Source organism: Pseudomonas sp. CG7, assembly GCF_023701885.1.
GTDB classification, from domain to species: domain Bacteria; phylum Pseudomonadota; class Gammaproteobacteria; order Pseudomonadales; family Pseudomonadaceae; genus Aquipseudomonas; species Aquipseudomonas zanjanensis.
The window spans coordinates 1-106,931 of the sequence record NZ_JABAEE010000010.1 but is presented as its reverse complement, the minus strand read 5'-3'; the positions used below and the strand labels follow the sequence as shown (position 1 = coordinate 106,931).

The following is a 106,931-nucleotide window of genomic DNA, read 5'->3' as shown; positions in this document are numbered from 1 at the left end:
CGCGGCCGATGTGTATAAGCGACAGGGGGTGTCTGGGCTGTGGCCATCGCGAGCAAGCTCGCTCCCACAGGGGCAGTGTCCACCGCAGATCCAATGTGGGAGCGAGCTTGCTCGCGATGAGGCCCGCACAGCCACCGCAAATCCCTAGTTCTGCTCACGCTCATACCGATCCAGGGTATCGCTGGCAATCTCCCGCCCCAGGGCGATCAATTCCGGCGCCTTGTAGAACTCGAAGAACCGGCACACCCGCTTCGGCACGTTGATCAGCACATCCGGCGGGTAACCGGCGATCTTGTACTGGGCCAGGGAGGTCTGCATCACTTCGAAACTCTGGTTGATCAAGTCCAGCAACGAGGCCGGGCCGACGTTATCGATGATGAATGAACCGGTGGCGGATTTCGGCGCGCCTTCGTTCTCCGGCGCGGCAGCCGGTTGTTGGCCTTCGGGCTCGGCCGAGTCGATCCACGGGTTGATGTCGGCGGCCTCGGCCTTCAAGGCTTCCTGCTCCAGCAGCAACAGTTGTTCGGCCTGCTTGCGGCGAAACGGCAGGCGCGAACCCAGCGAGCTGACCAGGGTGTCGAAGCGACGCCTGAACGCGGCGGGGCGCGGAATCACCGGTAAGCGATATTGTTTCTGATTGGTGGCGTTGAGGTTGACGGCGATGATCAGGTCGCAGTGGCTCGACACCACCGGCACGATCGGCAACGGATTGAGCAGGCCGCCATCGACCAGCATACGATTGCCTTGCATCACCGGCGTGAACAGGCTGGGAATCGCCGCCGAGGCGCGCATTGCCTGGTGCAGGCAACCTTCCTGGAACCAGATTTCCTGCTGGTTGGTCAGGTCGGTGGCCACGGCGGTGTAGGGAATGCGCAGGTCCTCGATATTGATGTCGCCGACGATCTTGTGGATCTGCCCGAACACTTTCTCACCGCGAATCGCCCCCAGGCGAAAGCTGACGTCCACCAGCCGCAGGACATCCAGGTAGTCGAGGCTTTCGATCCAGTCGCGGTAATCCTTGAGCTTGCCCGCGGCATAGATCCCGCCGACGACAGCGCCCATGGAACAACCGGCGATGCAGGCGATGTCATAGCCGCGTCGTTCGATTTCTTCGATCACCCCGATATGGGCATAGCCCCGGGCTCCACCCGAACCCAATACCAATGCGACACGTTTTGTCATGACCCGGCCTCTTGTCGAACAGGCTTCAACAATGCACTCATCGACGGCTCGGCTCAATCATTGTGGCGCACGCGTCGTTATTTGATACGCCAGCGCGGCATTTGCGTATTCTTTCCCACACTGGAATTTACCCGGTCGGGCCTTGGCACTTTTTGCCGGTGCGACCGTCTTACCAGCACGACTGTTTTCCTGACTTGAGGTGTAATCGATGAAAGCCCGGATCTGCCTGCCCCTGGTGGCTTCCCTGATGGTTCTGGCCCTGGCTGGTTGCGCAGGCAAAACCGCTTACCGTGACAGCTGTGGCCGCCAACTCGACAGCGCCTGGCGTGAACTGGACCTGGCCAAGGCCGAAGGTCTTGCCGGCACCGTCAGCTACTCCAAGGCCTTGTCCCTGCTGACTGGCGCCAAGACCCAGCAGCAATTCGAAGCGTTCGAAGGCTGCGCCAAAAAAGCCGAGAAGGCGCGTTTCTACATCCGCGAATCCCGCGCGGGACGATAAAAACAGCTACAAGTTATAAGTAAGGAACGTGCGACGCGCTCCTTACTTGCGGCTTGAGCTCCCGACTTGAAGCTGCGTACGGAGTGCGCCCAATGATCGATCGGCTGGTGGCCCGCATACTGGGCCTGGAAGTCCGCCTGCTGGCCTGTCAGGCCCGCTTGAATGCCCACACCGACAGCGAAGCCCTGCATGACCTGCGCACGACGGTACGCCGTTTGCGCAGCTTGTTGCGTCCGCTGCGTGGATTGCCTGGCGTCGAACAACTGGAAACGGCGGCTTCGGCGGTCGGTACGTTGACCACCCCCCTGCGCGACCGCGAAGTGTTGGCGGCTTACCTTGAGCAACACGGCCAGATCGCGGCGGCGCGGCGACGCCAGGTGCAAATGGCCGATGCCTATCCCGCCGTGGCCGCCAGTGTCGAGCTGGCCCAGTTGTTGATGATCCTCGATGCGTTCCCGCGCTTCATTCGCGCCGCCCAGCGTGAGGGGTTGCTGAAGGGCTTGCGCAAACGCATCGAAAAGCGCCTGGACAAGCAATGGAAGAAACTCGACGAAGCCCTGCGCGATCCGGCCCATGACCGCCACCGTTTGCGCTTGTTGATCAAGCGTGTGCGCTACGCCATCGAAGCTTACCCTGAGCTCGACCGCCTGCCCGAAGCGGCCATGCCCCGACTCAAATCCGCCCAGGGCGCGCTGGGCGACTGGCATGATTGCTGGCAATGGCTGGCCAGGGCCAAGGAAGAAACCGATCTGCACGCTTGCGTACCGACCTGGCACGCCACGATGGAAAAGGCCGAGGCCAAGTCCGACAAGGTGCTCGACAAGTTGATCGCGAGTTGCTTCGGAAAGTCCTGAACCCACCGTATTCCCCCTATGGGACTTTCCTTTTGTGGGAGCGAGCTTGCTCGCGATAGCGGTGTGTCAGCTTGCGTAATGATTGACTGGTACACCGCTATCGCGAGCAAGCTCGCTCCCACAGTAGATTTATGGGAAATTCAAAAACGGCGGCTTTTCTGTCAGCCTCTTTGGCCGGAATGAGCCCTGTGCCGCCCGTCCGGGCTGGTTAAGATGCCTTCATCCTTTTCCCCTGTTTTCGAGGTCGTCATGCGCTTTTCCGAGTTGATCGATGCCGTGCGCCGGCAGCCAGGCGCGGTGACCATCGCGCCAGAATGGGGCCAGGGCCGGGCCAGTTTTGGCGGGTTGGTGGCGGCGCTGCAATATGAGGCGATGCGTGCCCGAGTACCGGCGGATCGCCCGGTGCGTTCGCTGGCGATTACCTTCGTCGGCCCGGTCGAGCCCGACGTGCCGGTGAGTTTTGATGTCGATGTGTAGCGTGAAGGCAAGGCGGTGAGCCAAGTGTTGGGGCGGGCGGTGCAGAACGGCCAGGTGGTGACCGTGGTGCAAGGCAGCTTTGGCGCTTCGCGCTCATCCGTGGTGGCGGTGCAGGCCGACCCCGCGCCGGATTTCAAAAGTGTGGAGCAATGCCAGGAACTGCCTTACGTCAAGGGCATGACCCCGGAATTCATGCGGCACCTGGCGATGCGTTGGAGCGTCGGCGGCTTGCCGTTCAGCGGCAATAAATCCCGAAGCATGGGCGGCTGGGTGCGCTTGCGCGGTGATGTGCAGGAGGAGCCGCTTAACGAAAGCCATATCCTGGCCTTGGTGGACGCCTGGCCGCCGGCGTTGCTGCCGCACCTCTCGCAAATGGCCCCCGGCAGTACGCTCACCTGGACCATCGAGTTCGTCCAGCCGTTGCTGGAGCTCACGACGCTGGACTGGTGCAAATACCTGGCTGAGAGCGAGCATGCCCAGGACGGCTACGGCCATGTCGCCGCGAAGTTCTGGAGCGCCGATGGCCGCTTGATCGCCCTGAGCCGGCAGACCGTAACGATCTTTGGTTAACGCTTTCCTCAGTTAAGGCTTGCGGTTGTGACGGTGGCGATCACGCCAGGCGCGCCACCAGCCACCACCGAGAAAGAACCGCGGAAAAGTCAGGAACTGCTCCACCAACAGGCGTGAGACCGCATCCTTGCGGTCGCTGAACGGTTCGGAGGCCTGGGCCTCCAGGCTGTGGCCGTGGCGCTGCAAACCCAGTGCCGCGAGTAGGCCGATGACACCGATGGCGACATCGCCCAGGCTCAAGCTGAATACCCCCGACACAATCAGCAGAAATGCGATGATGAACAGCGGCACGGCAATCAGGTGCAACACCAGGTTGGTGGGATGGCGAGGATTGTCGGGGTAGGCGCGCCATTGCCAGGCCGGAAGGTTGGGGTGACGTTTGCCCATGATGCTATTCCTCGAACGAAACCGAATAACCCAAGGATAGGTCCGGGCGGGCGGTGCGGCGAATGGCGGTTGGCTATCGAAGCGATAGGTGGCCATACAGTTTTGCTGTTGTGGCGAGGAGCTGCTTTGTGGCAAGGAACCGCTGTTGTGGCGAGGGAGCTTGCTCCCGCTGGGCTCTGTAGGAGCTGGCGAAGCCTGCGATCTTTTGATCTTTTGATCTTTCGCTTGAGATTCAAGTGTCTGGGGAAAGATCGCAGCCTCGTTGCACTCGACAGCTCCTACGGGCGCCCCAGCGGGAGCAAGCTCCCTCGCCACAGAAGCCACAGGCAAGCCAGTTTCTACAGTTTCAGCTGTCCGATCGCCTTGCTCAACTCTCCCGCCAACGTTGCCAGTTCGTCACTGGTGGTGGCTGAATCCACGGTCTGGCGCACGGTGTTTTCGGTCACGTCGCGAATGCTCACCACCGCCCGGTTCATTTCTTCGGCAACGTGGCTTTGCTGCTCGGCCGCGACAGCAATCTGGGTATTGCTCTCGCGCATCTGTGCCACCGCTGCGGTGATCTGCGCCAACGCATCGCCGGCCTCGCGGGCCTGTTGTACGCAGTCATCGGCCTTGAGCGAACTCTCCTGCATGAAGTCCACCGCGTCCCGGGTTCCGGCTTGCAGGGCCGAGACCATGGTGGTGATTTCATCCGTGGACGTCTGGACCCGCTTGGCCAGATTGCGCACCTCGTCGGCCACCACGGCAAACCCCCTGCCCATTTCCCCAGCCCGCGCTGCTTCGATGGCCGCGTTCAGGGCCAGCAGATTGGTTTGTTCGGCGATGCTGTGGATTACATTGACCACGCCGTTGATCTTCTGGCTGTCTTCGGCCAGGCGTTGGATCATCTCGGCGGTCTGCTGCACGCCCGAAGACAACCCGGTGATCGACTGCTGCACCCGGCCAACCACTTCGTGGCCATTGCCGGCCAGGGTGTCGGCGGTTTTCGACAGGTCGCGGGTGGCGCCGGCGTGCTGGGCGATGTGATAAACCGTGGCGGACATCTCGTTGATCGCCGTGGCCGCCTGATCGGTTTCGCTTTGCTGGCCGAGCATGCCGTGGCGTACCTCGTTCATGCTCGACGCCAGGCGCGCCGCACCACTGTCCAACTGCCGGGCGGTGCTGGCAACGGTATCGACCACCCGTTGATAACCGGCTTGCATGGCATTGAATGCCGCCGCCATCTGGCCCACTTCATCCTTGCAGGCCAAGGGCACACGGGCGGACAAGTCGCCGGTTTTTTCCACGTGCAGCATCACATCCTTGAGCGTGTTGAGCTGGCTGAGCAAAAAGCGGATCAACAGTTGCGACGCGCCCAACATCGCCAGCATCACCACGAACACCGCCACGGCGTATTGGCTGAAGCGTTCACCGAACACTTGGCTCAGGCTTGCACCATGGGCCAACACCGCGAGTTGCTGGCCGTCACCTCGACGAATCACCTGGGCACCCAGCAGCGGGTTGTCGCCCAACAGCGGCCCGGCATCGAATTCGACCCAGCCCTCGGCCTGCACCAGCGAAGGCAACGGTTGCTCATTGAACACCGGGATCTGCCCGCGCTGGAATGCCAAAAGGTTGTTGGCTTTAGGCACGGGTTGTCCAGTAGGCCAGGCGTCGAGCACCTGTGCCTGGGCCCGGGCGTTCGCCTGGGCCGCGTGGTTGCGGGCTTGCTGTTCCAGGTGCACGGCGTAGAGCACCAGCAGCAGCGTGGTGATAAAGGCGACTGCATTGACCGCCCAGAATTTGTATTTCAACGAGATATTGCTAAGCCAGGCACCCATGGAAGGTTTTCTCTGATAGCGGAAACAGCATTGGCAAGGTGCCATTATTGTGCCGCTGCTCAAGAGGCTGGGTTTTGATGTGGGTCAACAGGCAATGCGGATTCCGCGGTTTTGATGCGGGCCGACAGGCAACAAATTACCCTTGTGGGAGCGAGCTTGCTCGCGATAGCGGTGTGTCAGTCAGCCTGTATGCAAGCTGATCCGCCGCTATCGCGAGCAAGCTCGCTCCCACAGGGATGTGTAGACGTCAGGAAAGAGTGGGCAACCCAAAAAATGCCCGGGCGCAGGCGGTGCTGTGGTCGGCCAGGTCTTCCTGGGTTTCGCCCCTGTGCAAGGCCACTTCGCGCAGGACTTCCGTCAGGTAGGCCGGCTCGTTGCGCCCGTTCTTGGGTTTGGGCCGCAGCGTGCGGGGCAGCAGGTAGGGCGCGTCGCTTTCAAGCATCAGCCGACCGCGGGGTATTTCACGCACTAATGGGTGCAGGTGCGTGCCCCGGCGTTCGTCGCAAATCCAGCCCGTGATGCCGATGTGCAGGTCCAGGTCGAGGTAGCTGAACAGCGCCTTTTTATCACCGGTGAAGCAATGCACCACGGCCGCCGGCAACTGATCGCGAAAATCCCGGAGGATGTCCAGCAAGCGCTGGTCGGCGTCGCGCTCATGGAGGAAGACCGGCAGTTGCAACTGGACTGCCAGGGCGAGGTGCTCCTCCAAGACTTTTTCCTGCTGGGGCCGAGGAGAGAAGTCCCGGTAGAAATCCAGCCCGCATTCGCCCACCGCACGCACGCGGCTGTGCATCAGCAGGTCCTTGAGGTGCCGGGCGCTGTCGGCGGTCCACTCGCTGGCGCTGGGGGGGTGAATGCCAGCGGTGGAAAACAGCCGCTGCCCGGTGTCGTCGAGCTGTTGGCACAGTTCCAGGGCCTGTTCGCTGCCCTCGAGGCTGGTGCCGGTCAGGACCAATTGGCAGACCGCGGATTCATAGGCGCGCTCAAGTACCGCCTGGTGTTTGTCGGCGAAACTGGGGTTGGTCAGGTTGACGCCGATATCGATGAGTTGCATGGTGCTACCTCGGCCCAAAGGCCGGAAAGCATATCAGAGCTGTAGATTTATAAGAAAAACCAAGAACTACAACGAGTTGAGGCTGTCTGTTAAGGCCGCGAGACACATTGGGTTGGTATAAAGGCCATCGCTGTGCCAGTCTTCCGCACTTTTTCGGCGTCTCAGGCGCTCTGTTTCTGTCGACTCAGCCTCGTTTTTCAAGGGAGGCGGTCGGCGGTATTCCTTCCGGAGAGTGGATGACACGTCCCCAGGTGTTGCTACTGTTGTGTTGTTCGCTGCTGTTGCCGATGCCGGCCGAAGCGCGGCTGCCTGGCCCGGTGCAGGCGGTGGCGCCGGGCACGGTGCGCGACTTGGCGCAGATCCGTAGCAGCCGAGTGTTGAAGGTGCTGGTCAATCAGAGTCGCAACAGCTCCGGTGAAGTCCAGGGCCAACCCATTGGCGTCGAATACCACCGGCTGCGCGCTTTCGAGCAATACCTCAATGGCCACGCCCTGGATGGCCAGGAAATCACCCTCAAGATCATCCCCAAGGCCAAGGACCAATTGCTCGGTGCCTTGCAGCGTGGGGAGGGCGACCTCGTCGCGCCGGGTGAGTTGCTTGAGCCCCAGGCCGGCCATGCCGTCAGTGCCAGCAATCCGATCCGTACCGACGTGCCTTTGCTGCTGGTGGGCATCAAGGGAGAGAAGCGCTACACGCGCGTGGAGCAACTGTCCGGCAAGACCCTGGCCCTGCCCAACGGCAGTGCGGCGGGGGACGCCGTGAGCCAGATCAACCAGAAACTGGCGCTGCTCAAGCTGCCGCCGGTGAAGATCGAATGGGTCGATCCCTCCCTGGCTGTGGAGGATGTCCTGGAGATGGTTCAGGGTGGGATTTTCCATTTGACCATCGTCGAGCAGCCCATCGCCGAGCGCTGGGGCAAGATCCTGCCCAAGCTGCGCTTCGACCGTCAGGTGCTGATTGGCGAGCCGGGTGACGAATACTGGTTCGTTCGCCGTGACGCCGCCATGCTGCGGGCGAGCATCGACCGATTCCTGGTGACCTACAAGGTGCCCTCTAATCAAGACGCGGCATTCCTGCGTATCTATCGGCGTTTGTACCAAGTCCACTATCCGTTGGCCAGGGCCAATCGCCAGCGCCTGGAAAAGCTGCGCCCGGTGCTGCAAAAACATGCCGACGCCCAGGGCATGGACTGGCTCAACCTGGCGGCCCTGGCCTTCAAGGAATCCGCCCTGCAACCCAACGCCCGCAGCGGCTCAGGCCCCACTGGCCTGATGCAGATCACCCCGGCGGCGGCCCAGCGGGTCGGGGTCGATAACATCCAGAACCTGGACGCCAATGTGCAAGCCGGCGCCAAATACCTGGCCCTCATCCGCCGCAAGTTCTTCGCCAGCCCCAAGCTCAACGAGCGCGAACGCATGGCTTTTGTCCTGGCGGCCTACAACATGGGCCCCGAGCGCGTCCAAGGTATGCGCGCCGAGGCTCGGCGACGGGGACTGAACCCCAACCAATGGTTTTTCCAAGTCGAGCGCATTGCCATGGAGCAGGTGGGAATGGGCGCCGTCAGCTATGTTAATAGTGTGAATAAGTACTACCTGGCGTTTGATCGTGAACGGGAGTCCTTGGAACCGAAGGAGCAAAAGGTTGCATTGCGTAAATGATCGAATAAACTGATTGGTATTACGGATTATTTCCGCTTTTAACATGAATTTTATTGATTAATATAGCGCCCAACTCTCCACTACCCCCAAGGAATGACCTTATGAGCACGTTCATCAACAAAGTTCTGTTCACCCGCGCCGGCTACGGCTTGACTGTGCTGCGCATCGTCGTCGGCGTCATCTTTGCCGCCCACGGTTCGCAGAAACTCTTCGGTCTGTTCGGTGGCTACGGCCTGGCAGGCACGGCGCAGTGGATGGAAAGCATCGGCCTGACCCCGGGCTATGTGATGGCGACACTGGCGGGCGGCACGGAGTTTTTTGCCGGCCTGGCGTTGATCATCGGTCTGCTGGCCCGTCCTGCGGCGTTGGGCCTGGCGTTTGTGTCGCTGGTGGCGATTTTCTCGGTGCACATTGGTAACGGCTTGTTCATGGCCAACAACGGTTATGAGTTTGCCCTGGCGTTGCTGGGAGGCAGTATTGCCGTGTTGATCGAAGGGGCGGGCAAGCTGTCGGTCGATCGTGCCATTGCGGGTTGATTGCTCGATTTGAATTCGAGGCCCGTCTTGTACGTAATGCTGTTCACTTAGGAAAAACGGCGCTTCTTCAGAAATGGGAAGCGTTTTTCCTGTGGGAGCGAGCCTGCTCGCGAAGGCAGTGCCTCAGTCGGCGAAGATGTTGGGTGTGCAGGCCTCATCGCGAGCAAGCTCGCTCCCACAGTGGTTCTGTGTCGGACATGAATTTTGTGTTCACTGGAGATCCAGTGGGGGAGCGAGCTTGCTCGCGATAGCGGAGGATCAGCCACATAAATGCCGGCATATGCCCCGCTCTTGCTCTTGCTCTTGCTCTTGCTCTTGCTCTTGCTTTGGATCTTGATCTTGATCTTGATCTTGATCTGGACGCCCCGTTAAACCACGCTGGCCGAACGCAGGCATTGTGGAGTGGGCATCCCGGCATGGATGTCGGGATAGCCGCGCTGGGCCATGGATGGCCCTTCGCGGCGGCCCACGGAGCAATGCCGGAGTGAGGGCACACCGAGCCTAGGCGAGGTGCCGAGTGGTGGGGCAAAGCGTTTTTGGTTACTTTTGGCGCTTTTCCAAAAGTGACCCGCTGTAAGAGCGGAACCATCAGTAGCCGTTACCGCAGAAACGGATATACACACCAAACCACGCGTCCCAGAACAAATAATCAAAGACTCCGATAACGGATCAGTGGCCAGCATTACCGTCTTGTACAGGCCTTTTTTATGTGCGCGGATTCTTGACACTGACCAGTCAGCTTCTCTAGGATGCCGCTCATGCGCCGATTTAAACAGCTACTTGCGGGGCGCCAGGTGACTCATCCAGTCGCCGATAGAAGCCAGAAAAACACGGCTTCGAAATACCGCTAAAGCGCTGGTTCGGTGTTGCCTCTCACCTGCCATGCAGACTTTTGAGGCAGAGACACGACACGATGAACGCACCCAGTCCCCTTGTACGTCTTGCGCCGATCACGGCGAACCTAGTGCAGCGCAACCCGAAAATCCTCCTGGGCGGCACCCACCAGCCAACACTCTTGCGTTACCTTGACGGCTGGCCACGTCGCAACCACGGGCCTGCTGCTTTCCTGATCCAATTCGTCGAAGACGGTGAGTCACTGGCACGTTTTGCCAATGACAGCTTCGACCTGGCTGTCATCCAATCCCCAAGCGCAGAAGATGCTCCCGAAATGATCCGGCAATTGACCCGTGTCGCACGGCAGGGCTTGATCACGCGCCGCTGAGTTGAGAGTCACGGATACGCGATGTCGACGATATAAACCCGTTTCTCGCCTGTGGGTGTCTGGACGCTGACCTCCGCGTCCAAGGCCTTGCCGATCAGTGCCCGAGCCAACGGCGAGTCAATGCTGATCAGGTTCTGTTTCAGATCCAGCTCGTCCGGACCAACAATGCGATAGCGTGATTCCTTGCCGTCCTCATCTTCGACCGTGACCCAGGCGCCGAAATAACCCTTGTTTGGATCGCTGGGTTTTTCACTGACCACCTTGAGCGCCTCGAGGCGCTTGGTGAGGAAGCGCACGCGACTGTCGATTTCCCGCAGCATTTTCTTGCCGTAGGTGTATTCGGCATTTTCCGAGCGATCGCCCTGGGCCGCTGCCTCGCTGACCGCCTGGGTCACCTGGGGACGGCGCACATGCCACAGCTCATGGAATTCGGCGCGCATCCGCGCTTCACCCTCGGGGGTGATCAGCGCGGTGCCGGCGGTGCGGGGTGGGCGATAACGGCTCATGGCAACTTCTTGTGATAGCGAAGCCGGGAGTCTATCAACCCTCGCGCAATACTGTCAGCGGGCTGGCGTTGAGCGCCCGACGGGTGCCAAACACCCCGGCCGCGCCAATCAACAAGGCCCCCAACAGCGGCAATACCAACAGCCATGGATGCGGGTGCCAGGGCAGGTCGAAGGCGTACCGGTAAAGCACCAGGCTCACCAGCTCCGAACCCAGGGCCGCCAGCAGGCCGCTGACCGCACCCAACAGGCCGAATTCGATGCGTCGGGCCTTGACCAGCAAGGGCCGTTCGGCGCCCAGTGCGCGCAACAGCGCACCTTGGCGAATCCGCTCGTCGAGGGTGGCCTGCAGGCCGGAGAACAGCACCGCCATCCCCGCTGCCAGCACGAACAACAGCACGTACTCCACGGCCAGGGTCACCTGGGCCAGGATGCTGCGCAGTTGTTCGAGCAGGGCTTCGACTTGCAGGATCGTCACCGCCGGGAAGGCCCGGGACAGGTCGACGATCTGTTGGTCGTGACCCGCCGCCAGGTAGAAGCTGGTGAGGTAGGTCGCCGGCAGGTCCTTCAATGTGCCGGGCTGGAAGATCATGAAGAAGTTGGGCTGGAAATTGTCCCAGTTGATTTGCCGCAGGCTGGTGACCTTCGCCTCACGGTTGACGCCCCCCACGCTGAAGACCAGGCGATCGCCCAGCTTGATCTTGAGGTTTTCGGCCACTTTGCCTTCCACCGAAACCCCCGGGACATCGTCCGGTGGCTGCTGCGGCCACCAGGTCCCGGCGGTGACGACGTTGTCCGCCGGCAGGTCCGCGGCCCAGGTCAGGCTCAGGTCGCGTTGCAGTGCCCGGTCCCCCGCCGAATCCTTGGTGACGAACTCCGTGGCCGGTTCGCCATTGATGCTGATCAGGCGCCCGGGTACCACGGGGTAGAGCGGGGCCGATTGCGCGGACAATTCCAGCAGCTTGTCGGTGAAGGCTTGCTTGTCGTTGGGCAGGATGTTGAGGGCGAAATAGTTCGGCGCATTCTTGGGCAACTGGTTTTGCCAGGTGTCCAGCAACTCGCCGCGCAGCAGCGCGATCAACGCCATCGACAACAGGATCAGGCCGAACGCCAGGGCCTGGCCGGCTGCCGCCAAGGGATGACGCAGCAATTGGCCGAGGCCCAGCCGCCAGGGCAGGGCGGCGCGGGCCAGCAGGCGACGCAGGCTCTGGAGCAACAGCAACAAGAGGCCGCCGAGGACCAGCGCGGCAATGACACCACCGCCCAACAGGGCGAAGGTCAGCACCAGGTCCAGGCTCAGGCGCCACATGATCAGGCCCAGGGCGCCCAGTGCGGCACCGTAGATCACCCAGGAGCTGGAGGGGATTGGCAGCATGTCCCGGCGCAGCACACGCAGCGGCGGCACTCGCCCCAGCGCAGCCAGTGGCGGCAAGGCGAACCCTGCCAACGCCACCAGCCCGGTACCGATACCAGCGATCGCCGGCAGCAGGCCGCCGGGCGGAACGGTGGTAGGCAGCAGGTCATGCAGCAGGGCGAACAGGCCCAATTGGGCGACCCAGCCGAGCAGGGCACCGCTGATGCTGGCGAGCAGGCCCAACACCGTCAATTGCAGGCTGAACAGCACCATGGTTTCCCGGCGGGACAGGCCCAGGCAGCGCAGCAGCGCGCTGGCGTCGAAGCGTCGGGTGGCGAAGCGGTTGGCCGAAAGCGCGACGGCCACACCGGACAGCAGCACCGCCACCAGGCTGGCCATGTTCAGGTAGCGCTCGGCCTTGCCCAGGGCGCCGCCGATCTGGCGGTTGCCGTCGCGGGCATCCTGCAGGCGCTGGTTGGGTTCAAGGCCAGGCGTGACCAGGTCGCGGTAGGTTTGCAGGGCCGGTGCCGGGCCGCGCCACAGGTCGCGATAGCTGACACGGCTGCCCGGTTGCACCACGCCGGTGGCCTCCAGGTCCTTGAGGTTGATCAGTACCCGCGGGGTGAGGCTGTAGAAGTTGCCGGCGCGATCCGGTTCATAGGTCAGCACCCGGGCCAGGCGCAGGGTCTGATTGCCGACGTCGATGCTGTCGCCGATCTTCAGGTCCAGTGCCGTCAGCAGCCGCGCCTCGACCCAGGCCTCGCCAGGGTTCGGACGTCCGCCGGTTTCTTCCGGCGCGAACGGGGCAGGGGTGCTTTTCAGCTCGCCGCGCAAGGGGTAGCGGTCATCGGCCGCCTTGACGCTGGACAGCTGGATGCCATTGTCGGTGGCCACGACACTGGAGAACTCCACCACCCGGGCATGTCCCAGGCCCAATTCGGTGCCGCTGCGGATCTGCTCCGGGCGGGCCGGCGAGCTGCCTTCGAGCAGCAGGTCGGCGCCGAGGAATTCGGTAGCACGCATCATCATGGCGCCGTTGAGGCGGGCACCGAAGTAGCCGATAGCGGTGCTCGCCGCCACCGCCACCAACAGGGCGAAGAACAACACCCGCAACTCACCGGCGCGGGCATCGCGAAGCAATTGACGGACAGCGAGGCTGAACAGGCGCAACAGCGGCAGACGTGCCATCAAGGCTCCAGGGGGGCGACCATCTCGCCGGCTTCAAGTCGGATCAGGCGCCGGCAGCGATGGGCCAGGCGTTCATCATGGGTGACCAGCACCAAAGTCGTACCGCGTTCCTTGTTCAGTTCGAACAGCAGGTCGCTGATGCGCTCGCCAGTGTGGCTGTCGAGGTTGCCGGTGGGTTCGTCGGCAAACAGCACGTCGGGCTCGGCGGCAAAGGCGCGGGCAATCGCCACTCGTTGCTGTTCGCCACCGGAGAGCTGGCGCGGCGAATGGGTCAGGCGCTGGCCCAGGCCGACGCGCTGCAACAGTTGCGTGGCGCGTTCGCGGGCATCCTTGCGGCCGTCCAGCTCCAGCGGCAACATGACGTTTTCCAGTGCATTGAGGCTGTCGAGCAACTGGAATGACTGGAAGACGAAACCGACATGCTCGGCGCGGATCCGCGCCCGCTGGTCTTCATCCAGCGCGCTGAGGGCCTGCCCGGCGAGCGTGACCTCGCCGCTGCTGGGCAGGTCGAGGCCGGCCAGCAGGCCCAGGAGGGTGGATTTGCCGGAACCGGACGCGCCGACGCTGGCCAGGCTGTCGCGCTTGTTCAGTTCCAGGCTGAGTTCATGCAGGATGGTCAGTTCACCTTCCGCGCTGGCGACCACTTTGCTAAGGTCCGTCGCGGTGAGAATGCTGGAGCCCATGGAGAATCCGATGCGTGTGTGGTTTTTGAGTGCCGGCCTGGCCTTGATGTGCATGGTCCAGAACGCAGCGGCGGGTACAGTCCTGATCGTTGGCGATAGTATCAGCGCGGCTATCGGCCTGGATACCCGGCAGGGGTGGGTGTCGTTGCTCGAACAACGGCTCAAGGCCGAGGGTTTTGACGATAAAGTGGTCAATGCCTCCATCAGCGGCGACACCAGCGCCGGAGGCCCGGCGCGGCTGCCGGCGCTGCTTGCAGCCCATAAACCGGACCTGGTGATCCTGGAACTGGGCGGCAACGATGGCTTGCGTGGACAACCGCCAACACAATTGCAACAAAACCTTGCAGCGATGATCGACAGCGCCCGCGCCAGCGGTGCGAAGGTACTTTTGCTGGGTATGCAATTGCCGCCCAACTACGGACGGCGCTACACCGATGCCTTCGCTCGGGTCTACAGCACCCTGGCCGAGGAGAAGAACGTCCCGCTGGTGCCGTTTTTCCTCAAGGATGTCGGTGGCATCCCGACCATGATGCAGAGTGACGGATTGCACCCGTCCGTCGCGGCCCAGGGCAAGTTGCTGGAAAATGTCTGGCCGCCGCTGACCCCGCTGCGTTGACGCTTTTCTACCGGCGGGCTTTCGGCTAATGGGGCGCCCCCGATTTGGAGCCCCCGATGCCGCGGCCCGCCTGGTCCCTGTTTGCCTACCAACTGATCGAGCCTGACGAGCAGTTGGACCTGTTCGCCTGCCAGGAAGTACGGGTGCACCTGGTGACCCGGCAGTTGGAACTCGGGGGCTCGGCCGACCGGACCCTCTGCGGCAGCCTGCTGCCGGCCCAGCCGCGCTGGTCGAGCGTGGACCGCAAGATTTTCCAGGATCATCGCCTGTGCTCGCTGTGCCGGGCGATCCTTGAATCCCAGAAGCGCGGCACCTCGCCGATCTGGCCGGAGCTGCGGTTCGAACTTTAATCCCCCTGTTCCAGTGTGGGAGCGAGCTTGCTCGCGATGGCGGCGGCACATTCAATATTAATGCAAGCCCACGGGCCGCTAGCGCGAGCAAGCTCGCTCCCACAGGACTTCATTCCAGTTCCCGGACATGCTGCGCATCGGACGCCCCTGTAGCGCTCTCCCCGAAATAACAGGTGGCAGTGTACAATCGCCGTTTTCATACCCCAGTTCGATCTGCGAAGGATTTCCCGGATGTTGCCGCGCTTGCCTGCCGTCGCCCGCTGCCTGTCTCTTGCCGCCCTGTGTATGGCGGGCCCCGTTGCCGCCCTGGAGCTGCCCCTGCCACCGCCGGGTGAAGACATCATCGGCCAGGTGCAGGTCATCAAGGCCAAATACGAAGACACCTTCGCCGACCTGGGCACCGCCTATGACCTGGGCTACAGCGAGATGGTCGCTGCCAACCCGGGGGGTGATCCCTGGTTGCCGGGCACTGGTACCGAGATCGTGTTGCCCACTCGCTTCATCCTGCCGCCGGGCCCGCGCGAGGGCATCGTGATCAACCTGGCCGAGTACCGTCTCTACTATTTCCCCAAGGGGCGGAACGTGGTCTATACCTTCCCGCTGGGGATTGGCCGTGAGGGCTGGGGCTCGCCAATCGCCCACACCAGTATCATCGCCAAGACCCCGAACCCGACCTGGACTCCACCCGCGTCGATCAAGGCCGAACACGCCGCCGACGGCGACCCGTTGCCGAATGTCGTGCCTGCCGGCCCTGATAACCCGCTGGGTCCTTTCAAGTTCACCCTGGGCACCCCGGGCTACCTGATCCACGGTTCGAACAAGAAGTTCGGCATCGGCATGCGGACCAGTCACGGTTGCTTCCGGATGTTCAACAACAACGTACTGGAGATGGCCGGCATGGTGCCGGTGGGTACGTCGGTGCGGATCATCAACGACCCCTACAAGCTGGGCTTGAGCGGCGGCAAGGTGTACCTGGAAGCGCATACGCCGTTGGACGACAAGGGCAACCCGTCGGTGGTGGACAAGCACACCGCCGTCATCAACGCGATGCTCAAGCGCGAAGACATCACCAGCAACCTGCGCATGAACTGGGATGTGGTACGGGACGTGGTAGCGGCCGAAGATGGCCTGCCAGTGGAAATCGCAGTTCCAAATACCTCGGCACCGATGGTTTCGAGCGCGCCGATCGACCTGCAGCAGTAAAAACCCGAAAGCAACCCGCCGACGTTTCGCGATGTCGGCGGGTTTTTTATCGCCTGGTAAAACACCAGTCAATAGCTCTTGAAGCCAAAAAAAAAGCCGACCCAAGAATGGGTCGGCTCGATAACAATCCCGAAGGACTATTACTTGCGGCTAGCTTTTTCCAGCATGCGCAGAGCACGCTCGTTAGCTTCGTCAGCAGTCTGTTGTGCTTTTTGAGCAGCAGCCAGAGCTTCATCAGCTTTACGGTAAGCTTCGTCTGCACGAGCCTGGGAGCGAGCTGCTGCGTCTTCGGTAGCGGTCAGACGTGCTTCGGTTTCTTTCGATGCGCTGCTGCAACCGGTAGCCAGAACTGCGGCCAGGGCCAGAGCAGAGAATTTCAGAACGTTGTTCATCGGTTTCCCCTTCAAGGACTTTCTATTAGTGACTGTCTCCCCAGACTGAGGAGTTAGCCGGCGTACATACTACCCATTACTTGTAGTAAGTAAACTGACGTAGCGCAAGAAGCAAAAAAATTGTAGGCGGTGATTCTTTTTCGAGCAACTTTTCTGGGGGTTGTTTAAAAAATATACAGACCAAAGCCCTTGCCCGGAGCGCGTCGACGAAAGAAAGTTCCGTGGCTGGGTGAACTCTCGCAGCCCTCGCTAACGTCGTTGTTTATTGATTCACCTACACTTTTGTACATTTTTTGTGCAGCGCTCCGGGCATCTTTATTGGTATTGGCGGTGACTTTAACTACGCGCGCTCGTCTCAAGACTCAACAACTGGCGATGTTCAGCTATTGCACCGTGACCGACTACAGCGCGACGATGGCGCTCAATCGATAAACCCGACCAGGTTCACCCCTTCGATGACAGCCGTGCCTTGAGCATTTGCGTCATTGGTGCCTACTATTCACGACGTGCTCGGGTTTGGGCGGATCGGGTTTGGCGCGCGGTGACCGGGAAGGCACGGGGTGGCGTAGAGGTTCCTTCGCCGGAAAAACATCGGTAAGGTAGGGGTCGGCATTCAGACCCGCGAGGAGTAGTGATGAGCGAGGCGGTTACCATCCACCATGACCAGGCTGGTCATCAGTTCGAGACCAATGTGGACGGTCATCGTGCCTATCTGACCTACATGGACCTGGGCAAGCAGACCCTGGACATCTATCGTACCTTCGTGCCCAACGCACTGCGCGGCAGGGGGATTGCAGCGAAGTTGACCGAAGAGGCGCTGAAGTACGCTGAAGAAATGGGCTACACGGTGATCCCGTCCTGCTCCTACGTGGAGCGCTACATGGAGCGTCACCAGCGGCACGCGGCGAAGCTCTGAGAAAACGGATTCCCAATAAAAAACGCCGGGCTGAGAAGCCCGGCGTTTTTTATTTCTGGTGGAGCAAAGGATCGCAGGCTTCGCCAGCTCCTACATACCGGCGTAGGAGCCGTGTAGGAGCTGTCGAGTGCAACGAGGCTGCGATCCTTTAGCCACGCTGCCGCTTAGGCAATACATCCTTGAGCTTGGCATGCATGCTGCGCAGGGTGTTCTCGGTCGCGCTCCAGTCGATGCAGGCATCGGTGATGGAGACGCCGTATTGCAAGTCGGCAAGGTCTTTCGGAATAGCCTGGCAGCCCCAGTTCAAATGGCTTTCGACCATCAGGCCGATAATCGACTGGTTGCCTTCCAGGATCTGGTTGGCCACGTTCTCCATCACCAGTGGTTGCAGCGCCGGGTCCTTGTTGGAGTTGGCGTGGCTGCAATCGACCATGATGTTCGGCTTGATCTTGGCTTTGTTCAGTGCCTGCTCGCACAGGGCAACGCTGACCGAATCGTAGTTCGGCTTGCCGTTGCCACCGCGCAGCACCACGTGACCGTAGGCGTTGCCCTTGGTGGTGACGATCGACACGCCACCTTCCTGGTTGATGCCCAGGAAACGATGCGGGCTGGAAACCGATTGCAAGGCGTTGATCGCCACGGTGAGGCCACCGTCGGTGCCGTTCTTGAAGCCTACCGCCGACGACAGGCCGGAGGCCATTTCGCGGTGGGTCTGGGATTCGGTGGTGCGCGCGCCGATGGCCGACCAGCTGATCAAGTCCTGCAGGTACTGCGGCGAGATCGGGTCGAGGGCTTCGGTGGCGGTGGGCAGGCCCATTTCCGCCAGGTCCAGCAGCAATTGGCGACCGATGTGCAGGCCGTCCTGGATCTTGAAGGAGTCATCCAGGTACGGGTCGTTGATCAGGCCTTTCCAGCCGACGGTGGTTCGAGGCTTCTCGAAATACACGCGCATGACCAGGTACAAGGTGTCGGACACTTCCGCGGCCAGCACCTTCAGGCGCTCGGCGTATTCGTGGGCGGCCTGGATGTCGTGGATCGAGCAGGGGCCGATGACCACGAACAGGCGATGGTCGGTGCCGTCCAGGATGTTGCGAATGACTTCCCGGCCCTTGGTCACGGTGCGCAGGGCAGCGTCGCTCAGGGGGATATCGCGCTTGAGCTGGTCAGGCGTGATGAGGGTCTCGTTGGAGGCGACGTTAAGGTCATTGATCGGTAAATCAGCCATCGTGTTACTCGTCAGGTCACGGGTGCCGGCCGCCAGCGATCCCCGCGCGGCGGTGCACAGCGGATTTTAAGCGCGTCGGGGAGCCGAACCTTATCGCGTTACGAGGCTGCTCGACAATGGGCTGGGCCCGGTTTAATTGTGGCAAGGGCGCTTGCTCCCACTGGATTCGTAGGAGCTGTCGAGCGAAGCGAGGCTGCGATCTTTCCACAGCCGATTGAGTCGAGAGCGAAAGCTCAAAAGATCGCAGGCTTCGCCAGCGCCTACAGAACCAGGCTGTGTAATGATGTGCACAGGCTTTTTACCAGGGGAGTTGCGACGATGCAGGCAGGCGCTAAACCACGGATCGGGATGATCGGCACCGGGGCGATTGGCGGGTTCTACGGGGTGATGCTGGCGCGTGCCGGTTTTGACGTGCACTTCCTGTTGCGCAGCGAATTTGCCGCCGTGGCCGAAGCCGGTTTGCGGATCGACAGCGCGGTCCACGGTGCGCTGGCCCTCCACCCGGTCCAGGCCTATCCCTCGGCAGCCGACATGCCGCCCTGCGACTGGCTGCTGGTCGGCGCCAAGACCACCAGCAATGCCGACCTGGCCCCGGCCATTGCCCAGGCGGCCGCTGATGGGGCCAAAGTCCTGCTGCTGCAGAACGGCCTGGATGTCGAGGACGATCTGCGGCCGTTGCTGCCCGATTCGTTGCACCTGCTGGGTGGCCTGTGCCTGATCTGCGTGCATCGCGTCGGCCCTGGCGTCGTCGCCCACCAGGCACTTGGCGCGGTCAACGTCGGTTATCACAGCGGTCCTTGTGTCGATCAGGCGCAACGCATGGCGATCGTCGAAGAAGCGACGACGATGTTCCGCAGCGCCGGTATCGAGGCCCAGGCCATGCCCGGCCTGCAACAGGCCCGCTGGCAGAAGCTGGTGTGGAATGTGCCGTACAACGGCCTTTCGGTTCTGCTGGGCGCCAGTACCACGCCGTTGATGGCCAACGACCATAGCCGCGAATTGATCCAGGCACTGATGGGGGAGGTGGTTCGCGGTGCCCAAGCCTGCGGGCATCAGATCGCGCCGGGTTATGCCGAGTACCTGTTCGCGATGACCGAGAAGATGCCCGACTATTGGCCGAGCATGTACCACGATTATTCCCACAAGCGTGCGCTGGAACTGGACGCGATCTATGGCCGGCCATTGGCGGCGGCGAAAGCGGCAGGGTGTGAGCTGCCGAAAATCGAAGCCTTGTATCAGGCGTTGGCCTTCATGGATCGGAACAACCGCTGAGCGGGCGAAAGGGGGAGCGGCATGGCAAACAACATCGACGACAAATTGGTGCTGGCGATTTCGTCGCGGGCGCTGTTCGACCTGAGGGAAAGCCACAAGGTGTACCTGGCGAGTGGCGTCGAGGCCTATCGGCAATATCAGATCGAGCATGAAGACGAAGTCCTGGCTCCTGGCGACGCGTTCGCCCTCGTGCAGAAACTGCTGGACCTCAACGAGCACCTGGGGCGTGCCCGGGTCGAGGTGATCCTGGTCTCGCGCAACAGTGCCGACACCGGCCTTCGGGTGTTCAACTCGATTCATCACTATGGGCTGGCGATTTCACGCGCGGCCTTCGTTGGCGGCCGTAGCCCTTACCCGTACCTCAAGGCTTTCGGCTGCGATCTGTTTCTGTCCACTCACGCTGAAGACGTGCGCAGCGCCCTGGACGCCGGCTTTGCCGCGGCGACCATCCTGTCGGGTGGGGCCAGTCGCGCCGCCAGCGGGGAATTGCGCATAGCCTTCGACGGCGATGCCGTGCTGTTTTCCGATGAGTCGGAGCGTGTCTATCAGACCGGTGGTCTGGAGGCATTCCAGGCCAGCGAGCGACAGGCCGCCCGCGAGCCGCTGCGGGGCGGGCCGTTCAAGGGCTTCCTGGCGGCGCTCAATGCGCTGCAACGCGAGTTTCCCGAGGACGCCTGCCCCATCCGCACGGCGCTGGTGACGGCCCGTTCGGCACCGGCCCACGAGCGGGTCATCCGGACGTTGCGTGAATGGGACATCCGTCTGGATGAGTCGTTGTTTCTCGGCGGCCTGACCAAATCGGCCTTTCTGGAGGCCTTCGCCGCCGATGTGTTTTTCGATGACCAGACGGGCCATTGCGAACTGGCTCGGGAGGTGGTCGCCACCGGTCACGTGCCCCATGGCATCAGTAACGAAATAAAGCCCTGACGACCTCGGGGCCGGGACGTCAGGCCGCACGTCGCAGTCTCCAAGGCGCTGCTAAGCTGAATCAATCTCCGCCATTCTGGCACTCGAGGAGGTCACATGATTCGTTCGATGCTGTACGCCACAGACCTGGGTCTCTACGCCCCTTATGTGATGCAGCATGCCTTGGCGCTGGCACGGACGTTTGAAGCCGAGTTGTATGTGGTGCATGCGGTAGAACCGATGGGGCTGTTCGCCGAATCGGTGTTGCAAAGCTATCTCGACGAGCACGCGCTGAACGAATTCCATCGCCAAGGTCTGAGTACGGTGATGGCCAATATCGAACAGCGGGTGCTCGACAATTTCCGCGAGGAGTTGGGGGACGGGCAACAGGACTTGAAACTGATCAAATCGGTCAGGGTGTACCAGGGCGATCCTTCCCAAGTCATCCTGGAGCAGGCTGCGAAACTCTCCGTGGATTTGTTGATCGTGGGCAGTCATTGCCAAGGAGCGAGCGGTGAAACCCCCTTGGGCAGGACCGCTGCGCGGGTATTGCAGTTATCCCGGGTGCCGGTCTACCTGGTCCCCCTGGTGCAGCGCCGACGCCAGGGCGAGGCCTGAGGCTAAATGATGGCGTTTTATAAAAAGTTCTAGATTTATTGTCGTGACCTTCCATATAGTTATATACCGTCGCTGATGCCCGTGGCGTCCAACTGCTTTGAGGGATACATATGAAGCTTCAACAACTGCGCTACATCTGGGAAGTGGCGCACCACGACCTCAACGTTTCCGCTACTGCCCAAAGCCTCTACACGTCGCAACCCGGCATCAGCAAGCAGATCCGCCTGTTGGAAGATGAACTGGGCGTCGAAGTCTTCGCCCGCAGCGGCAAGCACTTGACCCGCGTGACCCCGGCGGGTGAGCGCATCATCACCACGGCAGGCGAGATCCTGCGCAAGGTCGAGAGCATCAAGCAGATCGCCCAGGAATTCTCCAACGAGAAAAAAGGCACCCTCTCGATCGCCACCACCCACACCCAGGCTCGTTATGCGCTGCCGCCGGTGATCAGCAATTTCATCAAGCAATACCCCGACGTGGCGCTGCACATGCACCAGGGGTCGCCGATGCAGATCGCCGAGATGGCGGCCGACGGCACGGTGGATTTCGCCATTGCCACCGAGGCCCTGGAGTTGTTCGGTGACCTGGTGATGATGCCGTGCTACCGCTGGAACCGCTGCGTGGTCGTGCCCCAGGGCCATCCGTTGACCAAGCTGCCGAAGCTCACCCTCGAAGCCCTGGCCGAATACCCGATCGTGACCTATGTATTCGGTTTCACCGGTCGTTCCAAACTCGACGAAGCCTTCAGCCACCGTGGCCTGACGCCAAAAGTGGTGTTCACCGCCGCCGACGCCGACGTGATCAAGACTTACGTTCGCCTGGGCCTGGGCGTGGGCATCGTCGCGAAGATGGCCGTCGATACCAAGCTCGACAGTGACCTGGTAGTACTGGACGCCAGCGAGTTGTTCGAATCCAGCGTGACCAAGATCGGTTTCCGTCGTGGCACGTTCCTGCGGGGTTTCATGTGCGATTTCATCGAGAAATTCGCGCCGCACCTGACCCGTGAAGTCATGGCCAAGGCCATCCAGTGCCACAACAAGCAGGAACTCGAAGAGTTGTTCGACGGTGTCGAGCTGCCGGTGCACTAAGGCCCTTCTAGATCGCCTCGGTGACAGCGAACTGTTGCCGGGCGCCCGCGACGACGATCTCCACTTCATCTCCTTCGGTCTTTCCCAGCAGGCCTCGGCCCAGCGGTGAGCGAGGGGTGATGACAGTGATCGGCTGGCCCACCAGCGAAACCTTCAAGCCTGCCGCATCGGGCCCCAGGAAGAGCCATTGCTGGCGACCGTCCTCATCTTCCAGGCCGATCAACGTGCCGACCTGAATGCCGCGCTCCTCGTCATAGGGCCTCAACGCCAGGTTCTGGCAGAGGGTGAGGGCCTGGCGGATTTCTTCCACGCGCCTGGCTTGTCCGGCGGCGAGGTAGGACGCCTCGAGGCCCAGGGTGTCGTATTTGTTCTCGGCGATGTTTTCTTCGTGGGTCGCGGTTTCGTAGGCGGTTTGCGCAGCGCGTTCGGCGATGTCGAGATCAATCTTGAGCTTGTCGAGGATCAACTGGTGGACGGTCTGTTTGTTCATATCATTCGCAGAATTGCAGGACATTGGCGCGGCTTTTTTCACTGGGAGCATTCTGGTCCTGCTGCAACCAGAACTGACACTTGGGGTTGGACAGGTTGCGCGGATTGCTCCTGGCCTGATCGAGCGCCTGGCGCTGCTCGTTCCTTTGCAGGTTCTGCTGGTACTGCTCGAACATGGGGGCGGGCGTTTCCGGGGCCGGCTGCCGCGCCGGCGGTTGCGCCAATTGCTGGACGGCGGCGGCCACGGGCGCCAGTTGTTCGTCGAGCAGGAACTTTGACAGCAGCCAGCCGGTCAGGACGAGGGCGAGAAACCCCAACCATAGGCCCAAGGCAATACTGACAGTCAATTTCAAAGCGCTGAGACGTGGGGCTGGAGAGTGATCGGGCATGGCTGCTTCCTGGCAGGGGCATGGGCAGGCGGTGATTGTCGCATGAAGATTAATCGCCGTCGGCTCTTCTGCGCGATCGGTTTATTCGGGACAATCAGGCCTTTGTCACAGGGAGTCGAGAATGGCTGTGCGCTGGGATATTTTTTGCACCGTCGTCGATAACTATGGCGACATCGGTGTCACTTGGCGCCTGGCTCGGCAATTGGTGGCCGAGCACCAATGTGCGGTGCGGCTCTGGGTTGACGATCTACGCGCCTTCGAACGGCTGTGTCCGGAAATCGATATCACCCTGTCCGAGCAATGGCAGCAGGGCGTACAGGTGCGCCACTGGCCTGCGGACTGGCCGGCTACCGAGGCCGCCGAGGTGGTGATCGCCGCTTTTGCCTGCCAGTTGCCGAGTGCCTACATGGAGGCGATGGCCGAGCGCCCGACCGCGCCCTTGTGGATGAACCTCGATTATCTGAGCGCCGAGGACTGGGTGATCGGTTGCCACGGCTTGCCGTCAGTCAAATACAAGCACGTGCAGAAATACTTCTTTTTTCCAGGCTTTCGGGAGGGAACCGGTGGCTTGCTGCGTGAGGCCGGTTTGCTGGAGCGTCGTCGGCAATTCCAGCAGGATGCCGAGGCTCAACGTATTTTCCTCCAGGGATTGGGCGTCGAGCGGGCGCCGGAGACTTGCCTGATCTCGCTGTTTGCCTATGAAAACGCAGGTTTGGCGAGCTGGTTTGACGCAATGGCAACCGATGCCCAGGCGTTCCATGTGCTGGTTCCCGAAGGGCGGGTGTTGGGCGATGTCGAGCGTTGGCTCGGTGTCCAAGGCCTGAAGGCCGGTGCGCTGCATCGACGCGGCGCGCTGACGGTGCAGGTGCTGCCGTTCGTCCGCCAGGATCAGTACGACCATTTGTTGTGGTGCTGTGATTTCAATGCCGTGCGCGGCGAAGACTCCTTCGTGCGCGCCCAATGGGCCGGCCGGCCGCTGCTGTGGCATATCTACCAGCAGGAAGAGGACGTCCACCTGGAAAAGCTCGAGGCGTTTCTCACCCTCTACAATCAGGGGCTTTCGCCAGCCGCGCAAAAAGCGACCAGTGGTCTGTGGCGGGCCTGGAATGCCGGCCAGGACATGGCCGAACATTGGAAAGCCAGCCGTGAACAGCAGCCGGAACTGCTCGAACACGCCCAGGCGTGGTGTCTGGAACAGGCCTCGCGACCCGATCTTGCCGCAGCGCTGGTGAAGTTTTATGTAAATTGGATATGATACGCGGCCTAGATTTTTGTAAATCCCATCCAAATTCGGATATTCGCAATGAAAACTGGTAAAGAACTGAAACCCGGGACCGTGATCCGTCTCGAAAACGATCCTTGGCTGGTTCAGAAAGCTGAGTTCACCAAGTCGGGTCGTAACAGCGCGATCATGAAGACCAAGCTGAAGAACCTGCTGACCGGTTACAAGACCGAGATCGTCTACAGCGCCGACGACAAACTGGACGACGTGATCCTCGACCGCAAGGAAGCGACCCTGTCCTTCATCAGCGGCGACACCTACACGTTCATGGATACCACTGACTACACCATGTACGAGCTGAACGCCGAAGACATCGAAAGCGTTCTGCCGTTCATCGAAGAAGGCATGACCGACGTCTGCGAAGCCGTGTTCTTCGAAGAGCGCCTGGTTTCCGTAGAGCTGCCGACCACCATCGTGCGTCAGGTTGACTACACCGAAGGCTCCGCTCGCGGTGACACGTCCGGCAAGGTGATGAAGCCTGCCAAACTGAAGAACGGCACCGAGCTGTCGGTTGCTGACTTCATCGAAATCGGCGACATGATCGAGATCGATACCCGCGAAGGCGGTTCCTACAAAGGCCGCGCTAAATAAGCGAAGCCTTCTGTATAAAAAAGCCCGACCATTGAGTCGGGCTTTTTTATATCTTTATTTCGACCCGGCCCCTGTGGCGAGGGAGCTTGCTCCCGCTGGGCTGCGTAGCAGCCCCAACCCAGGCAACTCGGTCATTCAGTCATACCGCATTGACCCGATGACGACTGCTGCGCAGCCGAGCGGGAGCAAGCTCCCTCGCCACAAAAGCTTCGGCGTGCAGTCACTTCAGCTTCGGCGTGCAATTACTTCAAGTGCTGCTTGAGCTCTTCGGACACCTGCAACATCGCCGAACGCACCGCCGGCACCTGGCTGACCACGTTGAGCAAGCCATAGTCGTGGATCATGCCGTTGTACCGTACAGCTGTGACCGGGACACCGGCCGCGTCCAGCTTGCGAGCGTACGCTTCACCTTCGTCGCGCAACACGTCAGCCTCGGCGGTCTGTACCAGCGCGGGCGGCAGGCCCTTGAGTTGCGCGGTGGTTGCCCGCAATGGCGAGGCATAGATCTCGCCGCGTTGCCCGGCATCGGTGGTGTAGTTGTCCCAGAACCACTTCATCATGTTTTTGCTGAGGAAGTGTCCTTCGGCGAATTGGTTGTAGGACGCCGTCTCGAAGCTGGCGTCGGTCACCGGCCACAGCAATGCCTGGAAGCGGATCGCCGGTGTGCCTTTGTCCTTCGCCATCAAGGCTACGACCGCCGCCATGTTGCCGCCGACGCTGTTGCCCACCACGGCCAGGCGCTTGCCATCGACATTGATTTGCTTGCCATGCTCGGCGACCCACTTCGTCGCCGCATAGGCCTGGTTGATCGCCACTGGATAATGCGCCTCGGGTGAGGGCGTGTAGTTGACGAATACCGCGACAGCACCCGAACCCGCCACCAGATCCCGAACCAGTCGTTCATGGGTCGGGAAGTCGCCCAATACCCAGCCACCACCGTGGAAGAACATGAACACGGGCAACTCACCCTTGACCCCGGCTGGGCGAACGATGGTCAGGCTGATCGGCTGGCCATCGACCTGGATGGTCTTCTCGCTGACATCGGCCTTGGGCAAGGTCAGTTTGACTCCCGCCTGGGCACCCACCAATACGGCGCGGGCGTCCTTGGGCGACAGCTGTTCCAAGGGCTTGCCGGTGCCGGCATTCAGAGCGTCGAGAAACGCCTGGGTGTTGTGTTCGACGATGCCGTCGGCGAAGGCGCTGCTGACGCTGAGGGCGAGAAGAGTACCGGTCAAAACTTTGCTGAGCGTGTTCATGTGTATCTCCTTAAGTTCGGGTCCAGGGGGCTATGGTCAGACGGCGACATGCAGGCGCACATCGACGTTGCCGCGGGTGGCGTTGGAGTACGGGCAGACTTGGTGAGCCGCGTCCACCAGGCTTTGTGCGTCGGCTTGGTCCAGGCCCGGCAGGCTGATGTGCAGGTCGATGTCGAGGCCGAAACCGCCGGGGATCTGGCCAATACCGACATGGGCGGTGATCGAGGCGTCGTCCGGGATCTTGCGTTTGCTTTGGCCAGCCACGAATTTCAAGGCGCCGATGAAGCAGGCCGAATAGCCGGCGGCGAACAGCTGCTCAGGGTTGGTAGCCGCACCGCCTGCACCGCCGAGTTCCTTGGGTGTGGCGAGTTTGACGTCGAGGATGTTGTCGCTGGAGATCGCACGACCGTCACGGCCGCCAGTGGAAGTTGCGATTGCGGTGTAGAGAGTTTGCATGATGATCGCCTCGTTTCTGGGTAGGTATTTGCGCTAAATGTTTGCGCGCTAAGTAGGTGTGGAGAGAATGTATAACGCTAATATTTTGTGCGCAAGATAAATTTTCGAGGCGAGATGGAATTGGCGATCTGAAAAAGTCTGAAAGCCTTTAGCTAGAGCGATTATTGAGCGTAAAAATTTTTTGAGGAGGGCAGGGTAGAAAGGGCTGCCGCTATCGCGAGCAAGCTTGCTCCCACACTGGATCTGCGGTGAACACAAAATTCATGTCCGACACAAATCCCCTGTGGGAGCTTGCTCGCGATAGCGGTGGATCCGCACAGAGGATGTTGGATATGCCGCCGCTTTCGCGAGCAGGCTCGCTCCCACACTGGATCTGCGTTGAACACAAAATTCATGTCCGACACAAAACCCCTGTGGGAGCGAGCTTGCTCGCGATAGCGGTGGATCTGAACAGCGGATGTTGAATGTGCCGCCGCTTTCGCGAGCAAGCTCGCTCCCACATTGGATCTGCGTTGAACACAAAATTCATGTCCGACACAAAACCCCTGTGCGAGCTTGCTCGCGATAGCGGTGGATCTGCACAGAGGATGTTGAATGTGCCGCCGCTTTCGCGAGCAAGCTCGCTCCCACAGGGGTTAGCGGTGTTTTTAGAGGCTGTCTTGCAAATGCCCGCGCAGCGCCTGCAGGTCAAGCTGTAGCTTCTTCAGCTGCTCCAGGGTCTGGCCGCTGGCGGCGAGTATGCATTGGGGGATGTCGAGGGCTTTTTCCCGCAGGGCACGGCCCTGTTCGGTGAGTTCTACAATCACCACGCGTTCGTCCTCACGGCTGCGGGTGCGGCTCAACAGGCCTTCGGCCTCCAGGCGCTTGAGCAATGGCGTCAACGAGCCGGGGTCGGTCAGCAAGCGTGTGCTGATTTCACCGACGGTCAATCCGTCCTTTTCCCACAGCACCATCATCGCCAAGTATTGCGGGTAGGTCAGGCCCAAGGCCTGTAGCAGCGGTTTATAGACTTTGGTCATCAGCAGTGACGTGGAGTGCAGGGCGAAGCAGACCTGATTGTCGAGCAGCAGGGCTTCGCAGGCTTCGGGGGTGTCGCGCAGGGTGTTCATGGCCAAACCTTCAAATCAGTGATCGTTATGAATCTAGCGGGCAAATCTTTAATGCGCCAGATAATTCTGACGACCTGATCAGATGTCCCGTTTCCCCGCTGCCGCCGACTGCGTAGGATATGCGCCCTGAGGAAAGGGGAATCGTCTTGTTCGAATTTGTGCAGTTTTTGCTGTTTGGTGCCGTTTTGGGCACCTTGGGAGGATTGTTCGGGATCGGTGGCGGCCTGATTGCCATTCCGGTACTGGGCGTCTGGTTCGGCCTCGACCAGCAACTGGCCCAAGGTACGGCGCTGGTCATGGTGGTGCCCAATGTCATGCTCGCATTATGGCGCTACCACCAGCGCAATCGCATCGAGTTGCGCCATGTCCTGCCGTTGGCTTCCATGGGTTTCTGCTTTGCCTGGCTCGGCTCGATCTGGGCCGTGGGGATCGACGCGGACAGCATGCGGATCGGCTTCGTAGCGTTCCTGATCGCGCTGACACTCTACAACCTGGTCCGCATGTTCGCCGCCACTGCACCGGCATCGGCGCAGATGCGTCATGGCTGGCCATGGCTCGCCGTGCTGGGGGCCGCATCCGGCACCATGGGCGGTTTGTTCGGTGTCGGTGGGGCCGTGGTCGCCACGCCGATCCTGACCAGCATTTTTGGCACCACCCAGGTGGTTGCCCAAGGCTTGTCCCTGGCGCTGGCCTTGCCCAGTACTGGCGTGACCCTCGCCACGTATGCGTTTCACCACGAAGTGGACTGGAGCATCGGCCTGCCGCTGGCCATCGGTGGCCTGCTGAGCATCAGTTGGGGAGTGAAAGTCGCCCACGCGCTGCCGGAGCGGCTGTTGCGCGGGCTGTTCTGCGGTTTCCTGGTGCTGTGCGCGGTGCTGCTCGCCTTTAAAGTTTGAAACCTTCGACGATGTGTTCGGCCAGGCACTCGGTGATCGGCGACGGGTTGTGCAGGTTGCGGATCAACATGATGCTGGCCTCGGGCAGTTCCGGCAGGTCTTCGGCCTCGCCGAGTACGCGCATGTCCGGGGTCAGCAGGCTTTCCAGCTGCGCCGTGATTGCCAGGCCGGCCCCCACCACCGCCATGAGCGCCGACAGGCTCGAGCTGTTGTACGCCACGCGATAATCGCGGCCCATGGCATCCAATGCGTTGCACGCCCATTGCCGGCAGAAACAATCGCTGTTGAACATCGCCAGCGGCAGCGGTGTTTGTTCGTGGACGTTGAAACAGGCGGCTTCGGCCCAGACAAAGCGCTCCTTGCGTAGCAACTGGCCGATCTCGTCCCCCGGTTTACGGGTGACGATGGACAGGTCCAGGTCCTGGCGCAGCAGTAACTGCTTGGACGATTCGCAGTGCACTTCGATTTCGATCAAAGGGTAGAACTGGGCGAAGCGTTGCAGGATGCCTGGCAGGAAGCGCATCACGTAATCGTCCGGCGTGCCGATGCGCACCGTACCGACCATGTGCGGTTCGCGCAGGGTATTGAACACCTCGCTGTGCAGCTTGAGGATCCGCCGGGCATAACCCAGCAGCACCTGGCCTTCGGCGGTGAGCTTGACCTGGCGCCCGTCACGCTCGAACAGTCGTCGCTGCAACACGTCTTCTTCCAGCCGCTTCATCTGCATGCTCACGGCAGACTGAGTGCGATTGACCAATTCCCCGGCCCGGGTGAAACCGCCCTGGTCGGCGATGGCGACAAAGGTGCGCAGCACTTCCGTATCGATGCTCGGGTAACTCGACAATTGATCAATCTCCGAGATGTATTGCATAAGAAACATTCGTTGGATTGATCTTAGCGTTAGCGCGAGACTTGAGCCATCCCCAACGGAGGACATCACGATGAAAGGTCAAAAAGGTTATCTACTGATAGCCAAACTCTCCCACGGCTTCTCGGTCAGTGCTCTGCTGCATAAGGTTAGTCGCTGGTACGAATTGCACCACGAACGTGAGTTGCTGGCCGGCATGAGCGACGAGGCGCTCAAGGACATTGGCGTGAGTCGTGCCGATGTAGAGCAGGAAGTGGTTCGGCCATTCTGGGATGACCCAATGCACAAATGAGCCATCCTTTCCTACACAAACCCCTTATTGGTGAGGTAGGTTGCGAGCAGACAAGGAGATCTACATGCCCGCGACTGTATCCTTTACCCTCAAACAGGCCCGGCGTCTGGCGTTGGCCGCCCAAGGATTCGATGGGCGGTCGTCGCCAGCTTCGGTGCAACCCTCGCGCCTCAACCGCCTGATCGAACGCCTCGGCGTCCTGCAGATCGACTCCGTCAATGCGTTGGTGCGCTCGCATTACCTCCCGCTGTTCTCTCGCCTCGGTCATTACAATCGCGATTTGCTCGATCAAGCTGCCTGGAGCCAGGGCCGACGTCGCACGCTGTTCGAATACTGGGGCCATGAGGCCTCGCTATTGCCGATGTCGATGTATCCGCTGATGCGCTGGCGCATGAATCGGGCGTCGGGTGGCGAAGGGATCTACCAGCAATTGGCGCGTTTCGGCCAGGAACGCCAGGATGTCATCCGCCGCGTCCTGGCGGCGGTCCAGGAGCAGGGCGCTCTTGGCGCAGGCAGTCTGTCCACACGCCAGGAAAAGGCCGGGCCGTGGTGGGACTGGAGCGCTGAGAAGCATGCGTTGGAATGGTTGTTCGCGGCAGGCGAAGTCACGGTAGCCGGGCGGCGTGGGTTCGAGCGGCTCTATGACTTACCCGAACGGGTATTGCCGGCTTCGATCCTGCAGCAACCGCTGCCGGACGAAGCCCAGGCCCAGCGCGCCTTGCTGGTACATGCCGCCGAAGCCCTGGGCATCGCGACCGAGAAAGACTTGCGCGACTACTTTCGCCTCGACCCGGCCGACAGTCGCGGGCGCCTGGCCGAGTTGGAGGAGGCTGGGGAACTGCTGCGCTGCCAGGTGCAAGGCTGGAAGCAACCGGCCTGGTGCCGACCCGCGGTGAAAATCCCTCGCAAAGTTGCCGCCAGTGCCTTGCTGTCGCCGTTCGATTCGCTGGTCTGGGAGCGCGGTCGTACCGAGCGGTTGTTCGACTTTCGCTATCGGTTGGAGATCTACACACCGGTGCAAAAGCGGGTGTATGGCTATTACGTCCTGCCATTTCTGCACAACGAACGAATTGCCGCCCGGGTCGATCTGCGGGCGGAGCGGGCCTTGGGACAGTTGGCGGTGCAGGCCGTGCACGAGGAGGCGCCGGGGCTGGACGAGGAGGGGATGCAGGCTCTTGCACTGAGCCTGTGGCGCATGGCCCGGTGGTTGGGGCTGGAGCGGGTTCAGCTCAATTGCCGGCGAGAGGGTGGGGTGCGGTTGGCGGTGGCATTGGCACAGATTGATGGTGACTGAGCGGGCGTCATCGCGAGCCAGCTCGCTCCCACAAGGGATCTCGGGTGACCACAAGTCTTGTGTTCACCGCCGATCCCATGTGGGAGCGAGCTTGCTCGCGATAGCAGTCTAACCGCCGAAGAAGAACCTAGCGCCGAACCTGTTTCAACGGCTCGGCAATCAAAAACGCCAGTTCCAGCGACTGATCGGCATTCATCCGCGGGTCGCAGTGGGTGTGGTAGCGGTCTGACAGCCCGTCTTCGGTAATCGGCCGCGCGCCGCCGATGCATTCGGTGACGTTTTGCCCGGTCATTTCGATGTGAATCCCGCCGGCGTAGGTGCCTTCGGCTTCGTGGACCTGGAAGAACTGCTTCACTTCACCGAGGATCTGCGCGAAGTCCCGGGTCTTGTAGCCACTGCTGGCCTTGATGGTATTGCCGTGCATCGGGTCGGAGCTCCACAGCACCTGCTTGCCTTCACGCTGCACGGCGCGCAACAGTGGCGGCAAGTGTTCGCCGACCTTGTTGGCGCCCATCCGGGCGATCAGGTTCAGCCGGCCGGGGTCGTTGTCTGGATTGAGCACGTCAATCAGGCGGATCAGGTCGTCCGGGTCCATGCTCGGGCCGACCTTGACCCCGATCGGATTGTTCACCCCGCGCAGGAATTCGACATGGGCGCCGTCCAACTGACGGGTACGGTCGCCGATCCACAGCATGTGGGCGGAGCAGTCGTAATAATCGTTGGTCAGGCTGTCACGGCGCACGAAGGCTTCTTCGTAGTTGAGCAGCAGTGCTTCGTGGGCGGTGAAGAAACTGGTTTCGCGCAGTTGCGGCGAGCTGTCCATGCCGCAGGCACGCATGAATGCCAGGGTTTCGTCGATGCGGTCGGCCAAGTGGCTGTATTTTTCCGCCAGGGCTGAATTGGCGATGAAATCCAGGTTCCACTTGTGTACTTGGTGCAAATCGGCAAAACCGCCCTGGGCGAACGGCCGCAGCAGGGTCAAGGTGGCGGTGGACTGGGGATAGGACTGCAACAACCGCTCCGGGTCCGGGACGCGGCTTTTTTCGTCGAACCCGATGCCGTTGACGATGTCGCCGCGATAGGCCGGCAGGGTCACGCCGTCGATGGTTTCGTCGTTGGCCGAGCGCGGCTTGGCGAACTGCCCGGCCATCCGCCCGACCTTGACCACCGGGCAACCGGCGGCAAACGTCATGACGATCGCCATCTGCAGCAGCACCTTGAAGGTGTCGCGGATCTTGGCCGCCGAGAATTCGGCGAAGCTTTCGGCGCAGTCGCCGCCTTGCAGCAGGAACGCCCGGCCCTGGGTCACCTCGGCGAACTGACGGCGCAACTCCCGGGCTTCACCGGCAAACACCAGTGGCGGATAACTGGCCAGGGTCTGCTCCACCTGCAACAGGTGTGCGGCGTCGGGGTAGCGGGGTTGCTGCTGGATCGGCAGGGCGCGCCAGCTGTCAGGGCTCCAGGGGTGGCTCATCATGATCTCTAGGTGGTTTACGCTCGGGCGCTCATGTTATCAGCAAATTAGTGCGTGACCTGTTCCGCTTGCTTCGCGGACAATCGCGCCTTTGCCCCGAATGCGCAGGCCCCTACCCGCCGGCAACATCAGGAGATGACATGACTGAGGAGCGCGTCGAGCATTTGCTCGCCGAGGTGCACGACGAGTTCGGCATGATCCGCGTATTCGAAGTGGCCGATTACCGGTTTCTCGAGTTTGGCGATGCCATCGAGCAGAGCTGCGTGTTCACGGCCGATCCCAGCTGGCTTGAATACGACTACACCCGCGCCATGCTCATCGGTGCGTTGTGTCACGAGCAGCCGGAAAGTGCGCTGTTCCTGGGGCTCGGCGCCGGTACGCTGACCCAGGCCTGCCTCAAGTTCCTGCCGCTGGAAGATGTCGAAGCCATTGAGCTGCGCCCCGATGTGCCGCGCCTGGCCATCGAATACCTGGGGCTGGACGACGATCCGCGACTGTATATCCGCGTTGGCGATGCCTTGGAATTGCTTGAAACGGCGGAGCCGGCGGACCTGATCTTCGTCGACCTCTACACCGATGTCGGCCCAGGCGTCGGGCACTTGGCCTGGCGGTTCCTGGAAAACTGCCAGAAACGCCTCAACCCCGGCGGCTGGCTGGTGATCAACCAATGGGCTACCGACGACGGCAAGCCGTTGGGCGCGGCGCTGTTGCGTGGTTTGTACCACCGGCATTATTGGGAGCTGCCGGTGAAAGAGGGCAACGTGATCCTGATCGTGCCGGCGGACCTGGATCAGGAACTGGATATGCAAGGGCTGGTGGCCAGGGCCGAAGGGTTGGCGCCGCGATTGGGCTATTCGTTGCAGTCGTTGATCAAGGCCATTCGCCCGGCGACCTGATCAAAGCCAGGAATCCTATGGCCGGTGAGTTCCCCTGTGGCCAGGGAACTTGCTCCCGCTCGGCTGCCAAGCAGACGCCTGGGTTGATCTCTGAAATTGAAGGGGGCCGCTTCGCGACCCAGCGGGAGCAAGCTCCCTCGCCACAAGGGCGGAGGCGTCTGGAGGTGAACCGTTTTAGCCGGCTGTCCCCGGGCCTGGGACAGCAAGCCCCATAGCGGGGTTTGGCAATAAAAAAAGCTCCCTTTTTGGGCGAATTCCGGTATAGTGCGCGCCGGCCTTTAGCCGGGCCGCGTCAAGGTAGCGCAATTCTCCGAAGTCAGCTTCGGTTGCATGTCCGCACAACGGATGCTTCCACGACGTTCTTTTTCCATTCATTCGTTTTCGCAAATCCCCGCCGACAAAGCAGCCAGGGCGACTCTTGAGTCTCAACACGGCATGCGCAGCTTTGGAGCATGGGTCTTTGCGGATGCACTTAGAGGCAGACCCATGACCCAGGAAACCGGCGGCTTCGCCGCTTTTAATCTCAATCCGAACATTCTTGCTGCCGTCACTGCGACCGGCTACGAAGAACCTTCGGCGATTCAGCAGCAATCGATCCCGATCATCATGGCCGGCCACGACATGATTGGCCAGGCGCAAACCGGTACGGGTAAAACCGCTGCGTTCGCCCTGCCGATCCTGCATCGCATCGATCCTGCCAAGCGCGAACCGCAAGCCCTGATCCTGGCGCCAACCCGTGAGTTGGCGCTGCAAGTAGCAACCGCTTTCGAAACCTACTCCAAGCAAATGCCTGGCGTTACCGTTGTGGCCGTTTACGGCGGCGCCCCGATGGGCCCACAACTGAAAGCCATCCGTAACGGCGCGCAAATCGTTGTCGCCACCCCGGGTCGTCTGTGCGACCACCTGCGTCGTGACGAAAAAGTCCTGGCTACCGTGAACCACCTGGTTCTCGACGAAGCCGACGAAATGCTCAAGCTGGGCTTCATGGATGACCTGGAAGTCATCTTCAAGGCCCTGCCAGCGACTCGCCAGACCGTATTGTTCTCGGCCACCCTGCCGCAATCGATCCGTGCCATTGCCGAGCGCCACCTGCGCGATCCGCAACACGTGAAGATCCAGACCAAGACCCAGACCGTCACCGCGATCGAACAGGCTCACCTGCTGGTTCACGCTGACCAGAAGACGTCCGCCGTCCTCAGCTTGCTGGAAGTGGAAGACTTCGACGCCCTGATCATGTTCGTACGCACCAAGCAAGCGACCCTGGACCTGGCCAGCGCCCTGGAAGCCAAAGGCTACAAAGCCGCCGCGCTGAACGGTGATATTGCCCAGAACCAGCGTGAGCGCGTGATCGACTCCCTCAAGGATGGCCGCCTGGACATCGTTGTGGCGACCGACGTCGCGGCCCGTGGCCTGGACGTTCCGCGCATCACCCACGTATTCAACGTGGACATGCCGTACGATCCTGAGTCCTACGTTCACCGTATCGGCCGTACCGGCCGTGCCGGTCGCGAAGGCCGTGCGCTGCTGCTGGTCACCCCGCGTGAGCGCCGCATGCTGCAAGTGATCGAGCGTGTGACTGGCCAGAAGGTGGCTGAAGTTCGCCTGCCGGACGCCCAGGCCGTTCTCGATGCCCGCATCAAGAAACTGACCAACAGCCTGTCGCCACTGGTGGCTGACGCCGAATCGACCCACGGTGATCTGCTTGATCGCCTGACCGCCGACATCGGTTGCACCCCACGCGCCCTGGCCGCAGCACTGCTGCGCAAGGCCACCAATGGCCAAGCGCTGAACCTGGCTGCAATCGAGAAGGAACGTCCCCTGGTGCCGAACAACGCACCGCGTGGCGATCGTCCTGAGCGCACCGGTGATCGTCCGGACCGTGGTGATCGCGAGCGTCGTGCACCGATCCCGCTGGCCGAAGGTCGTGCGCGCTGCCGTACTGCGCTGGGTGCCCGTGACGGCATCGCCGCCAAGAACCTGCTGGGTGCCATCCTCAACGAAGGTGGCCTGGCCCGCGAAGCGATCGGTCGCATCCAGGTGCGTGACAGCTTCAGCCTGGTAGAGCTGCCGGAAGATGGTCTGGAGAAGTTGCTGACCAAGTTGAAAGACACCCGCGTGGCTGGCAAGCAGCTCAAGCTGCGTCGCTACCGCGAAGATTGATCGGCTCTCGGGCTGATTGATCGAACATGAAGAATCCCCGACTGGTTCGGGGATTTTTTTCGCCTGTCGTTTGGTGTTCCTTCAGGAAGGTGGCGTGGGCGCCATCGCGAGCAAGCTCGCTCCCACAATGAATTTTCGGTGCTCACAAATCCCCTGTGGGAGCGAGCTTGCTCGCGATGGAAGCGACTCGGTCAATCAGTCGAACCGATAAATGTCCATCCCCAGCGTCCCCATGGTGCACCCCCCATGGGCAACACTGAATTTCCCACCCGCACCCCGGGCAAACTACAGCGGCAGCAAGTGCTCGTCGCTGGGATGGCTGCGCACGGCATTGGGCGCCTGGCGGCGGTAGTCGTGCAACGCGGTTTCGTCGTTGGCCGTCAGTTGCTCGACCATCCAATCGCGAAAGGCCTTGGCCCAGGGCTCGATACTGTCAGGGCCGGCATTCCAGTCCAGGTCGCGCAGGTTATGGGTGATGCTGCCGGAGCCGATCAGCAAGACGCCTTCGTGGCGCAGGCTCGCCAAGGCCTGGCCCACCTGGGTCTGTAACACTGGCCCCTGGCGACTAGGCAGGGAAACCTGTACCACCGGAATGTCGGCGTCGGGGTACATCAACGACAATGGCACCCAGACGCCATGGTCGGAGGGCCGTTGAGGGTCGAGGCGGGCCGGCAGGTGGGCTGTGTTGAGCATGTCTGCTACTCGCGTCGCCAGTTGAGGATTGCCTGGCGCGGGGTATTGCACTTCATACAGCGCCGGTGGAAAACCACCGAAGTCGTGCCAGGTACGCGGTTGCGGGTTGGCGCTGACCAGCAGGTCATTGCTTTCCCAGTGGGCGGAGACGATGACGATGGCCTTGGGCTTGGGCAATTGCGCGGCAAGGCTGGCCAGCGCCGGGCCGCTGGCGCCGGGCTCCAGGGCGAGCATCGGTGAGCCATGGGAGATAAACAGGCTGGGCAGCATGAACGGACTCCTGAGCGTTAAGATGGGTCATCTTCCGTCAGGTCTATGATCTAAATCTAATATAAGTTTTAACCCGTTTTGATCGATTTTTTGGAGTGAATCATGGAGCCCGAGTTTTGGCACAAGCGCTGGTCAACGAACCAGATCGGTTTTCACTTGCCGGAGGTGAACCCCTACCTGCAACGGTTCTGGCCGCAACTGGGATTGGCCCAGGGCAGTCGGGTGCTGGTGCCGCTGTGTGGGAAGAGCCTGGATCTGTTGTGGCTCGCTCATCAAGGATATTCGGTATTGGGCGTGGAACTGTCGGAGAAAGCCGCCACTGATTTTTTCCTTGAGCATCAGCTTGAGCCGGTGGTGAGCGAAGAGGGGGTTTTCAGGGTGTTCCGTGCCGGTGATATCGAGATTCGCTGCGGTGATTTCTTTGCCCTGGGCCCGCAGGATGTTGCCGATTGCACGGGGCTGTACGACCGCGCCGCGTTGATCGCCTTGCCGGTGCCGATGCGGGCACGGTACGCGGCCCATCTGCAGAAGATTTTGCCCGACGGCGTCGGCTTGTTGATTACCTTGGATTACAACCAGGATGAAATGCCTGGCCCACCGGTTTCCGTGGGAGATGATGAGGTGCAGCGGCTGCTGGGAGGTGCCTGGCGGCTGGAGGTCTTGCAGGAGCAGGATGTGTTGGGGGAGAGCTGGAAGTTCTTGCAGGCGGGTGTGAAGCGGCTGGATGAGCGCGTGTATTGGATTTCCAGCCGTTGATGTGTCGGTTGAGGCGGCCCCATCGCGAGCAAGCTCGCTCCCACATTGGATGGGTTGTGAACACAAAACCTGTGGTTACCCAAGTTCCCCTGTGGGAGCGAGCTTGCTCGCGATGGGGGCCTGATCAACAACACATGATCACCAGACCAGAAAAGGCCGGAATGGCTGCGTAAAACCCAAAAAAACGGCGTTTCCCATTTCTGGAGAATCGCCGTTTTTTTAAGTGAACAGCAGTACGCTCGAACCTGTCAGCCCCGACGACGCAGTGCGTCAATACGCTCTTCCAGCGGCGGGTGGCTCATGAACATGCGAGCCAGGCCCTGCTTGATGCCACCGTTGATGCCAAAGGCATTCAGGGTATCGGGCATGTGCACCGGCAGGCCTTGCTCGGCGCGCAGGCGCTGCAGGGCGCCGATCATGGCGCTGGTGCCGGCCAGGCGTGCACCGGCGTCGTCGGCGCGGAACTCGCGTTTGCGCGAGAACCACATGACGATGGCGCTGGCGAGGATGCCCAGTACCAGCTCGGCGAAGATGGTCGCCACGTAGTAGGCGATGCCCTGGCCTTCTTCGTTCTTGAAGATCACCTTGTCGACGAAGTTACCGATGATCCGGGCGAAGAACATCACGAAGGTGTTCACCACGCCCTGGATCAACGCCAGGGTCACCATGTCGCCGTTGGCGACGTGGCCGATCTCGTGGGCCAGCACGGCCTTGACTTCATCGGGCGAGAACCGCTCGAGTAAACCTTGGCTGACGGCGACCAGGGCGTCGTTCTTATTCCAGCCGGTGGCGAAGGCGTTGGCCTCGTAGGCCGGGAAGATACCGACTTCCGGCATCTTGATACCGGCTTCGCGGGACAACTGCTCGACTGTCTGCAACAGCCATTGTTCGTGACGCGTGCGCGGCTGGCTGATGATCTGGGTGCCGGTGCTCATCTTCGCCATCCACTTGGAGATGAACAGCGAGAACAGGGAACCGGCGAAACCGAACACCGCACAGAAGATCAGCAGCTGAGTGAGGTTGAGGTCAACCCCATTGGCCGCCATGAACCCGTTGAAGCCGAAGAGGCTCAGGGTGATGCTGGCAATCAGCACGACCGCCAGGTTAGTGGCCAAGAACAGCAGGATGCGCATCATGGTTGTGAAAATCTCCTCATGCTAAAGATGTAGCGTTATGCGGGGTATATAAGGTGCTGCCGCAGGCTATTCAACTCGCCGACTATTTCAAACTGTGTCCTACAGCCGTCCTAAATGTTTGAAAGACTTTTCTGAAAGTGACAAGGGAAAAGAAATGCGCTGCCTGCGCCCCGTGAACGTTGAGCCCCGCTGCACGTTGGCCGTCCTGCACCGAGTGTAGAAGGCCCGACGAAACCGGCCCGAACGGATATGTTGCTGAATCAAACAGCGTGCGAGGTGAGGACGCCTCGCACGCAGTCCGGCTTATTGACGGTAGGACTTGAGGAAGTTGCCGATCCGGCCAATGGCCTGGTCGAGGTCATCGACCCGCGGCAGGGTCACGACGCGGAAGTGGTCCGGCCACGGCCAGTTGAATGCCGTACCCTGGACCACCAGCAGCTTCTCGGACAGCAGCAGGTCGAGGACGAATTTTTCATCGTTGTGGATCGGGCAGACCTTCGGGTCGATCCGTGGGAAGGCATACAGCGCGCCCATGGGCTTGACACAACTGACGCCGGGAATGTCGTTGAGCAATTCCCAGGTGCGATTGCGTTGTTCCAGCAGCCGGCCCTGGGGCAGGCCCAGGTCGTTGATGCTTTGGTAGCCGCCCAGTGCCGTCTGGATCGCGTGCTGGCTCGGCACGTTGGCACACAGGCGCATGTTGGCCAGCATGTCGATGCCTTCGATGTAGCTCTGGGCATGGTGCTTGGGCCCGGAGATGGCGATCCAGCCGGAGCGGAAACCGGCAACCCGATAGGATTTGGACAGGCCGTTGAAGGTCAGGCACAGCAGGTCCGGCGCCAGGGATGCGGTGCACACGTGCACGGCATCGTCGTAGAGGATCTTGTCGTAGATTTCGTCGGAGAACACCACCAGGTTGTGCTGGCGGGCCAGTTCCAGCATGCCCAGCAACACTTCCCTGGAATACACGGCGCCGGTCGGATTGTTCGGGTTGATGATCACCAATGCCTTGGTATTGGGCGTGATCTTGGCCTTGATGTCCGCCAGGTCGGGGAACCAGTTGGCCTGTTCGTCGCACAGGTAATGCACCGGGTTGCCGCCGGACAGACTCACGGCAGCGGTCCACAGCGGATAGTCCGGTGCCGGCACCAGTACTTCGTCGCCGTTGTTGAGCAGGGCCTGCATGGACATCACGATCAGCTCGGACACGCCGTTGCCCAGGTAGATGTCCTCGATGCCGATCCCTTCGACCTGCTTTTGCTGGTAATACTGCATCACGGCCTTGCGCGCGCTGAACAGGCCCTTGGAGTCGCTGTAGCCCTGGGCGGTCGGCAGGTTGCGGATGACGTCCTGGAGGATTTCATCGGGCGCTTCGAAACCAAAGGGCGCCGGGTTGCCGATGTTCAGCTTGAGGATGCGATGGCCTTCCTCTTCCAGGCGTTTGGCGTGCTTGAGCACCGGGCCGCGAATGTCGTAGCAGACGTTGGCGAGCTTGTTCGATTTGCTGACCTGCATGGCGATGTGTTCCCGAAAATGAACGATCCAGGCGGCGTGTGAACTACCGTACTGGGGATCCTGCGTCTGTGCCCAGGCCTGACGCGGTATAGGCGCCACAATCCGTTTGAATGCGCATGACGTGACTGCCAGACTGGCGTCTGACGAGGCGCAATCATACGTGCCGCCCGATCTGCGGAAAAGCGTCGGATCGGGCTTTTTCAATTGCCGAGGTAGGACGATGGAAAAGTTGCAGAAAACCCTTGAAGAATGGCGCGCCATGCTCGACCCGGAGCAGTACAACGTCTGTCGATTGAAGGGCACCGAGCGGCCGTTCTCCGGCAAATACAACGCCACCAAGACTGACGGTGTGTACCACTGCATCTGCTGCAACGAGCCGTTGTTCGATTCGCAGACCAAATTCGATTCGGGCTGTGGCTGGCCGAGTTTCTACGCGCCGATCGAAGGCAGCGCGGTGGTAGAGGTAAGGGACGCCAGCCACGGCATGATCCGCACCGAGGTGGTCTGCGCCCAATGCGATGCCCACCTGGGCCATGTCTTCCCCGACGGTCCGCCGCCTACGGGGCTGCGGTACTGCATCAATTCGGTGTGCCTGGACCTGGTCCCTCGCTAGGGACTGTTCATCACAACTCCCCTGTGGCGAGGGAGCTTGCTCCCGCTGGGTGGCGCAGCCGCCCCAAAACGGCTTGGCGCGATTTTTCAGAAAGACCGTGTCGGCCGGTTTACGACGGCTGCGCCGCCGAGCGGGAGCAAGCTCCCTCGCCACAGAGTCCCGTAGGTTCTCAAGGCCGTGGGGCGAACAATTAGATTGCATACAATTTAATTGCTCGCTATCTTCTTCGTCCTCTTCTTCCAATCCGGAGTCTTGCCATGAGCGACAACCTGCTGAGCATCCCGTGCACCACCATCAAGGGTGAGCAAAAGACCCTCGCTGATTTCGCCGGCAAGGCTGTGCTGGTGGTCAACACGGCCAGCCAGTGCGGATTTACCCCGCAGTACAAAGGGCTGGAGGCGTTGTGGCAGACCTACAAGGACCAAGGCCTGGTGGTGCTGGGCTTTCCCTGCAACCAGTTCGGCAAGCAAGAGCCGGGCAATGAAGGGGCGATCACCGAGTTCTGCGAACTGAATTTCGGCGTGAGTTTTCCCCTGTTCAAGAAAGTCGAAGTCAACGGCGCCAACGCCCATCCGCTGTTCGTCCAGCTTAAGCAGCGAGCCCCTGGCGTGCTGGGGTCCAAAGGCATCAAGTGGAATTTCACCAAGTTCCTGATCGGCAAGGACGGTCAGGTGGTCAAGCGTTTTGCCCCGACCACCAAACCCCAGGACCTGACCGGCGAGATCGAAGCACTGCTCAAATGAATGATCTGTCAGCCGATTCGTTGAAGCTCGACAGCCAGTTGTGCTTCAAGCTGTACGCCGCTTCCCGTGCGGTGATCCGTGGCTACAAGCCGATGCTCGATCAACTTGGCCTGACCTATCCGCAATACCTGGCGATGCTGGTGTTGTGGGAGTGGCAGGACACGGCCCCACCACAGCCGACGGTCAAGGCCCTGGGTGAGCGTTTGCTGCTGGATTCCGGCACGCTGACGCCGCTGCTCAAGCGCCTGGAGCAGTTGGACCTGGTCCAGCGCCAGCGTTCAGCCCGGGACGAGCGGGAGGTGCACTTGAGCCTGTCGGCTGCGGGGCGGGCCTTGCGCGAGCAGGTCGGCCCGCTCAAGGCCCGCCTGTTGTGCGACAGCGGTGTCGATCTGGACCGCCTGGGCGCGTTGCGAGACGGTCTCGATCATTTGCTGGGCCAGATCAAAGCGCTGACGTAGTGGGCACCCACTGGTCCAGCACGGCCGCCAGTTCTTCGCGGCGGAACGGCTTGGACAGGTAATCGTTCATGCCGGCCGCCCGGCAGCGCTCACGTTCCTCGGGCATCGCGTTGGCCGTCAGTGCAACGATCGGCAGGTCCGACCAGCGTCCGCTGCGGCGAATCTGCCGGCTGGCTTCGTAACCGTCCATCACTGGCATGTTGCAGTCCATCAACACCAGGTCGAACACCCGCTGTTCCAGTTGATCCAGGGCTTCGACGCCGTGGGCTGCGACGGTGACTTCACAGCCCAACTTGACCAACATGCCCTTGGCCACCAGTTGGTTAACCGGATTGTCCTCCACCAGCAATACCTGTCCGCGCCTGGACGGCACCAGGGTTTCGATCTGTGCCTCGTTGATGATGGTCGCCTCGTTTTGCATGGCGCGTCGCAGGATCTGGTACAGCGCATGGCGTGCCAATGGTCGGGCCTGTTGTATCAGCGGTGCGAGGGCAGCCGCTTCTTCGCTGGGCATGAAGCTGCCATAGGCGGTCACCAGCAGGATCGGCGCATCAAAGGTCGGTCGCAGGTTGAACAGGCACTCCGGGCAGTCAGTGATCAGCACCTCAGGCTTGAGCCCCAGCAGCCCGTCATCGATGGAGCGCCGCACATAATCCAGGCCCCATCCCGGCAGTAGCATGCCTAGCAACTCGGCCAGGCCGCTGCTGCTGGCGGTGATGGCGACGACATTGCCGTGCAGCGGTTCGACCGGCGTTGCCGGAAGATGGCAGGGCAGCGGCAGCTCTGCACAGAACTGACTGCCGAAGCCGGCTTCGGAACTGATCGTCAATCGGCCCTGCATGGCTTCGCAGAGGTTGTAGGTCAATGCCAGTCCCAGCCCGGTGCCGCCAAACTGACGGGTAATCCCGGCCCCGGCCTGGGTGAACGGTTGCAGGATCCGCGCTTGGGCCTCCTGGGGAATACCGATACCGGTGTCGCAGACTTCGATTCGCACGCCGCCTTCGTAATGGCTCAACTTGACGTCGACCCGGCCAAAGCGCGTGAACTTCAATGCGTTGGACAGCAGGTTGCTGACGATCTGGCGCACCCGGGTCGGGTCGCCGATGACTTGTGCCGGGAACTGCGGCTCGATCAGGCAAGCCAGTTCGACACTGGGGGCCGCGTTCTGGGAAAGCAGGTTGGCGGTGTCCTCCACCAGGGCGCCGAGGTCGAACGGGATGTGTTCGAGTTCCAGTTGACCGGCGTCGAATTTCGACAGGTCAAGGATGTCGTTGAGCAGTTCGACCAGTACCTTGCCCGAGTCATGGGCAATCGAGAGCTGCTGCTGTTGCTCGGCCGTCAGGGGACCGTCCAGGGACAGGGCGATCATCCCCAGCAGGCCGTTGAGCGGCGTGCGGATCTCATGGCTCATGTTGGCGAGGAACACGGAGCGGGCTTCGGCCATGTCCAGGGCCGTGCGCCGGGCTACCTCCAATTCCTCGTTGGACTGGCTGAGGCGGGCGTTGATGGCCTTGAGTTCGGCGGTGCGTGCCGAGACGATGTTCTCCAGCTGCGCCAGGTATTCAGTGAGGCGATTTTCGGCCGTGCGCCGTTGTTGAATTTCCGTGGAGATATTTTCGAACTGCTGGTTGGCGACGGACACCAGCACGCCGATTTCATCGGACTGGTGGCCGGAAGGGCATTCCAGGCGGTTCTGTTCGTTGCTGCTTGGATCGCGGCTGCTCAACTCGCGAATGACCCGCACCAGGGGCTTGGTCAGCATCACGTAGAACAGCGCCAGCAGCAGCCCGGTCAGGATCAGGCTGCGGGCGAAACCGTTGAGCAAGGTGACCTCGGCGCGGCGCAGGAAACGGCTGCCGAACGCATAGGTGTCGACGTCCAGTCGCAGTATGCCCAGGGATTCGCCGGGCAAATGATCCAGGTAGAGCCGGTCCTCGAACTGACGCTGGGCGCCGAACAGGAAGTCGCTGATGAACCGGTAGCTGCTTTGCAGCTCGGGCCGCTTGACGCTGGCCAGCACGGTATTGTTGTTGTCGATCAGCTCGGCCCCGATGATGGCCGGTGAGCGCAACAGGCCCATGGACAGCTCCTGGGCGAGTTCGGCGTCGATGTTGTAGGCGATGCGCGAGGCCGGGTTGTGGCTGATTTCCAGCAACGACAGGATTTCACGGTTGATCGACGCGTCTTCGCTGGCATAATCGATGCCGATCTGCATCAGGCTGAGCAAAGTGCCCAGCACGAAGCCCACCAGGACGGTCAGGCGGGCCTGCTTATAGGAAAGCCGTTGGGTGAATCGGATGTCCATGGAGTGATGAACCACTTACGTTTCCCTTCGCCGGTCAAGCATAGCTGATCATCTCTGAATACCGGTGCAACCGGTTGGTTTTGTGTGAAGTAGACCCGCCATTGGATACGGCGTTTCGTTGCTGGAGCGCCATCATTACTGTGAACCTGTCCGAGGAGAAGACGTGGACTCGCGATTGAATGCTTTTCTTGAGCGCGCCGATGCCGTGCTGGCCCGGATCGAGCCGTTGCTGCCGGCGCCCCGGCCCACCATCGACTGGTCCCAGACCCTGGCCGCCCGCTGGCAGCGGGACGGGCGCAGCGGCTACCTGCTGCCGCTGCAAGTCAGCCTCGACATGCGCCTGTCGGACCTGATCGGCGTGGATCGCCAGGTCGAACAACTGGGGCGCAACACGCGGCAGTTCATTGATGGCATGCCCGCCAACCATGCCTTGCTCTGGGGCTCGCGTGGCACCGGCAAATCGTCCCTGGTGCGCGCCCTGTTGGCCGAACATGCCCAGCATGGCCTGCGGTTGATCGAGATCGAACGCGATCACCTGGCCGACTTGCCCCGGGTGGTCGAGCAGGTTGCGAAACTGCCACAGCGCTTCGTGTTGTTCTGCGATGACTTGTCGTTCGAGTCCGGCGAAGGCGATTACCGCGTGCTCAAGAGCGTGTTGGATGGTTCGCTGGAACAGGCGCCGGACAACGTGCTGCTGTATGCCACGTCCAACCGTCGTCACCTGGTGCCGGAAAAGGAAAGCGACAACGAGAACTGGAAGCGGGTCGACGGCGAACTTCACCCCAGCGAAGCAGTGGAGGACAAGATCGCCTTGTCCGACCGCTTTGGTTTGTGGCTGTCGTTTTATCCGTTTACCCAGGAGCATTTCCTCGACGTCGTGGAACACTGGATCGGCGAACTGGCGGCCAAGGCCGGGCTGGCCTGGGAGCGCGATGAAGCCCTGGAGATACAGGCCGTGCGCTGGGCAACCGGTCGCGGCAACCGCAACGGACGTTGCGCTTATCAGTTTGCCCGTTACTGGGTCGGCCTGAAATTGTTGGAGCACAAGGCATGATCGATTTGAACGCTGCCGGAGAAGGCCTCGATGGCTACGCCTTGTTATCGGCACAGCTGGAATCCTTGCTGGCCGATGAGCGTGATTTCATCGCCAATGCCGCGCAGTTCTCGGCCTTTCTGTTCACGCAACTGGAAGACCTGAACTGGGCTGGTTTTTACCTCAATCGCAATGAAGAACTGGTCCTGGGGCCGTTCCAGGGCCAGATCGCCTGCGTGCGGATTCCCTTTGGCCGCGGCGTCTGCGGCACGGCGGCAGCGACCCGGCAGACCCAGCGCGTCGAAGATGTCCATGCCTTCCCTGGGCACATCGCCTGCGACAGTGCGTCGAACAGCGAGCTGGTGGTGCCGCTGGTCAAGGACGGGCGCCTGATCGGCGTGCTCGACCTGGATAGCCCGAAATTGTCGCGTTTCAGCGAGCATGATCAGGCCGGCATTGAAGCGTTGGCTGCGATCTTCCTGCGCCTGACGGATTGCTGACCCACGTCCAGTAGGAGCTGGCGAAGCCTGCGATCTTTTGATCCTTTGATTGTTCGCTTGAGATTCAAGTGTCAGGGGAAAGATCGCAGCCTCGCTTCGCTCGGCAGCTCCTACAGGGATTGCTTTCATGCCTTCAGCCCGGCCTTGGCCAGCAGGCTGTCGGGGTCGACTTCATCGATCTGGTGCGGGTCGAGGAACTGCTCGGCGTAGCTCAGGTAGATCTTTTCCTCGATGAACAGCCCGAACAGTTCGGGATCGATATGGGCGTCACGGCACATGGTGGCCATGATGCCCAGGGCCTCGCTCAGCTTCTTTGCTTTCTTGTAGGGGCGGTCGGCCGCTGTCAGTGCTTCGAAGATGTCGGCAATCGCCATCATGCGTGCCGGCAGGCTCATTTCCTCGCGTTTGAGGCGCTTGGGATAACCGCTGCCGTCCATCTTCTCGTGATGACCGCCGGCGATCTCCGCCACATTGTTCAGGTGGCTGGGAAAGGGCAGCTGGCTGAGCATCAGGATCGTCTGCACCATGTGATGGTTGATGTCGTAGCGCTCCTCGCGGGTCAGCGTGCCACGCATGATGCTGAGGTTGTAGAGCTCGCCGCGGTTGTATTTCCAGGCCGGCACATCGAGCTGGAAACCCCACGGGTTGTCCGCCGGGATCAGTTCGGCCGCGTGGCGCTCGAACAGGTGCTCGGGCTTGTCCGCCAACAGCGGCTCGGTGACCGGTAGCGTCGGCTTGGGCGTGCGGGCCTGGCGCCGGTTCTCTTCCCAGGAAACCCCCAGGCGATCATCGAGGGTCCGGGTCCATGGGCGTTGCGCGATGTGTTGCAAGCGTTGCAGGTCGGCCTCGGCCATGGCTTCGGAGCCCAGGTTGCAGCGCGCGACGAAAGCAAAGTCGTCATCCAGGGCGGTCAACGTCGCGTCACGCTGTTGCGCCAGGGATGACGACTCGCCACCGTTTGCCACGGCCCGCCAGTAATCGATCCAGGCGTCGCGCTTGAGCACTTCGAAGCGGGTGCGTATTTCGTGGATCCGGTCGTGCAGGGTTTCCAGTTTGGTGGCTTTGTCGACGACGTATTCAGGGGTGGTGACCTTGCCGCAGTCGTGCAGCCAGGCAGCGATGTGCAGGGCCTCCCATTCATCCTCTGTGGGCCGATAGGCGTCGAAGGCCGGCGCCTGGCTGGCGGCGGCGGCCTGGGCGAGCATCAGGGTCAGGACCGGCACCCGCTGGCAATGGCCACCGGTGTAGGGACTCTTGGCATCGATCGCGCCAGCCAGCAGTTGGATAAAAGCGTCCAGCAGTTGTTTTTGCTTGGCTTGCAGGCGCTGGCCCTCGATGCTCACGGTGGCGGCGCCGGACACGGCCTGGAGGAAGGCGATGCGGTCGGGCTGGAGTTTTTCCAGGTCGGCTTCGGTGCCGCTGTCGGTGATCAGCAACACCAACACGCCGACGGTTTCCTGGTGACGATTGCGCAGGCGGATACCAATCAGGTGGGCCCGAGGCGAGTCCAGTGCCCGCAGGATGCCCTGCAGGTCGGCGGCCTGCTCGAAGCCCAGGGAGGTCACCAGATTGTCCGAGACGGCCAGTTGCCGGAGCCATTGCGGGCTGTCGCCCGCCTGCAACTCAAGACTGCGCAGCTTGAAGGTTTCGAGGTCCCTGGGCGTGCCATCGATCACCAGCCCGTAGGGCTTGAGCCGATTGTCGTCGTTCTCGCGCAGGTAGATCAGGCCGGCCTGGGCCTGGCCGATTTTTACGGTTTCGAACAACACCCGCTCCAGCAGTGGGATGAAGCGTGTTTCGGCGCGCAGGCTGGCGGTGATTTCAAAGAAACTTGCCAGGGTCTCTTTCATGCGTGCCATCGAGACGCTCAACTGGTCGACCTCCAGCACCGGGGAGCGGCGTGACACCGGGTAGTTGAAATCGAAGCTGCGAATGGCGTCGGCTTCCTGCACCAGTTCGCGCAACGGCTTGACCAGGATCCTCGACGTCAACCAGCCCAGGGGCAGGCACAGCAGCAGGGTGGCGAGGGTGATGAGCGCGCCTTGCCAGCGCATGCGATAAGCGTTGTCCAGCAGCTCGTCTTCAGGCACCAGCAACGCCAGTTCCAGGCCTTGGGGCCCGCCTTCCTGCATGTGGCTGCGGGAAACGATCCACTGGCGTCCAGCCGCTTCCAGGCGGGTCGTGTCAGCGTTGTCATCGAGGACGGCGGCGATGGCCGGGCTGAGGTCGCGGGCCTTGATCAGGCGCGCGGACTGGGCGTCGGCGAGCAGCCGGTCGCGGTCGGGATAACCCACGGCGTTGCCCTTGGGGTCGAGCAGGACGATTTCGGTGCCGGTGGTGACCTTGTGCTTGGCCAGGGTCTGGGACAGGGCCGCCAGGGTCAGGTCGGCGCCGATGACCGCCTGCTCGCCGCTACGTCGGGCCAGGGTGGTGCCGACATTGTGGGTGGAGAAAAAAACGTAGGGTTCGGTGGTGATCTGCTCGGTGCTGTCGGCGGCGCTGCGAAACCAGCCCCGACTGCGCGGATCGTAGGTTTCGTCGGCGATGTCCCGACGCTCGATGAGCGTCAGGGTCTCGTCGTAGAACAGCGACTGGGAATGGACCGGGCCTTGCTCGGAGGCTCGCTCGACGGTCCAGACTTGATAGGCCGCCTCGGCGGGTGCCTGCAGGGCGGTTCTCAGGGCTGCGGTGCGCAATGGCCGAACCATCAGGAAATTGCCACGCTGATCGCCCAGGTACAACGACGCCAGGTTCGGGTTGTCCCGCAGTGCCTGGCTGAAGGGTGCGAGCAGGGCCAGGCGTTGCGCCATCTGCGGCGTGCGCGTCGCCGGGTAATCGGCCAACAGGCTCAACAGGTGGCGGATGGGTTCGTAGGTGTCATACAGGTCCAGGCGCACATCCTGCTCAATGCGGTTGAACAGTTTTTCGCTGCTGGAGAGGATGATTTGCGTGGTATGTCGGGAGTTGAAAATACCCAGCACCACCCCGGTCAACAACAAAAGCAGGGTAAACATCACGCTGATATGGACGTGCAGGGGGAACCGGCGTTTGTCCGGACGCGGTGCGCTGGGCATTGCAGTCACTCCATGGGGGCAGGGGGCGTTCTCGATGGGTGTTTCCGCGTGCAAGGGAAACCGATCGAGAACCCCCCAGGTACGCACTGCTGAGCGAATAGCATAGTAAACACTGGGTTATTTTGCCTTGGCGATTTCCGTTTCCAAGGCCCGTTCCAGTTCGGTCATGGCGCGGTCGAGGGCATCGATACAGTCGCTGATGCGTTCAGGTGCCTGTGCCTGATGACACGCCTGTTCCAGCGCCTCGCACCGCTGGATCAAAGAGGTCGCCTGGACGATGCGGGCGACGCCTTTGATCTTGTGCGCCGTTTCGGTCAGCGCTTGCCGGTTCGCTCCCCGGGCGACGTCGAGCAACTCCTGGCGATCCGCGCGGCTGCTGCTGAGTAACTCAGCCAGCAGGCGCCGGTTCGACGAAGGGTCGCCGCCGGTCAACGCCTGGAGGCTGTGGAGGGAGAAAACCGCTGGATGGTCGACCGGTTTGACGGTCTTGATCCACTGGCTCAGGGCGCTCAGGCTGATCGGTTTGAACAGGCAATCATCCATTCCGGCGTCCAGGCAGCGTTGTTTTTCCTCCGGCTGGGCATTGGCGGTGAACCCCAGGACGGTGCAGGGCGCCCGTCGCTGTTCGGCCTCCTCGCGACGAATCGACCGGGCCAGTTCGTAGCCGCTCATGATGGGCATGTTGCAATCGGCAATGACCAGATCGAAATCGCCTTTTTGCCAAACCTCAAGCCCGTGGGCGCCATCGTGGGCGACCTGGTAGTGATGGCCGAGGTATTCCAATTGCTGGGACATCAGCAGGCGGTTGGCCGGGTGATCGTCCACGATCAGGACGTTCAAGATGGCCTGTGCCGTTTCGATGACCGGTTCCAGTGGCGCGCTGACCGGCGCCGTTGACAGGACGGTGAGTTGCAGCCGGACCTGGACCTGGGTGCCGACGCCGGGTTGGCTGCTCATATGGAGGTTGCCGCCCATCATCTGGCACAGGTTGCGACTGATCACCAGCCCAAGTCCCGCGCCTTTGCGGGCCATCCGGCTGCTGTTATCGACCTGGGCAAAAGGCTCGAACAATCGATGCAGGTCGGCCGGGCCGATGCCGATGCCGCTGTCGTTGACTTCCAGGTGCATGTCCAGGACGTCGTCCCGCTCGGTTGGCGATAGCCGGACCTTGACCACGACCTGGCCCTGCTCGGTAAATTTAAGGGCATTGCTGATCAGGTTCGACAGCACCTGCTTGAATCGCAAGGGGTCTACCGACACGTCAGGGTTTCCCTCGGCGGCGTCGAACTGCAACGACAACACCAGGTTTTTTTGCCGGGCCACGCCCTCGAAGACCCGAATGACCGATTGCAGCCGGGCCCTGAGATTGACGCGTTCGGGGGCCAGGCTCAGATGGCCGGATTCGATACGGGCGATGTCGAGGATATCGCCGATCAGCTCGAGCATGCCGGACGCCGACTCGTACGCGACTTCGATGGTCGAGCGGTCCAGGTGGCCCTTGTCGGCGTGTTTCAGGGCCAGCTCGAGCATGCCGATCACCGCGTTCATGGGGGTGCGGATTTCATGGCTCATGGTGGCGAGGAACGTGCTTTTGGCGCGGTTCGCGTCATCGGCCCGTTGCTTGGACGCGCGCAATTCCTCGAATAACTGCCGTCGTTCACTGATGTCGATCCAGCCGCCGATGATGCCTTGCACTTCGGCGGCGGAGTTTCGGTAGGGGAGGATCCAGTGATAGATCGTCAGCTTCCGGTCGCCGATGTGCAGGGGGCGGTCGACGATCAGGGCGCTGCCTTCGGCCATGACGCGTTGGTAGTCCGCCTGGTACTCCTGCGCTTCGAAGGCGTTGCTCATGGAGCCTGGCATCGAGTCCTTGCCGATGACGTCTTCACGCCTGGCGTTGAACGCTTCCAGGTAACTGTCGTTGCAGCTTTGCAGGATACCGTTGCGATCCCTCACGTAGATGGGGTGCGGGGTGCCGTTGAGCAGTGCCTGCATGAATTCCAGGTGATCGTTGAGGGCCAGATCCGCCCGTTGACGTGGCCTGATCTGGCGCCGCATGTAGGCGTTCCAGGCCAGGGACAGCAGCAGCAACAGGCCCACACCCGCGACGACCTGGAAGAACAGGTGGTTATAGGTGCGCCAGGTGTGTTCCGAGGGCGAGACGTAACCGCGCCAGCGGTTGTTGATGACGCCCAGTTCGTCAGGGTCGATGCTGGTCAGGGCCTTGTCGAGGATGGCGTTCAACTCGCTGGCGTGTCTGGCGGTGGCCAGCGCGAACAGGGCTTGCTGGGTGCCCACCGTGCTGCTGATTTGCAACCTGTCCCGCCACGCATGGGAGGCGATGAAGTAGTTGGCCATCACCTGCGAGTGCACGCTGCCGTCGACCTGGCCATGGGCGAGCATTTCCACGGCGCGCACGGAGCCGTCCGTTTCGATGATCCGGATATTCGGGTACTGGCTGCGTAGCCAGTCAATGACGGGGTTGCCTTTGGCGATCGCCAGGCTGGCTTGGCCGAACTGGTCGAGTGTCGTGGGGGTGTCGGACTGTTTGCGGGTCAGCAGGACGAACGCGCTGTCGATGTAGGGGCGGCTGAATTTCAACTGGCGTTGCCGTTCACTGCTGGGCAACAGTGCGGCGATCATGTCGGCTTGATCGTTCAGGACGGCAGCGATCATCTCACTGTCGTTCTGGCGGCGCTGGATGTCCAGGCGCAAGCCGGTGCGCAACCGGATCAGTTCAAGCAGGTCGGCACTGATGCCGCGAAAATCGCCGTCCGAATCGAAGAAGGTGAAGGGGGCGGAGGTTTCGTTCACCACCACCCGGACCACCGGATGCCTGTCCAGCCAACGTTGCTCGCGGTCGGTCAGTTGTACCCGGTGATCGGTGAGGTACAGGTCGCTGCCCGCACTCCAGCGTTTGGAGATGGCCGCCTGCTCGGCAATGGGGACCTGGTTCAGTATGGTGTTGATGATTTCCAGCAAGCGGGTATCGCCACGGCGTACGGCGAAACCGAATCCATAGGTTTCATGCTTGCCGAAGCTGGCCATGCGGATATTGCTCAGGTAGCCCTTGCTGATCATGTAGTGGGTGGACAGGGTATCGCCGAGAAATACATCGGCCTGGCCAAAGGCGACGGCATTGATGGCGTTCTGGTAGGACGGGTAGGTGGTGATGATCGCGTTGGGGTAGAGTTTTTCGATTTCCCGCAGCGGCAGGTAGTGATAGACCATGCTCAGCCGCAACCCCTTGAGGTCTTCATTCAGGGATCGGCTTTCATTCGTTCGGGTGACGAGCACGGGTTGGTCCACCGCGTATGGCGTCGATAGCACAATGTCGGGGTCGCGGGCTTCGAAACCGTTGGCGGTGCCAAGCATGTCGATGTGCCCGTTCTTGAGAGCCGCCATGGCGGCCTCACGGGAAGCGAAGCGCAGGACGCTGATGGGCCGGCCGGTGGCCTTGGCGACGAGGTTGGCATAGTCGGCGGTCAGGCCTTCGTAGTCGCGTCCACTGGCGGAGAGATCGAAGGGCGGATAATCCGGTGCGGAGGTTCCCAGGACCAATTCCTGTCGGTCTTTTAGCCAGGCGCGGTGAACGTCATCGAGCTTGATTTCGGCCTGAGCCGTGGACGACCGACCCAGCAGCGTGTATTGCCCGGGCGTCTCTGGCGTCGCCGCGAGCGCTCCTGCGTACAACGCTACGCTGATCAGCAAGAGACATTCGGTTATGCGTCTGAGCATGCTGTTTCTCACACCAGCGCGTTGCGCTTCGCCATTTCAATCAGCTCGACCAGGGACTTGACCTTGAGTTTCTGCATCAAACGTTTTTTATAAGTGCTGACGGTTTTATTGCTGAGAAACATCCCCTTGGCTATTTCCTTGTTGGTACGGCCCTGGGCGAAAAGTTGCAACACCATCAGTTCCCGATCGTTGACGCTTTTGAAAAGGTCCAGCTCTACACTGCGTGGATCATCCGGGCGTACCGGGTTCAGCGCCTGGCTGGGAAAATAGTTGTAGCCGGACAATACCGCTTTGATCGCACTGACGAGTTCGCTGAGGTCTTCCTGCTTACAAACGTAACCAGAGGCACCGGATTGCATGCATCGGATCCCGAAGAGCGTCGGCGATTGTGCCGTGAGCACCAACGTCTTGAGCGGCGTGGGCATGGCGTTGAAGCGTGACAGGATTTCCAGCCAGTCGAGTTTGGGGATGCTGATGTCCAGGATAACCAGGTCTGGCATGCACTCGCGCACCATTTGCATCGCGTCGACGCCGTTGTCAGTTTCTCCTACGACCTTATAACCCTCATGTTCCAGGAGCATGCGAACGGCGAGGCGAATGACCGGATGATCGTCGACAATGAAAACGGAGTTCATGAATAAATTACCCTGCGAACTTGAATAAAGCGCGCACCTTAGCCCACTTATAGCCAGGGCCGTACGAAGAGACAGGCATGCAACTTCAATTTCAGAAGTTTCCTACAAAAAAAGAGGCAAGATATTACGACGTAAACGGTTTTTTAGTAGGTGGATGACAATAAAGACGGGTAGGTGTTGGCAATGTGTGAAGGAATATTTCTTTGATTGTGTGTTTTGCGCAAACAAAGGAAGCGTTTAAATCAAGGTGTGTGTAAGCCATACATTTATTTATCTAGTTCCAACTTCCTGTGGCGCAGCGCTACAAAATTCACATTCATCGCCATTCCCGTGGGAGCGAGCTTGCTCGCGATGACGGTGGCACATCCTGCATCGATGAGCACAGATTTACCGCCATCGCGAGCAAGCTCGCTCCCACAGGTTTTGTGCCAGGTGCCGCACACCGTCGACTCCACGCCTTTTATTGACGCGTACGGCCCGTCATCTCCTGGGCCATCTCGCTGGCGTAGCTGTCAGTCATGCCGGCGATGAAATCGATCATGCGCAAGAACGCACCATGCAAAGGGCCGTTGGGATCCGGCGCATTGTTCCCCAGCAGGTCGAGGATGCGTCGATTCTTGAACGAAGGCGTGCGCCCGCCGTGCTGTTCGAGGGCGGCGCCGCAAAAGCCGTTGAGCAGGATTTCCAACGTGGTGTAGGCACCGATTTCATGCAGGGTCTTGCGCTTGTCCTGGAAGATTTTCCGCCGTGCCATGTCCTTGGCATTCAACACGCAACGTTTTGCCGGGCCGTGCATATGTTCCACCAGGTCTCCTGGCAGCGTGCCGGCCAGCAACGCTTCCTGCTGCTCGACAAACGCCCGGGCGGCGGCGTTGGTCAGGTGTTCGATGGCCTTGCCCCGCAGGATCGCCAGCTTGCGCCGCCGAGAGTCCTGCGGCCCGAGCTGCCGGTAGGTGTCCGGAAGATCGTCGCCCACCAGGTCCAGGAGCAGCGATTCCACCTGAGGGTATTCCAGGAGGTCCATCTCCACGCCGTCTTCCAGGTCGATCAGCGCGTAGCAGATGTCATCGGCGGCCTCCATCAGATACACCAAGGGATGCCGTGCCCAGCGTTGATCCTCGATCTGTGGCAAGCCGAGCTTGTGGGCAATCTGTTCCAACAGTGGCAGTTCGCTCTGGTAGCAACCGAACTTATGCTTCTTGTAGCCCAGGGAGTCGGCGTGACGGGCGGTCCAGGGGTATTTCAGGTAAGTGCCGAGGGTGGCATAGGTCAGCCGGGTTCCGCCGTCGAACTGATGGTATTCAAGTTGGGTAAGGACGCGGAAGCCCTGGGCGTTGCCTTCGAAGTTGAGGAAGTCGTTGCGCTCGGCTTCGCTCATGGCATCGAGCCAGCCACGCCCGGCGGCCTGCTGGAACCAATAGCGAATGGCGTCTTCGCCGGAATGACCGCCCGGCGGGGTGCCAATGTCGTGGGCCAGGCAAGCCGATTGCACCACCATGCCCAGGTCGCTGGGCTCGCACCAGTCGGGCAGGGCGTTGCGGATGGTTTCGCCCACACGCATGCCCAGGGAACGCCCGACGCAACTGACTTCCAGGGAATGGGTCAGGCGCGTATGGATGTGGTCGTTGCTGGACACCGGATGCACTTGCGTCTTGCGCCCGAGGCGGCGGAAGGCACCGGAAAAGATGATGCGGTCGTGGTCCTTGTGGAAGGGACTACGGCCCAGCTCTTGTGGGCTGTGCAGCGGTTTTCCGAGACGTTCGCGAGTCAGCAGGGTATGCCAATCCAAGGCCGGTTGCTCCGTTCGATGAGGTCGATGCCCTAGCTTCCCGGTTCGTGGGGCGGCCTGCAAGGCCTATAGGCCTGCACAGGCTGGATACATACCCTTTGTGGCGAGGGAGCTTGCTCCCGCTGGACTGCGAAGCAGGCCAAATCTTGTGAGTGCTCCCTCGCCACAGGTATAGGTATTCAGGGTTTGCGCAGGGTCTTGGCCAGCTTGATCAGCGGCAGCAATGTGGTCGCCAGGCGGATCAAGCCTGTTACGCCACCGCCACCACCACGGCGGGTACGTTTGCCGGTGAGAAAGCCCAGCAGGGACACCGCCGCCACGCCCCACAGTGGCGCATGCTTGATGCCGAAGCCTTCGTGCCAGCTTTGCGTCAAGCCGCGGACCCGATGCAAGGGCTGCAACAACTGGCGCGTCTCTTGCCGGATTTCCTGGCGATGCATTTCCATGCGCAGGCGCACCAGTGCCTTGCGCATTTCCTGTCGTGTCCGGGCTTGGGGGATATCAGGCAGGCTCATGGCAGCAGGCGCTCCCGGTCATTGGCCAGTTCTTCGAGGGTGGCGTTGAAAGGAGAGGACTCGTCGTAGATCGCTGCCTTGAGCCGCAGACCGCAAAACAGGGCCGCCAGCAGGTAAAACAGACACAGGCCGATAATGCCCGACAGACGATAGGTGTCCCACACCAGGCTCAGCACCAGCGCCGAAAGCCCGACCAACAGCAGCAAGCCGAAAACCAGCGCAAGGCCGGCGAACAGCAGGAGGCTGACGGTGCGTGCCTTCTGTTCCTGCAGTTCAATGCCGAACAATTCGACGTGACTGTGCAGCAAGCCGAGAAACGCCGCGCCCAGTCGGCGCGCTGTAGGTTGTGTGCCCGCTTCGGACGAGCCGGAGTCGTCGATACCCATGATCAGCGCCGTGTTGCCAACAGACCAATCAGAAAACCAACGCCCGCGGCGATGCCCACCGATTGCCAAGGGTTGGCCTGTACGTATTCCTCGGTGGCGACTACCGCAGCCTGGCCGCGTTCGCGCATGGAATCTTCGGTCAGCTTGAGTGTTTCGCGGGCGCGCAGGAGGGTTTCGTGGATCTGGCTGCGTAGTGCATCGGCTTGATCGCCTGCCAGCGTCGCGGTGTGATCGAGCAAGCGCTCCGTGTCGCTGACCAGCGTCTGGAAGTCTTCCATCAGGATTTCTTGAGCAGTCTTTGCCTGGGTTCTGGCCATGGGGTGAATCTCCGTAAGTGACGTCTGAAGCGTTCGAGTATGAGCCTTGCCGGAAGGTTCAGTGCAAGTGGCTGGTACAACTTTTGCTCAGGCTTGCGCCATGTACTGGTGCGTCAGCCCGTGCCAGTGCGCTGAAGCTGGGCGCAAGCCCGCAAAACCTTAACCCCAAATAATTAAAACCCGCGAAGCGGGGCTTCGTTTTGCCCATTCTGGCGCACCAAAGCGGTTCACCGGCCTACATTCGGTCATTACCCCGTTTCAACTTGGTGCGTTTGTGAGGTGAGCGAACCGGCTTGGTGCTTTTTTAAACTTTTTCAGGTCTGCCAACACCATGGAAAATATGCAAAGTGCCGTGGACAGTCTGGTCCACAGCTCCAACACGCTGTTCATCCTGCTCGGCGCGGTCATGGTCCTGGCCATGCATGCCGGCTTCGCGTTCCTTGAAGTGGGAACGGTCCGGCAAAAGAACCAGGTCAATGCGCTGTCGAAAATCCTCAGCGATTTTGCGGTCTCGACCCTGGCCTATTTCTTTGTCGGCTATTGGATTTCCTACGGCGTGACGTTCCTGCAACCGGCCGCGGTGCTCAGCACCGACCATGGCTATAGCCTGGTGAAGTTCTTCTTCCTGCTGACCTTTGCTGCGGCGATCCCGGCCATCATTTCCGGCGGTATTGCCGAGCGCGCGCGGTTCGCCCCGCAGTTGTGCGCCACGGTGCTGATCGTGGCGTTTGTCTATCCGTTTTTCGAAGGTTTGGTCTGGAACGGCAATTTCGGCCTGCAGGCCTGGCTGCAAGCCCGGTTCGGCGCCAGTTTCCATGACTTCGCCGGTTCCGTGGTGGTGCATGCCATGGGTGGCTGGCTGGCGCTGGCCGCCGTGCTCTTGCTCGGCCCGCGTAATGGCCGCTACCGGGACGGTCGCCTGGTGGCGTTCGCGCCTTCGAGCATTCCATTCCTGGCCCTGGGCTCGTGGATCCTGATTGTCGGCTGGTTCGGCTTCAACGTGATGAGTGCCCAGACCTTGCCAGGGGTAAGCGGGCTGGTCGCGATCAATTCGCTGATGGCGATGGTGGGCGGTACCGGGGCGGCATTGATTGTCGGGCGCAATGACCCAGGTTTCCTGCACAACGGCCCGCTGGCCGGGCTCGTGGCCGTCTGCGCCGGTTCCGACCTGATGCACCCGGTGGGGGCGCTGGCCACCGGTGCCATTGCCGGTGCCTTGTTTGTCTGGTGCTTCACGGCAGCCCAGGGCAAATGGAAGATCGACGATGTGCTCGGCGTCTGGCCGCTGCACGGGCTGTGCGGTGTCTGGGGTGGCATTGCCTGCGGTGTCTTTGGCCAGAGTGCCTTGGGCGGCCTGGGTGGGGTCAGCCTGATCAGCCAGTTGATCGGCACGGCGTTGGGCGTGGTCATCGCCCTGGCCGGCGGGTTCGCGGTCTATGGCGCCATCAAGGTTGTGCTGGGGCTGCGCCTGACCCAGGAAGAAGAGTATTACGGCGCCGACCTGTCGATTCACAAGATCGGCGCGGTCAGCCAGGACTAACCACACAGGCTGCTAGGGCTCCTTGTCCTGATTGCCGGGATAAAAACCGTGGAGCAGGCGGTAGCGGTCGTGGCGGACCTGATCCACGTGATGCCGGACCTGCTGTTCAGGCAGGCCGAGCATGATCAAGGCGTGGGAGGCCAGCATCAGGCTCGATTCCAACAGTTCCGGGACCACTTCGCTGGCCCCGGCCGCCTGCAACTCGGCCAGTTGGCTGTCGTCACGGGTGCGCACCAGAATCGGCACCTGTTGGGTGATCCGTCGGGCCGCCTGGAGCACGGTGATGGCGATGTCGGTCTTGTCCACCGCGATCACCAGCAGCCGGGCGCGGTTCAAGCCAACGGCGGCGAGCAGGTCCCCTCGTCGCGAATCGCCATAATGCACGCAGTTCTCCCCGACGGTGGCGTCCTGGATGATCACAGGGTCGTCATCCAGGGCGACGAACGCCTGGCTTTCGCGACGCAGGAAGCGTCCGATGGACTGGCCGACGCGTCCGTAGCCGCAAATCACCACATGATTCGACAACCCGGCATTGAGTGCGCTGATCTGGTCCAGTTGTGCCTCTTCGTTGGGTTTGCGGTGCAGGCGTGCGGCGATGCGTGGCGCCGCGCGCAGCAGTAACGGGGTCAGCAGCATCGAGCAGAACGTCGCAGCCAGCAGCAGGCCGCTGATGTCGGCGGGCATGAGTCGGTTCTGCTGCATCAGCGCCATCAAGGCAAAACAGAATTCGCCGCCCTGGGCCAGGGCCAGGCCGCTGCGCCAGGCGGTTTCACCGTCGCTGCCGCGCCATTTCACCAGGACGGCGACCACGCAGCCCTTGATGAGCATCAAGCCGAGGGTCAATCCCAGGATCGACAGGCCGTCATCGAGAAACAGCTGCAGATCGATCAGCATGCCGATGCTGACGAAAAACAGCCCCAGCAGGATGTCACGGAACGGGCGTATATCGGCCTCGATCTGATGTCGGTAGTGGCTTTCCCCCAGCAGCATCCCCGCCAGGAAGGCGCCCAGGGCCGGCGATAATCCGAGCAGGTGGGTCAGCCATGCTGTCAGCAGCACGATCACCAGGGCCAGCAGCACGAACAGTTCCGCGGACCGGGACGCCGCCACTTCATGGAAAAGCCGTGGCAGCAGCAATCGGCTGGCCAGCAGCAGGCCGCCAAACAACACCAGGGTCTTGCCCAGGGTCAGGGGCAGCGCCCAATACCACGGGTGCTCGCTGCTGCCGGCGAAGACTGGCACCAGGGTCAACAGCAGCACTGCGACAACGTCCTGGAATAACAACACACCGATGGCGTTCTGGCCGTGGCTGCTGAAGATCTCGCCCAGGCTGGTCAACTCCTTGCTGACAATGGCGGTGGAGGACAAGGCCAGCCCGGCCCCGAGCAGCAACGCGGCGATCGCTGGCGCGCCGCACACAGCCAGCAATCCCGCCAGCAGCGCGCCCGAGCACAGCACCTGCAGACTGCCCAGGCCGAACACGACCCGGCGCAGTTCGAGCATTTTCGACAGGGAAAATTCCAGGCCCAACGAGAACAGCAGGAATACCACCCCAAGCTCGGCAAGGTCTGGCAATTCTTCGCTGTCGTTGACCCAGTCCAGCGCGGTAGGCCCCACCGCCAACCCGACACAGAGATAACCCAGTACGGGAGGCAGGCGCAGCCGCCTGAACAGGGCGATGACCACCAGGGACGAGGCGAGGATGATCAGCAGGTTGGCAAACAAGGGGAACTCCGTTTCAAGGTACAACGCACAGCGTAGAAGGGAAAACGTGACAAGCGTCGCTGGAAAAGCATTTGCGTTCAGTGATTTGCATCAGCGTTTTACCGAAACACCCTGAGGCGAGCCAGCGACTCGACGGTTTTCCGAGGCGGGCCTAGAATGACCGTCTATCTTTTTTGGGTCTACCCGCCATGCCTCCTGAATGCCAATTGTTCGGTACCCTGGGGTGCCATCTTTGCGAAGTCGCCGAAGCTGAGCTGATGCCTTTGGTTGAACATGGATTGTTGGTGGAATTGGTGGACATTTCAGAACGTGAAGACTGGGTGGAGGACTATGGGCTGCGTATTCCAGTGCTGCGCAGGCTGGATACCGGTGCCGAGCTGGACTGGCCCTTCGATACCGAACAGATCGTGGCATTCCTCCGTTGAACGGCTCGTTCGTCAGTTCCTGACACTGTGGTTGGCGAAAATATCGCGCTTCGGTTACTGTATGCCCATACAGCTATCTGGAGTGCACCCCTTGGTCAATGTCGAACAACTGAAAGCCAGCGTAAACAGGATGTCCGCGGACGTTGTGCATGAGGCGGTCCTGGAGCTTCGCCTGGATGGCTTGGTGACCGAAGGCAAGACACCCTTCAATAAACTGCATTTCAATACCTGCTTCGCGGAGATCGAAGCGTTGTTCCAGCGCGCCGGCTATCACAAGCAATTGGATGTGGTGGGTTACCAGGGCTTGCTGTACGCGCTCTACGATCCGGGTCGCTGGGAGGCGGTGGACGTACTGCGCTGGTTGAAAGAGTTCACCGAAGCGGCGGCAAAACCGACGTCGGCCACGGCGTAAAGCAATCATCGCTGGGCTGGCTGGGGCGACTGTCGGATAATGCCGGCATGCCAAATATCCAAGAGTTTTTAATGTCCGGTTCATCGTTTTCCGCCGCTCATCATCAGGCCAGTACGTTGTACCTGCCGCCCGGTTCCTGGCCGACGGTGCTGGAATGCCTGTGCGAGCATTTCAGCGCCATCAGTCGTGAACAGTGGCTGGACCGGATCGCCCGGGGCCGGGTATTGGACGGGGAGGGCAAGGCGATCCCTGTCGACTTGCCGTACCGCGAAGGCTTGCGCATCCACTACTTCCGGGAAGTACCCGACGAGAAACCGATCCCGGTGGTGGAGTCGATCCTGTACGCCGACGAGCACCTGGTGGTGGCAGACAAACCGCATTTCCTGCCCGTCACTCCGGCGGGCGAGTATGTCGAGCAAACCTTGTTGCGACGGTTGATCCGGCGGCTGGACAATCCGCATCTGGTGCCCCTGCACCGCATCGATCGGCATACGGCCGGGCTGGTGTTGTTTTCGGCCAACCCGCAAACCCGTTCGGCGTATCAGTCATTGTTCCCGACACGGCGAATCGAGAAACGCTACCAAGCCATTGCCCGTGCGTTGCCTGGGTTGAACTTTCCCCTGGTGCATAAAAGCCGGATGATTGATGGCGAACCGTTCTTCCGGATGCAGGAAGGGCAGGGTGAGCCCAATACCGAAACGGCCATTGAAGTGTTGGAAAGGAATGGTGAGGTTTGGCGTTATGGCTTGTATCCGGTTACGGGTAAGAAGCATCAATTGCGGGTTCACATGAATGCCCTTGGGGCGGGGATCTGCAATGATCCGTTTTATCCGGATGTGCTTCGGGATGTTGAGGATGATTATGCCAATCCTTTGAAATTGCTGGCTCAGGGGTTGCGTTTTGTTGATCCGGTTACTGGTCGGGAGCGGGTGTTCGAGAGTGGTATTTCGTTGCGGTGGTAGTTGGTTTAGAACCCGCTATCACTGTGTGAGGTTTTGATTTTTTCGTTACGAGAGCAAGAGCAGGGCACATGCTGGTTTCTATGTGGCCGAACCACCGCTATCGCGAGCAAGCTCGCTCCCACATTGGATCTTCAGCAGGCCCAAAGCCCATGTGCACCGCCAAACCTGTGGGAGCGAGCTTGCTCGCGAAGAGGCCGGCCCCGTCCAACGTCACCGCAAACTGACACACCGCTTTCGCGAGCAAGCCCGCTCCCGCAGGGGAAACACGGTCTCACCAAGAGCCAGGTCGGCTATCCCAGAACCCAAAACCAAGCCCCAAAAAAACCGGCGCTTCCCTCTTCAGGAAGCGCCGGTTTTTAGCAACATCGGGCAGCAGCGTTACAGATTACAAATCCTTAACGGTACGAACCTGATCCTTGTTCACGCGAGTCTGCTTGCCATCCAGTTGTTCGAAATCGTAGAAACCGCTTTCTTCATCGTAATGTGGGGTATCGACGGCCTGGATTTCGCGACCGTCATTCAAGGTGATCACCGTTGGCGAAGCGCACGCGGCAAGGGTGGCGAGGCCCAGGGCGAGCATGAACGTGGCGAGGGTCCGTTGTGTCATGGTGTTTCTCCGAAATGGATTCTTCAAGTTACTGACCTTCAGACGTATACATCGCGCGCAAGTTCCTGGCTAGTGTCAATCTGACACGCCTTTATGTCGAGCCAGTAGTTCCGGGGTGTTCAGATTGGCCAGCCGCGGATCGTCGGGAGGGCATTGCAAGGCAACGGCGTGCAGCGCGCGCATGATGCGGCCGGGGCTGCGTTCGCCTTCGCTCCAGGCTTGTTCGAAGCGTGCTGCCAGGGGCAACGGTATGACGCACAGCAGCGGTTCCCAATGCTCGCCGTGGCGCACCATCAACGGTTGGTCGGGGTGCAAGCTGGCCGTCCTGCGCATATTGTCGAGCAGGCTTGCGTCGATTTGCGGCACGTCGCATGGCAGCACCAGTAGATACGGGTGTCTCGCGGCCTTGAGACCTGCGCGGATGCCCGCCAATGGCCCGGGAAAATCGCCTTCCTCATCATGCACCAACTGATCGGCATACGGCGCATAACGTTGCGCATTGCGGTTGCAGGAAATGATCAGGTCATCGCTCATGTCGCGGGTCTGGCGATGAAGATGGGCAATCAGCGGTTCGCCTTGCCATTGCACCAGCCCTTTGTCCTGGCCGCCCATGCGTTGTCCGCGCCCGCCCGCCAGGAGCAGAATGGAGCAGGATGGCAGTGGCGTTTCCGAGGTCATGGCGTATCTCCGCACGGGCGAAAAAATGAAGCGCTGTGATATAACACCGGGCTGTTTCCTTCACAACTGGACGAGCCTATGAAAGCCAAGGCTGATGTACCTTTCGTGCCGCTCAATATCGCGGTGCTGACAGTCAGTGACACCCGTACCCTGGAAACCGATACGTCCGGGCAGGTCTTCGTCGATCGGCTCACGGAGGCGGGTCACAACCTGGCGGCACGGGTCCTGCTCAAAGATGATTTGTACAAGATCCGGGCACAAGTCGCGACCTGGATTGCCGAGGACGTGGTGCAAGTCGTGCTGATCACCGGCGGCACCGGTTTCACGGGGCGTGACAGCACGCCGGAAGCCGTCACGTGCCTGCTGGACAAGCAGGTCGATGGCTTTGGCGAGTTGTTCCGGCAGATATCCGTGGCCGACATCGGCACTTCCACTGTGCAGTCCCGTGCGCTGGCCGGCCTGGCCAATGGCACGCTGGTATGTTGCCTGCCAGGGTCGACCAACGCGGTGCGTACCGGATGGGATGGGATCCTGGCCGAACAATTGGATGTGCGGCATCGGCCATGTAACTTTGTGGCTCATTTGAAACAGGCAGCCCCTTGTGAATCCCGTGGGTAAACCGGGCAAGGCCGGCGCCTTGATGGCCGTTGAGATAGCCTTGGCGCGGCTGCTCGAGATGGCGGAGAGCACACCGATTGTCCAACGCGAGCGTTTGCCTTTGGCCGAAGCATCAGGGCGAGTGCTGGCCGAGGACCTGATATCGACCCTTGACTTGCCGCCATGGCCCAACAGCGCCATGGACGGTTATGCCTTGCGGCTGGCGGACTGGAGCGGCGAGCCGTTGGTGGTCAGCCAGCGGATTTTTGCCGGGCAGGCGCCGGAGCCGCTGGCCGCTGGCACGTGCGCGCGGATCTTCACGGGGGCGCCAGTTCCTGCCGGCGCTGATTGCGTCGAGATGCAGGAAAACGCCGTGGTCGAAAGCGACCAGCGGGTGCGGTTTACCGAGCCCATGGTCAGTGGACAGAACATTCGTCCTCAAGGACAGGAGACCACCGTTGGCGAGCAGGTCCTCTCTGCCGGCACTCGCCTGGGGCCGATCGAGCTGGGCTTGGCGGCATCCTTGGGCTGTGCATCGCTGGACGTGGTGCGCAAGGTCCGCGTCGCCGTTCTGTCCACGGGTGATGAGCTGGTCGAGCCCGGCCAGGCACTGGGGCCTGGGCAGATCTATAACAGTAACCGCGTGCTGCTGTGTGGCTGGCTACACCGCCTGGGTTGTGAGGTGGTTGACGCCGGTATCCTGCCCGACGATTTGCCGGCCACCCGCGAGCGCCTGCCGCAGTTGTCGGATGTCGATCTGATCCTGTCCACCGGTGGTGTCTCGGTGGGGGAGGCCGACTTTCTCGGCATCGCCTTGCGTGAGGACGGTGAGCTGGCATTGTGGAAGCTCGCCATCAAGCCAGGTAAGCCGCTGACGTTCGGGCATTACCGTGGCGTGCCGGTCATAGGCCTGCCTGGAAATCCCGCGTCGACCCTCGTGACGTTCGCACTGCTGGCAAGGCCTTAGCTGTTGAGACGCCAAGGCGTCCAGTCGGTGACGCCGCTCAAGTTCAAGGTGCCGGCCGGTTTCGCCTGGCCGAAGGCGGGCAGTCGCCGAGAATACCTGCGAGGCCGCATGGAGAATGGTCGAGCGGTCATCTACCGGAATCAGAGCTCGGGGGTCCTGCGCAGCGCGGCCTGGGCCGAAGGATTGGTCGAAGTGCTTGAGGGACAGATGCTGGTGGAGGGTGACGAAGTGGGCTTCATCCCCTTGAGCGAAGTCCTGGGCTAGCATGCCTACCAGGTGTTCTCCGGCCCGAGTGGGACGCTCGGGCCGTTGCGCGCCTCACCTTATCGCGTGAGCAGCATCACCAGCTGATCGAATCGATTGTTGGCGACCCAACCCAGCAGGCCGAGCACCACCGCCGCGGCGCCGGCCGAATAGGCCAGCCTGTGGCGGATCACCTTGACGTCGGTACGAATTTCATCCATGTCTTTGCGGATGTATTTGAGGTGGGTTTCCAGTTCAACGACGCGCGGTTCCAAATCAATTCCTCCAACGGGATTACTGCAACTTTTGCATTCGTTTCGAGTATCGGCCTGCCCGCTTCCAAAGGACGCGAGCTGCCGGGTAGACAGCTTGTATTCACGGTTATGCATGGGACGGTCCATCCCCTTGGCCATAACGGTTCGAGCGAGTGATCCGGCCCCTGCGGGCCGTGGCGTATCCATCCATGGGAGCATGCTTCCTTGTGTGATGAGGTTTAAGCGATCCAGCAAAACATGAACCCAAGGTGTCTCAATACCGCTGGAGGGTCAATTGAGCTGATTCGCCAGACCCTGTAAGAAAACTCTTCGAATCAGGGCATGTTGATCGGACGAGCCGTCCTGCGCTTTTAAAATAATGGGGTGCACTGGGCTTTTTCGCTCGAATGAGCGGTCTCATGCCTGAACCTTCCAATGACGGAGACCACGATGAGCAAAGGCAAGGCGCTGTTGATTTTGCATGGCAAGCAAGCGCTCAACGAAGAGGTTCGCTCGGCCGTGATGCTCAAGCGCGAGCAGGGCTGGGACCTGGCGGTACGGTTGACCTGGGAAGCCGGTGATGCCCAGCGCTGGGTCGATGAAGCGCTGGCTGCCGGATATACGCGACTGATCGCTGGCGGCGGTGATGGGACCTTGCGTGATATCGCCGAGGCGATCGCTCACAAGTCCAGCGATGCCAGCCTGGTCCTGTTGCCGCTGGGCACGGCCAACGATTTCGCTCGGGCGGCCGGTGTGCCGTTGGAACCTGCGCAAGCCATGGATTTATTGGACGTTGCGCCGCGGGCCGTTGACGTGGGCGAAGTCGGCGGGCGGATTTTCCTGAACATGGCCACCGGTGGTTTCGGCAGCCAGGTGACGGCGAACACCTCCGAGGACCTCAAGAAGGTCCTGGGCGGCGCTGCCTATCTGTTCACGGGCCTGTCGCGATTCAGTGAGCTGAGTGCCGCCTATGGTGCGCTGCAGGGGCCCGATTTCCACTGGCAGGGCGATTTGCTCGCGCTGGGCATCGGTAACGGCCGGCAGGCGGGGGGAGGCCATGTGCTGTGCCCGGAGGCGTTGGCGGATGATGGGTTGCTGGACATCAGCATCCTGCCGGCGCCCCAGGAAGTGGTCAGTACCTTGAAGGACTTGCTCGCGGGCGGCCTGGGCATCGACAACATGTTTGTCCGCGCGCGTTTGCCCTGGGTGGAGATCAAGGTCGCGCAAGGCCTGGACATCAATCTCGATGGCGAGCCGTTGCAGGTCGATACCCTGCGCTTCACTGTCCGCCCAAAGGCGTTGCGGCTGCACCTGCCGTCCGATTCGCCGCTGTTGGGCGGCGCGACGGCGCTCAATCGTCCAGGCTGATGATTTGCTCGCGCACCGCGAACAGCACAAGGCCGGCCACGTCATGGATCTGTAGGCGCTTCATGACTTGCGCCCGGTGGGTTTCCACGGTCTTGATGCTCAGGTTCAGGCCGTTGGCGATTTCCCGGGTGGACTTGCCGCGCACGATCAGCCGCAGGATCTCCAATTGGCGTGCGGTCAGGTTATGGGTCTGGGCTGGGTCCGGCTGATGTTTCTGGACACGGGTCAGCGCCTGGTTGATCACGGTATGGGCAATGGCCGGGCTCAGGTAGCGTTCGTTGTTGCGCAGCGCCTCCAGGGCGTGTTTCAGCTCAGTGGCGGTGGTGTCCTTGAGCAGATAGCCATGGGCTCCGTATTCCAGCGCCTGCATGATCAGCGCCGGATCCGTATGCATCGACAGGATGAGCACCTTGCTGTGGGGGCGCACCCGCTTGAGCTGCTGCAACGCGTCCAGGCCACTGGTGTCCTTCATGGAAATGTCCAGCAGCACGATGTCGGGGTTCAGTCGCTCTACCAACGCCACCAAATGCGTGCCGTCATTGGCTTCGCCGATCACGGCATAACCTGGGATATCCATGACCAGGGCTCGTACGCCGGCCCTGATCAGGGAGTGGTCATCTACCAGAAGCAAATTACAAATCAAAGGAGAACCTTATTCTTACTGGCTCGTTCCAGGGCACGCGGCGCCCAGGGAAAGCGTGCTTCGATGTGCGTGCCTTTGCCGGCCTCGCTGATGACCTTGAGGGTGCCGCCTAATTGTTCGACCCGCTCCGACATGCCGGCCATGCCCCGCTGACCTTCGCGAGCGGGGTGGCTGGCGGGCGCAAAACCCAGGCCATCGTCGCTGATCAGCAGGGTCAGGCCGTCGGGCAAGCGTTGCAGGCGTACCAGCAGATTGGTCGCCCGGGCATGGCGCAAGATATTGGTGACCGCTTCCTGGGTGATCCGGAACACCGCCACCGACATCTCCTCCGGGATGCCCGTCATGCGCTGCTGGCAATCGAGGCTCCACTTCACCGGGGCGTTGGCCAGGGTCTTGAGCAGATGCGCCCGCAGACTGGCTTCAAGCCCGAGACTGGTCAGTTCCCGCGGATTGAGGATCGCCGATACATTACGGACCTTGTTGAGGGTTTCGTCCAGGGTCTCGCACAGGAGTGCGCACTGGTCTTGCAATTCTTCCGGCATCCGCCGCTTGAGCCATTCGCCTTGCAGTTTCGCCGCGGTCAGCAACTGGCCAATGTCGTCGTGCAATTCACGGCTGAGCCGATGGCGCTCATTCTCCTGGACCTCCAGCAGCCGGTCGGCCAGCTCCTGGGGCTGGAACTTGATGGATTTGCGCGACAATCGATGGTGGATCCAGACACAGCTCAAGGCCGCGACGTTCAGGGCCAGCAGGCCCAGCGGCACCGTGTGGGCGTACAGGTAGGCCAGCAGGCAGCCGAGGGTCGAGCAGATGCACAATAGTAATGTGAAGCGACGGGCGTTATCTCGGGAAGGAGGCCAGGTGATAAATGACTTGAGGCTGGCGTGCATAGCGGATGGAGCCAATGAATGTTCGCTGCGGGCAGGCCGGTCAGCGCATCTGACAGGCCAGGTCGGGTAAACGTATCAGGTCGAAGACGGCTTCGGTCGGCGACTTTTACGGCGCTGTCTTGAAGTGGCTGACGCAGGAGATAGTACCACTTCGCCTATCGCGGGTCGCGCTCGGCATGGTGCCGTGAACGGGCTAAAGCGCAGGCTAATTGCCATCAGGTCAGGCTTGTTTCTGGGGGTAGGACACCAACGCCAACGGACGTGACGCGGCCAATGCCTGGCCGGGACTTTGGCCTACCTGGAAAGCGAATGCCTCAATCAAGGAGGTCTGCTCGCTGCTGTCCAGGCCCAACTGGCCGGTGGTGTGATCGACCAGCTCCAATTGCCAGGCCATCAGGGTGAAGCAATCCTTCAAGGCTTCCAGGGCCTGATCATGTAATTCCATGTTTTGCGCGTGGCTGAGCAAACCATGGATGTGCATGGAAAACTCCGAAACGGCTTCCAGCGCCAGGGCATTGGCTTTGTTCGACAGCTTCAGCAAGGTGCTGAGCATGCAATCGATGGCGTCCTTGTCGTTGTTGATCAATTGCAGATGGCTCAGGCATTCCTCCGACTTGGCCAGCAGCGTCTCGGCCTCGATCAGAAATTCGGGAAGACGTTGATTCCAGTTTCTACGATCGTTCGGCATGCTTATCTCCACAACATCATGTCAGGCGAAAGGAAACCGCGTATGGCGAACGGCTGGATCTCAAGGACGACCGCGGGCGGACGCACGACGACACGCCCGCGCCGTTGCGCGAAGGCGAGTTCGCAAACGATTGCACGGATGGGATCGGCCGAAAGGCAGCAGGTCCGATGTCCTGTGGTCGCGCACAAAAGCCTGACTCCGTTCAGCAATGAGAATGGCGTCACATTAATGGCTATTGGAAAGCGGGAATATCAGGTTGGACCTGATTGTGCCTAGGGGAATCCCTTAGGCAGGGGAACTTAGTGCGCAAACCGGAGTCGCGCAGCGGGAAAAACGGGGAATGAAATCGTGAAGCCAGTAAAGCATGATGTTAATGTGATATCAATTCCCCACGCTGTATTTTATCTGGGGTCAAGATTCGGCTCGTGCCGCCGATAGCTGTTTTATTGGATTCATCCGAACAAGCCCAGGAGTCACCGATGGCCGGCATTCTCGACACAGTAGATCAACGAACCCAATTGGTGGGTGAGAATCGCCTGGAAATTCTCATGTTTCGCCTGGCGGGTCGACAGCTGTTCGCCATTAACGTGTTCAAGGTCCAGGAAGTCCTGCAACTGCCGAAGCTGACGTTGATGCCGCAACGTCACCCGTTCGTGTGCGGTGTGGTCAATCTGCGCGGCCAGACGCTGCCGGTGATCGACCTGTCCCAGGCCATTGGCATGCGCCCGTTGGTGCCGGGCGCCAACAGCACCATTATCGTGACCGAATACAACCGTTCGGTGCAGGCATTCCTGGTGGGCGGCGTCGATCGCATCGTCAACATGAACTGGGAAGCCATCCTGCCGCCGCCGACCAGTGCCGGCCGCGAGCACTACCTGACGGCCATCAGCAAGGTGGACGATCAGCTGGTGGAAATCATCGACGTGGAAAAAGTCCTGGCCGAAATCGTGCCGTACAACGCCAAGGTCTCTCGTGACAAACTCGAAGATCCGGTGCTGGAACGTGCCCGTGGTCGCGAAGTGTTGCTGGTGGACGACTCCAATGTGGCGCTCTCGCAACTGCGCGACACCTTGGGTCAACTGGGCGTGAAAATGCACATTGCCAGCGACGGCCTGAAGGCGCTGAACATGCTCAAGGCCTGGGCCGATACCGGCGAGGTCATGACCGATAAATTGCTGATGATCTTCACCGACGCGGAAATGCCGGAAATGGACGGCTACCGCCTGACCACCGAAATCCGTAACGACCCGCGCTTGCGCGGACTCTATGTCGTTCTGCACACCTCGCTGTCGGGCAGCTTCAACGACTCGATGGTCAAGAAGGTCGGCTGCGACAACTTTCTCTCCAAATTCCAGCCGGACAAGCTGGTCGATGTCGTGCGCCAGCGGTTGATGCTCGACTGAAACCGATGGTGGTTTGCTTCAATGGCCGGCTCGTATAAGGTGGCATTTTTTTGCCCCCGGGGAAGTTGAGCATGTTGCGGCTGAGCGCGCTGTATCGGTATCCGTTGAAGTCCGGCAAGGGCCAGCCCCTGTCGGAAATCGGCCTGGACAAGCTCGGGCTGGACGGCGATCGGCGCTGGATGCTGGTGGACGAGGGCACGGGGCGATTCCTGACCCAGCGCGCCGTGGCGAAGATGAGCCAGCTTTCGGCCTTGTGGAACGAGGCGGGGGGCCTGACGCTCAGTGCGCCTGGCCATGGTGCCATCGACGTGTCGTTGCCACCTGCCCAGGAAGAGCAGCGGCGCGGTGTGATCATCTGGCGTGACACCTTGCGTGTGCCGGACGCCGGTGACGAGGCCGCGGCCTGGGTCAGTGAATTCATCGGCAACCCTACGCGGCTGGTGCATGTGCCGGTGGAGCTGGCGCGCACCACCGCAGCCGGTTATGGCAAGGACGACGACAAGGTCGCCTTTGCCGATGGTTTCCCCTTGTTGCTGATTGGCCAGGCCTCGTTGCAGGACCTGTCGAGTCGGGTCGGTCGTTCGCTGGACATGTTGCGCTTTCGTCCCAACCTGGTGGTCGAGGGCAGCGAAGCGTTTGCCGAGGACGGGTGGAAGCGCATTCGTATCGGCGAGGTGGAGTTCCGGCTGGTCAAGCCTTGCTCGCGGTGCATCATGACCACGGTCGATCCGCAAACCGGCGAGCGCGATCCGAATCGCGAACCCTTTGCCACGCTGCAGCAATACCGTTCGACACCGGACGGCGCGATGTTCGGCCAGAACCTTGTCAACGACAGCAACGGTCGGCTTGAAGTCGGCATGCCGGTTGAAGTGCTCGAATAAAAAGATCCGTGAATAAAAATGCCCGTGTCATTGGACACGGGCATTTTTGTTTATCACGCAACCGCTTTAGCTTTTGTGGCGAGGGAGCTTGCTCCCGCTGGGCTGCGAAGCGGCCCCCGCATTTCAGTCATCACATCGTAGGGGACGCTGGCGCGTCCAGCGGGAGCAAGCTCCCTCGCCACAGGGTTAACCATGTCCCCAAAAGGGGAGCATCTCTGGTGGTTCGTCGGCTTAGCCGCGGTACTCACACAGATAGGCAGTGTCGACAGCCACTTTGAGCTGGAACTTGCTGTTGGCCGGTACATTGAACTGGCTGCCGGCCTCGAAGGTTTCCCAGTCGGTGCTGTCGGGCAGCTTCACGGTCAGGGCACCGGAGACGACGTGCATGATTTCCCGTTGGGCCGTGCCGAACTCATATTCGCCCGGAGCCATGACGCCGATGGTCGCTGGGCCTTCGGCAGTGCCAAAAGCGATCGACTTGACGGTGCCGTCGAAGTACTCGTTGACTTTGAACATGGGCGATTCCTCGAAAAAGGGGCTGAAAAAGGCCGGCCAGTATGCACAAGGCTGCAACATTCGTCATCTGCCGCGCCGGGTGGCGGACACCGCTCAACCCGGCAGCACCAAGGGCAACAATCGCGCGGTATTGCGGGCATCTTCCAGGGCTCGGTGCTGTTGACCGCAGAATTGCAGGCCCGCCAGTTGCAGTGCGCCATTGAGCCCCAGCGGTCGTTCCAGCCGACGGGCCTTGGCGAAGCGTTGCTTGAGGTTCATGTGCGGCACTTGGCCGAGGACACTGTGTAACTGCTGTTGCTGCCATTCCTGCAGCAGTTGCTTGCGGTCGTAGTCGCCCCAACTGACCCAGCTTTCCAGCTTCGGATGATACGGCGCCAGCCAGCGCTCGAACGCCGGCCAGACTTCGGTCAAGGGCTCGGCGCTGTCGATATTGGCCTGGGTAATATGGGTCAGTTCGCGACAAAAAGGCGTGAGCAGCGGGCGTCTCAGGGGCCGCACGAAGCGCTGGAAGTGATCCACTTCGCGGCCGTCACGATTCACCAGCGTGGCGCCGATTTCGATAATTTCCATTTCGGTTACCGGCCAGCCACCCTCGTCGGTGGTGGCCTCCAGATCAATCACCAGCCAGTGAGGCATTGCAGGGTTCCCGGTATCGGCGTGCTGATGGGTTTGAGCGTAGTCAAACCCCGGGCATCCGACTAGTGGGCTGTTTCGACACGCAACAAAACCTGACGGTTTTTCACTTGGTCACCGCGCTTGACCTGCAATTGCCTGACCACGCCGTCGACGCCGGCCATGAGTGGATGCTCCATATTCATCGCTTCGAGCACCATCAGCAGTTGGCCCTGGCGCACCGGGCTACCTTCGCTGACCAGCAGCTCGACAATGGCGCCGTCCATGGGCGCCTTGAGCGGTCCGGCGCTGGTGGTGGCCTTGGCGGCGACCGGAGCCAGGGTCCGGTCTTGCAGGTGCAGGCCGCCGGGGCGGGTGGACAGCCAGAGGTCGTGGCCATCGAGGCGCCAGGCCTGGCGCTGGCGAATCCCATCGATCATCAGCGACGCGCCATTGGCGTCAACGTCGAGCAGCCTCAGTTCGACCAGGCGGTCGGCACTGCGGATGTTCAATGTCCCGGCGGGTTCGGCCTCAAGGCTCAGCGTCCAGTCGCGCTCCCCGACGCCAATCCGAAAATGCCGCGCCATGCCGACGCTGGTGCGCCACCCGCCCAGGCCGGGTGCATGCCGTGCCTGCGAGGCCTGATATAACGCCGCCGTGGCGATGGCCAGTTGTTCGGTGGAGGGCTCAATGGGCAGTAGTGCGGGATGATTGGCAAAGTGCTGGCCGATGAAACCGGTACCGAAGTCGCCGTCGATGAAGCGTGGGTGCGCCAGCAAGCCGGCGAGCAAGCGCGGGTTGCTCTGGCCGCCCAGCAGCACGCAATCTTCCACCGCCCGGAGCAATTTGCGCCGGGCGTCTTCGCGGGTGGCGCCGTGGACGATGAGTTTGCCCAGCATCGAATCGTAGAATGGCGTGATGACCTGGCCTTGCAGTAGGCCGTGGTCGATCCGCACGCCGTCCTGTATCGGCGGCGCCCAGCCGATCAACCGCCCGGTCTGGGGCAGGAAATCCGTCGCCGGGTCCTCGGCGTACAGCCGCACTTGCAGGGCATGGCCGCTAAACATCACTTGATCCTGGCGCAAGGGCAACGGCTTGCCGGCGGCGACATCCAACTGCCAGGCTACCAGGTCCAGGCCAGTGATCAACTCGGTGACGGGGTGTTCGACCTGCAAGCGTGTGTTCATCTCCAGAAAGTAAAATCGACCGTCCGTCGCGAGCAGGAATTCCACGGTCCCGGCACCGACGTAATTCACAGCACGCCCTGCTTTGAGTGCCGCCTCGCCCATGGCCCGGCGCAGGTCGGCGGTCATGACCGGGCAGGGCGCCTCTTCGATGATTTTCTGGTGGCGCCGCTGAATCGAGCAGTCCCGTTCCCCCAGGTGGATCAGTTGACCGTGATGGTCGCCGAATATCTGCACTTCCACATGCCGTGGATCGATCAACGCCTGTTCGAGGATCAACTCGTCGCTGCCAAAACCGTGCAAGGCTTCCGAGCGTGCACTGCGCAATTGCTCCAGCATGTTTTCGGCGCGCTGGACCAGGCGCATGCCGCGACCGCCGCCACCGGCACTGGCCTTGATCATCAGTGGGTAGCCGATGCGCTCGGCTTCGCGTAGCAGCGTGTCGTCGTCCTGGGCCGCGCCCTGGAAACCGGCGATGCAGGGAACACCGGCTGCGAGCATGGCAATTTTCGCGCGGCGCTTGCTGCCCATCAGGTCGATGGCCTGGGGGCTGGGGCCGATGAAAACCATGCCGGCTTCTTCGCAGGCTTGGGCGAACCCCGCATTTTCCGAAAGAAAGCCGTAGCCGGGATGGATCGCGTCGGCGCCGCTGCGCCGGGCTGCGTCGAGCATGGCCAAGGGATTGAGGTAGGACTGTTGCACCGGGGCCGGGCCGATCAGCACGGCTTCATCGGCCATGCGCACGTGCAGCGCATCGGCGTCGGCCTCGCTGAACACCGCCACCGTGCGGTAGCCCAGGGCCTGGGCGGTGCGCTGGATGCGACAGGCGATTTCGCCGCGGTTGGCGATGAGGAGTTTGCTGAAGGTGGGCATGGAAGCATTCCTGGTTTTTGTGGTGGCTGTCAGGGCCTCATCGCGAGCAAGCTCGCTCCCACAGGGGGAGGGCGAATGCGATCCAATGTGGGAGCGAGCTTGCTCGCGATGGCGGCCTGCCAGGCCAACCGCTCACTTGTTCTTCCCCGGCAAAATCCCCATGAGCTTGCAGATGATGCCCAGCATGATCTCGTCCGCGCCGGCGCCAATGGACACCAGCCGTACGTCGCGATAGGCCCGGGCGACCGGGTTGTCCCACATGAAACCCATGCCGCCCCAATATTGCAGGCAACTGTCGGTGGTTTCCCGGGCCAGGCGCCCGGCCTTGAGCTTGGCCATGGACGCCAGCCGAGTGACGTCCTGGCCGTGGATGTACTGCTCGGTGGCCTGGTAGACCAGCGCCCGCAGGCATTCGATCTCGCTGGCCAGTTCCGCCAGGCGAAAGTGGATCACCTGGTTGTCGATCAGGGCCGTGCCGAAGGTCTTGCGTTCCTTGCAGTACGCGATGGTGCTGTCGATGCACTGTTCCAGGCCCTTGAGCATGTTGGCCGCGCCGAACAGGCGTTCCTCCTGGAATTGCAGCATCTGCATCATGAACCCGGCGCCTTCCTGGCCAATGCGGTTGCGTTGTGGCACGCGCACGTCGTCGAAAAACACCTGGGCGGTTTCCGAGCTGCGCATGCCGAGTTTGTCCAGGTGCTGGCCGAGGCTGATGCCGGGGCTGTCCATCGGCACCATGATCAGCGATTTGTTGACGTGGGGCTTGTCGTCCGAAGTGTTGGCCAGCAGGCAAATGAAATCGGCGCTCGGCGCATTGGTGATCCACATCTTGCTGCCGTTGATGATGTAGTCGTCGCCGTCCTTGCGCGCGGTGGTCTTGAGCCCGGCGACGTCGGAACCGGCGCCGACTTCCGAAACCCCGATGCAGCCCACCTGTTCACCGCGAATGGCCGGGCGCAGGAATGCGTCACGCAACTCATCGGAGCCGAATCGGGCCAGGGCCGGGGTACACATGTCGGTCTGCACGCCAATGGACATCGGCACGCCGCCGCAATGAATGGTGCCGAATTCCTCGGCCGCGACGATCGAATAGCTGTAGTCCAGGCCCATGCCGCCGAATGCCGTTGGCTTGGAAATGCCCAGCAGGCCCAGCTCGCCGGCCTTGCGAAAAAGCCCGTGGATGGGGAAACGTCCAGCGCGCTCCCATTCGTCGACGTAGGGGTTGATGTCGCGGTCGACAAATTGGCGAACGGTGCGCCGCAGTGCTTCATGTTCTTGGGTGAAGATCATTCTTGTTGTTCTCCTGGAGTCAGCGCTCAGAAACGGGCCACGCCAAAGCTGTTGGCTTGCAATGGTCGCTGTTCGGCCTCGTGACAGATGTCCAGCAGAAAGCCTAGCAATGTGCGGGTATCACGCGGGTCGATAAGCCCGTCGTCCCACAGGCTGGCGCTGCCGTAGAGGGCGGTGGATTGGCTGTCGAGTTTCTGCGCGGTGGTGTGCTCGAGCAGGTCCAGCATCTTCGGGTCGGGGCTCAGGCCGTTCTTGAGTTGCGTGGCCTCGGTGATCATGCGCAGGACCTTGCCGGCCTGGGCGCCGCCCATCACGGCGGTGTGGCTGTTGGGCCAGGCGATGATGACGCGCGGCTCAAGCCCGCGGCCGCACATGGCGTAGTTGCCGGCGCCGTAGGAGCCGCCTACGACGACGGTCAGCTTGGGCACCCGGGCATTGGCCACGGCCTGTATCATCTTGGCCCCGGGCTTGATCACCCCTTGTCGCTCGGACTCGGTGCCGACCATGAATCCGGTGGTGTTGTGCAAGAACAGCAATGGTGTGCGGCTCTGGTCGCACAATTGGATGAACTGCGCGGCCTTGCTGGCGCCCTGGGGCGTGATCGGTCCGTTGTTGCCGATCAGGCCACAGGCATGGCCGCGAATGTGCAGGTGGCCGCAAATCGTCTGGGCGTCGAATTCGCTTTTGAAAGCCAGGAAGGTCGAGCCGTCGGCGATGCGGGCGATGAGTTCCCGCACGTCATAGGGCTTCTTCGGGTCGTCGGGCACCAATCCCAATAATTCGTCGGCGGGGTAGAGCGGCTCGGTCCAGGTTCGTTCGGGCTGCGGCGGCAGTTGCGCATTCCACGGCAGCCGGCTGAGGATTTCCCGGGCCAGGCGGCCGCCATCGGCATCGTTCTCGGCCAGGTATTCGGCGGTGCCGGCCACCTGCGCGTGCATCAGCGCACCGCCCAGTTCTTCTTCGCTGGCCACTTCGCCGGTCGCGGCCTTGAGCAACGGCGGCCCGGCCAGGAACAACCGCGCCTTATCGCGCACCACCACCACGTAGTCCGACAAACCCGGCTGATAGGCTCCGCCGGCCGTGGCGGAGCCATGCACCACGGTGATCTGCGGCAGGCCCATGGCCGACATACGTGCCTGATTGGCGAAGCAGCGCGCGCCTTCGACGAAAATCTGCGCGGCGTAATTGAGATTGGCGCCGCCACTTTCGGCCAGGGTGATGACCGGCAGTTTGTTTTCCATGGCGATCTGTTGCAGGCGCAGGGTCTTGAGCAAGCCGCTGGGAGAAATCGTGCCACCCTTGATCGCGCTGTTGTTGACCACCACCAGCACCCGCGTCCCGGACACGTAGCCGATCCCGGCGATCAGGCCGCCGCCGGCCTGGCTGCCATCCTTGTCGTCATGGAGTTTGTAGCCGGCCAGGCTCGCCAGCTCAAGAAACGGCGCGCCGGGGTCCAGCAGCAGGTTCAGGCGTTGGCGCGGCAACAGTTGGCCGCGCCGTTCGAATTTGCCCTGGGCCTGGGCCGCTTTCTCCACCACGGCCTGTTCGAGCTGGCGCAGTTGTTCGACGCCGGCCAGCATCGCCGTGTAATGGCGCGCGAAGTCAGCGCTGTGGGGATCCAGGTGCGATTCGATGACCGGCATGCAGACTCCTCGTGTTGGAACGGATTAGGGCCAAACCCTGTGGCGAGGGAGCTTGCTCCCGCTCGATTGCGCAGCAATCGCAAAAGCCGGGGTCGCTGCGCAACCCAGCGGGAGCAAGCTCCCTCGCCACAGGTTTCACAGGTGCTGCAGATCGTTCATTTGCCATGGCGACCGTCCTTAGCCGACCTGATCGGCAACGTGTTGCGGCACCGGTATCTGGATCTCCAGCAATTGCTGGGCGAACGCCTTGCCCTGGGGGTCGATGCGCAGGCTGGCGACACCGCCGCCACCGAGGGCGTTTTCCAGCAGGAAATTCAAACTGTGGGTGCCCGGCAGGTACCAGCGTTCGACCCGGCCCAACTGCGGGTCGAGCACGTGGCTCATCCAGTCGACCATCACCTCCGGGGTCAGCGCTTCGGCGATCCAGGGCAGGTATTCGGGCTCGCGGGCAATCACGCCAATGTTGCTGTGGTTGCCCTTGTCGCCGGAGCGCGCCACCGCCAGTTTGATCAGCGGCACGCTGGCGTCGGCCCGGCCCTGGGGTTTGGGCAGGTCCGGGGCGACCGGCAGGCCGGTGATGTCCAGCGGTTCGAGGGCGGGCAGGGGACACGGGTGGCGCTGGCCGTCGAACTCGATGTCGAGCCGGCAAGTGGCTTTGTCGATCAGGAACGAGAAAAGGCGAATCAACGGCGACACCGTCGGCCGGCCACCGACCAGGCCGGTCAGTCCCGGCGCCATGCCGGGGGCGGCTTGGGCGATTTCCCTGGAAAACAGCACCAACGGTTGTTTGTCCGGGTGTCGCACCGCCAGTTTGATGACCACCTCACGGCTGTCCCGGCGCTGGCCATGTGGGCCGTAAGTGGCTTCGCTGCCCAGCAGTTCGATGTTCACTTCGCTGAAGGGCGCCCAGCCACGCTGGCGCAATAGCTGCGAGGTCTTGGCGATGATCGCCTGGCTGACCCGTTCAGCCTTGGCCACGGCATCGATGCCGGCGATCAGGCACGTGGCGGTGCAGCGCCAGCCGTCCAACCAGGTGGTGCAGACCTTGTACCGGTCGCTGGGCGGCAGCCCCTTGGCCCCGTGGACGCGCACGGCGTGCTTGCCCTGCTGGGTCAACCTGACCTGGCTGAAATCACAGATCACGTCCGGCAGCAGGTAACCTTGCGGGTCGCCGATTTCGTAGAGCAACTGCTCGCCGACGGTCAGCGGCGTGACCAGTCCACCGCTGCCTTCAGGCTTGGTGACGATAAATTGGCCGTCGGCGCTGGCTTCGACGATGGGGAAGCCAATGTGCTCGAAATCCGGCACTTGCTGCCAGTCGGTGAATTTTCCGCCGGTGCACTGGGCGCCGCACTCGATGAGATGCCCCGCCAGCGCGGCCTGGGCCAATCGGTCGTAATCGTCCCAAGCCCAGCCGAACTCATGCACCAGGGCGGCGCTGACCACGGCGCTGTCCACCACTCGCCCGGTGATCACCACATCGGCGCCCAGGCGCAACGCTTCGACGATACCGGGCGCGCCGAGGTAGGCATTGATGGACACGCACGCGGGCGGCAGGGGCTCGCCGCTGGACATCTCGCGGATGCCTTGGGCGGCGAGCCATTCGCCTTGCGGTTGCAGGTCATCGCCCAGCAGCACGGCGATTTTCAGCGCTACGCCGGCCTGATCACAGGCGGCTTGCAAGGCCCTCGCACAGGCCTGGGGATTGACCCCGCCGGCGTTGCTGATGACGCGGATCCGGTCGTCATGCAATCGCTTGAGCAGCGGGGTGAGGACCTCGATGAAGTCCGTGGCATAGCCGCTCGACGGGTCCTTCAAGCGCGCCCCGGCCATGACCGACATCGTCACTTCGGCCAGATAGTCGAACACCAGGTAATCCCGCTTCCCGCCCTCGATCAGTTGCGCCGCCGCGGTGCAGGTATCGCCCCAAAAGGCACTGGCGCAACCGATACGGATCGTTTTTGGCATGGCGTTCCCTCCGGCAAAGGTGGTTCGAGACTACCAAGCAAGCGCTTGGTTTGTAAACGCTGTCCCGTACTTGTGGCCGAGCGCTTGCTTGGTTGCCTCGCTCGGCTTAAATTGCCCGCGCCACCGATGGTTCGACGGGCAATGGCGGCGCGTTGGTTGATCGACTGTAGGAGAGAATGGGTGGACGAGCAAAAAGCCTTGGACGTGATGCGTGAGCTGGTGGACAGCGGGCAACTGACCGACCCTGACAGTGCTCGCGGCAAACTGCTCCAGACCGCCGCCCACCTGTTTCGCAACAAGGGCTTCGAGCGCACCACGGTGCGCGACCTGGCCAGTGCCGTGGGCATCCAGTCGGGCAGCATCTTTCACCATTTCAAAAGCAAGGATGAAATCCTGCGGGCGGTGATGGAAGAAACCATCCGCTACAACACTGCGCTGATGCGCGCCGCCCTGGCCGAGGCCGACGGCGTGCGCGGGCGGGTGCTGGCGCTGATCCGCTGCGAATTGCAGTCGATCATGGGCGGCACGGGCGAGGCCATGGCGGTGCTGGTCTATGAATGGCGTTCGCTTTCGGATGACGGACAGCAGCAGGTACTGGCCCTGCGTGATATTTATGAAGACTTGTGGCTGGAGGTTCTGGGCCAGGCCAAGGAGGACGGGTATATTCGCGGGGACGTGTCCATTACTCGACGGTTCCTCACGGGGGCGTTGTCCTGGACCACCACTTGGTTTCGCGCCGAAGGCAACTTGAGTCTCGATGAACTGGCCGAGCAGGCCCTGATCCTGGTGCTTGAAGAAAAACAATAATCGAACGGTGCTTTGAAGGGCCGTGTGGCTGGCTAAGCGGCTGAAACCGCCTAGCTTGATTGTAGTGACGGGACTTTTGGGGAGTGGGTTATCTTGACGTTTTTGCCGATGGGGATGACCTCGCGTGTGCTACTGGCTGCTTTGGCCGCTTTCCTGGCGTTGCCGATCGAGGCGGCGCAACAGGTGCGGATCGGCGCGGCGCATTTTCCGCCCTATACCGTTCGTCCCGAGAACGGCGCCGACACCGGCCTGCTGCCGCAGATGGTGGAGGCCTTGAACCAGTCGCAAAGCGACTATCAGTTCGTACTGGTGCCGACGTCGATCCCGCGCCGCTTCAATGATTTCAAGCAAGGCCGGGTCGACATGGCGATTTTCGAGAACCCCGAATGGGGTTGGCAGGATGTGCCACACACTGCCGTGGACATGGGCCTGGAAGATGCGGAGGTCTTCGTCGCCCAGCGCCAGCCGGATCGCCAGCAAAGTTATTTCGCCGACCTCAGGGGCAAGCGCCTGGCGTTGTTCAGCGGTTACCACTACGCCTTTGCCGAATTCAACCCCGACCCCAAGTTCCTCGCCGGCCAATACAACGCCACGCTGACGTATTCCCATGACAGCAACCTGCTGATGGTGTTGCGCGGGCGGGCGGATATCGCCCTGGTGACCCGTTCGTACCTCAACGATTACGTGTTGCGCAATCCGGAAGTCGGCCCGCAATTGCTGGTGTCCGAACGCATCGATCAGGTTTACCACCATTACGCGTTGCTCCGCCCGCAAGCGCCCATTTCCAGCGAAGCGTTCGCACAGTTGCTGCAAAAGCTGCGGGACAACGGTCAACTGCTGAAGATTTTCCAGCCCTACCAGATCCAGCTGGTGCCCACGCATTCCCATTGACGATGACACTAAATTTCCCTTCCCGGCTCACGTCCCACGTTGACTACCGACGAATACGCGAGCCGCTCCCATGTCCAACCTCAACCACCCGACGACGCTGCCCTTGCCCGGCGGTCGTCGCCTCGGCGCCGATGAAACCGAACGCCACCTGAGCCTGATGCTCGAAGGCGCGCCGCTGATCCGGCTGCGCCTGGTGCGCGGTCCCGAGTTGCATGTGCATTTACAGGAAATCAACGACCGTCCGATGGGCCCGGCGTTGTGGGCAGCCTGCTATTGGCTGTTTGCCCGCGATCCCGAGTGCCAGCGCCTGACCTGGCACCTCGACGAGCGCCCTGGCGAAGCCTTGCTCAGCGGTTTACTGACGGGCACCGAACGTGCCGGTGAATACCGTTGCGAGCGCACGCTGTTCTGGCAATTGCCGCAGCCTTGGCTGGGGGAGTCGTTCAGCGGCAGTTACCCGCAACAGATGGTCATCACCGATGGTCGTCGCCATCCACGCCGGCCGATCAAGCCGCGCGGTGAGGTGTACCGACGTTTCGATGCGCGGCTGGGGGCCTGGGTGTCCTTGCGCACCCTGGAAATCGAGCAGGACCTGGAACGTTTCAACCGCTGGCAGAACAGCCCGCGGGTGGCGAGTTTCTGGCAGGAGGAGGGCAGCCTGGAACAGCATCGCGAGTACCTGGGCAAGCTGCAGGCCGATCCGCGGGTCTTGACCCTGATCGGTTGCTTCGATGACCAGCCGTTCGCTTACTTCGAAGCCTATTGGGCCAAGGAAGATCGGATCGCGCCGTTCTATGAGGCCGACCACTACGACCGCGGCATCCATATGCTGGTGGGCGAAGAGCAGCACCGCGGGCCGCACAAGGTGGCGAGCTGGCTGTCGGCGCTGGTGCACTACCTGTTCCTGGACGACCCGCGCACCCAGCGCGTGGTCGCCGAGCCCCGGGCCGACAATGCGCGGATGATCGGGCACTTGCATGACCAGTGCTTTCATTGCGAGAAGGAATTCGATTTTCCCCACAAGCGCGCGGCGCTGATGATCCTGGGGCGTGAGCGGTTCTTTGATCGGTGTGGGTTGATGTGAAACCTTATGGCCTCATCGCGAGCAAGCTCGCTCCCACAGTGGATCTTCAGTGATTGCCAGAATTGTGGGAGCGAGCTTGCTCGCGATGAGGCCGGCAAAACCACCGCAAGTTACCGCCGGGCGAACGTATCCCCGCGAACCCCCGACACCTTGCGGCAATGCACCAGCGCGTCGCGGATCATGAAGTTCACCAGGGTCGGCGAGACGCCCAGTTCCTTGGCGATGTCCTTCTGCGGCACGCCGTGCAGGCGGTACATCTCGAAGGCATAGCGGGTGCGGCTGGGCAGTTCGGTCAGCGCGTCGGCGATGTGCTCCAGCGTGGAGAAGTTGATATGGGAGGTTTCTGGCGAAGCACCCTGGATCACCACGTTCAACCCTTCCTCTTCCGGCCCCGAGTATCGCTGTTCCAGCGCCTGCTTGCGGTAGTGGTCGATCGCCAGGTTGCGCACGATCTGAAACAGGTAACTGAGCTGCGCCTTGAACGAGGAGGTGATTTGTGGCGCCGATTGCAGCCGGAAAAAAGCGTCCTGCACCACATCTTCCGCGCGGGACCGGCAGCCGGTAATGCGCGCCGCGATCTTGACCAGGATCAGTCGGTTATCGACGAACGCCTGGAGTAACGGTGAGTCGCACCTGCTTGTGGATACTTGTTCCGTCATGGAATTCACCTTGCTGCAAAAAGTTAGCGGGACGTCCGGATGCCGGACCCGTCCTACACATCGAGCGCCAAATTAGGCTTAATGATAATGATTGTCAATTGAGAAGAAGAATTATTGATGCGATAAAGTCCAGTCTCGGCGCCGCGACCCATTGCCGCGGCGCCTGGCTGTCGGATGCTTCGCGGCAGGCCTTGGTGAGTCAGCTGCCCGACTAATTATTTGCCGCCGCTATCCGTTCCATGGGGGACAACTTGCAAGCCGAATTCAGGCAGGAAACCCCCATGACCGACGCGTTCGAACTCCCCAGCACCCTGGCTCATGCCCTCCAGCGCCGTGCCGCGCTGACGCCGGACCGGGTGGCCCTGCGCTTCCTTGCCGACACCCCTGGGCAGGGTTTGGTGGTGAGTTATCGCGACCTGGACCTGCGCGCCCGGACCATCGCCAGCGCCTTGCAGGCCGACGCGGCGCTGGGCGATCGCGTGGTGCTGCTGTTCCCCAGTGGCCCGGATTACGTCGCAGCGTTCTTTGGCTGTCTCTACGCCGGGGTGATTGCCGTGCCGGCCTATCCGCCGGAATCCACTCGTCGCCACCATCAAGAGCGACTGTTGTCGATCCTCAAGGACGCCGAACCGCGCCTGCTGCTCACCAGCAGCGACCTGCGCGAACCGCTGCAAGCCATCGAATCGGCGCCACCGGTAGTGTGCGTCGATACCCTCGACCCGGCCCGCGCCGGACAATGGCGGATGCCGATGCTGCAGGACGATGACATTGCCTTCCTGCAATACACCTCCGGTTCCACTGCATTGCCCAAGGGCGTGCAGGTCAGCCACGGCAACCTGGTGGCCAACGAATTGCTGATCCGCCATGGCTTCGGCATCGACCTGAACCCCGACGATGTGATCGTCAGTTGGCTGCCGCTGTACCACGACATGGGCCTGATTGGCGGCCTGTTGCAGCCAGTGTTCAGTGGCGTTCCCTGTGTATTGATGTCCCCGGCTTATTTCCTGGCCCGCCACCTGCGTTGGCTCGAAGCGATCAGCGAATACGGCGGCACCATCAGCGGTGGTCCGGATTTCGCCTACCGGTTATGCAGCGAGCGGGTCAGTGATTCAGCCCTGCAGCGTCTCGACCTGAGCGGCTGGCGCGTGGCCTATTCCGGCTCCGAGCCGATTCGCCTCGACACCCTGGAACGATTTGCCGAGAAGTTCGCCCCGTGCGGCTTCACGCCAGATAATTTCATGGCCTCCTACGGCCTGGCCGAAGCGACCTTGTTCGTCGCCGGCACGCCACGCCACCATGGCATTCCTTCGCTGCGGGTGGTTGAGGCGGCACTGGCGCAAAACCGGGTCGAGCCGGGGCAGGGCAGCGCGGTGATGAGTTGTGGTGTCAGTCAGCCCGGGCACGCGGTGCTGGTCGTCGAGCCGGCGACGTTGCAGCCATTGGCCGACAATCAGGTCGGTGAAGTCTGGGCCGCCGGGCCGAGCATCGCCCTGGGCTATTGGCGCAACCCTGAAGCCAGCGCCAAGACCTTTGTCCAGCACGACGGCCGGACCTGGCTGCGCACCGGTGACCTGGGATTCCTGCGCGGCGGTGAACTGTTCATCACCGGGCGCCTGAAAGACTTGCTGATCGTGCGCGGGCACAACCTTTATCCCCAGGACATCGAGCAAACCATCGAGCGTGAAGTGGAGGTGGTGCGCAAGGGCCGGGTGGCGGCGTTCTCGGTCAACGACGGGGGGGAGGAAGGCATCGGCATCGCCGCGGAAATCAGCCGCAGCGTGCAGAAAATCCTGCCGCCGGAAGCCCTGATCAAGCTCATTCGCCAGGCGGTGGCCGAGGCCTGCCAGCAAGCCCCAAGCGTGGTTGTGCTGCTCAATCCCGGCGCGTTGCCCAAGACCTCCAGCGGCAAGTTGCAGCGCTCGGCCTGCCGCACCCGATTGGCCGACGGCAGCTTGGACAGTTATGCCCAGTTCCCCTCAGCCGAAGTAACCCCGTCAACCGAAGTCACCGTGGCGGATGAGTCCGCGCAGTCCTGCGAATTGCACACCCTCATCGGCCAGGTCTGGCGAGAGCAGCTACAGGTCGAGCAAGTCCAGGCTGATGATCATTTTTTCCTGCTGGGTGGCAACTCCATCGCTGCCACCCAGGTGATTGCGCGATTGAGTGAACCCCTCGGACTGGCGCTCTACCTGCGCCTGCTGTTCGAAGCCCCGACCCTGGCCGCGTTCGCGGCAGCGGTGGCGAACCAGCAGCAGGGCGGCGGCCAGGCCCGGGGCGCCATCAGCGCGTTGCCGCGCCACGCGCCACTGCCGCAATCCCTGGCGCAGAACCGTTTATGGATCACCTGGCAGCTCGACCCGACGAGCCGCGCCTACAACATTCCCGGTGGCTTGCACCTGCGCGGCGAGTTGGACGAAGACGCCTTGCGCGCCAGCTTCCAGCGACTGATCGAGCGTCATGAATCCCTGCGCACACGGTTCCTGGAGCGCGATGGCGTGGCCCTGCAACAAGTCGATCCGGCCGGCGAGTTCGAGCTGCATGTCATCGACCTTGGCGACCTGCCTGCCGACTCGCGCGCAGCCCGGGCGCGACAGGTTCGAGAAGACGAGGCGGCCACGCGGTTCGATCTGGAGAAGGGACCGCTGCTGCGGGTCACCCTGCTGCGCCTCGACGAGGATGACCATCAACTGCTGGTGACGCTGCATCACATCATCGCCGATGGCTGGTCGATGAATGTGTTGATCGAAGAGTTCTCCCGCTTGTACGCCGCCGCTTCCCAAGGGCAGGTCGCCGAGCTGGCGCCATTGCCCTTGCAGTACGCCGACTCCGGCAGTTGGCAACGCCAGTGGCTGGCCGAGGGCGAGGCCGAGCGTCAACTGAGCTATTGGAAGCAGCAACTGGGCGCTGAACATTCGGCCCTGATGTTGGGCACCGATCATCCACGCAGCGCTCAACGCCAACGCAGCGCCGCGCGGCACAGTTTGCGCCTGGACAAGGACCTCGGCGAGGCCCTGCGCCAAGTGGCCCAGGCCCATGACGCGACGCCGTTCATGCTGTTGCTGGCCGCCTTCCAGGCGCTGTTGCAGCGTTACACCGAGCAATCCGACTTGCGCATCGGTGTGCCCAACGCCAACCGTCCGCGCCTGGAAACCCAGGGGCTGATCGGCTTCTTCATCAACACCCAGGTCCTGCGTGGGCAGGTCGATTCCCGGCAATCGTTCGCCGCGCTGCTGGCCCAGGCCCGGGAAGCCACGCTGGGTGCCCAGGCTCACCAGGACCTGCCGTTCGAACAACTGCTCGAAGCGTTTCCCGAGGCGCGCGAGCACGGCTTGTTCCAAGTGATGTTCAACCACCAGCAACGTGACCTGAGCGCCTTGCGACGCCTGCCGGGGCTGCTCGCCGAAGAGTTGCCGTGGCACAGCCGCGAAGCCAAGTTCGATCTGCAACTGCACAGCGAAGAAGATCGCAACGGTCGCTTGACCCTGTCGTTCGACTACGCCGACGAATTGTTCGAGGCGACGACCATCGCCCGCCTGGCGGAGCACTACTGCAACCTGTTGCGGGCGGTCTGTGCCGATCCGCAGCAAGCCATTGGCGACGTGCCGCTGTTGACCGCCGATGAGCACCGCCAACAGCAGCAATGGAGCGCGGCCCCGTGCGCGCCGGCCAGTCAATGGCTGCCGGAGCTGCTGAACGAGCAGGCCCGCTGCACGCCGCAACGGATCGCGTTGCGCTGGGACGGCGGTCAACTCGATTATGCCGAGCTGCACGCCCAGGCCAATCGCTTGGCCCATTACCTGCGGGACAAGGGCGTTGGCCCGGATGTCTGCGTGGCGATTGCCGCCGAGCGTTCGCCGCAGTTGCTCATCGGTGTGTTGGCCATCATCAAGGCCGGCGGCGCCTATGTGCCGCTGGATGCGGACTACCCGGCCGACCGCCTGGCCTACATGCTCCACGACAGTGGCGTCGATCTGCTGCTGACTCAAACCGCGCTGCTCGAACGTTTGCCGGCGTGCGACGGCGTCAGTGTCATCGCCATGGACGCCCTGCACTTGGAGCAATGGCCAAGCAATCCGCCGGGCCTGCACCTGCACGGCGATCACCTGGCCTACGTGATCTACACCTCCGGTTCCACCGGCCAGCCCAAAGGCGTCGGCAACACCCACGCGGCCCTGGCCGAGCGCCTGCAATGGATGCAAGCGAACTACGGGCTGGACGCCAGCGATGTGCTGATGCAAAAGGCCCCCATCAGTTTCGACGTGTCGGTCTGGGAATGCTTCTGGCCGCTGATCACTGGCAGCCAACTGGTGCTGGCCGGCCCCGGCGAACACCGTGACCCGCACCGCATCGCCCAGTTGGTGCAGCAGTTTGGCGTCACCACGCTGCACTTCGTGCCGCCGTTGCTCAGCCTGTTCATCGATGAACCCCTGAGTGGCCAATGCGCTAGCCTGCGCCGGCTGTTTTCCGGTGGCGAAGCCTTGTCGGCCGAGTTGCGCAACCGGGTGTTGGCGCAACTGCCGTCGGTGCAGTTGCACAACCGCTACGGCCCGACCGAAACCGCGATCAACGTCACCCATTGGCAGTGCACCGAAGCCGATGGCGAGCGCTCGCCCATCGGCCGTCCCTTGGGCAACGTCCTGTGCCGGGTGCTCGACAGCAACCTCAATCCGGTGCCGGCCGGTGTCCCGGGCGAGCTGTGCATCGGCGGCCTGGGCCTGGCCCGGGGTTACCTCGGACGTCCGGGCCTGAGCGCCGAGCGTTTCGTCGCCGACCCCTTGGGCCCGGCCGGGGCGCGGTTGTACCGGACTGGCGACCGCGCCCGTTGGAGCGCCGACGGTGTGATCGAATACCTCGGCCGCCTCGACCAGCAGGTCAAGCTGCGCGGCTTCCGGGTCGAGCCGCAGGAAATCGAAGCGTGCCTGCTGGCCCAGGACGGCGTCGCCCAAGTGGCGGTGCTGGTGCGCGACACCTCGGCCGGCCCGCAACTGATCGGCTATTACACCGCGCCGGATGTCGCTCAAGGTCAGGACGAGTTGAATAGTCGACTCAAGGCCGCCCTGGCCGCCGAGCTGCCGGACTACATGGTGCCGGCCCAACTGCTGCGCCTGGACACCATGCCCTTGAGCCCGAGCGGCAAGCTCGACCGTCGCGCCTTGCCCGAACCGCACTGGCAGGTGCGCGAGCACGTCGAGCCGGTCAGCGCCCTCGAACAGCAAATCGCCGGCATCTGGCGCGATGTGCTGGGACTGGCGCGTATCGGCCTGCGGGACGATTTCTTTGCCCTCGGCGGCCATTCGCTGCTGGCGACCCAGATCATTTCCCGCACTCGCCAGGCCTGTGACGTGGAACTGCCGTTGCGGGCGCTGTTCGAGGCCAGTGAATTGGGAGCCTTCGCCGAACAGGTGCGCTTGATCCAGGCCAGCGGCCAGACCAACCGCCAGCCAGCCATCGAGCAGGTCGACCGCAGTCAACCGGTGCCGCTGTCGTATTCCCAGCAGCGCATGTGGTTCCTCTGGCAAATGGAGCCGGACAGCCCGGCCTACAACGTCGGCGGCATGGCGCGCGTGCGCGGGGTACTGGATGTCGGGCGCTTCGAGGCGGCCTTGCAGGCATTGATCCTGCGTCACGAAACCCTGCGCACCACGTTCCCGAGCGTCGACGGCGTGGCCCGCCAACAGGTGCACAACGAGACGGGCCTGCGCATGGACTGGAAGGACTTCTCGACACTGGCCGCCGACACGCGCCAGCAGCGGGTGCAGCAACTGGCGGACAGCGAGGCCCACCAGCCATTCGACCTGGAAACCGGGCCGCTGCTACGGGCCTGCCTGGTCAAGACCGCCGAGCATGAACATTACTTTGTCCTGACGCTGCACCACATCGTCACCGAAGGCTGGGCGATGGACATTTTCGCCCGGGAACTGAGCGCGTTGTACGAAGCCTTTGTCGACGACCGCGAGTCGCCGCTCGAGCCCTTGCCGGTGCAATACCTGGACTACAGCGTCTGGCAGCGCCAGTGGCTGGAGTCCGGCGAGCGTCAGCGGCAGCTGGATTACTGGACCGCGCAACTGGGCCGCGAACACCCGCTGCTGGAACTGCCCGGCGACCGCCCGCGTCCGTCCGTGCAGAGTCATCGCGGCGAATTGTTCCGTTTCGATCTGAGCGATGAACTGGCGGCGCGGGTCCGCGCCTTCAATGCGCAACAGGGCCTGACCCTGTTCATGACCATGACCGCCGCCCTGGCGGTGCTGCTTTACCGCTACAGCGGGCAGACCGACCTGCGCATCGGCGCGCCGGTGGCCAACCGTATCCGTCCGGAAAGCGAAGGGCTGATCGGTGCGTTCCTCAATACCCAAGTGCTGCGTTGCCAACTCGACGGGCAAATGTCGGTGGGCGAGTTGTTCGAACAGGTCCGCCATACCGTCATCGAAGGCCAGTCCCATCAGGACTTGCCGTTCGATCATCTGGTGGAAGCCCTGCAACCACCGCGCAGTGCGGCCTACAACCCGCTGTTCCAAGTGATGTGCAACGTGCAGCGCTGGGAGTTCCAACAGAGCCGCACGCTGGCCGGCATGAGCGTCGAATACCTGGTCAACGCCGCCCGGGCCACCAAGTTCGACCTCAACCTGGAAGTCACGGAGCTGGACCAGCGCCTGGGTTGCTGCCTGACCTACAGCACCGACCTGTTCGACGAGCCGCGCATCGCGCGCATGGCCGGGCACTGGCGTAACCTGCTGGAAGCGTTGCTGGTCGATCCGGCCCGCCGGTTGAGCGAGCTGCCGTTGCTGGAGGCTGGCGAGCAGCAACAATTGCTCGACAGCCTGGGCGTCGAGCCCGGTGAGCATCGCCTCGACCAATGCATCCACGGACTGTTCGACGAACAGGCCCGGGCGCGTCCCGATGCGCCGGCCCTGACCTTCGCCGGGCAGACCCTGACGTATGCGCAACTGGACAGCCGCGCCAATCGCCTGGCCTGGCACTTGCGCGAGCGAGGCGTCGGACCACAGGTGCGGGTCGGCCTGGCCCTGGAGCGTTCGCTGGAAATGGTCGTCGGCCTGCTGGCGATCCTCAAGGCCGGCGGTGCCTACGTGCCGCTGGATCCGGAATACCCGCTGGATCGCCTGCACTACATGGTCGAAGACAGCGGCATCAGCCTGTTGCTCAGCGATCGGGCTATGCTCCAGGCCCTGGGTGCTTTGCCCGAGGGCGTGGGCTGCTGGTGCCTGGAAGACGACTCGGCGGCCTTGGCCCACTACCCGGACCACCCGCTGCCGTTGATCAACCTGCCGCAACACCAGGCGTACCTGATCTACACCTCCGGCTCCACCGGCAAGCCCAAGGGCGTGGTGGTGTCCCACGGTGAAATCGCCATGCATTGCCAGGCGGTGATCCAGCGCTTTGGCATGCGCCCGGACGATTGCGAGCTGCATTTCTATTCCATCAACTTCGACGCCGCCACCGAACGCCTGTTGGTGCCGTTGCTCAGTGGTGCCCAAGTAGTGCTGCGTGCCCAAGGCCAGTGGGACGCCGAGGAGATCTGCGAGCTGATTCGCCAGCATCGCATCAACATTCTCGGCTTCACCCCCAGCTATGGCAGTCAGTTGGCGCAGTGGTTGGCGACCCAAGGGCAGACCTTGCCGGTGCGCATGTGCATCACCGGCGGCGAAGCCCTGACCGGCGAGCATTTGCAGCGCATTCGCGCAGCGTTCAGCCCGAGCCTGTTCTTCAACGCCTACGGTCCGACCGAAACCGTGGTCATGCCGCTGGCGAGCCTGGCCCCCGAGCAATTGGAGGAGGGCGCGGCCAGTGTGCCGATTGGCAGCGTGATCGGTGCCCGGGTGGCCTACATCCTCGACGCTGACCTGGCGTTGGTGCCGCCAGGTGCCACGGGTGAGTTGTACGTCGGCGGTGCTGGCCTGGCCCAGGGTTATCACCAGCGTCCGGGCATGACCGCCGAGCGTTTCGTCGCCGCCCCGTTCGCCTCCGAAGGCGGCCGCTTGTATCGCACCGGCGACCTGGTGCGCCAGCGTGCCGACGGTCTGGTGGAGTATTTGGGACGGATCGACCATCAGGTGAAAATCCGTGGTTTCCGCATCGAGCTGGGGGAAATCGAAACCCGCCTGCTGGAACATGAGACGGTGCGCGAGGCCGTGGTCCTGGCTCTCGACCTGCCGGGCGGCAAGCAACTGGCCGGCTACCTGGTGAGCGACATCGCCAGCCAGGACGGCGAGCAACAAGCGACCCTGCGCGACGCCTTGAAGAACCATCTCAAGGCCCAACTGCCGGACTACATGGTGCCCACGCACCTGATCCTGCTGGCGAGCATGCCGCTGACCGCCAACGGCAAGCTCGACCGCCGCGCCTTGCCGCTGCCCGATCCTGAGCTCAATCGCCAACACTACGTGGCGCCGAGCAATGCCCTGGAGCAGACCCTGGCGGCGATCTGGTGCGACGTGCTGAACGTGACGCAGGTGGGCCTCAACGATAACTTCTTCGAACTGGGCGGCGATTCGATCCTGTCGATCCAGGTGGTCAGCCGCGCCCGGCAGCAGGGCATTCATTTCACGCCCCGGGACTTGTTCCAGCACCAGACCGTACAGACCCTGGCCGCCGTTGCCACACGCAGCCAGCAGGTGCACGCCGAACAGGGCCTGGTGCAGGGTGAGTCCGGGTTGACGCCGATCCAGCATTGGTTCTTCGACCGCCCGATGCCCAACCGGCATCACTGGAACCAGGCGTTGCTGCTGGAACCGACCACGGCCCTGGACCCGCAACCGCTGGAACAGGCCCTGCACGCGATCTTCCAGCACCACGATGCCTTGCGCCTGGTCTTCGGCGAAACCGCCGGGCACTGGCGCGCCGAGCACCAGCCGCTGTCTGACGCCGTGCTGTTGCAGCAGGTATCCGTGGACACCGCGCAAGCGTGCGAAGCGTTGTTTGCCCAGGCGCAGAGCCGTTTCAATCTAGCCACCGGGCCGTTGCTGCATGCCGTGTTGGCGCAAACGCCGGATGGCCGGCAACGGTTGCTGATCGTCATCCATCACCTGGTGGTGGACGGTGTGTCGTGGCGGGTGCTGATGGACGACCTGCAAACCGTCTACCGCCAGCTCGTCGCCGGGCAAGAGGCGCAACTGCCGGCCAAGACCAGCCCGTTGCGTGACTGGACTGCGCGTTTGCAGGCTTACGCCGGTAGCGAATCCCTGCGCGAAGAACTCGGTTGGTGGCAAGCGCAGTTGAGCGGTGCGCACGTCGCGCTGCCGTGCACGAACCCCGAGGGGGGAGGCCAGGAGCGTCACGGGCAAACCGTCAGCGTGCGCCTGGACGCCGAGCGCACCCGGCAGCTGCTGCAACAGGCGCCGAGCGCCTACCGCACCCAGGTCAATGACCTGCTGCTCACGGCGCTGGCTCGAGTGTTGTGCCGATGGAGCGGCCATGATTCGGCCCTGGTCCAGCTCGAAGGCCACGGCCGCGAAGCGCTGTTCGACGACCTCGACCTGACCCGCACCGTGGGTTGGCTCACCAGCGTCTACCCCGTGCGCCTGACTCCCGCGAGCGAAAGCGTCAGCGGCTCGATCAAGGCTATCAAGGAGCAGCTGCGCGCGGTGCCCCACAAGGGCCTCGGTTATGGTGTGCTGCGCTACCTGGCGGACGCGGCGACTCGCGAGGCGATGGCCGGCCTGTCGCACGCGGCGATCACCTTCAACTACCTGGGCCAGCTCGACCAGACCTTGGGCCAGGAGGCGCTGTTCCAGCCGCTGGATGCGCCGCTGGGAGCGATCCATGATCCCGCCGCGCCGCTGCCCAATGAGCTGAGCGTCGACAGCCAGGTCAGCGGCGGCGAGCTGGTGTTGCGTTGGACCTTCAGTGCCGAACGTCATGAGCCCGAGACCATTGCCACGCTGGCCGAGGCCTACCTCGATGAGTTGCAACGCCTGATCGAACACTGCCTGACGGACGAGGCGGGCGGCCTGACGCCTTCGGACTTCCCCCTGGCGAAGCTGACCCAGGGCCAGCTCGACAGCCTGCCTGTGCCGGCCGCGCAGATCGAAGACGTCTACCCGTTGACGCCGATGCAGGAAGGCATGCTGCTGCATACCCTGCTGGAGCCGGGCACTGGCCTGTACTACATGCAGGATCGCTACCGCATCAACAGCGAACTGGACCCGCAGCGTTTCGCCCAGGCCTGGCAGGCGGTCATCGCTCGCCACGAAGCCTTGCGCGCCTCGTTCTGCTGGAACGTTGGCGAAGACATGCTGCAAATCATCCACAAGCCCGGCCGCACGCCAGTGGACTATCTCGACTGGACCGAGGTGGCCGAAGACGCCCAGGAAGCCAAGCTCCAGGCCCTGCTCAAGGATGAGCGCGAGGCCGGTTTCGATCTGTTGAACCAGGCCCCGTTCCACTTGCGGCTGATCCGGGTCGGCGCGGCACGCTACTGGTTCATGATGAGCAATCACCACATCCTCATCGATGCCTGGTGCCGTTCGCTGCTAATGGACGACTTCTTCGAGGTCTACACCGCCCTGGGTGAACAACGCGAACCGCAGTTGGCCGTGCCGCCGCGCTATCGCGACTACATCGGCTGGCTGCAGCACCAGAGCCTGGACGAAGCCCGGCAGTGGTGGAAGGACAACCTGCAAGGTTTCGAGCGGACCACGCCGATCCCTGGCGACCGGCCGTTCCTGCGCGAGCACGCCGGTGACAGTGGCGGCATGATCGTCGGCGACTGCTACACCCGCCTCGACGTTCGGGACGGTGCGCGGCTGCGGGAGCTGGCCCAGGCCCATCAACTGACGGTCAACACCTTCGCCCAGGCGGCATGGGCCCTGGTACTGCGCCGGGTCAGCGGCGACCGCGACGTGTTGTTCGGGGTCACCGTGGCCGGGCGCCCGGTGGAGCTGCCGCAGATGCAACGCACCGTGGGACTGTTCATCAACAGCATCGCCTTGCGCGTGCAGATGCCCGAGGTTCATCAGCGCAGCAGCGTGCGCCAGTGGCTCAGCGATCTGCTGGACCGCAACATGCAACTGCGCGAGTACGAATACTTGCCGTTGGTGAGCATCCAGGAAGTCAGCGAACTGCCCAAGGGCCAGCCATTGTTCGACAGCTTGTTCGTGTTCGAGAACGCGCCGGTGGAGGTTTCGGTGCTGGACCGCGCCCAAAGCCTCAACGCCACTTCAGCCTCGGGGCGTACGCACACCAACTACCCGCTGACGGCGGTCTGCTACCCGGGAGACGACCTGGGGCTGCACCTTTCGTACGACCAGCGCTACTTCGATGAAAGCACCGTCCAAGGCCTGCTGGGCGAGTTCAAGCGGCTGCTGCTGGCGCTGATGGAGGGCTTGCACGGCGATATGAGCGAGCTGCCGCTGATCGGTGCCGAAGAACAGGCTTTCCTGATCGAAGGCTGCAACCAGAGCGAGCATGCTTATCCGCTGGAGCAGAGCTACGTCGAGATGTTCGAGGCGCGGGTCGCGGCCCATCCGCAACGCCCGGCGGTCAGTTGCCCGGACGCGACCTACAGCTACGCCGAGTTGAATGCCCGCAGCAACCGCCTCGGTCACGCCCTGATTGCGGCCGGTGTCGGCCTGGATCAACCGGTGGCGCTGCTGGCCGAACGAGATGCCGAGTTGCTGGGCATGATCATCGGCAGCTTCAAGGCCGGTGCCGGTTACCTGCCGCTGGATCCCGGCCTGCCAAGCCAGCGCCTGAGCCGCATCATCGAATTGAGCCGCACGCCGTTGCTGGTCTGCACCCAGGCCTGCCAGGCCCAGGCACAGGCCTTGTTGGATGAGTTCGCCTGCTCCGGGCGGCCGAAGCTGCTGGTGTGGGAAAGCGTCCAGGCCGGCGACTTTTCCCCGCAAAACCCTGGCGTCTACAGCGGGCCGGACAACCTCGCCTACGTGATCTACACCTCCGGCTCCACCGGCCTGCCCAAAGGCGTGATGGTGGAGCAACGGGGCATGCTCAACAACCAACTGAGCAAAGTGCCGTACCTGGCGCTGAGCGAGGCGGATGTGATCGCCCAGACGGCTTCCCAGAGCTTCGATATTTCGGTCTGGCAGTTCCTTGCCGCGCCGTTGTTCGGCGCCCGGGTCGACGTAGTGCCCAACGCCATCGCCCACGATCCGCAAGGGCTGCTAGGGCATGTGCAACAGCAGGGCATTACCGTGCTGGAAAGCGTGCCGTCGCTGATCCAGGGCATGCTCGCCCAGGAACGCATCAGTCTGGACGGCCTGCGCTGGATGCTGCCCACCGGCGAAGCGATGCCGCCGGAACTGGCTCACCAGTGGTTGTTGCGCTACCCGGACATCGGCCTTGTCAACGCCTACGGCCCGGCGGAATGCTCCGACGACGTAGCGTTCTTCCGCGTCGATCAGGCGTCGACCCGCGGCACTTACTTGCCGATTGGCACGCCCACCGACAACAACCGTTTGTATTTGCTCGACGGCGCGCTGGACCTGGTGCCGCTGGGCGCGGTGGGCGAGTTGTGCGTGGCGGGCACCGGGGTCGGGCGTGGTTATGTCAGCGATCCGTTGCGCACTGCCCCGGTGTTCGTGCCGAACCCGTTCGGGTCGCCGGGGGAACGGCTGTACCGCACCGGCGACTTGGCGCGGCGGCGCAGCGACGGGGTCTTGGAATACGTCGGGCGCATCGACCATCAGGTGAAGATCCGCGGCTACCGCATCGAGCTGGGGGAAATCGAGGCTCGGTTGCATGAACAGCCGGAAGTGCGCGATGGCGCGGTGGGCGTGCAGGAGGGGGCCAATGGCAAACATCTGGTGGGCTACCTCGTGGCCACCGACTCGGCGCTGAAACCCGCCGAACGCCTGGAGCGTATCAAGCAGCGCCTGCGGACCGAACTGCCGGAATACATGGTGCCGCTGCACTGGCTGTGGCTCGACCGCCTGCCCCTCAACGCCAACGGCAAACTGGACCGCAAGGCCCTGCCGGCCCTGGAGATCGGCCAGTTGCACAGCCAGGACTACCAGGCCCCCAGCAATGAGCTGGAACAGACCCTGGCCGACATCTGGGCCCAGGTGCTGAAAGTCGAGCGGGTAGGGGTGAAGGACAACTTCTTCGAGCTGGGCGGACATTCTTTGCTGGCGCCGCAAATCGCCTCACGGGTGCAAAAGGCCCTGCAACGCAACGTGCCGCTGCGGGCGATGTTCGAGTGCAGTACGGTGCAGGAACTGGCCGAGTACATCGACGGGCTGGCGGCCAGTGAGATGACCGAGGAGAAGGTGGATCGGTTGAATGACCTGATGGCGGAGTTGGAAGGCATGTAGTTTTGCGCTGTCTTTGATGTCCTCATCGCGAGCAAGCTCGCTCCCACATGGGATTTGCGTCGATCACAAAACCCTGTGGGAGCGAGCTTGCTCGCGATGGCGGTGGCACAAACAGCAAAAAACCCAAGGTTGACGCCTCGCGCCTGGCGGCTCAGTCTCCCCAGGGCTTTTTTCCAGACTCAAACAAGGAGGTCACCGATGCCCTTTGCAATGATCGACGGACAACCGCTCCATTATCTGGACCAGGGCCAAGGCCCGGTGGTGCTGCTGGGCAGCAGCTATCTGTGGGATCACAGCATGTGGGCGCCGCAGATCGAGGTGTTGTCCCGGCATTACCGGGTCATCGCATTGGACTTGTGGGGCCACGGCCAGTCCGGACGCTTGCCAGAAGGCATGTCTTCCCTGGACGACCTGGCCCGCCAGACGCTGGCATTGATGGATAACCTAAATATTGACTGCTTCAACCTGGTCGGGCTTTCAGTGGGCGGGATGTGGGGCGCGCGGCTGGCACTGGCGGCGCCCGGGCGCGTGCAGTCGCTGGTATTGATGGACACCTACGTCGGTGTCGAGCCTGAGCCGACCCGGCTTTACTACTTCTCGCTGTTCGACAAGATCGAAGCCAGCGGCAGTATCCCCGAGCCGTTGCTGGACATCGGCGTGCCGATCTTCTTCCGGCCGGGTATCGATCCGCAGTCAGCGCTCTACCAGCGGTTCCGCGCCACCTTGGCCGCGTTGCCGACCGAGCGCCTGCGCGACAGCATCGTGCCGCTGGGGCGGATCATTTTTGGCCGGGACGACATCCTGCCGCGCCTGCATGAACTGGACGCCAAGCGCACGCTGGTGATGTGCGGCGACCAGGACAAGCCGCGTCCACCGTCCGAGGCGTTGGAAATGGCCGAGCTGATCGGGTGTTCCCATGTGCTGATTCCCGAGGCTGGACATATTTCCAACCTGGAGAATCCGGAATTCGTGAGCGAGGCGTTGCTGGAGTTTTTGCGTAGCTGACCCGCCGTCATCGCGAGCAGGCTCGCTCCCACAAGGATCTGCGCTGAGTGCCGGTCACTTCGGCCCGAGAATCTTCACCAGCTTGTCCGGCGACGGCGCGCCTTGCTGCTGTTGCAGGTCGCCTTTTTCATCCAGGTAGAAAATCGCCGGGGTGGAAGACAGTTCCAGTTCGTCCATCAACTGCTGGTTGGCGTCCAGTTTGGCCTGGATGGCGGCTGGGATGTCCTTGAGCGGTTTGAGCGGACTGCCCTTGCCGGCCTTTTCATGCTCGGCCAGGGGTTTTTCCGGGTCCTTGGCGGCCAGCAAGGCAGCGGATTTACCCGGGCTGGCTTCGCGAATGATGCCCACCATGATGTGGCGCAACTGCACCTTGCCAGCCTTGACCCAAGGCCGGGCCTGTTCCCAGAACATGTTGCAGTACGGGCAGTTCGGATCGCTGAACAGATACACCGTGCGCGGTGCGTCCTTGTTGCCGTCGGCGATCCAGTTGCTGGCTTCCATTTTTGCCCAGATTTCCTTGGCCATCGGGGCGTAGACCAGTTTTTGCAGCGGTTCGGCGCTCAAGTCCTTGCCGTCGGCGTCGTACAGGTTGCCCAGCAGAACGTGTTTGCCGTCCGGCGTCAGGTACAGCGCCATCCCGCGGTTCTGGTATTGCGCCGCGTAGCCGCGCAGGCCGTCCGGTGCTTCGAAGGTGCCGACGATCTTCGCGCCCTTGGCTTCGATCTTCTTGATGGCCGCTGGCAAGTCTTCGGCGTGAAGCAGCGGTGCCTGCAGCAACGCGCCGGCGAAAGCCAGGGTCAGCAGGTGGCGGAGGCGGGGCATGGCAGTTTCCTTGTAGGGAGTGGGTTCGCCGAGGTCGGATCCGGCGTTTCGAAGTTTTCCAGGGCGCGGGCCAGGCTCGCTTCCGACAGTTCACCCAAGTGACTGCCGAGCAGGCGGCCGTCGGCGCCGTAGAACAGCGTCGTCGGCAAGGCCATTGACCCGACAGCCTGGGCGAGACGGCCACTGCCATCGAACAGCACATTGTGCAGGCTCAGGCCCTGGGTGGCGAGGTAGGTACTGACGCTGTGCATGCCTTCGGCCTGGTTGACGAACAGGAATGTCAGGTCCGGGCGTTCCTGTTGGGCGGCTTCCAGCACCGGCATCTCGCGCCGGCAGGGCGGGCACCAGGTGGCCCAGAGATTGACCACCAGAGGCCCACCCTGATAGTCGGTGAGTTTGACCGTCTGGCCGTCGGCGTTGCGTAGCTCGAGCTCCGGCAGCCGCGTGCCCTGGTCATAGATGGTCAACGACATCGTCGCCACCAGCCAGAACAGCAGGCCGCTGCCGACACCAAAGCCCAATGGCCGACGCAGGGCTGGTCGGCGCCGCGCCCAAAGCAGCGCCGCGGCCAGCAGCACCAGGATCCCCGGCCATGCAAGGAAACCGCCATCGCGCAGATCGATGATTTGCCACAGGTCGTCCCGATAGTGGCTCCAGTAGGCCACGACAAAACCTGTCCGCGCGGCGAGCAGCCCGAGGAGAAACAGCGCGAATAGCACCGATTCGGGGTTCTCGCCACCGCGCTTGGCCACTCGCCAGCCGATGAAAGTCGCCAATGCCAACGCGCTGATCAACAGGAGGTGATGGATAGCGATGGCAAAGGTGCCCAGGGTAAAAGTCAGCATCAGCCTGCGTCCCGGGTCAGGTTCCAACGTTCCAGGAAACCTTTGGCATCGATCTCGCCCGTGATGCGCTGGCCGCGGCGTTCCTCTCCGTCGGCTCCGATCCACAGCAGGCTTGGCGGGCCCGGCACCTGATAGCGCTGGAGCAGCGCTCGGCTGGCGGCGTTGTCGGCAGTGACATCAAGGCGCAGCAGGCGTACGTCTTTAAGCGCGGTCATGACTTCGGCGCGGCCAAACACCTGTTTCTCGATGATTTTGCACGACACGCACCAATCGGCGTAGTAGTCCAGCAGTACCCATTGGCCTTGGGCCTTGGCGCTGTCCAGTTCCCGTTGCAGGGCGGCGGGCTCGCTGACGGTGATGAAGGCGTCGTGGGCGTCGGCAGTCGCATTGCCCCGGGCACCGCTGTAGACCTCCAGCGGCTTGCCCAGGTCGGCGCTGCCTCCCGCCGCCCCGACCACCAGCAGGCTGCCCCACAACCCGAACAGCAGCGATACGCTGCCCCACAGATAGGGCGCGCGCCCGAACCCTTGGGTCTGGCGCCAGGCGCAATAGGCGGCTATCACCAGCAGCGCGCCCCAGAGTCCGATCCACAGTGAGCCATCGATGACCGGACGGATCATGAGCAACGCGGTACCCAGGAACAAGAAGCCGAACACGCCCTTGAGCAGGTTCATCCAGGCACCGGGCTTGGGCAGGAAACGGTTGCCGACGGTCACCAGCAACAGCAGTGGCAGGCCCATGCCGACGCCCATGGTGAACAGGATCAGGCCACCGTGCAGCGCATTGCCGCTCTGGGCGATATACAACAGCGCGCCGGCCAGTGGCGCGGTCATGCAAGGCCCCACCAACAGGCCGGACAGCGCCCCGAGAACGCCAGCGCCCACCAGGCTGCCACCGCGGCGCTGACGGCCGGCGTTTTCCAAGCGGTCACGCAGGGCGGCCGGGAGTTGCAGTTCGAAGAAGCCAAACATCGGCAGGGCCAATACAACGAAGATTGCCGCGAAGGTACCCAGCAACCACGGCTGCTGCAGCAAGGCCTGCAGATTCGCCCCCAGCAGCGCGGCGAGCACGCCCATGGCGGCGTACACCAGCGCCATGCTGAGCACGTAGCTGCCGGCCAATGCCAGGCCGCGCCGAGGGCCGGCGCCGCTGCCCACCACCCATCCCGCCAGGATCGGCAGCATCGGCAGCGAGCAAGGCGTAAACGCCAACAACAGCCCAAGGCCAAAAAACACCAGCAGGCTCCAGCCCAACGCGCGCTGTTGCAAGCCGCTGGCCAGCGCCTGATCCTGCGCCTCGCCAGTGTTTGCCAGCGACGGGCTGCCGCCCAGGTCTACCAGTTGCGTCTGGGGCGGATAGCACAGGCCGGCGTCGGCGCAGCCCTGGAAACCGACCTTGATCTTGCCCGTGGCACCGGCGGGTATCTTCAGTTCCAGCGCCTGGCGATAGACTTGCTGGTCGCCGAAAAACTCGTCGCTGTGAGCCTCGCCCTCCGGCAGTTTCGGTTTCTGGGCCTCGCTGAGCCCATCGAACTTGAGGCGCTGCTGATACAGGTAGTAGCCGTCGGCGATCTGCCAGAACAGCTGTGTTTCACCGGAGTCCAGACGTTCGGAAGTCAACGCGAACGCCTTTTCCACCGGCAGGAAATCGGGTTTGGTTTCGAAGGGATTGGCGGCCTGGGCCAAGCCCGAGATCAGGAACAGCCACAACAAAAACAATCGACGCATGGATAAAAGCCTTAGAACGGAACAAGTGACGAGGACAATGGCGGCTGGCGATTAACCGTCGATTAACCCGGCGGCGACCGGCAGGCAGCAATGATCGCCCATGTTGGCCGGACTCGTCGCATAATGTCGGCTTAATCGGCCGGCGGCCTAATGTACCTTTTTCCACGGGGCTTACCATGCATGTACTGGTGTGCGAAGACGATGAGTTGATTGCCAGCGGGATCGTTGCCGGCCTCACGGCGCAGGGCCTGACGGTCGAGCACGTCGCCACCGCATCGGCGGCGCGGGCGATGGTCGGCGTGGCGGAGTTCGATGTCATGGTGCTTGACCTGGGATTGCCCGATGAAGATGGTCTCAAGCTGCTCAAGCAATTGCGCCAGCAGGGGCTGGAGACGCCGGTGCTGATCCTCACCGCCCGCGACTCGGTGACCGACCGGGTCGACGGCTTGCAGGCCGGCGCCGCCGACTATCTGCTCAAGCCCTTCGACCTGCGCGAACTTGCGGCGCGCCTGCACACGTTGCTGCGGCGCGTGGCGGGGCGCAGCGTCAACCTGATCGAGCACGGTCGCCTGACCTACGACCCCAGCAGTCGGGAAACCACCCTCGACGGCCAGCCGGTGGATCTGTCCCGGCGCGAGCAGTCGCTGTTGCAGGCACTGCTGCACAGTCGTGGCCGGGTGCTGTCCAGCGAGCAACTCAAGGACAGCGTCTACGGGTTCAACGACGAACTGGAAAGCAACGCCCTCAACGTCCATATCCATCACCTGCGGCGTAAATTGGGTAACGGTATTGTCGAGACCGTGCGCGGCCTGGGTTATCGCCTGGGGCCGGCCGAAGGCGGAGAGTCGTCCAAGTGATGAGCCTGCGACTGCGCCTGAGCCTGACCCTCGGCGCGGCCTTCGCCCTGATCTGGGCCCTGGCCGCGGCGTGGATGCTCAGCGACCTGCGCAACCAGATGATGTTTTCCCTCGACCAGCGCCTGGTGGCTTCGGCGCGGATGGTGGCCGGGTTGCTGGAGCAACTGCCGCCCTTGCCGACGAAGGGTGACGGCACGCATATCAGCGCCGAGCAACTGAGCATTCCCGGCGGCATGGCCTGTCAGGTCAGCTCCTTGCGCGGCGAGATCCTGGCCCGCAGCCACGGCACCCCGGAACAGGTCCTAGAAGCCGAGAAGATGGGCTTCCACGACCAGATGATCGATGGTACGCCGTGGCGCAGCTTCACCCTGGCCCAGGGCGACTTGCGCATCACCACCGCCGACCGCCAGATCGAACGCGAAGCCCTGAACATGTCGGTATTACTGGCCGCCTCGGTGCCGGTGGGGGTGGCGCTGCTCGGTTGCCTGTGCCTGTTGTGGCTGGGCATCGGCCAGGGCCTGGCACCGCTCAATCGCATGCGCGATGCGCTGATGCGGCGCAATGCCGATTCCCTGGAGCCCTTGCAGATCCATCCGCTGCCCAGCGAGTTGCAGCCGTTGCTGGAAACCCAGAACCAATTGTTCCAGCGCATCGGCAAGGCCATCGAGCGCGAGCGACGACTGACCGGCGACGCCGCTCACGAACTGCGCAGCCCATTGACCGCCATCAAGACGCACCTGCAAGTGGCGCGCATGACCGAAGGGGTTGCCCGCGACCAGTCCCTGGCCCGGGCCGAAGAGGGCGCCGACCGCTTGCACCGCACCCTTGAACAGTTGTTGTTGCTGGCGCGGGTCGAAGGCAGCCTGTCATTCGACGATGGCGTGCACTGCAACGCCGAGCAGGTCGCGCGGTTGGCGATCCAGGACTCTGCCGGCAGTGAGTCCCGGCGCATCAAGCTACACCTGGCCCCAGGGCTGTCCGACGCACCCGTGCAGATGCCGGCGGTGCTCTCTATCGCCGCCCTGCGCAATCTGCTGGATAACGCCCTGCGCCATACCCCGGACGATACCGATGTGGAACTGAGCCTGGAAATGATCGGCCAGCGCGTGCGCTTCCAAGTCCGCGACCATGGCCCCGGCATCGCCGCCGACGACATCCAGCACTTGACCCAGCGCTTCTGGCGCAACGGCCAGAGCACCGGCTGCGGATTGGGGTTGGCGATCGTCCAGGCCATCGTCCAGCGTTGCGGCTGTGGCCTGCATTTCGACAGCCGCCCGGATGGGTTGCGGGTCGAATTGACGATGCCGGTGCAGGCAACCGTTGTTAAGTAGGTGATTTGCGTGGCGAGGGAGCTTGCTCCCGCTGGACCGCGAAGCGGGCCTGGATCCACCGCCGCGGACCGCCAGACCCACCGCACTCTCTGACTTTGGGGCTGCTGCGCAGCCCAGCGGGAGCAAGCTCCCTCGCCACAGTGTTTCAGGCTGAGCCCCAAGCGTATTGGGAATACCTCGGCGTGGTTGTTGTACATCTGCTGTAACGACCTGGCATTGGCGCACTGGCGTTATCCAGGTCTATGTTTTTTTCAGCTCGACTCAAGGACTGAGGAAAACCGCGCCATGGACACCTTCATTGAAATCTGCACGGCCACGCCCAGCGATGCCGGCATCATCAGCCGGATCGCCGAGCGCTCCATCCGGGTCGGGTGTGCCGCCGAACACCGCAACGATCCCACTGTCGTGGCCGCCTGGGTGCGCCACAACACCCTCGCGCATATTCGCCCCTGGCTGATCGACCCACGGTTGCGCCTGACCCTGGCACGTTTGCAGGGTCGCCCGGCGGGTGTCGCCATGGCCACGGCCAGTGGCCGGATCGCCTTCTGCTACGTGCAACCAGAATCCTTCCGCCGGGGTGTCGGCCAGGCGCTGGTGGGAGACATCGAGACCTGGCTGCGCGGGCGCGGGGTGGCCCGGGTGCGCCTCAATAGCACCCGTTCCAGCCAGGCCTTCTATCGACACCTGGGCTTCGAGCAAAGCGCCGAGGCCTTTGCCCTTGGCGGGGTCAAGGCCATCGCGATGCACAAGCCACTGATCGCGCCGACGGCGAAAGTGTTGTCCGAGAGTAAATCCCCCCGTGGCTGATGCGTTTCCACAACAGGAAACCTGCATGTGCGCCCCGACCGGATGCGCACCTGCCCGGTGTGCCGTTTGGGTCACTACCTATTGCGGGGTCGAGAGATGTCAGTCGCCAACAGCCTTATCGAAGCACAGCCGGCGCGGGTCAGCCCCGTGCCGGCCGAGACGCTCTACCAGTTCAATGAATCGCCACTGCTGGCTCGCCAGCGTCGGCAGGAGTCCAATGCCCGCAGCTATCCACGGCGGATTCCCCTGGCCCTCAAGCGCGCCAAGGGGTTGTACGTCGAGGACGTCGAAGGCCGCACCTTCATCGATTGCCTGGCCGGGGCCGGCACGCTGGCGCTGGGGCATAACCACCCGGTGGTGATCGAAGCGATCCAGCAGGTGTTGGCCGATGAGTTGCCGTTGCACACCCTGGACCTGACCACGCCGGTCAAGGACCGGTTCGTCCAGGATCTGTTCGGCCTGTTGCCGGCGCCGCTGGCTGCCGAGGCGAAGATCCAATTCTGCGGCCCCACCGGGACCGACGCGGTGGAAGCTGCCCTCAAACTGGTGCGCACCGCCACCGGACGCAGCACCGTGCTGTCGTTCCAGGGCGGTTACCACGGCATGAGCCAGGGCGCATTGAGCCTGATGGGCAGCCTGGGACCGAAGAAGCCCTTGGGCGCCTTGCTCAGCAATGGCGTGCAGTTCATGCCGTATCCCTATGATTACCGCTGCCCGTTCGGGCTGGGCGGTGCCGAGGGCGTCAAGGCCAATCTGCATTACCTGGAAAACCTGCTGCACGACCCGGAGGCCGGCGTACAATTGCCGGCGGCGGTCATCGTCGAGGTGGTGCAGGGCGAGGGCGGGGTCATTCCCGCCGACCTGGACTGGCTGCGCGGCTTGCGGCGGATCACCGAGCAGGCTGGGGTGGCGTTGATTGTCGACGAAATCCAGAGCGGCTTCGGCCGTACCGGCAAAATGTTTGCCTTCGAACATGCCGGGATCATCCCCGACGTGGTCGTGCTGTCCAAGGCCATCGGCGGCAGCCTGCCGCTGGCGGTGGTGGTTTACCGCGATTGGCTCGACACCTGGCTGCCCGGCGCTCACGCCGGCACCTTTCGCGGCAACCAGATGGCCATGGCCGCCGGTTCCGCAGTGATGCGCTACCTGCAAGAGCACGACCTGCCGGCCCATGCCGCGGCCATGGGCGAACGCTTGAGCGAGCACCTGCACATCCTCCAGCGGGACTTCCCGCAACTGGGCGATATCCGCGGTCGCGGGCTGATGCTTGGCGTTGAACTGGTTGATCCGGCGGGTAAGCGGGACGCCCTGGGCCATCCGCCGGTACACGCACAGCTGGCGCCACGCCTGCAACGCGAATGCCTCAAGCGCGGGCTGATCCTGGAACTGGGCGGTCGGCAGGGTAGCGTGGTGCGGTTCCTGCCACCGTTGATCATCACCCGGGCGGAAATCGACCGGGTCGCCGAAATTTTCGGGCGAGCCCTGCAGGCGGCGATCACCGATCGTTAATTTTCACCCGACCCTATACGTTCCTTTCATATCCTGGCTGCGCATGTGATGCAGCGAACCTCGAGCATAGATGGAGAGACACCCATGACTTCAGTATTCGACCGCGAGGACATCGTCTTTCAGGTCGTGGTCAACCACGAAGAACAGTATTCGATCTGGCCAGACTACAAGGCCGTGCCCGAGGGCTGGCGCACCGTTGGCAAGAGCGGGTTCAAGAAGGAATGCCTGGCCTACATCGAAGAAGTCTGGACCGACATGCGCCCGCTGAGCCTGCGCAAGAAGATGGAAGAGCAGGCGGCTGCGGCCCACTGAATCCAGAACCTGTAGCAGCAAGGAAGCTTTCCACAGGAGGGCTGCGGGGGGAATGCAAATCCTGCAGTCACACCAGACCCCCTGTGGGAGCGAGCTTGCTCGCGATGGCGGCGGATCAGCAATATCGATGCTCCTGACACTCCGCCATCGCGAGCAAGCTCGCTCCCACAGGGTCCGGTCGGTGTTATAGCTATTGCCCAATCAGAAAATCAATCAACGCCCGTGCCGCCGCCGGCAATTGCCGATGGGGCGGATAGATGATTGAAAACGGTCGGCTGCGCCCGCCAACGTCTTCCAGCAACACCACCAGTTCCCCGCGCTCGATTCGCTCCCGGACGATGAATTCATAGGTCTGGCAGATTCCCATCCCGGCCTGGGCCAGGGACACGATGCCCAATACATCGTCGGACACCTGGACATTGCCCGCCGGCAGCCATTCCCGATCTTGCTGGTTTTCGCGATATAGCCAAGGTGCGATGCGTCCGCTGCTGGGCATCACGAAGGGCAGGCAGGCGTGGGCCGCCAGTTCATCGCCGTGCCGGGGTGTTCCGGCGCGTGCCAGGTAGTGCGGCGCGGCCACCAGGCAAAGGCGGGCGTCTTCGAGCTTGCGGCCGACCAGCCCGCTGTCCGGCAATGGCCCGAGGCGGATCGCCAGGTCATACCCCTCAGCCTCCAGATCGACATTACGGTTGGTAATGCTCAGCTCGACCCGAACCTGTGGAAAAGCCTGGACGAAACGCGACAGCAGCGACGGCAGGCGGTAATGGCCGTAGGTGGTCGGCACGCTCAGGCGCACGCGACCGCTCAGGACGCCGTCCTGGCCTTGGATTCGCCGCTCCGCATCGTCAATCAGGGCAAAGGCCGAGCGCGATTGTTCCAGGTACAACGTACCGGCATCGGTCAGGTTCAGCCGCCGGGTCGTACGACGCAACAGTTGCACGCCGAGCCGGGCTTCGAGGCGGGAGATGGCGCGGCTCAGGACCGAAGGCGTGGTTCCCAGCGCCACGGCGCCAGCGCTGAGAGTGCCTTTTTCCACGACCGTGACGAAGGCTTCCACGTCGGCCAGATGATCGAATCGACGGGGCATTGTTGCCTCCAGAGGCCAGGTGATGTTCCGGGCAGCCAGTTTATCGCCGCTAAGCGCATCAATACAGTGAGCGCATCTTTTATCGAAGCGTCCTGGAGTCATCATGAAAAAACTCACTACCTTGGCAACGTCTGTCGTTCTGGCAGGCATCAGCGTCGCGGCCCATGCCGATAACGTGCTGGTGGTCCTGTCGGACGCCGATCATCTGGACCTGAAAAATGGCCAGGTCTTCTCCACCGGGTTCTACCTCAACGAATTGCTGCAACCGGTGAAACTCTTGCTGGAGGCGGGTCACCAGGTGACGTTCGCAACGCCCGAGGGCAAGGCGCCGACGCTGGACCGTTCCTCGGTGGACAAGATGTATTTCAACAATGACTCGGCGGAGCTGGAGCGTTACCAGGCGTTGTTGGGGCAGTTGAAGATCACGTCGGCCAAGGACTCACCGGTGATCAGCCTGGCCCGTGTCGAGCAGATCGGCCTGGACCGGTTCGATGCCCTGTACATCCCGGGCGGACATGCGCCGATGCAGGATTTGCTCACGAGCGCGCCGCTGGGGCGGGTGCTGACGCATTTTCATGGCAAGGGCAAGACCACCGCGCTGGTCTGCCATGGCCCGATCGCGTTGCTGTCGACCATGACCGATGCCCAGGGCTTCGTTGGCCAGTTGGCGGCCAAAGGCCAGGCCTCGGCCAAGGCCGGCTGGATCTATGCCGGGTACAAGATGACGGTGATCAGCAATCAGGAGGAAGAATTGGCCAAGGGGCTGCTAGGTGGCGGGAGCATGAAATTCTACCCGCAGATTGCGTTGGCGCAGGCGGGCGGCCAATACAGCAGCAACACATCCCCCTGGACGTCCCATGTGGTCATGGATCGTGAGTTGATCACCGGCCAGAACCCGGCGTCGGCGCTGGAAGTGGGGAAGGTGTTGGGCGAGCGGTTGAAACACTGATCCAGGAACACCACGGATTCCCCTGTGGGCGATTCCCTTGTGGGAGCGAGCTTGCTCGCGATTGCGGCTCGTCAGCAGCATTGGTG

General features: G+C 62.2%; 89 protein-coding genes and 3 pseudogenes. 47 read left to right on the top strand and 45 right to left on the bottom strand.

The features are described from left to right. Positions 1–144: 144 nt before the first annotated feature. Positions 145–1,182: a patatin-like phospholipase family protein gene (locus tag HGO40_RS06665; protein ID WP_186710805.1), complete on the bottom strand. Its 1,038-nt coding sequence runs from the start codon at positions 1,180–1,182 to the stop codon at positions 145–147. Between the two features lie 208 nt (positions 1,183–1,390). On the opposite strand from HGO40_RS06665, the gene HGO40_RS06660 reads away from it, so the two are divergent. From HGO40_RS06660 to HGO40_RS06650, 3 genes and pseudogenes are all read left to right on the top strand, one after another. Then, positions 1,391–1,681: a hypothetical protein gene (locus HGO40_RS06660; protein ID WP_250962383.1), complete on the top strand. Its 291-nt coding sequence runs from the start codon at positions 1,391–1,393 to the stop codon at positions 1,679–1,681. A gap of 92 nt (positions 1,682–1,773) precedes the next feature. After that, positions 1,774–2,535 carry a CHAD domain-containing protein gene (locus HGO40_RS06655; RefSeq protein ID WP_250962382.1) on the top strand — a complete coding sequence of 254 codons (762 nt, stop codon included), beginning with the start codon at positions 1,774–1,776 and terminating at the stop codon, positions 2,533–2,535. 249 nt (positions 2,536–2,784) lie between these two features. Beyond that, a pseudogene (locus tag HGO40_RS06650) lies at positions 2,785–3,582 on the top strand (acyl-CoA thioesterase). A gap of 12 nt (positions 3,583–3,594) precedes the next feature. On the opposite strand, the gene HGO40_RS06645 reads toward HGO40_RS06650, so the two are convergent. From HGO40_RS06645 to HGO40_RS06635, 3 genes are all read right to left on the bottom strand, one after another. Next, positions 3,595–3,969, bottom strand: a complete 375-nt coding sequence (locus HGO40_RS06645) for a terminase (protein WP_250962381.1) — start codon at positions 3,967–3,969, stop codon at positions 3,595–3,597. Between the two features lie 338 nt (positions 3,970–4,307). Then, a complete protein-coding gene (locus HGO40_RS06640; RefSeq protein WP_250962380.1) occupies positions 4,308–5,789 on the bottom strand; it encodes a methyl-accepting chemotaxis protein in 1,482 nt (493 codons plus the stop codon). 247 nt (positions 5,790–6,036) lie between these two features. After that, a complete protein-coding gene (locus HGO40_RS06635; protein ID WP_250962379.1) occupies positions 6,037–6,843 on the bottom strand; it encodes a TatD family hydrolase in 807 nt (268 codons plus the stop codon). A 236-nt stretch (positions 6,844–7,079) separates the two neighbouring features. Here HGO40_RS06635 and HGO40_RS06630 point away from each other — a divergent pair, with 236 nt between their 5' ends. The 3 genes from HGO40_RS06630 to HGO40_RS06620 all read left to right on the top strand — a co-directional run bounded on the left by HGO40_RS06630 (position 7,080) and on the right by HGO40_RS06620 (position 10,259). After that, positions 7,080–8,501, top strand: a complete 1,422-nt coding sequence (locus HGO40_RS06630; RefSeq protein WP_250962378.1) for an MltF family protein — start codon at positions 7,080–7,082, stop codon at positions 8,499–8,501. 101 nt (positions 8,502–8,602) lie between these two features. Then, positions 8,603–9,037, top strand: a complete 435-nt coding sequence (locus HGO40_RS06625) for a DoxX family protein (RefSeq protein ID WP_250962377.1) — start codon at positions 8,603–8,605, stop codon at positions 9,035–9,037. Positions 9,038–9,950: 913 nt separating this feature from the next. After that, positions 9,951–10,259 (top strand): hypothetical protein, encoded by a 309-nt coding sequence (locus HGO40_RS06620; RefSeq protein ID WP_053120460.1) that lies wholly within the window; start codon positions 9,951–9,953, stop codon positions 10,257–10,259. 8 nt (positions 10,260–10,267) lie between these two features. On the opposite strand, the gene greB is transcribed toward HGO40_RS06620, so the two are convergent. The 3 genes from greB to HGO40_RS06605 are packed head-to-tail and all read right to left on the bottom strand — an operon-like array spanning position 10,268 to position 13,987. Next, positions 10,268–10,765: a transcription elongation factor GreB gene (gene greB, locus HGO40_RS06615; RefSeq protein WP_250962376.1), complete on the bottom strand. Its 498-nt coding sequence runs from the start codon at positions 10,763–10,765 to the stop codon at positions 10,268–10,270. 34 nt (positions 10,766–10,799) lie between these two features. Further along, entirely contained in the window at positions 10,800–13,304 is a 2,505-nt protein-coding gene (locus tag HGO40_RS06610; RefSeq protein ID WP_250962375.1) for an ABC transporter permease, read from the bottom strand. Beyond that, entirely contained in the window at positions 13,304–13,987 is a 684-nt protein-coding gene (locus HGO40_RS06605) for an ABC transporter ATP-binding protein (RefSeq protein WP_250962374.1), read from the bottom strand. Before HGO40_RS06605 ends, HGO40_RS06610 begins: the two co-directional genes overlap by 1 nt. Before the next feature lie 10 nt (positions 13,988–13,997). Here HGO40_RS06605 and HGO40_RS06600 point away from each other — a divergent pair, with 10 nt between their 5' ends. The 3 genes from HGO40_RS06600 to HGO40_RS06590 all read left to right on the top strand — a co-directional run bounded on the left by HGO40_RS06600 (position 13,998) and on the right by HGO40_RS06590 (position 16,156). After that, positions 13,998–14,603: an arylesterase gene (locus tag HGO40_RS06600; protein WP_250962373.1), complete on the top strand. Its 606-nt coding sequence runs from the start codon at positions 13,998–14,000 to the stop codon at positions 14,601–14,603. Between the two features lie 56 nt (positions 14,604–14,659). Then, positions 14,660–14,953, top strand: a complete 294-nt coding sequence (locus HGO40_RS06595; RefSeq protein WP_003199347.1) for a hypothetical protein — start codon at positions 14,660–14,662, stop codon at positions 14,951–14,953. A 231-nt stretch (positions 14,954–15,184) separates the two neighbouring features. Continuing rightward, the gene (locus HGO40_RS06590; protein WP_250962372.1) at positions 15,185–16,156 is read left to right on the top strand and encodes a L,D-transpeptidase family protein; all 972 of its coding nucleotides are present in this window, start codon (positions 15,185–15,187) and stop codon (positions 16,154–16,156) included. A gap of 140 nt (positions 16,157–16,296) precedes the next feature. On the opposite strand, the gene oprI is transcribed toward HGO40_RS06590, so the two are convergent. Then, positions 16,297–16,548 (bottom strand): outer membrane lipoprotei OprI, encoded by a 252-nt coding sequence (oprI, locus tag HGO40_RS06585; RefSeq protein WP_003183784.1) that lies wholly within the window; start codon positions 16,546–16,548, stop codon positions 16,297–16,299. 634 nt (positions 16,549–17,182) lie between these two features. On the opposite strand from oprI, the gene HGO40_RS06580 reads away from it, so the two are divergent. Next, entirely contained in the window at positions 17,183–17,464 is a 282-nt protein-coding gene (locus tag HGO40_RS06580) for a GNAT family N-acetyltransferase (RefSeq protein ID WP_186705362.1), read from the top strand. Positions 17,465–17,612: 148 nt separating this feature from the next. Here the strand turns inward: HGO40_RS06580 and HGO40_RS06575 are convergent, their stop codons facing one another. Then, a complete protein-coding gene (locus tag HGO40_RS06575; RefSeq protein WP_250962371.1) occupies positions 17,613–18,689 on the bottom strand; it encodes a 3-deoxy-7-phosphoheptulonate synthase in 1,077 nt (358 codons plus the stop codon). Positions 18,690–19,007: 318 nt separating this feature from the next. Between HGO40_RS06575 and HGO40_RS06570 the strand changes: the two genes are divergently transcribed. From HGO40_RS06570 to cysB, 4 genes are all read left to right on the top strand, one after another. Next, positions 19,008–19,961 (top strand): putative 2-dehydropantoate 2-reductase, encoded by a 954-nt coding sequence (locus HGO40_RS06570; protein WP_250962370.1) that lies wholly within the window; start codon positions 19,008–19,010, stop codon positions 19,959–19,961. Positions 19,962–19,982: 21 nt separating this feature from the next. Continuing rightward, positions 19,983–20,888, top strand: a complete 906-nt coding sequence (locus HGO40_RS06565) for a 5'-nucleotidase (RefSeq protein ID WP_250962369.1) — start codon at positions 19,983–19,985, stop codon at positions 20,886–20,888. A 96-nt stretch (positions 20,889–20,984) separates the two neighbouring features. Beyond that, a complete protein-coding gene (locus HGO40_RS06560; protein WP_250962368.1) occupies positions 20,985–21,485 on the top strand; it encodes a universal stress protein in 501 nt (166 codons plus the stop codon). 110 nt (positions 21,486–21,595) lie between these two features. Next, complete coding sequence (gene cysB / locus HGO40_RS06555) at positions 21,596–22,570, top strand: HTH-type transcriptional regulator CysB (protein ID WP_003199376.1); 975 nt, start codon at positions 21,596–21,598, stop codon at positions 22,568–22,570. Between the two features lie 7 nt (positions 22,571–22,577). Here the strand turns inward: cysB and HGO40_RS06550 are convergent, their stop codons facing one another. Continuing rightward, complete coding sequence (locus HGO40_RS06550) at positions 22,578–23,060, bottom strand: GreA/GreB family elongation factor (RefSeq protein WP_250962367.1); 483 nt, start codon at positions 23,058–23,060, stop codon at positions 22,578–22,580. A gap of 1 nt (position 23,061) precedes the next feature. Next, positions 23,062–23,448, bottom strand: coding sequence for a hypothetical protein (locus HGO40_RS06545; RefSeq protein WP_250962366.1), 387 nt, complete (start codon positions 23,446–23,448; stop codon positions 23,062–23,064). A 121-nt stretch (positions 23,449–23,569) separates the two neighbouring features. On the opposite strand from HGO40_RS06545, the gene earP reads away from it, so the two are divergent. Continuing rightward, positions 23,570–24,703 carry an elongation factor P maturation arginine rhamnosyltransferase EarP gene (gene earP / locus HGO40_RS06540; protein WP_250962365.1) on the top strand — a complete coding sequence of 378 codons (1,134 nt, stop codon included), beginning with the start codon at positions 23,570–23,572 and terminating at the stop codon, positions 24,701–24,703. 48 nt (positions 24,704–24,751) lie between these two features. Further along, positions 24,752–25,321, top strand: a complete 570-nt coding sequence (locus HGO40_RS06535; protein WP_003199385.1) for an elongation factor P — start codon at positions 24,752–24,754, stop codon at positions 25,319–25,321. A 242-nt stretch (positions 25,322–25,563) separates the two neighbouring features. Here the strand turns inward: HGO40_RS06535 and HGO40_RS06530 are convergent, their stop codons facing one another. From HGO40_RS06530 to HGO40_RS06520, 3 genes are all read right to left on the bottom strand, one after another. Then, on the bottom strand, positions 25,564–26,577 hold the full coding sequence (locus HGO40_RS06530; protein ID WP_250962364.1) for an alpha/beta hydrolase: 1,014 nt from the start codon (positions 26,575–26,577) through the stop codon (positions 25,564–25,566). A gap of 36 nt (positions 26,578–26,613) precedes the next feature. After that, a complete protein-coding gene (locus tag HGO40_RS06525) occupies positions 26,614–27,033 on the bottom strand; it encodes an organic hydroperoxide resistance protein (protein WP_186728124.1) in 420 nt (139 codons plus the stop codon). Positions 27,034–27,680: 647 nt separating this feature from the next. Continuing rightward, a complete protein-coding gene (locus tag HGO40_RS06520) occupies positions 27,681–28,142 on the bottom strand; it encodes a MarR family winged helix-turn-helix transcriptional regulator (RefSeq protein WP_053120491.1) in 462 nt (153 codons plus the stop codon). A gap of 146 nt (positions 28,143–28,288) precedes the next feature. On the opposite strand from HGO40_RS06520, the gene HGO40_RS06515 reads away from it, so the two are divergent. After that, positions 28,289–29,038, top strand: coding sequence for a sulfite exporter TauE/SafE family protein (locus tag HGO40_RS06515; protein WP_250962363.1), 750 nt, complete (start codon positions 28,289–28,291; stop codon positions 29,036–29,038). On the opposite strand, the gene HGO40_RS06510 is transcribed toward HGO40_RS06515, so the two are convergent. Next, positions 29,028–29,882 (bottom strand): LysR substrate-binding domain-containing protein, encoded by an 855-nt coding sequence (locus tag HGO40_RS06510; RefSeq protein WP_027912697.1) that lies wholly within the window; start codon positions 29,880–29,882, stop codon positions 29,028–29,030. The two genes, HGO40_RS06515 and HGO40_RS06510, sit on opposite strands and share 11 nt — an antisense overlap. Positions 29,883–29,979: 97 nt before the next feature. Here HGO40_RS06510 and HGO40_RS06505 point away from each other — a divergent pair, with 97 nt between their 5' ends. Both HGO40_RS06505 and HGO40_RS06500 read left to right on the top strand, forming a co-directional pair. Then, positions 29,980–30,198 (top strand): DUF1127 domain-containing protein, encoded by a 219-nt coding sequence (locus HGO40_RS06505; RefSeq protein ID WP_250962362.1) that lies wholly within the window; start codon positions 29,980–29,982, stop codon positions 30,196–30,198. Between the two features lie 64 nt (positions 30,199–30,262). Continuing rightward, a complete protein-coding gene (locus HGO40_RS06500; RefSeq protein WP_250962361.1) occupies positions 30,263–31,492 on the top strand; it encodes a winged helix-turn-helix domain-containing protein in 1,230 nt (409 codons plus the stop codon). Positions 31,493–31,619: 127 nt separating this feature from the next. Here HGO40_RS06500 and HGO40_RS06495 read toward each other — a convergent pair whose 3' ends face one another. Further along, on the bottom strand, positions 31,620–32,966 hold the full coding sequence (locus HGO40_RS06495) for a class II 3-deoxy-7-phosphoheptulonate synthase (RefSeq protein ID WP_250962360.1): 1,347 nt from the start codon (positions 32,964–32,966) through the stop codon (positions 31,620–31,622). Positions 32,967–33,106: 140 nt separating this feature from the next. On the opposite strand from HGO40_RS06495, the gene HGO40_RS06490 reads away from it, so the two are divergent. Together HGO40_RS06490 and HGO40_RS06485 are read left to right on the top strand one after the other, a co-directional pair. Then, positions 33,107–33,862 carry a spermidine synthase gene (locus tag HGO40_RS06490; protein ID WP_186705349.1) on the top strand — a complete coding sequence of 252 codons (756 nt, stop codon included), beginning with the start codon at positions 33,107–33,109 and terminating at the stop codon, positions 33,860–33,862. 486 nt (positions 33,863–34,348) lie between these two features. Next, positions 34,349–36,022: a DEAD/DEAH box helicase gene (locus tag HGO40_RS06485; RefSeq protein WP_014337279.1), complete on the top strand. Its 1,674-nt coding sequence runs from the start codon at positions 34,349–34,351 to the stop codon at positions 36,020–36,022. 195 nt (positions 36,023–36,217) lie between these two features. On the opposite strand, the pseudogene HGO40_RS06480 reads toward HGO40_RS06485, so the two are convergent. Further along, positions 36,218–36,985: pseudogene (locus HGO40_RS06480) on the bottom strand (DODA-type extradiol aromatic ring-opening family dioxygenase). Positions 36,986–37,087: 102 nt separating this feature from the next. Between HGO40_RS06480 and HGO40_RS06475 the strand changes: the two are divergent. Beyond that, entirely contained in the window at positions 37,088–37,741 is a 654-nt protein-coding gene (locus tag HGO40_RS06475; RefSeq protein WP_250962359.1) for a thiopurine S-methyltransferase, read from the top strand. Positions 37,742–37,989: 248 nt separating this feature from the next. Here the strand turns inward: HGO40_RS06475 and htpX are convergent, their stop codons facing one another. Next, positions 37,990–38,877 carry a protease HtpX gene (gene htpX / locus HGO40_RS06470; protein WP_186705346.1) on the bottom strand — a complete coding sequence of 296 codons (888 nt, stop codon included), beginning with the start codon at positions 38,875–38,877 and terminating at the stop codon, positions 37,990–37,992. A gap of 303 nt (positions 38,878–39,180) precedes the next feature. After that, the gene (locus tag HGO40_RS06465) at positions 39,181–40,392 is read right to left on the bottom strand and encodes a pyridoxal phosphate-dependent aminotransferase (protein ID WP_250962358.1); all 1,212 of its coding nucleotides are present in this window, start codon (positions 40,390–40,392) and stop codon (positions 39,181–39,183) included. 220 nt (positions 40,393–40,612) lie between these two features. On the opposite strand from HGO40_RS06465, the gene msrB reads away from it, so the two are divergent. The 3 genes from msrB to HGO40_RS06450 all read left to right on the top strand — a co-directional run bounded on the left by msrB (position 40,613) and on the right by HGO40_RS06450 (position 42,206). Continuing rightward, the gene (gene msrB / locus HGO40_RS06460; protein ID WP_250962357.1) at positions 40,613–41,005 is read left to right on the top strand and encodes a peptide-methionine (R)-S-oxide reductase MsrB; all 393 of its coding nucleotides are present in this window, start codon (positions 40,613–40,615) and stop codon (positions 41,003–41,005) included. Positions 41,006–41,262: 257 nt separating this feature from the next. Then, positions 41,263–41,748: a glutathione peroxidase gene (locus tag HGO40_RS06455; RefSeq protein WP_072408021.1), complete on the top strand. Its 486-nt coding sequence runs from the start codon at positions 41,263–41,265 to the stop codon at positions 41,746–41,748. Beyond that, positions 41,745–42,206 (top strand): MarR family winged helix-turn-helix transcriptional regulator, encoded by a 462-nt coding sequence (locus tag HGO40_RS06450; RefSeq protein WP_072408019.1) that lies wholly within the window; start codon positions 41,745–41,747, stop codon positions 42,204–42,206. Before HGO40_RS06455 ends, HGO40_RS06450 begins: the two co-directional genes overlap by 4 nt. Here HGO40_RS06450 and HGO40_RS06445 read toward each other — a convergent pair. Beyond that, positions 42,190–44,511, bottom strand: coding sequence for a hybrid sensor histidine kinase/response regulator (locus HGO40_RS06445; protein WP_250962386.1), 2,322 nt, complete (start codon positions 44,509–44,511; stop codon positions 42,190–42,192). The genes HGO40_RS06450 and HGO40_RS06445 overlap by 17 nt on opposite strands. A 163-nt stretch (positions 44,512–44,674) precedes the next feature. On the opposite strand from HGO40_RS06445, the gene HGO40_RS06440 reads away from it, so the two are divergent. Together HGO40_RS06440 and msrC are read left to right on the top strand one after the other, a co-directional pair. After that, a complete protein-coding gene (locus HGO40_RS06440; protein WP_250962356.1) occupies positions 44,675–45,565 on the top strand; it encodes an ATP-binding protein in 891 nt (296 codons plus the stop codon). Continuing rightward, a complete protein-coding gene (gene msrC, locus HGO40_RS06435; protein ID WP_250962355.1) occupies positions 45,562–46,044 on the top strand; it encodes a free L-methionine (R)-S-oxide reductase MsrC in 483 nt (160 codons plus the stop codon). The genes HGO40_RS06440 and msrC overlap by 4 nt, the downstream gene beginning before the upstream one ends. Positions 46,045–46,169: 125 nt before the next feature. Here the strand turns inward: msrC and HGO40_RS06430 are convergent, their stop codons facing one another. The 7 genes from HGO40_RS06430 to HGO40_RS06400 form a co-directional block, all read right to left on the bottom strand. Beyond that, positions 46,170–49,118, bottom strand: a complete 2,949-nt coding sequence (locus HGO40_RS06430; protein WP_250962354.1) for an HD domain-containing phosphohydrolase — start codon at positions 49,116–49,118, stop codon at positions 46,170–46,172. Between the two features lie 117 nt (positions 49,119–49,235). Continuing rightward, positions 49,236–52,856 carry a transporter substrate-binding domain-containing protein gene (locus tag HGO40_RS06425; RefSeq protein WP_250962353.1) on the bottom strand — a complete coding sequence of 1,207 codons (3,621 nt, stop codon included), beginning with the start codon at positions 52,854–52,856 and terminating at the stop codon, positions 49,236–49,238. An 8-nt stretch (positions 52,857–52,864) separates the two neighbouring features. Beyond that, positions 52,865–53,491, bottom strand: coding sequence for a response regulator transcription factor (locus HGO40_RS06420; protein WP_250962352.1), 627 nt, complete (start codon positions 53,489–53,491; stop codon positions 52,865–52,867). 460 nt (positions 53,492–53,951) lie between these two features. After that, positions 53,952–55,280: a deoxyguanosinetriphosphate triphosphohydrolase gene (locus HGO40_RS06415; RefSeq protein ID WP_250962351.1), complete on the bottom strand. Its 1,329-nt coding sequence runs from the start codon at positions 55,278–55,280 to the stop codon at positions 53,952–53,954. A 179-nt stretch (positions 55,281–55,459) separates the two neighbouring features. After that, the gene (locus HGO40_RS06410) at positions 55,460–55,795 is read right to left on the bottom strand and encodes a hypothetical protein (RefSeq protein ID WP_053120523.1); all 336 of its coding nucleotides are present in this window, start codon (positions 55,793–55,795) and stop codon (positions 55,460–55,462) included. Continuing rightward, the gene (locus tag HGO40_RS06405) at positions 55,792–56,181 is read right to left on the bottom strand and encodes a phage holin family protein (protein ID WP_250962350.1); all 390 of its coding nucleotides are present in this window, start codon (positions 56,179–56,181) and stop codon (positions 55,792–55,794) included. The genes HGO40_RS06410 and HGO40_RS06405 overlap by 4 nt, the downstream gene beginning before the upstream one ends. A 2-nt stretch (positions 56,182–56,183) precedes the next feature. Beyond that, positions 56,184–56,498, bottom strand: coding sequence for an ElaB/YgaM/YqjD family protein (locus HGO40_RS06400; RefSeq protein WP_092166820.1), 315 nt, complete (start codon positions 56,496–56,498; stop codon positions 56,184–56,186). Positions 56,499–56,829: 331 nt separating this feature from the next. Between HGO40_RS06400 and HGO40_RS06395 the strand changes: the two genes are divergently transcribed. Beyond that, positions 56,830–58,038 carry an ammonium transporter gene (locus HGO40_RS06395; RefSeq protein ID WP_250962349.1) on the top strand — a complete coding sequence of 403 codons (1,209 nt, stop codon included), beginning with the start codon at positions 56,830–56,832 and terminating at the stop codon, positions 58,036–58,038. 12 nt (positions 58,039–58,050) lie between these two features. On the opposite strand, the gene HGO40_RS06390 is transcribed toward HGO40_RS06395, so the two are convergent. Continuing rightward, positions 58,051–59,763, bottom strand: a complete 1,713-nt coding sequence (locus HGO40_RS06390; RefSeq protein ID WP_250962348.1) for a cation:proton antiporter — start codon at positions 59,761–59,763, stop codon at positions 58,051–58,053. A gap of 188 nt (positions 59,764–59,951) precedes the next feature. Between HGO40_RS06390 and HGO40_RS06385 the strand changes: the two genes are divergently transcribed. The 3 genes from HGO40_RS06385 to HGO40_RS06375 all read left to right on the top strand — a co-directional run bounded on the left by HGO40_RS06385 (position 59,952) and on the right by HGO40_RS06375 (position 61,562). Further along, positions 59,952–60,188 carry a glutaredoxin family protein gene (locus HGO40_RS06385; RefSeq protein ID WP_250962347.1) on the top strand — a complete coding sequence of 79 codons (237 nt, stop codon included), beginning with the start codon at positions 59,952–59,954 and terminating at the stop codon, positions 60,186–60,188. A 91-nt stretch (positions 60,189–60,279) separates the two neighbouring features. Then, complete coding sequence (locus HGO40_RS06380) at positions 60,280–60,600, top strand: transcriptional regulator (RefSeq protein WP_186705334.1); 321 nt, start codon at positions 60,280–60,282, stop codon at positions 60,598–60,600. 71 nt (positions 60,601–60,671) lie between these two features. After that, complete coding sequence (locus HGO40_RS06375) at positions 60,672–61,562, top strand: pseudouridine synthase (protein ID WP_250962346.1); 891 nt, start codon at positions 60,672–60,674, stop codon at positions 61,560–61,562. A 385-nt stretch (positions 61,563–61,947) separates the two neighbouring features. On the opposite strand, the gene HGO40_RS06370 is transcribed toward HGO40_RS06375, so the two are convergent. Next, positions 61,948–62,169, bottom strand: a complete 222-nt coding sequence (locus tag HGO40_RS06370; RefSeq protein ID WP_250962345.1) for a YgdI/YgdR family lipoprotein — start codon at positions 62,167–62,169, stop codon at positions 61,948–61,950. Between the two features lie 75 nt (positions 62,170–62,244). Beyond that, positions 62,245–62,847 carry a molybdenum cofactor guanylyltransferase MobA gene (mobA, locus tag HGO40_RS06365; RefSeq protein WP_250962344.1) on the bottom strand — a complete coding sequence of 201 codons (603 nt, stop codon included), beginning with the start codon at positions 62,845–62,847 and terminating at the stop codon, positions 62,245–62,247. 78 nt (positions 62,848–62,925) lie between these two features. Between mobA and moaB the strand changes: the two genes are divergently transcribed. Both moaB and HGO40_RS06355 read left to right on the top strand, forming a co-directional pair. Then, positions 62,926–63,465 carry a molybdenum cofactor biosynthesis protein B gene (gene moaB / locus HGO40_RS06360; RefSeq protein WP_250962343.1) on the top strand — a complete coding sequence of 180 codons (540 nt, stop codon included), beginning with the start codon at positions 62,926–62,928 and terminating at the stop codon, positions 63,463–63,465. A 22-nt stretch (positions 63,466–63,487) separates the two neighbouring features. Continuing rightward, positions 63,488–64,675: pseudogene (locus tag HGO40_RS06355) on the top strand (molybdopterin molybdotransferase MoeA). Between the two features lie 59 nt (positions 64,676–64,734). Here the strand turns inward: HGO40_RS06355 and HGO40_RS06350 are convergent. Then, complete coding sequence (locus HGO40_RS06350) at positions 64,735–65,043, bottom strand: hypothetical protein (protein WP_250962342.1); 309 nt, start codon at positions 65,041–65,043, stop codon at positions 64,735–64,737. Between the two features lie 315 nt (positions 65,044–65,358). Between HGO40_RS06350 and yegS the strand changes: the two genes are divergently transcribed. Next, positions 65,359–66,276 (top strand): lipid kinase YegS, encoded by a 918-nt coding sequence (gene yegS, locus HGO40_RS06345; protein ID WP_250962341.1) that lies wholly within the window; start codon positions 65,359–65,361, stop codon positions 66,274–66,276. Here the strand turns inward: yegS and HGO40_RS06340 are convergent. From HGO40_RS06340 to HGO40_RS06330, 3 genes are all read right to left on the bottom strand, one after another. Further along, positions 66,260–66,919, bottom strand: coding sequence for a response regulator (locus tag HGO40_RS06340; RefSeq protein ID WP_250962340.1), 660 nt, complete (start codon positions 66,917–66,919; stop codon positions 66,260–66,262). The genes yegS and HGO40_RS06340 overlap by 17 nt on opposite strands. Beyond that, positions 66,916–67,809: a sensor histidine kinase gene (locus HGO40_RS06335; protein ID WP_250962385.1), complete on the bottom strand. Its 894-nt coding sequence runs from the start codon at positions 67,807–67,809 to the stop codon at positions 66,916–66,918. Before HGO40_RS06335 ends, HGO40_RS06340 begins: the two co-directional genes overlap by 4 nt. A 220-nt stretch (positions 67,810–68,029) precedes the next feature. Further along, complete coding sequence (locus HGO40_RS06330) at positions 68,030–68,497, bottom strand: hypothetical protein (RefSeq protein WP_250962339.1); 468 nt, start codon at positions 68,495–68,497, stop codon at positions 68,030–68,032. Between the two features lie 479 nt (positions 68,498–68,976). On the opposite strand from HGO40_RS06330, the gene HGO40_RS06325 reads away from it, so the two are divergent. Further along, positions 68,977–69,900, top strand: a complete 924-nt coding sequence (locus HGO40_RS06325; RefSeq protein ID WP_053120553.1) for a chemotaxis protein CheV — start codon at positions 68,977–68,979, stop codon at positions 69,898–69,900. Between the two features lie 71 nt (positions 69,901–69,971). After that, the gene (locus HGO40_RS06320) at positions 69,972–70,781 is read left to right on the top strand and encodes an MOSC domain-containing protein (protein WP_250962338.1); all 810 of its coding nucleotides are present in this window, start codon (positions 69,972–69,974) and stop codon (positions 70,779–70,781) included. A gap of 231 nt (positions 70,782–71,012) precedes the next feature. Here the strand turns inward: HGO40_RS06320 and ppnP are convergent, their stop codons facing one another. The 6 genes from ppnP to HGO40_RS06290 form a co-directional block, all read right to left on the bottom strand. After that, a complete protein-coding gene (gene ppnP, locus HGO40_RS06315) occupies positions 71,013–71,297 on the bottom strand; it encodes a pyrimidine/purine nucleoside phosphorylase (protein ID WP_014337306.1) in 285 nt (94 codons plus the stop codon). 93 nt (positions 71,298–71,390) lie between these two features. Beyond that, a complete protein-coding gene (locus HGO40_RS06310; RefSeq protein ID WP_250962337.1) occupies positions 71,391–71,933 on the bottom strand; it encodes a 3'-5' exonuclease in 543 nt (180 codons plus the stop codon). A 62-nt stretch (positions 71,934–71,995) separates the two neighbouring features. Beyond that, positions 71,996–73,966 (bottom strand): acetyl/propionyl/methylcrotonyl-CoA carboxylase subunit alpha, encoded by a 1,971-nt coding sequence (locus HGO40_RS06305; protein WP_250962336.1) that lies wholly within the window; start codon positions 73,964–73,966, stop codon positions 71,996–71,998. 132 nt (positions 73,967–74,098) lie between these two features. Next, positions 74,099–75,256 carry a citronellyl-CoA dehydrogenase gene (gene atuD, locus HGO40_RS06300; RefSeq protein ID WP_250962335.1) on the bottom strand — a complete coding sequence of 386 codons (1,158 nt, stop codon included), beginning with the start codon at positions 75,254–75,256 and terminating at the stop codon, positions 74,099–74,101. A gap of 26 nt (positions 75,257–75,282) precedes the next feature. After that, positions 75,283–76,899: a geranyl-CoA carboxylase subunit beta gene (gene atuC / locus HGO40_RS06295; RefSeq protein WP_250962334.1), complete on the bottom strand. Its 1,617-nt coding sequence runs from the start codon at positions 76,897–76,899 to the stop codon at positions 75,283–75,285. Positions 76,900–77,076: 177 nt separating this feature from the next. Continuing rightward, positions 77,077–78,867, bottom strand: coding sequence for an acyclic terpene utilization AtuA family protein (locus HGO40_RS06290; RefSeq protein WP_250962333.1), 1,791 nt, complete (start codon positions 78,865–78,867; stop codon positions 77,077–77,079). A gap of 180 nt (positions 78,868–79,047) precedes the next feature. Here HGO40_RS06290 and HGO40_RS06285 point away from each other — a divergent pair, with 180 nt between their 5' ends. From HGO40_RS06285 to HGO40_RS06275, 3 genes are all read left to right on the top strand, one after another. Beyond that, positions 79,048–79,674, top strand: coding sequence for a TetR/AcrR family transcriptional regulator (locus tag HGO40_RS06285; RefSeq protein ID WP_250962332.1), 627 nt, complete (start codon positions 79,048–79,050; stop codon positions 79,672–79,674). A gap of 114 nt (positions 79,675–79,788) precedes the next feature. Next, on the top strand, positions 79,789–80,565 hold the full coding sequence (locus tag HGO40_RS06280; RefSeq protein WP_250962384.1) for a substrate-binding periplasmic protein: 777 nt from the start codon (positions 79,789–79,791) through the stop codon (positions 80,563–80,565). 70 nt (positions 80,566–80,635) lie between these two features. After that, complete coding sequence (locus HGO40_RS06275) at positions 80,636–81,649, top strand: GNAT family N-acetyltransferase (protein WP_250962331.1); 1,014 nt, start codon at positions 80,636–80,638, stop codon at positions 81,647–81,649. Between the two features lie 110 nt (positions 81,650–81,759). Here HGO40_RS06275 and HGO40_RS06270 read toward each other — a convergent pair whose 3' ends face one another. Further along, entirely contained in the window at positions 81,760–82,308 is a 549-nt protein-coding gene (locus HGO40_RS06270) for an RNA polymerase factor sigma-70 (RefSeq protein WP_092327046.1), read from the bottom strand. A gap of 281 nt (positions 82,309–82,589) precedes the next feature. Here HGO40_RS06270 and HGO40_RS06265 point away from each other — a divergent pair, with 281 nt between their 5' ends. Together HGO40_RS06265 and HGO40_RS06260 are read left to right on the top strand one after the other, a co-directional pair. After that, positions 82,590–95,594, top strand: coding sequence for a non-ribosomal peptide synthetase (locus HGO40_RS06265; protein WP_250962330.1), 13,005 nt, complete (start codon positions 82,590–82,592; stop codon positions 95,592–95,594). A gap of 198 nt (positions 95,595–95,792) precedes the next feature. Beyond that, a complete protein-coding gene (locus HGO40_RS06260; RefSeq protein ID WP_250962329.1) occupies positions 95,793–96,599 on the top strand; it encodes an alpha/beta fold hydrolase in 807 nt (268 codons plus the stop codon). Positions 96,600–96,653: 54 nt separating this feature from the next. Here the strand turns inward: HGO40_RS06260 and dsbG are convergent, their stop codons facing one another. From dsbG to dsbD, 3 genes are read right to left on the bottom strand one after another with little or no spacing between them, the layout of a single operon-like run. After that, entirely contained in the window at positions 96,654–97,421 is a 768-nt protein-coding gene (dsbG, locus tag HGO40_RS06255; RefSeq protein WP_250962328.1) for a thiol:disulfide interchange protein DsbG, read from the bottom strand. Continuing rightward, the gene (locus HGO40_RS06250; protein ID WP_250962327.1) at positions 97,397–98,266 is read right to left on the bottom strand and encodes a TlpA family protein disulfide reductase; all 870 of its coding nucleotides are present in this window, start codon (positions 98,264–98,266) and stop codon (positions 97,397–97,399) included. Before HGO40_RS06250 ends, dsbG begins: the two co-directional genes overlap by 25 nt. Continuing rightward, entirely contained in the window at positions 98,266–99,993 is a 1,728-nt protein-coding gene (gene dsbD / locus HGO40_RS06245; protein ID WP_250962326.1) for a protein-disulfide reductase DsbD, read from the bottom strand. Before dsbD ends, HGO40_RS06250 begins: the two co-directional genes overlap by 1 nt. Positions 99,994–100,169: 176 nt before the next feature. Here dsbD and HGO40_RS06240 point away from each other — a divergent pair, with 176 nt between their 5' ends. From HGO40_RS06240 to HGO40_RS06220, 5 genes are all read left to right on the top strand, one after another. After that, the gene (locus tag HGO40_RS06240; RefSeq protein ID WP_250962325.1) at positions 100,170–100,850 is read left to right on the top strand and encodes a response regulator; all 681 of its coding nucleotides are present in this window, start codon (positions 100,170–100,172) and stop codon (positions 100,848–100,850) included. Continuing rightward, entirely contained in the window at positions 100,847–102,181 is a 1,335-nt protein-coding gene (locus HGO40_RS06235) for an ATP-binding protein (RefSeq protein ID WP_250962324.1), read from the top strand. The genes HGO40_RS06240 and HGO40_RS06235 overlap by 4 nt, the downstream gene beginning before the upstream one ends. Before the next feature lie 285 nt (positions 102,182–102,466). Then, positions 102,467–102,988 carry a GNAT family N-acetyltransferase gene (locus HGO40_RS06230; RefSeq protein WP_250962323.1) on the top strand — a complete coding sequence of 174 codons (522 nt, stop codon included), beginning with the start codon at positions 102,467–102,469 and terminating at the stop codon, positions 102,986–102,988. 96 nt (positions 102,989–103,084) lie between these two features. After that, positions 103,085–104,497, top strand: coding sequence for an aspartate aminotransferase family protein (locus tag HGO40_RS06225; protein ID WP_250962322.1), 1,413 nt, complete (start codon positions 103,085–103,087; stop codon positions 104,495–104,497). An 84-nt stretch (positions 104,498–104,581) separates the two neighbouring features. Beyond that, positions 104,582–104,809: an MbtH family protein gene (locus tag HGO40_RS06220; protein WP_063322270.1), complete on the top strand. Its 228-nt coding sequence runs from the start codon at positions 104,582–104,584 to the stop codon at positions 104,807–104,809. A 190-nt stretch (positions 104,810–104,999) separates the two neighbouring features. On the opposite strand, the gene HGO40_RS06215 is transcribed toward HGO40_RS06220, so the two are convergent. Further along, positions 105,000–105,896 carry a LysR family transcriptional regulator gene (locus tag HGO40_RS06215; RefSeq protein WP_250962321.1) on the bottom strand — a complete coding sequence of 299 codons (897 nt, stop codon included), beginning with the start codon at positions 105,894–105,896 and terminating at the stop codon, positions 105,000–105,002. Between the two features lie 103 nt (positions 105,897–105,999). On the opposite strand from HGO40_RS06215, the gene HGO40_RS06210 reads away from it, so the two are divergent. After that, a complete protein-coding gene (locus HGO40_RS06210) occupies positions 106,000–106,845 on the top strand; it encodes a type 1 glutamine amidotransferase domain-containing protein (protein ID WP_250962320.1) in 846 nt (281 codons plus the stop codon). The last annotated feature ends 86 nt before the right edge of the window (positions 106,846–106,931 follow it).

Bases quoted from the DNA above. Each gene is read 5' to 3' on its own strand.
- HGO40_RS06665 (WP_186710805.1), bottom strand. From the start codon at position 1,182: ATGACAAAACGTGTCGCATTGGTATTGGGTTCGGGTGGAGCCCGGGGC.
- HGO40_RS06660 (WP_250962383.1), top strand. From the start codon at position 1,391: ATGAAAGCCCGGATCTGCCTGCCCCTGGTGGCTTCCCTGATGGTTCTG.
- HGO40_RS06655 (WP_250962382.1), top strand. From the start codon at position 1,774: ATGATCGATCGGCTGGTGGCCCGCATACTGGGCCTGGAAGTCCGCCTG.
- HGO40_RS06645 (WP_250962381.1), bottom strand. From the start codon at position 3,969: ATGGGCAAACGTCACCCCAACCTTCCGGCCTGGCAATGGCGCGCCTAC.
- HGO40_RS06640 (WP_250962380.1), bottom strand. From the start codon at position 5,789: ATGGGTGCCTGGCTTAGCAATATCTCGTTGAAATACAAATTCTGGGCG.
- HGO40_RS06635 (WP_250962379.1), bottom strand. From the start codon at position 6,843: ATGCAACTCATCGATATCGGCGTCAACCTGACCAACCCCAGTTTCGCC.
- HGO40_RS06630 (WP_250962378.1), top strand. From the start codon at position 7,080: ATGACACGTCCCCAGGTGTTGCTACTGTTGTGTTGTTCGCTGCTGTTG.
- HGO40_RS06625 (WP_250962377.1), top strand. From the start codon at position 8,603: ATGAGCACGTTCATCAACAAAGTTCTGTTCACCCGCGCCGGCTACGGC.
- HGO40_RS06620 (WP_053120460.1), top strand. From the start codon at position 9,951: ATGAACGCACCCAGTCCCCTTGTACGTCTTGCGCCGATCACGGCGAAC.
- greB (WP_250962376.1), bottom strand. From the start codon at position 10,765: ATGAGCCGTTATCGCCCACCCCGCACCGCCGGCACCGCGCTGATCACC.
- HGO40_RS06610 (WP_250962375.1), bottom strand. From the start codon at position 13,304: ATGGCACGTCTGCCGCTGTTGCGCCTGTTCAGCCTCGCTGTCCGTCAA.
- HGO40_RS06605 (WP_250962374.1), bottom strand. From the start codon at position 13,987: ATGGGCTCCAGCATTCTCACCGCGACGGACCTTAGCAAAGTGGTCGCC.
- HGO40_RS06600 (WP_250962373.1), top strand. From the start codon at position 13,998: ATGCGTGTGTGGTTTTTGAGTGCCGGCCTGGCCTTGATGTGCATGGTC.
- HGO40_RS06595 (WP_003199347.1), top strand. From the start codon at position 14,660: ATGCCGCGGCCCGCCTGGTCCCTGTTTGCCTACCAACTGATCGAGCCT.
- HGO40_RS06590 (WP_250962372.1), top strand. From the start codon at position 15,185: ATGTTGCCGCGCTTGCCTGCCGTCGCCCGCTGCCTGTCTCTTGCCGCC.
- oprI (WP_003183784.1), bottom strand. From the start codon at position 16,548: ATGAACAACGTTCTGAAATTCTCTGCTCTGGCCCTGGCCGCAGTTCTG.
- HGO40_RS06580 (WP_186705362.1), top strand. From the start codon at position 17,183: ATGAGCGAGGCGGTTACCATCCACCATGACCAGGCTGGTCATCAGTTC.
- HGO40_RS06575 (WP_250962371.1), bottom strand. From the start codon at position 18,689: ATGGCTGATTTACCGATCAATGACCTTAACGTCGCCTCCAACGAGACC.
- HGO40_RS06570 (WP_250962370.1), top strand. From the start codon at position 19,008: ATGCAGGCAGGCGCTAAACCACGGATCGGGATGATCGGCACCGGGGCG.
- HGO40_RS06565 (WP_250962369.1), top strand. From the start codon at position 19,983: ATGGCAAACAACATCGACGACAAATTGGTGCTGGCGATTTCGTCGCGG.
- HGO40_RS06560 (WP_250962368.1), top strand. From the start codon at position 20,985: ATGATTCGTTCGATGCTGTACGCCACAGACCTGGGTCTCTACGCCCCT.
- cysB (WP_003199376.1), top strand. From the start codon at position 21,596: ATGAAGCTTCAACAACTGCGCTACATCTGGGAAGTGGCGCACCACGAC.
- HGO40_RS06550 (WP_250962367.1), bottom strand. From the start codon at position 23,060: ATGAACAAACAGACCGTCCACCAGTTGATCCTCGACAAGCTCAAGATT.
- HGO40_RS06545 (WP_250962366.1), bottom strand. From the start codon at position 23,448: ATGCCCGATCACTCTCCAGCCCCACGTCTCAGCGCTTTGAAATTGACT.
- earP (WP_250962365.1), top strand. From the start codon at position 23,570: ATGGCTGTGCGCTGGGATATTTTTTGCACCGTCGTCGATAACTATGGC.
- HGO40_RS06535 (WP_003199385.1), top strand. From the start codon at position 24,752: ATGAAAACTGGTAAAGAACTGAAACCCGGGACCGTGATCCGTCTCGAA.
- HGO40_RS06530 (WP_250962364.1), bottom strand. From the start codon at position 26,577: ATGAACACGCTCAGCAAAGTTTTGACCGGTACTCTTCTCGCCCTCAGC.
- HGO40_RS06525 (WP_186728124.1), bottom strand. From the start codon at position 27,033: ATGCAAACTCTCTACACCGCAATCGCAACTTCCACTGGCGGCCGTGAC.
- HGO40_RS06520 (WP_053120491.1), bottom strand. From the start codon at position 28,142: ATGAACACCCTGCGCGACACCCCCGAAGCCTGCGAAGCCCTGCTGCTC.
- HGO40_RS06505 (WP_250962362.1), top strand. From the start codon at position 29,980: ATGAAAGGTCAAAAAGGTTATCTACTGATAGCCAAACTCTCCCACGGC.
- HGO40_RS06500 (WP_250962361.1), top strand. From the start codon at position 30,263: ATGCCCGCGACTGTATCCTTTACCCTCAAACAGGCCCGGCGTCTGGCG.
- HGO40_RS06495 (WP_250962360.1), bottom strand. From the start codon at position 32,966: ATGAGCCACCCCTGGAGCCCTGACAGCTGGCGCGCCCTGCCGATCCAG.
- HGO40_RS06490 (WP_186705349.1), top strand. From the start codon at position 33,107: ATGACTGAGGAGCGCGTCGAGCATTTGCTCGCCGAGGTGCACGACGAG.
- HGO40_RS06485 (WP_014337279.1), top strand. From the start codon at position 34,349: ATGACCCAGGAAACCGGCGGCTTCGCCGCTTTTAATCTCAATCCGAAC.
- HGO40_RS06475 (WP_250962359.1), top strand. From the start codon at position 37,088: ATGGAGCCCGAGTTTTGGCACAAGCGCTGGTCAACGAACCAGATCGGT.
- htpX (WP_186705346.1), bottom strand. From the start codon at position 38,877: ATGATGCGCATCCTGCTGTTCTTGGCCACTAACCTGGCGGTCGTGCTG.
- HGO40_RS06465 (WP_250962358.1), bottom strand. From the start codon at position 40,392: ATGCAGGTCAGCAAATCGAACAAGCTCGCCAACGTCTGCTACGACATT.
- msrB (WP_250962357.1), top strand. From the start codon at position 40,613: ATGGAAAAGTTGCAGAAAACCCTTGAAGAATGGCGCGCCATGCTCGAC.
- HGO40_RS06455 (WP_072408021.1), top strand. From the start codon at position 41,263: ATGAGCGACAACCTGCTGAGCATCCCGTGCACCACCATCAAGGGTGAG.
- HGO40_RS06450 (WP_072408019.1), top strand. From the start codon at position 41,745: ATGAATGATCTGTCAGCCGATTCGTTGAAGCTCGACAGCCAGTTGTGC.
- HGO40_RS06445 (WP_250962386.1), bottom strand. From the start codon at position 44,511: ATGGACATCCGATTCACCCAACGGCTTTCCTATAAGCAGGCCCGCCTG.
- msrC (WP_250962355.1), top strand. From the start codon at position 45,562: ATGATCGATTTGAACGCTGCCGGAGAAGGCCTCGATGGCTACGCCTTG.
- HGO40_RS06430 (WP_250962354.1), bottom strand. From the start codon at position 49,118: ATGCCCAGCGCACCGCGTCCGGACAAACGCCGGTTCCCCCTGCACGTC.
- HGO40_RS06425 (WP_250962353.1), bottom strand. From the start codon at position 52,856: ATGCTCAGACGCATAACCGAATGTCTCTTGCTGATCAGCGTAGCGTTG.
- HGO40_RS06420 (WP_250962352.1), bottom strand. From the start codon at position 53,491: ATGAACTCCGTTTTCATTGTCGACGATCATCCGGTCATTCGCCTCGCC.
- HGO40_RS06410 (WP_053120523.1), bottom strand. From the start codon at position 55,795: ATGAGCCTGCCTGATATCCCCCAAGCCCGGACACGACAGGAAATGCGC.
- HGO40_RS06405 (WP_250962350.1), bottom strand. From the start codon at position 56,181: ATGGGTATCGACGACTCCGGCTCGTCCGAAGCGGGCACACAACCTACA.
- HGO40_RS06400 (WP_092166820.1), bottom strand. From the start codon at position 56,498: ATGGCCAGAACCCAGGCAAAGACTGCTCAAGAAATCCTGATGGAAGAC.
- HGO40_RS06395 (WP_250962349.1), top strand. From the start codon at position 56,830: ATGGAAAATATGCAAAGTGCCGTGGACAGTCTGGTCCACAGCTCCAAC.
- HGO40_RS06385 (WP_250962347.1), top strand. From the start codon at position 59,952: ATGCCTCCTGAATGCCAATTGTTCGGTACCCTGGGGTGCCATCTTTGC.
- HGO40_RS06375 (WP_250962346.1), top strand. From the start codon at position 60,672: ATGTCCGGTTCATCGTTTTCCGCCGCTCATCATCAGGCCAGTACGTTG.
- HGO40_RS06370 (WP_250962345.1), bottom strand. From the start codon at position 62,169: ATGACACAACGGACCCTCGCCACGTTCATGCTCGCCCTGGGCCTCGCC.
- mobA (WP_250962344.1), bottom strand. From the start codon at position 62,847: ATGACCTCGGAAACGCCACTGCCATCCTGCTCCATTCTGCTCCTGGCG.
- moaB (WP_250962343.1), top strand. From the start codon at position 62,926: ATGAAAGCCAAGGCTGATGTACCTTTCGTGCCGCTCAATATCGCGGTG.
- HGO40_RS06350 (WP_250962342.1), bottom strand. From the start codon at position 65,043: ATGCATAACCGTGAATACAAGCTGTCTACCCGGCAGCTCGCGTCCTTT.
- yegS (WP_250962341.1), top strand. From the start codon at position 65,359: ATGAGCAAAGGCAAGGCGCTGTTGATTTTGCATGGCAAGCAAGCGCTC.
- HGO40_RS06335 (WP_250962385.1), bottom strand. From the start codon at position 67,809: ATGCACGCCAGCCTCAAGTCATTTATCACCTGGCCTCCTTCCCGAGAT.
- HGO40_RS06330 (WP_250962339.1), bottom strand. From the start codon at position 68,497: ATGCCGAACGATCGTAGAAACTGGAATCAACGTCTTCCCGAATTTCTG.
- HGO40_RS06325 (WP_053120553.1), top strand. From the start codon at position 68,977: ATGGCCGGCATTCTCGACACAGTAGATCAACGAACCCAATTGGTGGGT.
- HGO40_RS06320 (WP_250962338.1), top strand. From the start codon at position 69,972: ATGTTGCGGCTGAGCGCGCTGTATCGGTATCCGTTGAAGTCCGGCAAG.
- ppnP (WP_014337306.1), bottom strand. From the start codon at position 71,297: ATGTTCAAAGTCAACGAGTACTTCGACGGCACCGTCAAGTCGATCGCT.
- HGO40_RS06310 (WP_250962337.1), bottom strand. From the start codon at position 71,933: ATGCCTCACTGGCTGGTGATTGATCTGGAGGCCACCACCGACGAGGGT.
- HGO40_RS06305 (WP_250962336.1), bottom strand. From the start codon at position 73,966: ATGCCCACCTTCAGCAAACTCCTCATCGCCAACCGCGGCGAAATCGCC.
- atuD (WP_250962335.1), bottom strand. From the start codon at position 75,256: ATGATCTTCACCCAAGAACATGAAGCACTGCGGCGCACCGTTCGCCAA.
- atuC (WP_250962334.1), bottom strand. From the start codon at position 76,899: ATGCCGGTCATCGAATCGCACCTGGATCCCCACAGCGCTGACTTCGCG.
- HGO40_RS06290 (WP_250962333.1), bottom strand. From the start codon at position 78,867: ATGCCAAAAACGATCCGTATCGGTTGCGCCAGTGCCTTTTGGGGCGAT.
- HGO40_RS06280 (WP_250962384.1), top strand. From the start codon at position 79,789: ATGACCTCGCGTGTGCTACTGGCTGCTTTGGCCGCTTTCCTGGCGTTG.
- HGO40_RS06275 (WP_250962331.1), top strand. From the start codon at position 80,636: ATGTCCAACCTCAACCACCCGACGACGCTGCCCTTGCCCGGCGGTCGT.
- HGO40_RS06270 (WP_092327046.1), bottom strand. From the start codon at position 82,308: ATGACGGAACAAGTATCCACAAGCAGGTGCGACTCACCGTTACTCCAG.
- HGO40_RS06265 (WP_250962330.1), top strand. From the start codon at position 82,590: ATGACCGACGCGTTCGAACTCCCCAGCACCCTGGCTCATGCCCTCCAG.
- HGO40_RS06260 (WP_250962329.1), top strand. From the start codon at position 95,793: ATGCCCTTTGCAATGATCGACGGACAACCGCTCCATTATCTGGACCAG.
- dsbG (WP_250962328.1), bottom strand. From the start codon at position 97,421: ATGCCCCGCCTCCGCCACCTGCTGACCCTGGCTTTCGCCGGCGCGTTG.
- HGO40_RS06250 (WP_250962327.1), bottom strand. From the start codon at position 98,266: ATGCTGACTTTTACCCTGGGCACCTTTGCCATCGCTATCCATCACCTC.
- dsbD (WP_250962326.1), bottom strand. From the start codon at position 99,993: ATGCGTCGATTGTTTTTGTTGTGGCTGTTCCTGATCTCGGGCTTGGCC.
- HGO40_RS06240 (WP_250962325.1), top strand. From the start codon at position 100,170: ATGCATGTACTGGTGTGCGAAGACGATGAGTTGATTGCCAGCGGGATC.
- HGO40_RS06230 (WP_250962323.1), top strand. From the start codon at position 102,467: ATGGACACCTTCATTGAAATCTGCACGGCCACGCCCAGCGATGCCGGC.
- HGO40_RS06225 (WP_250962322.1), top strand. From the start codon at position 103,085: ATGTCAGTCGCCAACAGCCTTATCGAAGCACAGCCGGCGCGGGTCAGC.
- HGO40_RS06220 (WP_063322270.1), top strand. From the start codon at position 104,582: ATGACTTCAGTATTCGACCGCGAGGACATCGTCTTTCAGGTCGTGGTC.
- HGO40_RS06215 (WP_250962321.1), bottom strand. From the start codon at position 105,896: ATGCCCCGTCGATTCGATCATCTGGCCGACGTGGAAGCCTTCGTCACG.
- HGO40_RS06210 (WP_250962320.1), top strand. From the start codon at position 106,000: ATGAAAAAACTCACTACCTTGGCAACGTCTGTCGTTCTGGCAGGCATC.